General features: G+C 73.3%; 115 protein-coding genes and 1 riboswitch (1 of these 116 only partly in view). Of the genes, 65 read left to right on the top strand and 50 right to left on the bottom strand.

Features of this window, described 5'->3' with window-relative positions; translation table 11 throughout:
- Positions 1-415 carry the 3' portion of a glycosyltransferase family 9 protein gene (locus NFX44_RS10325; RefSeq protein WP_262283562.1) on the top strand. It extends 692 nt beyond the left edge of the window, so the window shows 415 of its 1,107 coding nt (coding positions 693-1,107); its start codon lies beyond the left edge, outside the window; it ends in the stop codon at positions 413-415.
- 7 nt (positions 416-422) lie between these two features.
- Here the strand turns inward: NFX44_RS10325 and NFX44_RS10320 are convergent, their stop codons facing one another.
- Together NFX44_RS10320 and rfaE2 are read right to left on the bottom strand one after the other, a co-directional pair.
- A complete protein-coding gene (locus tag NFX44_RS10320) occupies positions 423-1,301 on the bottom strand; it encodes a glycosyltransferase family 2 protein (RefSeq protein WP_262283283.1) in 879 nt (292 codons plus the stop codon).
- Entirely contained in the window at positions 1,298-3,142 is a 1,845-nt protein-coding gene (gene rfaE2 / locus NFX44_RS10315) for a D-glycero-beta-D-manno-heptose 1-phosphate adenylyltransferase (protein ID WP_262283282.1), read from the bottom strand. Before rfaE2 ends, NFX44_RS10320 begins: the two co-directional genes overlap by 4 nt.
- A 121-nt stretch (positions 3,143-3,263) precedes the next feature.
- Between rfaE2 and NFX44_RS10310 the strand changes: the two genes are divergently transcribed.
- Complete coding sequence (locus NFX44_RS10310) at positions 3,264-3,812, top strand: type 1 glutamine amidotransferase domain-containing protein (protein WP_262283281.1); 549 nt, start codon at positions 3,264-3,266, stop codon at positions 3,810-3,812.
- Positions 3,813-3,863: 51 nt separating this feature from the next.
- Positions 3,864-5,537 (top strand): MDR family MFS transporter, encoded by a 1,674-nt coding sequence (locus NFX44_RS10305; RefSeq protein WP_262283280.1) that lies wholly within the window; start codon positions 3,864-3,866, stop codon positions 5,535-5,537.
- A 27-nt stretch (positions 5,538-5,564) separates the two neighbouring features.
- Here the strand turns inward: NFX44_RS10305 and NFX44_RS10300 are convergent, their stop codons facing one another.
- On the bottom strand, positions 5,565-6,464 hold the full coding sequence (locus tag NFX44_RS10300) for a LysR family transcriptional regulator (protein ID WP_262283279.1): 900 nt from the start codon (positions 6,462-6,464) through the stop codon (positions 5,565-5,567).
- Positions 6,465-6,548: 84 nt separating this feature from the next.
- On the opposite strand from NFX44_RS10300, the gene NFX44_RS10295 reads away from it, so the two are divergent.
- The gene (locus NFX44_RS10295) at positions 6,549-7,445 is read left to right on the top strand and encodes a DMT family transporter (protein ID WP_262283278.1); all 897 of its coding nucleotides are present in this window, start codon (positions 6,549-6,551) and stop codon (positions 7,443-7,445) included.
- Here the strand turns inward: NFX44_RS10295 and NFX44_RS10290 are convergent.
- A complete protein-coding gene (locus NFX44_RS10290) occupies positions 7,438-7,929 on the bottom strand; it encodes an NUDIX domain-containing protein (RefSeq protein WP_262283277.1) in 492 nt (163 codons plus the stop codon). The two genes, NFX44_RS10295 and NFX44_RS10290, sit on opposite strands and share 8 nt — an antisense overlap.
- An 84-nt stretch (positions 7,930-8,013) precedes the next feature.
- Here NFX44_RS10290 and NFX44_RS10285 point away from each other — a divergent pair, with 84 nt between their 5' ends.
- Positions 8,014-9,663, top strand: coding sequence for a fatty acid--CoA ligase (locus NFX44_RS10285; RefSeq protein ID WP_262283276.1), 1,650 nt, complete (start codon positions 8,014-8,016; stop codon positions 9,661-9,663).
- Positions 9,664-9,833: 170 nt separating this feature from the next.
- Here the strand turns inward: NFX44_RS10285 and NFX44_RS10280 are convergent, their stop codons facing one another.
- The 6 genes from NFX44_RS10280 to NFX44_RS10255 all read right to left on the bottom strand — a co-directional run bounded on the left by NFX44_RS10280 (position 9,834) and on the right by NFX44_RS10255 (position 14,459).
- Entirely contained in the window at positions 9,834-10,847 is a 1,014-nt protein-coding gene (locus tag NFX44_RS10280) for an NADPH:quinone reductase (RefSeq protein WP_262283275.1), read from the bottom strand.
- Between the two features lie 165 nt (positions 10,848-11,012).
- A complete protein-coding gene (locus NFX44_RS10275) occupies positions 11,013-11,762 on the bottom strand; it encodes a MerR family transcriptional regulator (protein ID WP_262283274.1) in 750 nt (249 codons plus the stop codon).
- A gap of 66 nt (positions 11,763-11,828) precedes the next feature.
- Positions 11,829-12,488: an HAD family phosphatase gene (locus tag NFX44_RS10270; protein WP_262283273.1), complete on the bottom strand. Its 660-nt coding sequence runs from the start codon at positions 12,486-12,488 to the stop codon at positions 11,829-11,831.
- Between the two features lie 27 nt (positions 12,489-12,515).
- On the bottom strand, positions 12,516-12,776 hold the full coding sequence (locus NFX44_RS10265; protein WP_262283272.1) for a YciI family protein: 261 nt from the start codon (positions 12,774-12,776) through the stop codon (positions 12,516-12,518).
- Between the two features lie 25 nt (positions 12,777-12,801).
- Positions 12,802-13,659, bottom strand: a complete 858-nt coding sequence (locus NFX44_RS10260; RefSeq protein ID WP_262283561.1) for a hypothetical protein — start codon at positions 13,657-13,659, stop codon at positions 12,802-12,804.
- Positions 13,660-13,799: 140 nt separating this feature from the next.
- Positions 13,800-14,459, bottom strand: coding sequence for an FKBP-type peptidyl-prolyl cis-trans isomerase (locus NFX44_RS10255; RefSeq protein WP_262283271.1), 660 nt, complete (start codon positions 14,457-14,459; stop codon positions 13,800-13,802).
- A gap of 172 nt (positions 14,460-14,631) precedes the next feature.
- On the opposite strand from NFX44_RS10255, the gene NFX44_RS10250 reads away from it, so the two are divergent.
- On the top strand, positions 14,632-15,024 hold the full coding sequence (locus NFX44_RS10250; protein WP_262283270.1) for a PPOX class F420-dependent oxidoreductase: 393 nt from the start codon (positions 14,632-14,634) through the stop codon (positions 15,022-15,024).
- Positions 15,025-15,074: 50 nt separating this feature from the next.
- On the opposite strand, the gene NFX44_RS10245 is transcribed toward NFX44_RS10250, so the two are convergent.
- Positions 15,075-16,100 carry a Ku protein gene (locus tag NFX44_RS10245; protein ID WP_262283269.1) on the bottom strand — a complete coding sequence of 342 codons (1,026 nt, stop codon included), beginning with the start codon at positions 16,098-16,100 and terminating at the stop codon, positions 15,075-15,077.
- Between the two features lie 85 nt (positions 16,101-16,185).
- On the opposite strand from NFX44_RS10245, the gene ligD (NFX44_RS10240) reads away from it, so the two are divergent.
- Both ligD (NFX44_RS10240) and ligD (NFX44_RS10235) read left to right on the top strand, forming a co-directional pair.
- Positions 16,186-17,124, top strand: coding sequence for a non-homologous end-joining DNA ligase (ligD, locus tag NFX44_RS10240; protein ID WP_262283268.1), 939 nt, complete (start codon positions 16,186-16,188; stop codon positions 17,122-17,124).
- Entirely contained in the window at positions 17,114-18,028 is a 915-nt protein-coding gene (gene ligD / locus NFX44_RS10235; protein ID WP_262283267.1) for a non-homologous end-joining DNA ligase, read from the top strand. The genes ligD (NFX44_RS10240) and ligD (NFX44_RS10235) overlap by 11 nt, the downstream gene beginning before the upstream one ends.
- Positions 18,029-18,071: 43 nt before the next feature.
- Here the strand turns inward: ligD (NFX44_RS10235) and NFX44_RS10230 are convergent, their stop codons facing one another.
- The gene (locus NFX44_RS10230; RefSeq protein ID WP_262283266.1) at positions 18,072-20,363 is read right to left on the bottom strand and encodes an esterase-like activity of phytase family protein; all 2,292 of its coding nucleotides are present in this window, start codon (positions 20,361-20,363) and stop codon (positions 18,072-18,074) included.
- A gap of 135 nt (positions 20,364-20,498) precedes the next feature.
- On the opposite strand from NFX44_RS10230, the gene NFX44_RS10225 reads away from it, so the two are divergent.
- A complete protein-coding gene (locus NFX44_RS10225) occupies positions 20,499-21,017 on the top strand; it encodes a SigE family RNA polymerase sigma factor (protein ID WP_262283265.1) in 519 nt (172 codons plus the stop codon).
- Positions 21,018-21,023: 6 nt separating this feature from the next.
- On the top strand, positions 21,024-21,911 hold the full coding sequence (locus NFX44_RS10220) for a hypothetical protein (protein ID WP_262283264.1): 888 nt from the start codon (positions 21,024-21,026) through the stop codon (positions 21,909-21,911).
- A gap of 69 nt (positions 21,912-21,980) precedes the next feature.
- Here the strand turns inward: NFX44_RS10220 and NFX44_RS10215 are convergent, their stop codons facing one another.
- The 3 genes from NFX44_RS10215 to NFX44_RS10205 all read right to left on the bottom strand — a co-directional run bounded on the left by NFX44_RS10215 (position 21,981) and on the right by NFX44_RS10205 (position 23,882).
- Positions 21,981-23,090, bottom strand: coding sequence for a hypothetical protein (locus tag NFX44_RS10215; RefSeq protein ID WP_262283263.1), 1,110 nt, complete (start codon positions 23,088-23,090; stop codon positions 21,981-21,983).
- Positions 23,091-23,185: 95 nt separating this feature from the next.
- Positions 23,186-23,485 carry a hypothetical protein gene (locus NFX44_RS10210; protein WP_262283262.1) on the bottom strand — a complete coding sequence of 100 codons (300 nt, stop codon included), beginning with the start codon at positions 23,483-23,485 and terminating at the stop codon, positions 23,186-23,188.
- A 28-nt stretch (positions 23,486-23,513) separates the two neighbouring features.
- Positions 23,514-23,882: a DUF4267 domain-containing protein gene (locus NFX44_RS10205; RefSeq protein ID WP_262283261.1), complete on the bottom strand. Its 369-nt coding sequence runs from the start codon at positions 23,880-23,882 to the stop codon at positions 23,514-23,516.
- 88 nt (positions 23,883-23,970) lie between these two features.
- Here NFX44_RS10205 and NFX44_RS10200 point away from each other — a divergent pair, with 88 nt between their 5' ends.
- The 7 genes from NFX44_RS10200 (at position 23,971) to NFX44_RS10170 (ending at position 32,086) form a co-directional block, all read left to right on the top strand.
- Positions 23,971-24,549, top strand: a complete 579-nt coding sequence (locus NFX44_RS10200; protein WP_262283260.1) for a TetR/AcrR family transcriptional regulator — start codon at positions 23,971-23,973, stop codon at positions 24,547-24,549.
- A 27-nt stretch (positions 24,550-24,576) separates the two neighbouring features.
- The gene (locus NFX44_RS10195; RefSeq protein ID WP_262283259.1) at positions 24,577-25,314 is read left to right on the top strand and encodes a TIGR03089 family protein; all 738 of its coding nucleotides are present in this window, start codon (positions 24,577-24,579) and stop codon (positions 25,312-25,314) included.
- 198 nt (positions 25,315-25,512) lie between these two features.
- Complete coding sequence (locus NFX44_RS10190) at positions 25,513-26,430, top strand: alpha/beta fold hydrolase (protein WP_262283258.1); 918 nt, start codon at positions 25,513-25,515, stop codon at positions 26,428-26,430.
- 67 nt (positions 26,431-26,497) lie between these two features.
- Entirely contained in the window at positions 26,498-27,343 is an 846-nt protein-coding gene (locus NFX44_RS10185) for a patatin-like phospholipase family protein (RefSeq protein WP_262283257.1), read from the top strand.
- A 254-nt stretch (positions 27,344-27,597) separates the two neighbouring features.
- Positions 27,598-28,476: a GNAT family N-acetyltransferase gene (locus tag NFX44_RS10180; protein ID WP_262283256.1), complete on the top strand. Its 879-nt coding sequence runs from the start codon at positions 27,598-27,600 to the stop codon at positions 28,474-28,476.
- A 455-nt stretch (positions 28,477-28,931) separates the two neighbouring features.
- Positions 28,932-29,054, top strand: a complete 123-nt coding sequence (locus NFX44_RS10175; RefSeq protein WP_262283255.1) for a hypothetical protein — start codon at positions 28,932-28,934, stop codon at positions 29,052-29,054.
- A gap of 125 nt (positions 29,055-29,179) precedes the next feature.
- Positions 29,180-32,086, top strand: coding sequence for a hypothetical protein (locus NFX44_RS10170; RefSeq protein ID WP_262283254.1), 2,907 nt, complete (start codon positions 29,180-29,182; stop codon positions 32,084-32,086).
- A 123-nt stretch (positions 32,087-32,209) separates the two neighbouring features.
- On the opposite strand, the gene NFX44_RS10165 is transcribed toward NFX44_RS10170, so the two are convergent.
- From NFX44_RS10165 to NFX44_RS10155, 3 genes are all read right to left on the bottom strand, one after another.
- On the bottom strand, positions 32,210-33,031 hold the full coding sequence (locus NFX44_RS10165) for an alpha/beta fold hydrolase (RefSeq protein ID WP_262283253.1): 822 nt from the start codon (positions 33,029-33,031) through the stop codon (positions 32,210-32,212).
- Positions 33,032-33,093: 62 nt separating this feature from the next.
- Positions 33,094-33,906, bottom strand: a complete 813-nt coding sequence (locus NFX44_RS10160; RefSeq protein WP_262283252.1) for an alpha/beta hydrolase — start codon at positions 33,904-33,906, stop codon at positions 33,094-33,096.
- Positions 33,907-34,043: 137 nt separating this feature from the next.
- Positions 34,044-35,723, bottom strand: coding sequence for a DNA repair helicase XPB (locus NFX44_RS10155; protein ID WP_262283251.1), 1,680 nt, complete (start codon positions 35,721-35,723; stop codon positions 34,044-34,046).
- Positions 35,724-35,898: 175 nt separating this feature from the next.
- On the opposite strand from NFX44_RS10155, the gene NFX44_RS10150 reads away from it, so the two are divergent.
- Both NFX44_RS10150 and NFX44_RS10145 read left to right on the top strand, forming a co-directional pair.
- Entirely contained in the window at positions 35,899-36,762 is an 864-nt protein-coding gene (locus tag NFX44_RS10150; protein WP_262283250.1) for a L,D-transpeptidase family protein, read from the top strand.
- 113 nt (positions 36,763-36,875) lie between these two features.
- A complete protein-coding gene (locus NFX44_RS10145; protein ID WP_262283560.1) occupies positions 36,876-37,112 on the top strand; it encodes a hypothetical protein in 237 nt (78 codons plus the stop codon).
- Here NFX44_RS10145 and NFX44_RS10140 read toward each other — a convergent pair.
- On the bottom strand, positions 37,109-39,580 hold the full coding sequence (locus NFX44_RS10140; protein ID WP_262283249.1) for a helicase C-terminal domain-containing protein: 2,472 nt from the start codon (positions 39,578-39,580) through the stop codon (positions 37,109-37,111). The genes NFX44_RS10145 and NFX44_RS10140 overlap by 4 nt on opposite strands.
- 84 nt (positions 39,581-39,664) lie before the next feature.
- Between NFX44_RS10140 and NFX44_RS10135 the strand changes: the two genes are divergently transcribed.
- Both NFX44_RS10135 and NFX44_RS10130 read left to right on the top strand, forming a co-directional pair.
- Positions 39,665-40,288 (top strand): HAD family hydrolase, encoded by a 624-nt coding sequence (locus NFX44_RS10135; RefSeq protein ID WP_262283248.1) that lies wholly within the window; start codon positions 39,665-39,667, stop codon positions 40,286-40,288.
- Positions 40,289-40,316: 28 nt separating this feature from the next.
- Positions 40,317-40,703 (top strand): cold-shock protein, encoded by a 387-nt coding sequence (locus NFX44_RS10130; RefSeq protein ID WP_262283247.1) that lies wholly within the window; start codon positions 40,317-40,319, stop codon positions 40,701-40,703.
- On the opposite strand, the gene NFX44_RS10125 is transcribed toward NFX44_RS10130, so the two are convergent.
- Positions 40,664-41,494 carry a 1,4-dihydroxy-6-naphthoate synthase gene (locus NFX44_RS10125; RefSeq protein WP_091261034.1) on the bottom strand — a complete coding sequence of 277 codons (831 nt, stop codon included), beginning with the start codon at positions 41,492-41,494 and terminating at the stop codon, positions 40,664-40,666. The genes NFX44_RS10130 and NFX44_RS10125 overlap by 40 nt on opposite strands.
- Before the next feature lie 479 nt (positions 41,495-41,973).
- Between NFX44_RS10125 and NFX44_RS10120 the strand changes: the two genes are divergently transcribed.
- Complete coding sequence (locus tag NFX44_RS10120) at positions 41,974-42,864, top strand: GNAT family N-acetyltransferase (protein WP_262283246.1); 891 nt, start codon at positions 41,974-41,976, stop codon at positions 42,862-42,864.
- On the opposite strand, the gene NFX44_RS10115 is transcribed toward NFX44_RS10120, so the two are convergent.
- Together NFX44_RS10115 and NFX44_RS10110 are read right to left on the bottom strand one after the other, a co-directional pair.
- Positions 42,836-43,486, bottom strand: a complete 651-nt coding sequence (locus NFX44_RS10115) for a futalosine hydrolase (protein WP_262283245.1) — start codon at positions 43,484-43,486, stop codon at positions 42,836-42,838. The genes NFX44_RS10120 and NFX44_RS10115 overlap by 29 nt on opposite strands.
- A complete protein-coding gene (locus tag NFX44_RS10110) occupies positions 43,483-45,081 on the bottom strand; it encodes an MFS transporter (protein ID WP_262283244.1) in 1,599 nt (532 codons plus the stop codon). The genes NFX44_RS10115 and NFX44_RS10110 overlap by 4 nt, the downstream gene beginning before the upstream one ends.
- Before the next feature lie 87 nt (positions 45,082-45,168).
- Between NFX44_RS10110 and NFX44_RS10105 the strand changes: the two genes are divergently transcribed.
- Positions 45,169-46,008, top strand: coding sequence for a DUF3027 domain-containing protein (locus tag NFX44_RS10105; RefSeq protein WP_262283243.1), 840 nt, complete (start codon positions 45,169-45,171; stop codon positions 46,006-46,008).
- Between the two features lie 4 nt (positions 46,009-46,012).
- On the opposite strand, the gene NFX44_RS10100 is transcribed toward NFX44_RS10105, so the two are convergent.
- Positions 46,013-46,273, bottom strand: coding sequence for a DUF2530 domain-containing protein (locus NFX44_RS10100; protein ID WP_262283242.1), 261 nt, complete (start codon positions 46,271-46,273; stop codon positions 46,013-46,015).
- Positions 46,274-46,362: 89 nt separating this feature from the next.
- Here NFX44_RS10100 and NFX44_RS10095 point away from each other — a divergent pair, with 89 nt between their 5' ends.
- From NFX44_RS10095 to thpR, 5 genes are all read left to right on the top strand, one after another.
- A complete protein-coding gene (locus tag NFX44_RS10095) occupies positions 46,363-47,844 on the top strand; it encodes an NCS2 family permease (RefSeq protein ID WP_262283241.1) in 1,482 nt (493 codons plus the stop codon).
- Positions 47,845-47,906: 62 nt separating this feature from the next.
- Entirely contained in the window at positions 47,907-48,356 is a 450-nt protein-coding gene (locus tag NFX44_RS10090) for a MarR family transcriptional regulator (RefSeq protein ID WP_262283240.1), read from the top strand.
- A gap of 76 nt (positions 48,357-48,432) precedes the next feature.
- On the top strand, positions 48,433-49,719 hold the full coding sequence (locus tag NFX44_RS10085; RefSeq protein ID WP_262283239.1) for an MFS transporter: 1,287 nt from the start codon (positions 48,433-48,435) through the stop codon (positions 49,717-49,719).
- Between the two features lie 119 nt (positions 49,720-49,838).
- On the top strand, positions 49,839-50,348 hold the full coding sequence (locus tag NFX44_RS10080; RefSeq protein WP_262283238.1) for a hypothetical protein: 510 nt from the start codon (positions 49,839-49,841) through the stop codon (positions 50,346-50,348).
- Between the two features lie 3 nt (positions 50,349-50,351).
- Positions 50,352-50,930, top strand: coding sequence for an RNA 2',3'-cyclic phosphodiesterase (gene thpR, locus NFX44_RS10075; protein WP_262283237.1), 579 nt, complete (start codon positions 50,352-50,354; stop codon positions 50,928-50,930).
- 97 nt (positions 50,931-51,027) lie between these two features.
- Here thpR and NFX44_RS10070 read toward each other — a convergent pair whose 3' ends face one another.
- The 4 genes from NFX44_RS10070 to NFX44_RS10055 all read right to left on the bottom strand — a co-directional run bounded on the left by NFX44_RS10070 (position 51,028) and on the right by NFX44_RS10055 (position 55,836).
- The gene (locus NFX44_RS10070; protein WP_262283236.1) at positions 51,028-52,014 is read right to left on the bottom strand and encodes an aldo/keto reductase; all 987 of its coding nucleotides are present in this window, start codon (positions 52,012-52,014) and stop codon (positions 51,028-51,030) included.
- Between the two features lie 61 nt (positions 52,015-52,075).
- On the bottom strand, positions 52,076-53,164 hold the full coding sequence (sepH, locus tag NFX44_RS10065) for a septation protein SepH (RefSeq protein ID WP_262283235.1): 1,089 nt from the start codon (positions 53,162-53,164) through the stop codon (positions 52,076-52,078).
- Between the two features lie 189 nt (positions 53,165-53,353).
- On the bottom strand, positions 53,354-54,481 hold the full coding sequence (gene serC, locus NFX44_RS10060) for a phosphoserine transaminase (protein WP_262283234.1): 1,128 nt from the start codon (positions 54,479-54,481) through the stop codon (positions 53,354-53,356).
- A 248-nt stretch (positions 54,482-54,729) separates the two neighbouring features.
- Positions 54,730-55,836: a citrate synthase 2 gene (locus tag NFX44_RS10055; RefSeq protein WP_262283233.1), complete on the bottom strand. Its 1,107-nt coding sequence runs from the start codon at positions 55,834-55,836 to the stop codon at positions 54,730-54,732.
- Positions 55,837-56,108: 272 nt separating this feature from the next.
- Here NFX44_RS10055 and pdxH point away from each other — a divergent pair, with 272 nt between their 5' ends.
- From pdxH to NFX44_RS10020, 7 genes are all read left to right on the top strand, one after another.
- A complete protein-coding gene (pdxH, locus tag NFX44_RS10050) occupies positions 56,109-56,738 on the top strand; it encodes a pyridoxamine 5'-phosphate oxidase (protein ID WP_262283232.1) in 630 nt (209 codons plus the stop codon).
- Complete coding sequence (locus tag NFX44_RS10045; RefSeq protein WP_262283231.1) at positions 56,735-58,030, top strand: MFS transporter; 1,296 nt, start codon at positions 56,735-56,737, stop codon at positions 58,028-58,030. The genes pdxH and NFX44_RS10045 overlap by 4 nt, the downstream gene beginning before the upstream one ends.
- A 104-nt stretch (positions 58,031-58,134) precedes the next feature.
- A complete protein-coding gene (locus NFX44_RS10040; RefSeq protein WP_262283230.1) occupies positions 58,135-59,064 on the top strand; it encodes an aldose 1-epimerase family protein in 930 nt (309 codons plus the stop codon).
- Between the two features lie 2 nt (positions 59,065-59,066).
- Positions 59,067-59,669 carry a nitroreductase family protein gene (locus NFX44_RS10035; RefSeq protein ID WP_262283229.1) on the top strand — a complete coding sequence of 201 codons (603 nt, stop codon included), beginning with the start codon at positions 59,067-59,069 and terminating at the stop codon, positions 59,667-59,669.
- Between the two features lie 131 nt (positions 59,670-59,800).
- Positions 59,801-60,106, top strand: coding sequence for a type II toxin-antitoxin system VapB family antitoxin (locus tag NFX44_RS10030; protein ID WP_073839113.1), 306 nt, complete (start codon positions 59,801-59,803; stop codon positions 60,104-60,106).
- 31 nt (positions 60,107-60,137) lie between these two features.
- On the top strand, positions 60,138-61,298 hold the full coding sequence (locus tag NFX44_RS10025; RefSeq protein WP_262283228.1) for an acyl-CoA dehydrogenase family protein: 1,161 nt from the start codon (positions 60,138-60,140) through the stop codon (positions 61,296-61,298).
- A gap of 100 nt (positions 61,299-61,398) precedes the next feature.
- Positions 61,399-62,163 carry a DUF4230 domain-containing protein gene (locus NFX44_RS10020; protein WP_262283227.1) on the top strand — a complete coding sequence of 255 codons (765 nt, stop codon included), beginning with the start codon at positions 61,399-61,401 and terminating at the stop codon, positions 62,161-62,163.
- Between the two features lie 45 nt (positions 62,164-62,208).
- Here NFX44_RS10020 and NFX44_RS10015 read toward each other — a convergent pair whose 3' ends face one another.
- Complete coding sequence (locus tag NFX44_RS10015; protein WP_262283226.1) at positions 62,209-62,418, bottom strand: PspC domain-containing protein; 210 nt, start codon at positions 62,416-62,418, stop codon at positions 62,209-62,211.
- Between the two features lie 385 nt (positions 62,419-62,803).
- Here NFX44_RS10015 and NFX44_RS10010 point away from each other — a divergent pair, with 385 nt between their 5' ends.
- The 6 genes from NFX44_RS10010 (at position 62,804) to NFX44_RS09985 (ending at position 71,434) form a co-directional block, all read left to right on the top strand.
- On the top strand, positions 62,804-64,174 hold the full coding sequence (locus NFX44_RS10010; protein WP_262283225.1) for an L-serine ammonia-lyase: 1,371 nt from the start codon (positions 62,804-62,806) through the stop codon (positions 64,172-64,174).
- A gap of 65 nt (positions 64,175-64,239) precedes the next feature.
- Complete coding sequence (locus tag NFX44_RS10005; RefSeq protein WP_262283224.1) at positions 64,240-65,067, top strand: ABC transporter permease; 828 nt, start codon at positions 64,240-64,242, stop codon at positions 65,065-65,067.
- A complete protein-coding gene (locus NFX44_RS10000; protein WP_262283223.1) occupies positions 65,068-65,811 on the top strand; it encodes an ABC transporter ATP-binding protein in 744 nt (247 codons plus the stop codon). It abuts the gene before it with no gap.
- A gap of 38 nt (positions 65,812-65,849) precedes the next feature.
- Complete coding sequence (locus NFX44_RS09995) at positions 65,850-67,760, top strand: CDP-alcohol phosphatidyltransferase family protein (RefSeq protein WP_262283559.1); 1,911 nt, start codon at positions 65,850-65,852, stop codon at positions 67,758-67,760.
- A gap of 16 nt (positions 67,761-67,776) precedes the next feature.
- Complete coding sequence (locus tag NFX44_RS09990) at positions 67,777-69,999, top strand: bifunctional glycosyltransferase family 2 protein/CDP-glycerol:glycerophosphate glycerophosphotransferase (RefSeq protein ID WP_262283222.1); 2,223 nt, start codon at positions 67,777-67,779, stop codon at positions 69,997-69,999.
- A gap of 127 nt (positions 70,000-70,126) precedes the next feature.
- Complete coding sequence (locus NFX44_RS09985; RefSeq protein ID WP_262283221.1) at positions 70,127-71,434, top strand: ABC transporter ATP-binding protein; 1,308 nt, start codon at positions 70,127-70,129, stop codon at positions 71,432-71,434.
- Positions 71,435-71,507: 73 nt separating this feature from the next.
- Here NFX44_RS09985 and NFX44_RS09980 read toward each other — a convergent pair whose 3' ends face one another.
- The gene (locus NFX44_RS09980) at positions 71,508-71,816 is read right to left on the bottom strand and encodes a hypothetical protein (RefSeq protein ID WP_262283558.1); all 309 of its coding nucleotides are present in this window, start codon (positions 71,814-71,816) and stop codon (positions 71,508-71,510) included.
- A gap of 256 nt (positions 71,817-72,072) precedes the next feature.
- Between NFX44_RS09980 and NFX44_RS09975 the strand changes: the two genes are divergently transcribed.
- Genes NFX44_RS09975 through NFX44_RS09955 form a run of 5 tightly spaced genes read left to right on the top strand, consistent with a single transcriptional unit; the run spans position 72,073 to position 76,722 of the window.
- Positions 72,073-72,873, top strand: a complete 801-nt coding sequence (locus tag NFX44_RS09975; RefSeq protein ID WP_262283220.1) for a helix-turn-helix transcriptional regulator — start codon at positions 72,073-72,075, stop codon at positions 72,871-72,873.
- On the top strand, positions 72,864-73,079 hold the full coding sequence (locus NFX44_RS09970) for a DUF397 domain-containing protein (RefSeq protein ID WP_262283219.1): 216 nt from the start codon (positions 72,864-72,866) through the stop codon (positions 73,077-73,079). Before NFX44_RS09975 ends, NFX44_RS09970 begins: the two co-directional genes overlap by 10 nt.
- A gap of 9 nt (positions 73,080-73,088) precedes the next feature.
- A complete protein-coding gene (locus NFX44_RS09965) occupies positions 73,089-73,556 on the top strand; it encodes a DUF4442 domain-containing protein (protein ID WP_262283218.1) in 468 nt (155 codons plus the stop codon).
- Positions 73,557-73,603: 47 nt separating this feature from the next.
- Positions 73,604-74,353 carry a beta-phosphoglucomutase family hydrolase gene (locus tag NFX44_RS09960; protein ID WP_262283217.1) on the top strand — a complete coding sequence of 250 codons (750 nt, stop codon included), beginning with the start codon at positions 73,604-73,606 and terminating at the stop codon, positions 74,351-74,353.
- Positions 74,350-76,722: a glycoside hydrolase family 65 protein gene (locus tag NFX44_RS09955; RefSeq protein WP_262283216.1), complete on the top strand. Its 2,373-nt coding sequence runs from the start codon at positions 74,350-74,352 to the stop codon at positions 76,720-76,722. Before NFX44_RS09960 ends, NFX44_RS09955 begins: the two co-directional genes overlap by 4 nt.
- A 48-nt stretch (positions 76,723-76,770) precedes the next feature.
- Here the strand turns inward: NFX44_RS09955 and NFX44_RS09950 are convergent, their stop codons facing one another.
- From NFX44_RS09950 to NFX44_RS09940, 3 genes are all read right to left on the bottom strand, one after another.
- Complete coding sequence (locus tag NFX44_RS09950) at positions 76,771-76,950, bottom strand: hypothetical protein (RefSeq protein ID WP_262283215.1); 180 nt, start codon at positions 76,948-76,950, stop codon at positions 76,771-76,773.
- Between the two features lie 61 nt (positions 76,951-77,011).
- The gene (gene trxA, locus NFX44_RS09945; protein WP_262283214.1) at positions 77,012-77,359 is read right to left on the bottom strand and encodes a thioredoxin; all 348 of its coding nucleotides are present in this window, start codon (positions 77,357-77,359) and stop codon (positions 77,012-77,014) included.
- The gene (locus NFX44_RS09940) at positions 77,329-77,721 is read right to left on the bottom strand and encodes a MerR family transcriptional regulator (protein ID WP_262283213.1); all 393 of its coding nucleotides are present in this window, start codon (positions 77,719-77,721) and stop codon (positions 77,329-77,331) included. The genes trxA and NFX44_RS09940 overlap by 31 nt, the downstream gene beginning before the upstream one ends.
- A 214-nt stretch (positions 77,722-77,935) precedes the next feature.
- Between NFX44_RS09940 and NFX44_RS09935 the strand changes: the two genes are divergently transcribed.
- Positions 77,936-78,598: a dienelactone hydrolase family protein gene (locus NFX44_RS09935; RefSeq protein WP_262283212.1), complete on the top strand. Its 663-nt coding sequence runs from the start codon at positions 77,936-77,938 to the stop codon at positions 78,596-78,598.
- Positions 78,599-78,650: 52 nt separating this feature from the next.
- Here NFX44_RS09935 and NFX44_RS09930 read toward each other — a convergent pair whose 3' ends face one another.
- Positions 78,651-79,754, bottom strand: coding sequence for an AI-2E family transporter (locus NFX44_RS09930; protein ID WP_262283211.1), 1,104 nt, complete (start codon positions 79,752-79,754; stop codon positions 78,651-78,653).
- 129 nt (positions 79,755-79,883) lie between these two features.
- On the opposite strand from NFX44_RS09930, the gene NFX44_RS09925 reads away from it, so the two are divergent.
- From NFX44_RS09925 to NFX44_RS09915, 3 genes are all read left to right on the top strand, one after another.
- A complete protein-coding gene (locus NFX44_RS09925; protein WP_154229724.1) occupies positions 79,884-80,066 on the top strand; it encodes an antitoxin in 183 nt (60 codons plus the stop codon).
- A 184-nt stretch (positions 80,067-80,250) separates the two neighbouring features.
- Entirely contained in the window at positions 80,251-81,456 is a 1,206-nt protein-coding gene (locus NFX44_RS09920) for a cytochrome P450 (protein WP_262283210.1), read from the top strand.
- 28 nt (positions 81,457-81,484) lie between these two features.
- Positions 81,485-81,718, top strand: a complete 234-nt coding sequence (locus tag NFX44_RS09915) for a ferredoxin (RefSeq protein WP_262283209.1) — start codon at positions 81,485-81,487, stop codon at positions 81,716-81,718.
- Positions 81,719-81,722: 4 nt separating this feature from the next.
- Here the strand turns inward: NFX44_RS09915 and NFX44_RS09910 are convergent, their stop codons facing one another.
- Positions 81,723-82,625 carry an SMP-30/gluconolactonase/LRE family protein gene (locus tag NFX44_RS09910; RefSeq protein WP_262283208.1) on the bottom strand — a complete coding sequence of 301 codons (903 nt, stop codon included), beginning with the start codon at positions 82,623-82,625 and terminating at the stop codon, positions 81,723-81,725.
- Between the two features lie 130 nt (positions 82,626-82,755).
- Entirely contained in the window at positions 82,756-83,349 is a 594-nt protein-coding gene (locus NFX44_RS09905; RefSeq protein WP_262283207.1) for a hemerythrin domain-containing protein, read from the bottom strand.
- Positions 83,350-83,554: 205 nt separating this feature from the next.
- On the opposite strand from NFX44_RS09905, the gene NFX44_RS09900 reads away from it, so the two are divergent.
- Positions 83,555-84,817 carry an alkaline phosphatase gene (locus tag NFX44_RS09900; RefSeq protein ID WP_262283206.1) on the top strand — a complete coding sequence of 421 codons (1,263 nt, stop codon included), beginning with the start codon at positions 83,555-83,557 and terminating at the stop codon, positions 84,815-84,817.
- A 52-nt stretch (positions 84,818-84,869) separates the two neighbouring features.
- Here NFX44_RS09900 and NFX44_RS09895 read toward each other — a convergent pair whose 3' ends face one another.
- From NFX44_RS09895 to eccB, 9 genes are all read right to left on the bottom strand, one after another.
- Positions 84,870-85,541 carry an HAD family hydrolase gene (locus tag NFX44_RS09895; RefSeq protein WP_262283205.1) on the bottom strand — a complete coding sequence of 224 codons (672 nt, stop codon included), beginning with the start codon at positions 85,539-85,541 and terminating at the stop codon, positions 84,870-84,872.
- 86 nt (positions 85,542-85,627) lie between these two features.
- Positions 85,628-86,248, bottom strand: coding sequence for a C39 family peptidase (locus NFX44_RS09890; protein ID WP_262283204.1), 621 nt, complete (start codon positions 86,246-86,248; stop codon positions 85,628-85,630).
- Positions 86,249-86,518: 270 nt separating this feature from the next.
- Positions 86,519-86,941, bottom strand: coding sequence for a pyridoxamine 5'-phosphate oxidase family protein (locus NFX44_RS09885; RefSeq protein ID WP_262283203.1), 423 nt, complete (start codon positions 86,939-86,941; stop codon positions 86,519-86,521).
- Between the two features lie 50 nt (positions 86,942-86,991).
- Positions 86,992-87,333 carry a YkvA family protein gene (locus tag NFX44_RS09880; protein WP_262283202.1) on the bottom strand — a complete coding sequence of 114 codons (342 nt, stop codon included), beginning with the start codon at positions 87,331-87,333 and terminating at the stop codon, positions 86,992-86,994.
- Between the two features lie 41 nt (positions 87,334-87,374).
- Positions 87,375-88,211, bottom strand: coding sequence for a hypothetical protein (locus tag NFX44_RS09875; RefSeq protein WP_262283201.1), 837 nt, complete (start codon positions 88,209-88,211; stop codon positions 87,375-87,377).
- Between the two features lie 135 nt (positions 88,212-88,346).
- Positions 88,347-88,763, bottom strand: a complete 417-nt coding sequence (locus tag NFX44_RS09870; protein ID WP_262283200.1) for a hypothetical protein — start codon at positions 88,761-88,763, stop codon at positions 88,347-88,349.
- A gap of 175 nt (positions 88,764-88,938) precedes the next feature.
- The gene (locus NFX44_RS09865; RefSeq protein WP_262283199.1) at positions 88,939-90,210 is read right to left on the bottom strand and encodes a WXG100 family type VII secretion target; all 1,272 of its coding nucleotides are present in this window, start codon (positions 90,208-90,210) and stop codon (positions 88,939-88,941) included.
- The gene (locus NFX44_RS09860) at positions 90,203-90,574 is read right to left on the bottom strand and encodes a hypothetical protein (RefSeq protein WP_262283198.1); all 372 of its coding nucleotides are present in this window, start codon (positions 90,572-90,574) and stop codon (positions 90,203-90,205) included. Before NFX44_RS09860 ends, NFX44_RS09865 begins: the two co-directional genes overlap by 8 nt.
- A gap of 117 nt (positions 90,575-90,691) precedes the next feature.
- Positions 90,692-92,158, bottom strand: a complete 1,467-nt coding sequence (eccB, locus tag NFX44_RS09855; RefSeq protein ID WP_262283197.1) for a type VII secretion protein EccB — start codon at positions 92,156-92,158, stop codon at positions 90,692-90,694.
- A gap of 164 nt (positions 92,159-92,322) precedes the next feature.
- Here eccB and NFX44_RS09850 point away from each other — a divergent pair, with 164 nt between their 5' ends.
- Positions 92,323-93,495 carry a type VII secretion protein EccE gene (locus NFX44_RS09850; RefSeq protein ID WP_262283196.1) on the top strand — a complete coding sequence of 391 codons (1,173 nt, stop codon included), beginning with the start codon at positions 92,323-92,325 and terminating at the stop codon, positions 93,493-93,495.
- Here NFX44_RS09850 and eccD read toward each other — a convergent pair.
- The gene (gene eccD, locus NFX44_RS09845) at positions 93,479-94,876 is read right to left on the bottom strand and encodes a type VII secretion integral membrane protein EccD (RefSeq protein ID WP_262283195.1); all 1,398 of its coding nucleotides are present in this window, start codon (positions 94,874-94,876) and stop codon (positions 93,479-93,481) included. The two genes, NFX44_RS09850 and eccD, sit on opposite strands and share 17 nt — an antisense overlap.
- Before the next feature lie 223 nt (positions 94,877-95,099).
- On the opposite strand from eccD, the gene NFX44_RS09840 reads away from it, so the two are divergent.
- From NFX44_RS09840 to NFX44_RS09805, 8 genes are all read left to right on the top strand, one after another.
- Positions 95,100-96,536 carry a transposase gene (locus tag NFX44_RS09840; protein ID WP_262283194.1) on the top strand — a complete coding sequence of 479 codons (1,437 nt, stop codon included), beginning with the start codon at positions 95,100-95,102 and terminating at the stop codon, positions 96,534-96,536.
- A complete protein-coding gene (gene eccCa, locus NFX44_RS09835) occupies positions 96,533-100,498 on the top strand; it encodes a type VII secretion protein EccCa (RefSeq protein WP_262283193.1) in 3,966 nt (1,321 codons plus the stop codon). The genes NFX44_RS09840 and eccCa overlap by 4 nt, the downstream gene beginning before the upstream one ends.
- A 68-nt stretch (positions 100,499-100,566) precedes the next feature.
- Positions 100,567-100,986: a YbaB/EbfC family nucleoid-associated protein gene (locus NFX44_RS09830; RefSeq protein WP_262283192.1), complete on the top strand. Its 420-nt coding sequence runs from the start codon at positions 100,567-100,569 to the stop codon at positions 100,984-100,986.
- A gap of 16 nt (positions 100,987-101,002) precedes the next feature.
- Positions 101,003-101,296 (top strand): hypothetical protein, encoded by a 294-nt coding sequence (locus NFX44_RS09825; RefSeq protein ID WP_262283191.1) that lies wholly within the window; start codon positions 101,003-101,005, stop codon positions 101,294-101,296.
- A gap of 31 nt (positions 101,297-101,327) precedes the next feature.
- On the top strand, positions 101,328-102,053 hold the full coding sequence (locus tag NFX44_RS09820) for a hypothetical protein (RefSeq protein ID WP_262283190.1): 726 nt from the start codon (positions 101,328-101,330) through the stop codon (positions 102,051-102,053).
- 20 nt (positions 102,054-102,073) lie between these two features.
- Complete coding sequence (locus tag NFX44_RS09815; protein ID WP_262283189.1) at positions 102,074-102,334, top strand: hypothetical protein; 261 nt, start codon at positions 102,074-102,076, stop codon at positions 102,332-102,334.
- Positions 102,335-102,537: 203 nt separating this feature from the next.
- Positions 102,538-102,846: a WXG100 family type VII secretion target gene (locus tag NFX44_RS09810; RefSeq protein WP_262283188.1), complete on the top strand. Its 309-nt coding sequence runs from the start codon at positions 102,538-102,540 to the stop codon at positions 102,844-102,846.
- A gap of 28 nt (positions 102,847-102,874) precedes the next feature.
- A complete protein-coding gene (locus NFX44_RS09805) occupies positions 102,875-103,153 on the top strand; it encodes a WXG100 family type VII secretion target (protein WP_262283187.1) in 279 nt (92 codons plus the stop codon).
- Positions 103,154-103,249: 96 nt separating this feature from the next.
- Here the strand turns inward: NFX44_RS09805 and mycP are convergent, their stop codons facing one another.
- On the bottom strand, positions 103,250-104,488 hold the full coding sequence (gene mycP, locus NFX44_RS09800; protein WP_262283186.1) for a type VII secretion-associated serine protease mycosin: 1,239 nt from the start codon (positions 104,486-104,488) through the stop codon (positions 103,250-103,252).
- Between the two features lie 58 nt (positions 104,489-104,546).
- Complete coding sequence (locus tag NFX44_RS09795; RefSeq protein ID WP_262283185.1) at positions 104,547-104,888, bottom strand: helix-turn-helix domain-containing protein; 342 nt, start codon at positions 104,886-104,888, stop codon at positions 104,547-104,549.
- 193 nt (positions 104,889-105,081) lie between these two features.
- Here NFX44_RS09795 and NFX44_RS09790 point away from each other — a divergent pair, with 193 nt between their 5' ends.
- Positions 105,082-105,750 (top strand): carbonic anhydrase, encoded by a 669-nt coding sequence (locus NFX44_RS09790; protein WP_262283184.1) that lies wholly within the window; start codon positions 105,082-105,084, stop codon positions 105,748-105,750.
- 67 nt (positions 105,751-105,817) lie between these two features.
- Here the strand turns inward: NFX44_RS09790 and NFX44_RS09785 are convergent, their stop codons facing one another.
- The 3 genes from NFX44_RS09785 to NFX44_RS09775 all read right to left on the bottom strand — a co-directional run bounded on the left by NFX44_RS09785 (position 105,818) and on the right by NFX44_RS09775 (position 107,872).
- Positions 105,818-106,837 (bottom strand): hypothetical protein, encoded by a 1,020-nt coding sequence (locus NFX44_RS09785; protein ID WP_262283183.1) that lies wholly within the window; start codon positions 106,835-106,837, stop codon positions 105,818-105,820.
- Between the two features lie 3 nt (positions 106,838-106,840).
- Positions 106,841-106,972, bottom strand: a riboswitch (cyclic di-AMP (ydaO/yuaA leader).
- Between the two features lie 240 nt (positions 106,973-107,212).
- The gene (locus NFX44_RS09780) at positions 107,213-107,449 is read right to left on the bottom strand and encodes an SHOCT domain-containing protein (protein ID WP_262283182.1); all 237 of its coding nucleotides are present in this window, start codon (positions 107,447-107,449) and stop codon (positions 107,213-107,215) included.
- Positions 107,450-107,572: 123 nt separating this feature from the next.
- Positions 107,573-107,872, bottom strand: a complete 300-nt coding sequence (locus NFX44_RS09775) for a metal-sensitive transcriptional regulator (protein ID WP_046568942.1) — start codon at positions 107,870-107,872, stop codon at positions 107,573-107,575.
- A gap of 102 nt (positions 107,873-107,974) precedes the next feature.
- Here NFX44_RS09775 and NFX44_RS09770 point away from each other — a divergent pair, with 102 nt between their 5' ends.
- The 4 genes from NFX44_RS09770 to NFX44_RS09755 all read left to right on the top strand — a co-directional run bounded on the left by NFX44_RS09770 (position 107,975) and on the right by NFX44_RS09755 (position 111,713).
- The gene (locus NFX44_RS09770; RefSeq protein WP_030504324.1) at positions 107,975-108,184 is read left to right on the top strand and encodes a heavy-metal-associated domain-containing protein; all 210 of its coding nucleotides are present in this window, start codon (positions 107,975-107,977) and stop codon (positions 108,182-108,184) included.
- Between the two features lie 35 nt (positions 108,185-108,219).
- Complete coding sequence (locus NFX44_RS09765) at positions 108,220-109,200, top strand: hypothetical protein (RefSeq protein WP_262283181.1); 981 nt, start codon at positions 108,220-108,222, stop codon at positions 109,198-109,200.
- 14 nt (positions 109,201-109,214) lie between these two features.
- Positions 109,215-111,467 carry a cation-translocating P-type ATPase gene (locus NFX44_RS09760; protein WP_262283180.1) on the top strand — a complete coding sequence of 751 codons (2,253 nt, stop codon included), beginning with the start codon at positions 109,215-109,217 and terminating at the stop codon, positions 111,465-111,467.
- A 72-nt stretch (positions 111,468-111,539) separates the two neighbouring features.
- Positions 111,540-111,713, top strand: coding sequence for a CsbD family protein (locus NFX44_RS09755; RefSeq protein WP_091260889.1), 174 nt, complete (start codon positions 111,540-111,542; stop codon positions 111,711-111,713).
- The last annotated feature ends 52 nt before the right edge of the window (positions 111,714-111,765 follow it).

Below are 111,765 nucleotides of genomic sequence, written 5' to 3'. Positions count from 1 at the left end.
CACCGGCACCCCCGCCGAGCGGGAGACGGTGGACGAGGCGGTCGCCGCGGCGGGCGTGCCGGTCCGCCCGCAGGTCGGCACGCTGAGCCTGGGCGGGCTGGCCGCCGCGTACTCCGGCTGCGCGCTGGTGGTCTCCAACGACACCGGCCCGCTGCACCTGGCCGCCGCGGTGGGCGCGCCGACGGTCGGCATCTACTGGATCGGCAACCTGATCAACGGGGCGACGCCGCTGCGCGTCCGGCACCGGCCGATCGCCTCGTGGACCATCCACTGCCCGGTCTGCGGCATCGACTGCACGCGGGACATCTATCCGCACCGGCCGGGCGGCGGGGAGTGCCCGCACCGCGACTCGTTCGTGGCCGACGTGCCGGTGGCCGAGGTGGTCGAGGCGGCCCGCGAGCTGCTGGCGGAGTAACGAGGGCTCAGGCCGGCTGCGGGGTGTCGGACGCGGCGACCACGACCTCCCACGCCTCCACCTCGCGCTCGGTCACCGTGGTCGGCGACTCCAGGTGGTAGGCCCCGCTGGGCAGCACGCCGGCGCCGCCGTGCCGCTCCAGCACCGCGAGCTGCGCGGCCACGTCCTCGCCCTGGTGCCGCTCGGGCAGACGGCGCCAGAAGTCGAAGCCGCCGGAGTCGACCAGCTTGGCCCGGTCGTAGAGCACACACCCACCGATCCAGGAGACCTTGTACGCCCGCCACGCCCCGGCCGGCAGCCGCAGCTTCTCGGTGACGTGCAGCAGGTTCGCCGCCGGGTGGATGGACGCGCGCTGCCACTCCGGGCTGCCGGGGCGGATCCGCTCGGGCACCGGCCGGCCCTGCCACTCCTCGTAGTGCCCGTGCGTCTCCGGTCGCACGTCGTCCGTGTAGGAGAGGCCGTGCACGGCGTTGCCGACGAACCCGCAGCCCAGCTCGCGGATGGCGGTGACCAGCCGGGACAGTGTGCCGGGCTCCAGCCAGACGTCGTCGTCGAGGCAGAGCACGTACCGGGCCGCCGACTGGTCCAGCAGGTAGGCCCGGTGCTCGGCCAGCCCGCGCCGGGGCAGCCGGCGGGTCAGCAGCACCGGGTGGCCCCGGTGGCGCAGCGTCCGGACCATGGTGGCCGCCGCCGGGTGCGCGTACGCGGGGGCGCCGTCGGACTGGTCGCTCACCACCACCCCGAAGTCGGGTACGCCCTCCTGCGCGGCCAGACCGGAGAGGGTGACGGCCAGTTCGGCGGGGCGGTTGCGGGTGGGGATCAGCACGTCGAGCTGCCGGGGGCGGCGGAACCCGTCGGGCGCGCCGGGGTCGAGCGGTCGGTTCACGCCGGCCTGCCCTCGCCGACCGGCGGGACCACCGGATGGGACCGGATCCGGTCGATGATCGCCGAGGTGGAGCGGTCCGGCACGTACCCGAGCGTGCGCACCTGGCCGCCCAGCCGGCGGACCAGCGGCGCCTCCGGGACCATCTCGGGCGGGTAGTCGCCGCCCTTGACGTAGACGTCCGGGCGGACCGCCTCGATCAGCTTCGCCGGGGAGTCCTCCTCGAAGACCACCACGTGGTCGACGCACTCCAGCGCCGCGAGCAGCGCGGTGCGGTCCTCGACCGGGTTGACCGGCCGGTCCGGGCCCTTGAGCCGCCGTACGCTGCCGTCGGAGTTGACGGCCACGATGAGCAGGTCGCCGAGCGCGCGGGCCTGGGTCAGGTAGCGGACGTGCCCGGGGTGCAGCACGTCGAAGCAGCCGTTGGTGAAGACGATCGACCGGCCGGCCCGGCGGTGCTCCGCGACGATCGCGGTCAGCTCGTCGGCGCCCACCTGGGTGGGGCGCCCGACCTCCTCCGGCCCGGTGCCCAGCGCGTCGAGCAGGTCCTCCCGGCGGCACACACAGGTGCCGGTGTCGGAGACGGTGATGGTCGCGGCGAGCTGGGCGAGCTGCGCGGCGGTCGGCAGGCTCGCCCCCGCCGCCAGCGCCAGGGTCATCGCCGCCAGGTACGCGTCCCCGGCCCCCACGGCGTGACTGGCCGGGACCGGCGTGCTGTGGCTGCGCCGGGGTGCGCCGTCGGCCCCGCCGACCACGGCACCCTCGGTGTCCAGGGTCACCGCCACGACGTCGGCGCCGGTGTGCTCGCGCAGTTCGTCCAGGCGGGACTCGGCCAGCACGGCCCGGTCCACGCCGGCGCCGGCCGCCGCGTTCACGGTCACGCCGGTGCCGGTGACGGTGAGCCCGTCCCCGGTCAGCGCCACCCGTCCCTCGCCGGGCGTCGGCTCGCCGGTCGGGCCGGCGATCCCGCCGCCGTGCTCGGCCGCGGGGGCGCCGGAGGTCGGGTGCGGGCTGCCCGGCTCCCGTTCACCGGCCCCGCCCGGCGCCGCACCGACGACCAGCTCGGAGGGACCGTCGGCCGGGTCGGCCAGGTGGTCCAGGTGCAGGTCGGCGGCGGTCGCGCCGCGCGGGGCGCTCCGGTGCCCGTTGCCGAAGCCGGCGGCCGCGCGGGCCAGCAGCCGGGTCGCCTCGGCGAAGCTCGGGGTCACCACCGTCGGGTTGAGCCCGCGCCAGTCGGCCAGGTCGTGCGCGTCGAGCGCCACGGTGGCGTACCGGTCCCGGTTGGCGACCAGCCAGGCGCGCACCCCCGGGGGCAGCGCGCCCAGGCCGTAGTCGCAGACGACAAGGGTGAGCGGCTGCCCGGCGGCCGCGGCACGCAGCTCCTCCGTGGCGCAGTGCAGCGCGGTCAGCAGGCGGGCCACCCCGTCGTCGTCGAGCGCGTCGTCCGGGTCGCCGGAGTCCTCGCGGAGCAGGATCTGGTTGCCGGCGAGCATCCGCCGCTTCACCGGCGTGGGACGGCCGGGCTGGTTGACCGTGCGGTCCCAGACTCCGGCCCGGTCGAGGCAGTCGTGCAGCTCGTCACCGGCCACGTCGGCGCCGACCGGGGCGACCAGGGCGGCCCGGCCGCCGAGCGCGGCCACGTTGACCGCGGTGTTCGCCGCTCCGCCGGCGGCGGAGATCCGCCGGCGCAGGGTGAGGACCGGCGCGGGCGCCTCCCGGCAGAGCCGCTCCGACTCCGCGAACCGCCACTCGTCCAGCATGGCGTCGCCGACGACCAGCACGGGACGCCCCTGCCAACCGGCCACGACGGTGGCGAGCCGGCGCTCTTCCGCTGCTGCTGCCATGCCCCTTCGGGTCCCCCGAGCGGGACCGGCCAAACCTGCGGTGCGGGCCACCCACGGCGTCCGGTTTCGGGCGGTCAGTCCCGGGAACGGGTGCAGACACACCCCGGAGAGGAGAACCACCATGGCAGCGACACTGCAGGGCAAGCGGATCGCGTTCCTGGCCGCCGACGGCGTCGAGGAGGTCGAGTACGTCAAGCCCCGCGAGGCGGTGGAGAACGCCGGCGCCCGGGTGGAGCTGGTCTCGATCGAGTCCGGTTCGATCCAGGCCTTCAACCACCTCGACCACGGCAAGCAGTACCCGGTCGACGTGACGACCAAGGAAGCGGACGCGGGGGCGTACGACGCGCTGGTGCTGCCCGGCGGCGTGGCGAACCCGGACTTCCTGCGGACCGACCCGGACGCGGTGCGGTTCGTGAAGTCGTTCTTCGAGACCGGCAAGCCGGTCGGCGTGATCTGCCACGGCCCGTGGACGCTTGTCGAGGCGGACGTGGTGCGCGGCCGCACGATCACCTCCTGGCCGAGCCTGCGCACCGACCTCAGCAACGCCGGCGCGAACTGGGTCGACCAGGAGGTCGTCACCGACAACGGCCTGGTGAGCAGCCGCAAGCCGGACGACCTGCCGGCCTTCTGCGACAAGATCGTCGAGGAGTTCGCCGAGGGAAGGCACTGACTTCTTCTCCCACCGGGGGCATGATCCGCCCCCGGTGGGAAAGGAAGCGGGATGACAGCCCAGGCCGCTCGTCCCGTGCTGCACGCCCGCCAGATCCGCCTGCTGATGCTCGGCCTGATGACCGGCATGCTGCTGGCGGCGCTCGACCAGACCATCGTCGGCACCGCGTTGCCCACCATCGTCGGGGAGCTGGGCGGGATCAACCACTACTCGTGGGTGGTCACCGCGTACCTGCTCGCCTCCACGGCCTCGACGCCGCTGTACGGCAAGATGGCCGACCTGTACGGGCGCCGTCCGGTCTTCCTCTTCTCGATCGGCACGTTCCTGCTCGGTTCGCTGCTGGCCGGCCTCTCGCAGAACATGACCCAGCTGATCATCACCCGGGGTGTGCAGGGTATCGGCGCGGGCGGCCTGCTGACGCTGGCGTTCACCATCATCTCGGACGTGGTGTCACCCCGGGAGCGTGGCCGCTACCAGGGCCTGTTCGGCGCGGTCTTCGGCATCTCCTCGGTCGCCGGCCCGCTGGTCGGCGGCTACTTCGCGGAGACCAACTGGCGGTGGATCTTCTACATCAACGTGCCGCTGGCCATCCTCGCCATCGTGGTCTGCTACCACGTCATGCGGCTGGTCCCGTTCCAGCGGCGGGAGCACACCGTCGACTGGATCGGCGCCGGGCTGCTGGTGGCCGGGGTGAGCTGCCTGCTGCTCGCGTTGAGCTGGGGCGGCAACGAGTACGCCTGGGGCTCCGGCGTGATCATCGGCCTGTTCGTGGCCGGGGCGGTGCTCGGCGTGCTGTTCGTGCTCCAGGAGGCCCGGGTACGCGAGCCGATCCTGCCGCTGCGGCTGTTCCGCAGCCCCACCTTCGCGCTGGCAAACTCGGCGGGCTTCGTGCTCGGTCTGGTGATGTTCGGGTCGATCATCTTCATCCCCCTCTACCTCCAGATCGTCAAGGGCGCCTCGCCGACCAAGAGCGGTCTGCTCATGCTGCCGATGATGGCCGGCATCATCTTCACCTCTATCCTCACCGGGCGGGCGATGAGCCGGATCGGCCGGTACAAGTGGTTCCCGGTGGCCGGCGCGACCGTGCTGGTCGCCGGCATGCTGCTGTTCCGGCAGCTCCAGGTGGCCACCTCGCTCTGGGCGGCATTCGGCTACATGGTGGTGATCGGCGTCGGGCTGGGCCTGTGCATGCAGTCGCTGATCCTGGGCGTGCAGAACGCCGTCGACCCGCGCGACCTGGGCGCGGGCACCTCCTCGGCGACGTTCTTCCGCTCGCTGGGCGGCTCGTTCGGCGTGGCCATCCTGGGCGCGGTGCTGTCGTCCCGGCTCAGCAGCGAGCTGGCCGGCCGGCTCCCGGCGGCGATCGCCCAGCTCCCGCCGGACCAGCGGGCGGCCGTGGCGGCGAGCGGCGGCGCCAACGTCTCGATCAACGACCCGGCGACCGTCCTGGCGCTGCCCGGGCCGGTGCGGGCCGCCATCCAGGCCTCGTTCGTCGAGTCGCTGCACCTGGTCTTCCTGACCACCGGGCTGATCGCCATCCTGGCCGTGCTGGTCACCCTGCTGATGCCGAACGAGCAGCTGCGCGGCGCCGGCCCGCAGGGCTCGACGGGCGGCGCCGACCCGCTCGGCGGCACGGCCGCCGCCCCGGGCGGCAAGCCCCTCACCAGGGAGTCGAAGGAGGAGGCCGCCGCCGACATGGAGTCCAAGTCGCAGACGATGCTCTGACCGGCGCCCCGCGGGCGCGGCGGTGGGTCACCCGGCGTCGCGCGGCGGTGCGGTGAGCAGGTCGAGGATCAGCGCCAGCGGCGGCCACGCCGCCCGGCCGCGGCGGGTCACCGCGTGGGCGCGCAGCAGGGCCTGTGGTCCGGTCAGCGGCAGCAGGCGTACGCCGGCCGCGGTGGGCTGGTCGCCGGGGAGCAGACCGACGCCGAGCCCTGCGACGACGAGGTCCTGGACCAGGTCGAGGCTGTCCGCCCGGTGCGTGATCCGGGGCTCGAAGCCCGCCATCGAGGCGATGGTCCGGACCACGGCCTCGTCGGCCGTGTTGCGCGAGTTGACGATCCAGTCCGCGTCGCGGAACCGGTCGAAGACGGCCGGGGCGTCGGCCGCCGGGCCGGGGGGCGCGCCGGCCGGCACCCCGAGGTGCCACGCCGCCGACCACAGCGGCGTGACGTCCAGCGCCGGGTCCGGCGAGAGCGGAGCCAGGTTGTAGTCGTAGGTCAGCGCGAGGTCGACGTCGTCGGCCGCGAGCGCCGCGTACGCCTCGGCCGGCTCGTGCTCGTGGATGCGGAGGCGCACTCCGGGATGGTCCGCCGCCAGCCGGGCGGTGAGCGGCAGCAGCGAGCGCCGGACGGCGGTGGCGAAGCCGGCGACGCGGACGGTGCCGGCCGGGTCGGCCCGCGGGTCCAGGTCGAGCCGGGCCGCGTCGACCGCGGCGAGGATCGTCACGGCGTGTTCAGCCAGCCGGCGCCCGGCCGGGGTGAGCCGGACGCGGCGGCCGTGCGGCTCGACCAGCTCGGTGCCCACCTCCCGGGCCAGCACGGTGAGCTGCTGCGACACCGTCGACGTGGTGACGTGCAGCTCGTCGGCGACCTGGCGCATCGAGCCGAGCCGGGCCAGTTCCCGCAGCAGGCGCAGGCGACGGAGGTCCATGGCGCAGATTGTTCATGATTGCCGAATGGTTCGTCCAGGAATGGCACGTGGACGTGAGCGGTCCGGACCGGTTCTACTGTCGGCATGAGCACCGCGACTCCGGCCCGCGCCGGCACCGCCATGGCCGTCGCCTCCATGACCTGCGTCCAGCTCGGGCTGGCCGCCTCGGTGGGCCTCTTCGACCGGGTCGGTCCGGAGGGTGCCGCCTGGCTCCGGCTGGCCTGGGCGGGGGTGCTGCTGGCGGTCGTGGTCCGGCCCCGCCCGTCGGGGTTCACCCGCTCCGCCCTGTGGGCCTGCGTGGCGCTCGGTGTGGTGACGGCCGGCGTCACCATGCTGTTCATGGCGGCGGTGGCCCGGCTGCCGCTGGGCACGGCCAGCGCCCTGGAGTTCCTCGGGCCGCTGGGCGTGGCCGTGGCGCGTGGCCGGGGCGGCGCCAAGCTCTGGCCGGCGCTCGCGGCGGTCGGGGTGCTGCTGCTCACCGAGCCGTGGCACGGCGGCGCGGACCCGGTCGGGGTGGCGTACGCGCTCGGGGCGGGGGCCTGCTGGGCCGCCTACATCCTGCTCACCCAGCGGGTGGGCGACGAGGTCTCGGGCATCCGCGGCCTGGCGGTCTCCATGCCGGTGGCCGCCCTGGTCGCCACCGTGGTGGTCGGCCCGTCGGTGTTCGGCGACCTGACCTGGCCGGTGCTCCTGGCCGGTTTGGGGCTGGCCGTGCTGCTGCCCGTCGTCCCCTTCGTGCTGGAGCTGCTGGCGCTGCGCCGGCTCACCACCGCCGCGTTCGGCACGCTGATGAGCCTGGAGCCCGCCATCGCCCTGGTGGTCGGCCTGGTCGCGCTCGGTCAGGTGCCCGGCCCCGGCGCGGTGGCCGGCATCGCCTTCGTGGTGGTGGCCGGGATCGGCGCGGAACGGTCCGGCGCGCGGACCGGCCCGGCCGGGACGGCCTCCGACGGGCGGCCCGTGGCGGCCGGCGCCGTCACTTGAGGATGAGGCGGTTCGTCTGCTCGAAGACGTCCAGGTCGGCGAGGGTCTCGACGACGCTGCCGGAGAGCGGGGTGGGCAGCTCCTGCGGGGGGAAGAAGCCCGCGTCGGTCGTCTCGTCGGTCATCCGGGTCAGCTCGCCGTCCCACTCCTCGACCCGGAACGCCGTGGTGAAGACCTGGTAGGTGTGCCCGTACATGTTGGTGCTGGTGAAGTCGGGGCCGGTGTAGAGGGCGAACGCGCACACCCGCAGGGCACGCAGGCCGGTCTCCTCGCGGACCTCCCGGACGGCGCAGTCGGCGATCGACTCGCCCAGCTCCATGGCGCCGGCCGGCAACGCCCACTGGCCGTTGTCCGAGCGGCGGATCAGCAGCACCCGGGCGGCGTTGTCGCGCACCACGGCGCGGGCGCCGACGAACATCAGGGTGCGGTCACCGGCCAGGGCCCGGAGCTGCCCCACGTACGAGTCGGCCCACGAGATGCTCACCCGGACAATCTACGCAGCTTCCCCGGCCGGCTCGGCCGTTCCGGGGGTTCCGCTCGTGTGACCGGCGACACTACCTTGTTACCCATGCGTAGCACGATGATGGACGCCCCCCTCCAGGTCGCCCGGATCCTCGAACACGGCACCACCGTGCACGGCACGGCCGAGGTCGTCACCTGGACCGGCGCCGAGCCCCGCCGGATGACGTACGCCGAGGTCGGCAGGACGGCCGCCCGGCTGGCCCACGCGCTGCGCGACGAGTGCGGGGTGACCGGCGACGAGCGGGTCGCCACCTTCATGTGGAACAACAACGAGCACCTGGTGGCCTACTTCGCCGTGCCGAGCATGGGCGCGGTGCTGCACACCCTCAACATCCGGCTCTTCCCGGACCAGGTCGCCTACATCGCCAACCACGCCGAGGACCGGGTGGTGCTTGTCGACACCACGCTCATCCCGCTGCTGGCCCGGGTGATCGGCGAGATGACCACGGTGCGGCACGTCGTGGTGGTCGGCGGCGGCGACCCGGCCCCGCTGGTGGCCGCGGCCGGGGACCGGATCGCCGTCCACCACTGGGACGCCCTGCTGGCCGACCGGCCGGACACCTACGCGTGGCCCGAGGTGGACGAGCGCGACGCCGCCGCGCTCTGCTACACGTCCGGGACCACCGGCAACCCCAAGGGGGTCGCCTACTCGCACCGCTCGATCTACCTGCACTCGCTCCAGGTCTGCATGCCGGAGGGCTTCGGCCTCGGCCCGAAGGACCGCGAGCTGGCCATCGTGCCGATGTTCCACGCGATGTCCTGGGGCCTGCCCTTCGCGGCGTTCCTCTCCGGGGCGTCGCTGATCATGCCGGACCGGTTCCTCCAGGCCGAGCCGATCGCCGCCATGATCGCCGCCGAACGCCCCACCCTGGCCGGCGCGGTGCCGACCATCTGGACCGACCTGCTGGCCTACCTGGACAGCCACGACGTGGACACCTCCTCGCTGACGGAGGTGATCGTGGGCGGCTCGGCCTGCCCGCCGTCGCTCATGCACGCCTTCCAGGAGCGGCACGGGATCGAGGTCATCCATGCCTGGGGCATGACCGAGATGTCGCCGCTGGGCTCGGTCTCCCGGCCGCCGGCCGGCGCGACCGGCGAAACGGCGTGGCGCTACCGCTACACCCAGGGCCGAGTGCCGGCCGGCGTGGCCGCGCGCATCGTCGGCCCGCTCGGAGAGCCGCTGCCCGCCGACGGCACGTCCGTGGGCGAGCTGGAGGTCCGCGGGCCGTGGGTGACCGCCCGGTACGTGGGCGACGAGACCCCGGACGAGGAGAAGTTCCGCGACGGCTGGCTGCGGACCGGGGACGTCGGCACGCTCTCGCCGGACGGCTACATCATGCTCACCGACCGCGCCAAGGACGTGATCAAGTCGGGCGGGGAGTGGATTTCCTCGGTCGAGCTGGAGAACGCGCTGATGGCGCACCCGGCGGTGCTGGAGGCGTGCGTGGTGGGCGTGCCGGACGAACGCTGGGACGAGCGGCCCCTCGCGACAGTGGTGGTCCGGGAGGGCGCCTCGGTCACCGCCGAGGAGCTGCGGGAGTTCCTGGCGAAGTCGGTGGCGCGCTGGCAGCTGCCGGAGCGGTGGGCGTTCATCGATTCGGTGCCGAAGACGAGCGTGGGCAAGTTCGACAAGAAGGTGGTGCGTTCCCGGTACGCGGACGGTGGTCTGGACGTGCGTGAACTGACCTCGCCGTAACACTTTCCGGCGTACCGTCGCCAGCACGGGTAGGAGCATTCCTCCCCAGAGGGCGGCCCCGGCGTTCGCACCGCGCCGGGGCCGCCCGTCCATGCGGGGCGACCCGCAATGTCATTCTCGCGAAACTTGTTCGTCTCTGTCCCGATGATGGCGAAATACGTTTCGCGTTCTCACGTGTCGCTGGTCGTGATGAGAACCTTGCCGACCACCGAGTTCTCCACCGCCTCGTGGGCTGCCCGGGCCGCGTCCAGCGTGTGGTGGTGCAGCGGCAGGCCGGCCTCCTCGCCCACCCGCACCGCGCCCTGGGCCACCGCCGCCGCGATGTCCGTCACCGCCTGCGCCTTGGCAGCCTTCGGCGCCGTGTAGATCAGCACGAACTGCCACCGGGCGTTCGGCATCATGAGCTGCCGGATCGGCAGGGTCACCTGCTCGCCGCCGTCGTCCGCGTAGACGCAGACCGCGCCCCCGGTGCGCAGCACCTGCACGTCGGCGGCGGCGTTGCGGGCGGCCGAGACCTCCACGATCGTGTGCACCCCGTCGGGCGCGATCTTGCGGACCTCCTCGGCCACGTCCTGCTCGCGGTAGTTGATGACGAAGCCCGCCCCGGCCGCCGCCGCGAGTTGCGCCTTCTCCGGGCTGCTCACCGTGGCGATCACGCACGCGTCGGCCCAGCGGGCCAACTGGATCGCCGCGTTCCCGACCGCGCCCGCCCCGCCCTGCACCAGCACCACGTGGTCGCTCAACGCGCCGGCGTGCAGCTTGTCCGGCATGAACTCGCCGGCCGTCAGGCAGCGGTGCGCGGTCATGAACGGGATGCCCAGCGCCGCGCCCAGGTCGAACGAGGCCGAGCCGAGGCTCACGGCGTGCCGGACCGGCACCACCGTGTACTCGCTCGCGGTGCCCCAGGGCCGCTGCCAGGCCGCCTCCCAGAGCCACACCCGCTCGCCCACGAGGATCTGGTCGACGCCCTCACCGACCGCCTCGATCACCCCGGCGCCGTCCTGCCCCGGGATCTGCCACCCCTGCGGCAGCGGCCAGGCGCGGCGGGCCTTCCAGTCGGTCGGGTTCACCCCGGCCACCGCCATCCGCACCAGCACCTCGCCGGGGCCCGGCTCCGGCACCGGCCGGTCCACCACCTGGAGCACCGAGGCGTCCCCGTTGCTCTCGTACACGATCGCCCTCATCGCCGTCCCTCCGCCGTCCTGCCGGCTGCGCTACCCGGACACCTCGCGATCATTCCGATCGGCAGCGCCCCGGAAACCGTACAACCGGGCGGTCGGCGGACAACGACCCTGTTGGTGGAACGCCATGGGTGCCAACCCTCGCCGCTGACACCCGTGGCGTTCCCCTCAGCCGGCGGCCGCCGCGCGCTTCACGTACTCGATCAGCTCGGGGGAGGGGCCGCCGTACTGCTCGGCGATCTCCGCGCTGTTCTCCGCCTGCATCCGGTAGAGCGAGTCACGCAGCCCCGGGTCCCCGCCGTGGAACGCTTCCAGCAGCTCCATCCAGCGCGCCGCCAGCGCCCGCACCCGCGGGTCCGCCGGGTCCGTCCCGGCGTCCAGCTCGGCCCGGACCCGGGCGATCAGCTCGGGCCACTCCGCCTCCACGCCGCGGATCGCGTCCTCGCCGAGCCGCTCCCGGCGCTGCGCCAACGCGGCCAGCTGCTCCTCGCTGAAGTAGTTCCGCACGGTGTCGTCCACCCTGGTCACCTCCTCGATCAGCGCGAGCAGGTCGACGGACGGGGCGTCCCCGGCGGCGCGGACGGCCGGCACCAGCGCGCTCAACCGGTCCCGCAGCCCGCCCAGCGCGGCGAGCTGCCGTTCCACGTGGGCCAGGTGCTCGCCGAGCAGCTCGGCCAGCTCCGGCCCGCCGCTCCCGCCACCGTCCAGCACCGTGCCGATGGTCTCCAGCGGCAGGCCCAGCTCGCGCAGCGCGACGATCCGGTACAGCCGGCCCACGTCCCGCTCGTCGTAGAGCCGGTGCCCCGTCGAGGTCCGGCCGGACGGCCGCAGCAGCCCCACGTGGTCCCAGTGGTGCAGGGTCCGGACCGTCAGCCCGGTACGCCGGCACAGCTCACCGATCCGCCAGGTGGACGCCACGTCCCACTCCCTCTCGCGTCACCGCGCCCTGCGGCGACCTGGGCGACGCTATGACCTGACGTCGCGTCAGGTGCAAGCCGCGCGTTCCACCACCTCGGGGGTCAGCGCGTCGATCGAGGGCAGCAGCACCGCCGCCAGGGCCTCGGCATCCGGATCGAGGGGGTAGGTACCGTGCGGCACCGCCACCACCCGGCACCCGGCGGCGGCCGCCGAGCGGACCCCGTTCGAGGAGTCCTCCACCGCCACACACCGGGACGGGTCGACACCGAGCCGCGCCGCCACCGCCAGCCACACGTCCGGCGCGGGCTTGCCCCGGGCGGTTTCCTCGGTCGACAGGGTCGCGCCGAATGCGCCGGCCAGGCCCGTCGCGTCCAGCGCCGCCGCGATCAGCCGGGTGGGGGAGGAACTGGCCAGCCCGAGCGGCCACCGCGCGGCCGTGCGCCGCACCACCGCGTCGGCGTCGTCGATAAGCGGTACGCGCTGCGCGTACCGCCGGGTCATCTCCGCCACCACCTCGGTGGCGACCTGCTCGGCGGTGCGGTCGACGCCCAGCTCACCGCTGAGGTACGCGGCCCACTCGCCGGTGCTCATCCCCATGAGCCGGCGCTGGGTGTCCGGCTGCCAGGTGCCCCCGTGCTCGGCCACGTACGCCCGCCGGACCTCCTCCCAGACGGGCTCGGAGTCCACGATCACGCCGTCCAGGTCGAAGAGCACCGCGTCCACCACGTACCCATCCTGCCGGACGGCCCGGAGTCAGGTCAGGAACGGCGCCCACTCCCGGACCCGGGTGACCTCCACGCCGGGGGTGGTGAAGTAGGCGTCGGCCGCGAGCAGGCGGTCCAGCTCCGGCCGGTCGGGCACGTCGAAGACCAGCACGGCGCCGGAGTCGCCGGCCAGCGGGCCGGCCATCCGGACGATGCCCTTCTCGTGCAGCTCGGTGAGGAGCGCGCGGTGGGCGGGGCGGGCGGCGAGCCGCTCCGGCGCCTCGGTGAACGCAAGTTCCACGATCCACATGCCCGGAAGGCTACGCCGCCGTCGCTCAGCGGGTGGGGCTCGTCGCGTCCGTGCGGACGCTGCGCTGCGCCGGCAGGCCGATCGGGGCCTGCGGCGGGATGATCGTGCGGCAGCGGGTCGCGATCGGTTCGAGCAGCTCGCGCAGCCGGGCGGTCCGCTCCGCGCCCAGCGCCCGCCACGGCCCCAGGGCCGCCCGGTCGGTGGCCTCCTCGACGGCCCGGAAGATCGCGGTGCCGTGCTCGGTCGGCCCCCGGTCAGCCGTCAGCCAGCCCGCCTCGACCAGCCGCTCCTCGGCGGCGGCCCACTCCTCGTCGGTCCAGCCCCGGGCCGGCTGGTGGAACTCGCGGGACTGGTCGACCCGGCACCGCCAGGCCACCACCTCCACCGGCGCCAGGCCGGTGCCGACCAGCGCCGCCACGTGCCCGTCGCCCCGGTGCTCGCGCAGCGTGGTGGCGGCCTGCCAGAGCCGGGCCAGCGGGTACTCGCCCCGGGGCAGCGCCGCGTTGACCGCGCCGAGCACCCGGCCGGCCGTCTCGACCCGGGCGGCCGCCTCCTCCAGCAGGTCGGCCGCCTCGACCAGGTGCGACTCGGGCAGCTCGTAGGTGAACTCGGCGAGCGCCTGCACGGCGCCGGTGAGCCGGGCGCGCAGCGCCTCCTCCGGGGTGGCCAGCCGCCACACCGAGGGCAGCGCCCGGGCCACCATCGACGGCGCGAAGCTGAAGAACGCGGCCACCACGGTCGGCGCGCCGACCGAACCGAGCGGGGCAGCCCGCCCCGCGAAGTAGCCCCGCCAGTAGCCGCGCAACCCGACCGCCTCGTACGCGGAGCGGGCCCGGGGGTGGAAGTAGGTCACCGCGTGGACCGGCTCGAAGTGCGTCCACATCAGCCGGGCCAGCCCGGTGTCGTCCAGCGCCGCCACGTGCACCTCCGCGTCGTCGGGCGGGTCGCCGCGGGCGGGGTGGACCGCCCGCGGTGACCATGAACCTACTGCCGCTGGGTGACCGGGCGAAAGCCTTCTGTGAGCTACTGCGCGGCGAGCACGTCCACGACGAAGCGCAGCGGGCCGGCCGGACGGCCGCCCGACGCGTCCTTGCCGTACGCCAGCTCGGCAGGGATGTCCAGCTGCACCCGGCTGCCGACCGGGACGCCCACCAGGCCCTGGTCCCAGCCCGGGATGACCTGCCCCACGCCGATCGGGAAGGTGGCCGGCTGGCCGTTGTTCCAGGAGGCGTCGAACTCCTTGCCGTCCTTGTAGAAGACGCCCACGTAGTTCGTGGTGATCTGCTGGCCCGCCTTGACCGCCGGGCCCTTGCCCTTGATCAGGGTGGTGACGCCGAGCTTGGTCAGCTCGCCCTTGCCCGCCTCGACGGTCGGCTTGGTCTTCAGCGCCGGGTCGAGGTCGGCGGGAAGCTGCTGCTCCGGAGCGGCGGTGGGCTCGGCCGGGACCGTCGCGCTGGGCGTGGCGGAGGTGCTCGCCGTCTTGTCGTCGTCGCCGTTGTTGAGCCAGACGATGCCGGCGATCAGGGCCGCGACGGCGATCACACCGGCGGCGGCGCCCAGCATCGACTGCCGGCGGCGCCTCGCCTCGGCGGCCTTCTTGGCCGCCAGCTGGGCGGCCAGTCGCCGCTCCGCCTTGGTGCCCGGGCTCTGGCCCGCCGACCGGTTCTCCACGCGCTCGCTCACGTCGACTCCCTGCTGGGTGGGTGGGTGCGCCTCCGACGGGCCGCCGCCGAGGCCAGCGCACACGGTACCCGCCCGGACGCCCGCGGTGCTCCCTCGGCCGGATGGATCCCGGCAAGCCGACCCCGGCGGGAACAAGGGTGACGACCGGGCCCGCGGGGGTAGGTTCTCGACCATGGCGATCCTCACCGAAGAAGACCTGGCCCTGCTCGCCGAACCGCAGCTCGCCCACGTGGCGACCATCGAGGTCGACGGCACCCCGCACGTCACCCCGGTGTGGGTGGACACCGACGGTGAGCACATCGTCTTCAACACGGCCAAGGGCCGCCAGAAGTACGTCAACATCGCCCGCAACCCGGTGGTCGCTGTGTCGGTGGTGGACAAGGCGGACGACTTCCGCACCCTCTGGGTCAAGGGCACCGCGGACTTCGTCACCGAGGGGGCGGACGCGCACATCGACCGGATGGCGCAGAAGTACCTGGGGCAGGAGACCTACCCGTTCCGCCGCCCCGGCGAGGAGCGGGTGATCGTCCGCATCACCCCGACGGAGAAGCTCGGCCGCGGCTGACGGGAAAGGACGGCCCCCTCCGGCACCGGATGGGCCCTTCCTGGCCGGGGTCAGGCGGTCTTGCGGGGGGCGGCCTTCTTTTCGGCCGCCTTCTTGGCGGGGGCCTTCTTCGCCGTGGCCTTCTTCTCGGCCGGCTCGGCCTTCTTCTCCGCCGCCTTCTTGGCGGGGGCCTTCTTTGCCGTGGCCTTCTTCTCGGCCGCCTTCTTGGCCGGCGCCTTCGTGGCCTTGGCCGCCTTCTGCGCCGAGCGCGCCGCCGAGATCGGGGTCGGCTCGCCCGCCCCGCCCTCCGGCGCCTCGCCCCGGGCCGCCCGGGCCCGCTCGACCGACGCCTTCAGGGCGGCCATCAGGTCCACGGCGGCGGCCGGCGCGGCCTCTTCCTCCTCTGGCTGGACCACCTCGCGGCCCTCGACCTTCGCGTCGATGACCTCCTGCAACGCCGCCCGGTAGTCGTCGGTGAAGGCGTCCGGTTCGAACTCGCCGGCCATCGAGTCGATCAGCGAACTGGCCATCGCCAGCTCCGGCGGGCGTACCTTGAGGTCCTCGTCGAGAAAGCCGAAGTCGGGCTGGCGCACCTCGTCCGGCCACAGCATGGTGTTGAGCAGCAGCACGCCCTCGCGGACCCGCAGGGTGGCGAGCTGCTCGCGCTGGCGCAGCGCCACCTTGACGATCGCCACCCGCTCCGAGTCGGCGAGCGCGTCGCGCAGCAGCACGTACGGCTTGGTGGCCGAGCCCTCGGGCTCCAGGAAGTACGCCTTGTTGTAGAGGATCGGGTCGACCTGCTCGGCCGGCACGAACTCCAGCACGTCGATGGCGTGCGAGGTGGTCAGTGGCAGCTCGGCGAAGTCCTCGTCGGTGAGGATGACCATCTCGCCGCCGCCGATGTCGTAGCCCTTGGCGATGTCGTCGTAGGTGACCTCCTCGCCGCAGACCGAGCAGGTGCGCTTGTACCGGATGCGGCCGCCGTCCTCGCGGTGCACCTGATGGAAGCGGATGTCCTTCTCCTCGGTGGCCGAGTAGACCTTCACCCCGATCGACACCAGGCCGAACGACACCGCTCCTTTCCAGATCGCCCGCATGACGCGCTCCTCTCCCCGGTTCTGACCAGAATCGCAAATGATCGAACGGGACGCACGCGCTTCCGCACGCAACTACAGTCATGAGGTGCCCGGCGCGCCGTTGAAGCCGATGCTCGCGATGACCGGGCAGCTCCCGGCCGGTGACGCCTGGGCGTACGAGTTCAAGTGGGACGGAGTCCGCGCGCTCGCCGACATCAGCCGCGGCCACCAGCACCTGTACGCCCGCTCCGGCGTCGAGATCACCACCGCGTACCCGGAGCTGATCCCCTTGGCCGAGCAGGTCGACGACGCCCTGCTGGACGGCGAGGTGGTGCTGTTCACCGACGGCCAGCCCTCGTTCACCGCGCTCGCCGAGCGGATGCACGTCCGCAACGCGGCCAAGGCGGCCCGGCTCGCGGCGACCGTCCCCGTCACGTACATGATCTTCGACGTGCTCCGGCTGCGCGGCGCGGACCTGACCGGCCGGCCCTACCGGGAGCGGCGCGCCGCGCTGGAGTCCCTGGGGCTCGGGGCCGCCCGGTGGGCGGTGCCGCCGGTCTTCGCCGACGGGCCGGCCACCTACGCGGCGGCCGGCGAGCACGGCCTGGAGGGGGTGATGGCCAAGCGGGTCGACGCGGTCTACCGGCCGGGGGTGCGCTCGCCGGACTGGGTGAAGGTCAAGCTGGAGGTGACCGGCGACTTCGTGGTCGGCGGCTGGCGGCCCGGCGCGCGGAAGGTCGGCGGCCTGCTGGTCGGGGTGCCCCGGCCGGACGGTCGGCTCACCTACCGGGGGCGGGTCGGCGGCGGGATCGGCGCGGCCCTCGAACGCGAACTGCTGCGCGAGCTGGAGCCGCTGCGCACCGCCGGGTCGCCGTTCGCCGGGGACGTGCCGCGCGAGGATGCCCGCGGCGCGAACTGGGTAACTCCTCAGGTCGTGGTGGAGGTCAAGTACGGCCAGCGCACCCCCGACGGCCGGCTGCGCTTCCCCCGGATCCTGCGCCTGCGCCCCGACAAGCCGGCCGAGGAGGTCGAGGATGCCAGCTGATCGTCTCAAGGTGGAGGTGGAGGGCCGCTCGCTGGAGCTGTCCAACCTGGACAAGGTGCTCTACCCGAAGGCCGGCTTCACCAAGGGCGAGGTGATCGACTACTACACCCGCATCGCCCCGGTGCTGCTGCCGCACCTGCGGGACCGGGCGCTGACCCGGATCCGCTACCCCAACGGCGTCGACGGCGGCTCGTTCTTCGAGAAGAACGCGCCCGCCGCCACCCCCGACTGGGTACGCACCGAGAACCTGCCCGCCCCCGGGTCGAGCAAGGGGCGGGAGACCATCGACTACGTGGTGGCCGACGACCTGCCCACGCTGGTCTGGCTGGCCAACCTCGCCGCCCTGGAGCTGCATACGCCGCAGTGGAAGGTCGGCGAGCACCCGGACATGATGGTGGTCGACCTGGACCCGGGCGCCCCGGCCGGGCTGCGGCAGTGCTGCCAGGTAGCGCTGCTCATGCGGGACCGGCTGGCCGCCGACGGCATCGAGTCGTACCCGAAGACGTCGGGGAAGAAGGGCATGCAGCTCTGCTGCCCGATCGCGGGCACGCAGGACGCCGACGACGTGTCGGCGTACGCCAGGCGGATCGCGCAGGAGCTGGAGAAGGAGCAGCCGAAGCAGATCGTCTCGAAGATGGCGAAGAACCTGCGCCCCGGGAAGGTCTTCATCGACTGGAGCCAGAACAACGCGGCCAAGACGACGGTGGCGCCGTACTCGCTGCGCGCCCAGGACGTGCCCTCGGCGTCCACCCCGCTGACCTGGGACGAGGTCGAGGCGGGCGCGGCCGGCAAGCGGCCGTCGACGAAGCCGTACACGGCCACCGAGGTGCTGAAGCGGGTGGAGAAGCAGGGCGACCTGCTGGCCCCCCTCCTGGAGGGCGGGCCCGAGCTGCCGCTGCGCTGACCCGGCGCCCACCCCGGGCGGAGTGGACGCCGGGCCGCGCGGGTCAGCGGCGGCCGAAGACCTGCCGGCTGGTGCCGAGCCGCAGGAACACCGTCTCGCCGGTGGCGTCCTGGACCGCGTCGTTGTCGGTGATCGCGTACACCTGGCCGTCGCCGGCCACGGTCAGGCCCTCCAGCTTCTCCTGGGTCCAGCCGTGCGTGGCGCGCAGCGCCGGCAGCACGTCGACCGCGAGGGTCTTCGGCAGCACGGGGAGCGTGCCGGGCGCGGCGGCCGCGTCGGGCAGCGGCACCGTGTAGACCCGCTTCAGGGCGGCGGCCGGGCCGTTCAGCTTGTCCCGCTCGATGACGGCGAGCCGGTCACCGACCACCGTGATCTCGGACAGCCCGATCCAGTCACCCGGAACGGTGGTGCCGTTCAGCCGGTAGCCGAACCAGCTCCAGGTGCCCGCCGCGACGTCGTACCGGCCCAGCCGGACGGTCCCGGCCGGGTCGGTGGACAGCTCGCGCTGCACCGCCACCCAGACGACCTCCCGGCCGTGCCGGTCGGTGCTGGCCGTGACGCCTTCCAGGCCCTGCTTGCCCAGGCCGGCGGCCACCTCGGCCGGCAGCGGCACGACCTGCCGGGTCACCCCGGCGGCGTCCAGCCGGACCAGCTTGTTCTCCGGTCCCTTGGCACCCTCGACGGCCAGCCAGAAGCCGCCCTGCGGGCGGGCGAAGATGCCCTCGGCGTCGTAGCCGACCGGCTGGCCGCCGGCGTCCCGGACGGGCAGCGCGGCGGTGACCACGGCCGGGTTGCGCTGCGCGTCGACGGTCAGGATCCGGGTCTGCGCGTACGCCGCGTCGGTGACGCTGTAGAGCTGGTGCGGCTTGCCGGGCACCGCGCTCAACGCGCCGAGCGCGCCCCAGCCGATCGGCGCGCCACCCGCCCCGGTGGCGGAGACGACGCTCGGGAAGCCGGGTGTACCGCGGCCCAGCTGGAAGAGCGAGACCGAGGCGCGCACGCCCACCGAGGCGTCGTCCTCCTCGCTGGAGACCGCGAGCAGCCCGCGCGACGGGATGGGCAGCAGCCCCTCCGGCCCGTTGGTGGTGGGCAGCACCTGCCGGAACACCGGCGTCGTGGGGTTGCTCAGGTCGTAGACGGCGACGAAGTTGCTCCGCTCCGACCCGACGAACGCGTAGCGGACACCCTCGTACTCGGCGACGGCCACGCCCTCCGGCTCGGTGCCCTTCTTGCCGGCCCGGTCCTCGTTGTGCAGCCCGTAGGTGACGGCGAGCCGCTCGAAGGTGTTGCCGGCGTCCCAGGCGACCGCGCCGGTGCGGCTGTCGAAGACCGACCAACCGCGGGTGCCGCCCCGCCAGTCGCCCTCGTTGGCCGTCGCCAGGTACCGGTCGTCGGTCCAGGCCACCGCGTCCGGCTCGCGCGGCACGTCGGTGATGCCGCCGGTCAGGTCGATGGTGCCGTCCTTGACTGTGTCGATCCCGCTGATCGTCGCGGTGCCCGCCGAGAAGACCTTGGTGATCCGTCCGGTCGGCAGGTCGACGAGGGCGACGCCGTTGTTCTCCTGGAGGGTCACGGCCAGCTGGTTGCGGCCGTTGATCGAGACGTACTCCGGTTCGGGGTCGGTCGGCGCGGCGAGCCCGGCCTGGACCAGGGCGGGCAGCGCGGTGCCACCCGGTCCGGTCAGCGGCACGGGCCGCAGCCGCCAGCCGGCCGGCGCGGCGCCGGTCAGGTCGACGATCTGCACGAAGCCGCCGGGGAGCTGGGGCAGGTCGCCCTCCTCGCCGCCGGGCGGGGTGGCCTCCTCGTCGCGCTCGTTCTCGATGGCGATGGCGGCGTAGCGGCTGTCCTTGCTGATGGCGATCGAGTCGGGCTGGCCACCGAGGTCGAGGCTGCGGACCCGGGTGCGGGTGGCCAGCTCGATCACGTCCAGCCGGCCGGACGGCTCGGTGTAGCTGCGGCTGGTGTTGACCACCACCAGCACGTACCCGCCGACCACGGCCACCGAGGTGGGCTCGTCCTCGGCGTCGCCGAGCTGGGCCAGGGAGAGGGTGCCGAGGCCGCGCGGCTGGTCGGCGCGGGAGATGTCGAGGAAGCCGATCCGGCGCGCCAGCGCGTCGGTGTAGATCAGGGTGCGGCCGTCCGGGCTGACCGCCGAGATCTCGGCGACGGTCGGGGACGCGGGGTCCTCGCCGGCCGGCCGGTTCTGGAAGACCGGGTACGTGGCGACCCGGTCGAAGGCGACCGGCCCGCCCGGGTGGTGCCCGCCGGCCGACGCCGGGGTGACGACGGCCAGGCCGGCGACCGCCACGCCGGCGGCGATGAGTGCTCTTCTCACTGTCAAGGACTTCCTCCGTAGGTCGTGCCCCGACGGAGGCTGGCACCCGTGGAGGAGCATCAGCTTGCGCAGACGTGAACAACTGACGAAGGGCGCCCGTGACAACCTTCTGTGCCACCGCCACGTGTTAGGGGCGTGACCGACCAAACCCAACCACTGTCCGCGGCGGACCGGTCGTACGTCGCCTTCGTCGAGGTGGCCTGGCAGCGACATATCCGGCTGGCCATGCTGCTGGCCGGGGACCGGTGGCGGGCCGAGGAACTGCTCCAGGACAGCCTGGTCAAGGTGTACGAGCGGTGGCGGCGGCTGTCCCAGCTCGACGACCCGCACGCCTACCTGCGCCGCGCCCTGGTCAACAACCACACGTCCGGTTGGCGACGGCGCCGCCGCGAGAGCCTCGTCGCGGACATCCCCGAGCGGGCCGCCCCGGTCGGCGATGCCGGCCCCGACGCCGTCGTCCTGCGCCGGGCGCTGATGTCGCTACCCGCGAAGCAGCGTGCCGTGGTGGTGCTCCGCCACTACGAGGACCTGACCGAGCGCGAGGTCGCCCGGCTGCTGGGTTGCTCGGTGGGCACCGTCAAGAGCCAGAACGCCCGGGCGCTGGACAAGCTTCGCCACTTTCTCAACGAACCCTCCCACACGGTAAGCAGGTGATCAGTCATGAACACGCTCGATGAGCGGCTCGCCAACCGGCTGCACGACATCGTCGACGGCGAGTCGGGCTCCGTACCCCCGGTGGGTGCGCTGCTGGAACGCGGCCGGCGGGCACGCCGCCGCCGGACGACCACGATGGTCGGTGCGACGTGCGCGCTGCTGGCGCTGGGCGTCGCCACCGCCGCGACCGTGGCGACGGCGACGGCGCCGGCGCGTCCCGGCGTCACCGCTGAGGCGCCGCCGCCGGCGCCGGCCTCGCCGGCGATCAAGCTGGTCTCGGCCGTGACGGCCAGCGAGAACATCAGCTACCGGCTGCGGCTGACCAACTCGGGGCCGCAGGGGCTCACGTACGAGGGCGCGTTCGACCCGAGGACGGCCACCGGGTACGTGCGCGTGGCGCAGGACGACTCCGTCATGACCGAGCTGCTGATCAACGGCACCCGGTACGAGGGCGCGGAACCCCCGCGGGGCAAGCTGCCGGCCGACAAGGAGGGGCCGGGCGAGACGTACGGCCGCTACGGCCAGTACCCGGGCAGGTATGACCGGCTGTCCCTCTACGGCGACGGGAACAGTGTCCTGGGCGCTGCGGCACCCGACCCGGCGGCCCTGTTCGAGGCGCTCAAGAGCGCGAACGCGACCATCGCGGAGAAGCCGGACGGGACGCTGCACTTCGAGTACGCGACGTCGGAGCAGGTCGGGTCGACCACCACGGCCGGTGACGTCACGCTCGACCGTGACGGCCGGATCGCGAAGGTGGACCTCACCGGCACCTGGCAGACGACGGCGAAGGGCCGGCTCGACAAGGGCACGTTCAGCTCGACGCTCGAACTCTTCGACTACGGCGTCACGGTGACGGTGAAGCGCCCGACCGACGTCGTCAAGGTCAAGCAGTAGCCGGTCTTCCCACCGGCGACGAGCTGCCCGCGACCCGAACGGTTGCGGGCAGCTCGGCTGTCGTCCGGGTCAGCGTGCGGGCGCGTGTACCGGTGACGAGGGCGCCCGTAGCCGCCACGCGGCGCCGCCGATCAGGGCAAGGACGATCACGCTGATCGCCACGTCACCCACGAGGGCCGCCGCTGGCGTCGCCGGGGCATAGGTGGGCACGCCGTACGCGTACGCGGCCGCGACGAGCAGGCTGGCCGAGGCGGCCGCGAGCACGTGCCGCTGTCCCCAGCCGGGTCGGCGGGACCAGCGCACGAGCAGCACGGCGGCGACGGCCGCCAGCCCCAGCGCGAGCCCGATGCCCGGCCAGGCCGGCAGCAGCCCCGCGCCGGCGTACGCGACGGCCACGACGAGCCCGACCCGGACCGGGCGCGGCGCGGGCGAGCTGACGGGTTGCGGCTGGTCCGGCGCGGTCGGGGTGTGCGAGGTGAGGGGGCCCGGCCGGTGCGGGGCGGCGGTGGCGGCGGGTGCCGGCCGGGGTGGCGCCGGCGCGGTGGCGACGGCGGCCGGTCGCGGGCGGTGCCGCAGGGCGGCGGCGATCAGTGCCAGGGCCACCGTGGCGGCGAACGCCAGCTGTCCCGGAGCGGCCAGGAAGTTCTTCCGGCCGCCGTCGTCGGCGAAGACCAGGAGGCTGCCGCCCAGCCAGAGCAGGGCGACCACGACCAGGCCGGGCCGGCCCAGCCACGGCCGGAGCCGCCGGTCCGCGCCCAGGCAGGACTCGACGAGCGCGATCGGCCCGCAGATGCTCAACGCCACGTGGTTGCCCAGGTAGTCGACCGCCTGCCGGGCGCTGAACCCGAGGCCGGGCACCATCGTCGCCTCGGCGACGCGCTGGGTGTCGGCGAACTCGGTGTCGGCGAGGAAACCCGGGTTGAACAGCGACTGGTCCACCAGGCCGGCCTGGACCACGCCGAACGCGGCGGCGAGCGCCACGATCCCCGGCCAGCGGAGGCCGAACCGCCGGGCCGTCTCGCGGATCAGCAGGGCGGCGCCCCCGTACATCGGGGCGAGCACGAGCACCACGAACGGCATGCCGGCGAGGGTGAAGCCGCCCCAGGAACACTCGGCGGCCCACGGGGCGAGCAGCAGGAGCGCGATGGCGGGCGGAAGGCTGCGGCGCTTGGCTGTCATGGCCGTACCGTGCCTGGCCTGCCCGGACCACCGAAACGGCCATCGGCCGACGGACCCGCGACCAAAGTCGACGGTCGCGGGTCCGGTCGTCGGTGTCAGCGACGGGCGGCGTCCCAGGCGTCACTGCTCCGGAAGTACGTGTCGTACAGCTCCTGCACCTCCAGCAGTTGCGCGGTGCCGTCGAGCAGGTAGAACAGCTCGGCGGAGTTGCCGTGGTGGTGCGGCCGGGCGCCGTCCGCGCCGTCGGTGAGGGTGACCCGCTGGGTGGAGAGGGCCCCGCCGGTGGCGCTGCTGTCGGCGAGCAGCCGGATCGTGGTGGGGGCGCGGCCCACCACCTCGACGTCCGCGTCACGGACGATGACGGACCGGTCGAAGTCGGGCGTGATCAGGGACATCGCGCTACTCCTGTCGTGGCGGTGTGGGTCAGAGGGCGAACAGCAGGACGGCGTTGAGCAGGACGACCACGGCGGTGGCGAAGTGGACGCCGAAGGCGACGGCCTTCCGGCCGTGGCGCAGCACGATGAGGGTGTCGCCCAGCGGGTTGATCGCGACGATCAGCATGTACCAGGCGACCGCCTCGGCGTTGGTGAAGGCGATCAGCGCGAGGCCGAGCAGGCCGTAGCTGAGGTCGCGCAGGCCCTTGATCGTGAGGTAGGCGGGGTCCTCGTCCGGCTTGACCGGGACGCCGTAGCCGGCGGCCGAGGCCTGCGGCGCCAGGAGGAACCGGGCGCCGATGAAGACGCAGAAGAGGCTGAGGACGACGGCGAGCCCGTAGGCGATGGCGCTGAGCATGTCTGACTCCGAATGCTAGCAGTGCTAGATGTGAGAGCGACGCTAACAGAGCATCGGCAGATTGGCTAGCGGTGCTAGAGTTCCGGTCATGTCGATTCAGGCGCGGCGGGAACGGGAGCGGGCCGAACGGGAGCGGGCGATCATCGCCGCGGCCCGGGAACTGGCCGAGTCGGAGGGCTGGGACGCGGTCACCACCCGCCGGCTCGCCGCCGAGATCGAATACAGCCAGCCCGTCCTCTACAGCCACTTCAAGGGCAAGGACGCCATCATGGCGGCGGTCGCCGTCGAGGGCAGCGGCGAACTGGCCGTCGAACTCGCCGCCGCCCGGGCCGCCGCCACCGACCCGCGGCAGGCGGTGGCCGGCATCGCCACGGCGTACGCCGAGTTCGCCGAGCGCCGGCCCGCGCTCTACGACGCGATATTCATCCTCCCCACCAGCCTGCCCTTCGCCAGCCAGGACGTGCCGGTCGAGCTCGCCCGGGCCTTCGCCGAGCTGGCCGAGACGCTGCGCCCCTTCGCCGGTGACGACGACCTGGAGACGTTCACCGAGACCTTCTGGAGCGGGATGCACGGGCTGGTCACGCTGATGCGCACCGGCCGGCTGCGGCGGGAGCAGCACGAGCGGCGGCTGGCCCTCCTGGTCGACCGGTTCACCCGGCTAGGGTGAGCTGACCGCCAGGGAGGAGTGCACCCGATGGCCGACCACGCACCCGTCGTCGTCGCGACCGACGAGCCGCTGCTCAGCTACCTCGACGGTGCCACCGGCGAGCGCACCGACCTCACCGCGCAGCAGTTGGGCGCGTGGGCGGCCCGCAGCGCCGGGCTGCTCCGGGACGGCTGCGGGCTGCGCCCCGGTGACCGGGTCGCCGTGCTGCTGCCGCCGCACTGGCGCACCGCGGCCGTGCTCATCGGGGCCTGGTCGGTCGGGTTGGCGGTCTCGTTCCGGCCCCGGGCCCTGGCCGGCCTGGCGGTCCTCGAACCCGGCGCCGACCTGCCGTACGACGCCGTGTTCGTCACCCCGGAGCGGCTCGACGACTGGCTGGAGGACGTACCCGAGGGGACGCACCGCTACCTCGTGGGCACCGGCCCCGGCCCGCTGGACGAGGTGCCGCCGGGCTGGTTGGACTGGTCGACGGAGGTGCTCCGGCACCCCGAGATCGCTCCCGACCTGGGCGCTCTCCGCCCTACCGATCCGGCCAGCCCGGACGGCACCAGCTACGGCGAGTGGGGCGCGGTGGCCCGGGAGTACGCCCAGCAGCTCGACCTGCGCGCCGGCGACCGGCTCCTGGTCGACGTGGCCGAACACGAGCAGCCGCTGAAGTGGCTGCTCGCGCCCCTCGTCGCCGGAGCGTCGGTGGTGCTGTGCGCCAACCTCGACCCGGCCGACCGCGACGCCCGCCTCACCGGGGAGCGGGTCACCCGGGTGCTGTGACCCTGGGTGGTGGTGTGACCGGGTGGATCATGCGGGCGATCGCCGCGCGGAGCGCGCCGGCGCGCCGCTGCCCAGCGGAGCGGGCGATCCTAGCCATCCCGGGTCGCCGGGGCTCGCCTTCTCCGGGAACGCCTCCGGCGGCCCTCGCCGGGCCCTACCGTGCAGACGTCGGCGGGGCGAGCACGAGGAGCGGCCGGTATGAACGCCAGCGGATCGTCAACGTTGTTCACCGACCTGCGGCAGGTCGACGCCGGTGTGCTGAACGTCGGGTACGTCGACGCCGGGCCGCCGGACGGTCCGGTGGTGCTCCTGCTGCACGGATGGCCGTACGACATCCACAGCTTCGCCGAGGTCGTCCCCCGGTTGACGGCGGCCGGCCACCGGGTCCTCGTGCCGCACCTGCGGGGGTACGGCACGACACGGCTCCGGTCCGCCGACACCATGCGCAACGGCCAGCCGGCGGCCCTGGCCCTCGACGCCGTGGCGTTCCTGGACGCTCTCGGGGTGCCGAAGGCGACCCTCGCCGGGTTCGACTGGGGCGCCCGCACGGCCGACATCCTCGCCGCGCTGTGGCCGGAGCGCTGCCAGGGCCTCGTCTCGGTGAGCGGCTACCTGATCGCCGGCCAGGAATCGGGGCGCGCACCGCTCCCGCCCCAGGCCGAGCTCTCCTGGTGGTACCAGTTCTACTTCGCCACCGACCGCGGCCGCGACGGGTACGCGAAGAACCTCGACAGCTTCGTCAAGCTGATCTGGCGGACGGCGTCCCCGAAGTGGGCCTTCGACGACGAGACGTTCAACCGGAGCGCGTCCTCCCTGCACAACCCCGACCACGTCGACGTCGTCATCCACAACTACCGCTGGCGCCTCGGCCTCGCCGCCGGCGAGCCGCAGTACGACGAGGTGGAGGCGAAGCTGGCCGCCAACCCGAGCATCGAGGTGCCCACCATCACCCTCGAAGGCGACGCGAACGGCGCACCGCACCTCGACCCCTCCGTGTACGCGGGACGCTTCTCCGGCCGGTACGAGCACCGGACCGTGAGTGGCGGCGTCGGGCACAACCTTCCGCAGGAGGCGCCGCAGGCGTTCGCCGACGCGGTGTTGCAGGTCGCGACCTGACCCGCTGAGGCGTCCGTCACGGATCACGGGGATCCGCCGTGCCCGCCCGCTGTGCAAGGCTGCGATCATGACGAACGCACTCGTACTCGCCGGTGGTGGCGTGGCCGGGATTGCCTGGGAGCTGGGCGTCCTGCGCGGGATCGCCGACGCCGATCCCACCCTCGCCGACCGGATCCTCGCCGCCGACCTGGTCGTGGGCACCTCCGCCGGCTCCGCGGTCGCCGCGCAGATCACCAGCGGCGTCGCGCTCGACGACCTGTACGCGGCCCAGCTCCGACCCGAGACCGCCGAGATCGAGGTCGACGTCAACACGGAGAAGCTCTTCGCCGACTACGCCGCCGCGCTGACCGGCGTGTCCGGGCCGCAGGAAGCCCGCCGCCGCTTCGGCGAGATCGCCCTCGCCGCGCGGACCGTCGACCCGGCCCGCAGGCTCGCCGCGATCGACGCCCGGCTCCCCGTGAAGCAGTGGCCCGACCGGCGACTGCTGCTGCCCGCGGTCGATGCCGAAACCGGTGACGAGGCGATCTTCACCCGCGAGTCCGGCGTGACCCTGCGCGACGCCGTCGCCGCCAGCTGCGCGGTGCCCGGCATCTGGCCGCCCGTCGCGATCGGCGACCGCCGCTACGTCGACGGCGGCGTACGGTCCATGACCAACGCCGACCTGGCCGCCGGGGCCGACCACGTGCTGATCATCCAGCCGACCCTCGAAGACACCCCGCAGCCGTGGGGCGACCTGGACGCCGAAATCGCCGCGCTCGGCCCGGCCAGTGTCTACGTGATCAGCGCCGACCAGGCGTCCGTGGACGCGTTCGGCACCAACGCGCTGTCGCCGGCGACTCGCGCGGCGTCCGCCCGCGCCGGTCGGGCCGTCGGTGCGGCCCACGCGGCCGCCGTCGCGGCCGGCTGGAACTGACGCGTCCTGACGCCGCCGCAGGCGGGGCCGTAACGTGCCGCAGGCGTTCGCCGGACGCTGTTGCAGGTCGCGAACTGGCCCCCGAAATCGTCGACGCTGGCGTCGGTCGGCACGGTCACCGGCTGCTTCGAGGTCGCCATGCGCCGATGCTCGCGGGCCGGTACGACACCGAATCTGGTTGACACCCGCCCGGGGCGCGGTGCCTACTGCCTGCCGAGCCTTGTCGCCGGCTGGTAACCGGTCGGTGGTAGGAGATGACGGGGGTAGGGATGGCCGGGACGGACGCGCTGACCTGGAAGGAGTTCGGCGAGGAACACCTACCGGAGCTGACCCGGCTGGCCGAAGACTGCCTCGCCGCCGATGGTGGGCTGCCGCTGTTCGCCGGTGCCCCGCTGGTGCGGGCGCGGCTGCTCCAGACGCGTACCCTCGGCGCCTGGCACGGCGGCGGCCTGGTCGCGGCCGTGGGGGCCGGCCTCGGCGGGCAGCCGGCCACCAGCACCGGCCTGGTGCATCCGGACTGGCGGGCGCGAGGCCTCGGCGGGCGGCTGCTGAGCTGGGCGGAGGCGCAGGCGGGCGACGCGGACCTGCTGGTGACCACCGAGTCGTGGAGCGTGGGCGCGGACGCGCTGTTCACGGCGCGCGGCTACGAGCGGACCTTCACCGAGTGGGTGCAGCGGCACGACCTCGGCGTGCTTCCGGAGGTCGCCCGGCCCGTCGACGTGACCACCGAGCCGGTGATGCTCGGGCCCGAGCTGTTCGAGACCTACCGGGCGTCGTTCGCCGACCGGCCCGGCTTCGCCTCGCCCACCGCCGAGGAGTGGCTGGGTGAGCTGGGGGAGGACGACGAGTACCGGCCGGACCTGTCGCTCATCGCGCGCGATCCCGACGGTGGCGCAGTCGGCTTCGTCAACGTCATCGACAACTGGGTCGACCAGGTCGGTGTGATCCCCGGGTGGCGGGGCCGGCGGGTCGGGGCGTATCTGGTGGCCTGCGCGCTGCGGGGCCTGGCGGCGGATGGGGCGCGAGAGGTGTGGCTCTGCGTCAACGACAACAACCCGGCGGCGGGGCTGTACCGACAGCTCGGGTTCCAGGACTTTGGCCGGCGGGCCCGCTACCTGCGCCGCCGTTCGTAGCCCCGGGCGCGCTCGGCCTTTATGGAGGCCGAGCGCGCTGGCGGTTCTTGTCTTCACCGGACGGGTGGTCCGGGGTGTCGGGCTTACTGGAAGATGCGGCCGGGCCGGGTGGCCTTTGCCTTGGTGATCAGAGAGTCTCCCCGTCTACGGCGCACCTGGATGGTCTTTGTCGCCCGTTTGATCGGGGTGAGAATTCTGTCCTTCATCGCGTGCCTCTCTTCTCCCGTGGGTCAGATCGGAGATGGCGCTTCCGCAACAGAGCGTCTCCCCGCCCTGCCTCCAGTCCGCGTACCCGCTGGGACAGCCGCCATTCCGCCACCACCGGCCGGCTGCGTCGGTCGTGATCAGCGGCGGGTGAGCCAGGGCGCGCGGCGCGCAGGGCGAGGCGTGGTCGACCGGTAGGGCGCAGCGGGCAGTGGGCGGTCACAGAAGCGGCAACGTTCCACGAGCTCGGCATGACCTTCTACGAATGGCGCACCAACCCCAGCAGCTTCATCGCGGCGTTCACCAGCATCATCGGCAGCACCCCGGGTCGGTACCAGGCCAACCGCCGGAGCGCGACGTGTCCGGGCAGGTGATGGTGGGCCGGTTGGCGGGTCGCGGATGACCCGAATCGCCTACGCGCCGCGTTGCCGTCTCTCGATACGCTCCGGGCGACTCGATGGCGACGCACGCCATCAACAACGGGGGGAGGGGCATCGTCGTGCGCGCACGAAGATTGCTTGCCGCGCCACTGAGCATTGTGCTCGGTGTCGGCCTGATCAGTGTCAACGCCAGTCCGGCGCAGGCTTACGAGTGGCGGGACGTCAGCAAGTCCGGCTGGGCCTACACGGACTCCCAGCAGCCGAACAAGTCGTTCGTCAACCCCTCCGGGGATGCGCCGATCGGCGCCTGGACGGATGCGGCCGGCACCAAACACAAGTCCCGGTCCTACTTCACGTTCGACGTCTCGCGCTTCCGTAAGACCATCATCCACAAGGCAGACCTGGTCATCGCGGAGCGGTCGGCGGCGGACTGCGCGACGGCCCAGCCGGTCGAGCTGTGGCGCACCGATCCGATCAAGTCGACGACGAGCTGGGATTCGGCGCCGCGCCGTCGCGAGTTGCTCGGCACCGTCCAGGCCGGCGGGGAGGCCACCTGCCCCGGCTATCTGGCCTGGGACATCATGCCCGCCCTCCAGAAGCTGGCGAATCAGAACGACCAGACGCTGACCGTCGAGATCCGGGTGCCGCAGGGCTACGAGAGCAAGCTCTCCCACGGCCGGAAGCTCCGCCCGTTCCCGGTCATCCACACCGAGACGAACCACGCGCCGACGGTGGGTCAGATCGGCCTCGAGTTCCCCTCCTGGGCCTGCGGGACCACGGAGAAGCCGCAGCCCGTGGGGCCGCGCTACTACAGCCTGATGGTCAAGGGCGCGGACGCGGACGCTAACGACTTCGACTACAACGGGCAGTTCGCCGCCTGGCCGGTCGGCCACGAGGACCAGCGTGCCGAGCAGTTCGGGTCGAGTTACGGGGGCGCGTTCTCGAAGGTCGACTGGGACATGTCGCAGTACCCGGACGGCACCGTGGTGGCCTGGACCGCCCGCGCGTACGACGGTCACGACTTCTCGGCGTGGGCCAAGCCGTGCTACGTGAAGGTGGACGCGCAGCGACCGGCCACGCCCGTGATCACCTCGACGAAGTACCCGAACGACGGTGAGCCGCACGGCGGTTCCGGAGTACCGGGGACGTTCACGTTCAAGGCGAACGGGTCGCCCGACGTGGTCGGCTACTACTGGGGGCGCTACGGCGAGACGTACAACTACATCCCCGCGCCCGCGCCCGGTGCGGACGTCACGCTCGAATACACCCCGACGTCGTTCTACGAGTCGCTGAGCGTGCGCAGCGTGGACAGCGCGTCGAACTCCTCCGAGACGACGCAGTACGAGTTCTTCGTGAAGTCCACGGCACCCGAGGTGCGGGTGACGGTGGGTGGTGTCGGGCTGCCGAGCAAGCTGGCCATCTCCACCAACGTCGAGGGGGTCACCGAGTTCGGCTACCGGATCGGTGACGACAACGAGGTCCGGGTGCCGGCGGACGCCGACGGCACTACCGACGTCCCGGTGGTGTTCACCCAGGCGGGCATCGTCAAGGTCCAGGTACGCAGCTACGTCGGCAGCGAGTTCGTCGGCGGGCACACCGAGGACGTCTCGGTCCGCGACACGCCGACCGTGGAGTCGGCCGACTTCGCCTTCCCGGACCACGACGGGGTGGTGGACCGTGCAGGAAGCTTCACCTTCCGGCCCGGCCGGACCGGCGTGGTGGCGTACGAGTACACGTTCGGCAACGACGAGCTTCGGCGCATCGACGCGGCGGCGGACGGCACCGCGGTGCTGCAGTGGACGCCGACCGAGCCGGGCTGGTACACGCTGAACGTGCGCAGCATCAGCGCCGACGGCACCGTCTCCGAGGTCGAGCAGTACCAGTTCAACGTCATCGACACCAAGCCGACGGTCTACTCCAGCACCTACTACGAGTACGGCGCCTGGGGCGGCGTGGGCATCCCCGGCGAGTTCAACTTCGACACCGCGATGCCGGACGTGGACGCCTACCTCTACCGCCTCAACGACGGGCCCGAGCAGACCGTGGACCCGGAGTACAGCTGGGCTCGGGTGACGCTCGCCCCGGACCACTCCGGCAGCAACACGCTGACGGTGCGTACCCGGTTCCTGGACGGGTCGTTCTCGCCGACGCGGACCTACACGTTCGAGGTCAGCGACGCGCCGGTGGTGACGTCCAGCGACTACCCGGAGAACGACGCCGCCGGCCAGCCCGGCCAGGCGGGCCGGTTCACCTTCAACCCGGGCCGCTCCGACGTGACGGAGTACCGCTACGTGCTGGAGTACAGCGGCGAGGAGCAGGTCGTGGCCGCCGGCGCGGACGGTAAGGCCACGGTCGAGATCACGCCGACGCACTCCGGGTACACCCTGTTGACGGTCACCAGCCGGGCGGCCGACGGGACGGTCAGCCCCGAGCGCCGGTACTACTTCCGGGTCCGCGACCCGCGGGTGAACGTGAGCAGCGCGTACGACGAGTACAGCCCGCGGGGCGGGATCGGCGCGGTCGGCAGGTTCGGGGTCTACACCGAGATCAGCGAGGTGACGGCCTTCGAGTACCAGCTCAACGGCGGCGCCTGGCAGAGCGTGCCGAAGACGCCCGACGCGCTGGTCACCGACATCTCGGTGACCATGGACCGCAACGGCGCGAATGTCTTCTCGGTACGCGGCCGCACGGCGGCGGGCGAGTACACGCCGCAGACCGACTACCCGTTCCTGGTCGGCACGGCACCGCAGGTCACGTCGGACACCTACCCGGCCGGCCAGTGGTCCGGTGGGGTGGGCGTGGCGGGGAACTTCACCTTCACCCAGGGCAGCCCGGGCGTGGTCGAGTTCGAGTACACCGTCGACGACGGGCAGCCGGTGACGGTGGCGGCGAACGCCGCCGGGGTCGCCACGGTGACCTACACGCCGACGTCGGTCAGCTCGCACACCATGGCGGTGCGCGGACGGACCGCCGACGGGGTGTGGACAGACACCACGAGCTACTACTTCCTGGTCGACTTCTCCTGACCGGGGTCGACACGGTGGGCCGTCCCGAGCGGGGCGGCCCACCGTGCTACGCGGGCGGCTCAGTCAATGGTGGGACACCAGGCCAGCGACGTGTTCGGGAGCCCAAAGGTTGTGTCGCCCCGGTCAGCTCTTCAGGAACGCGAGCAGATCATTGTTGACCTGGTCCTGGAGTGTGGACGTGATGCCGTGTGGCGCGCCCGGGTAGTAGATGTCCTTGGCGTTCGCGATGAGCTGGGCGGTCTTCTTCGCCGAGTCCTTGACCGGGACGATCTGGTCGTCCTCGCCGTGCAGCACCAGGGTGGGGATGTCGAACTTGGCGAGGTCGTCGCGGAAGTCCGTCTCGGAGAACGCCTTGATGCTCTCGTACGCGTTCCACAGGCCGGCCTGCATGCTCCACAGCCAGAACTGGTCGAGGATCCCCTTCGAGACCTTCGCCCCCTGCCGGTTGGCGCCGTAGAACATCTGCGCCAGGTCCTGGTAGAACTGCGACCGGTCCTTCAGCAGGTTGGCGCGCATCTCGTCGAAGACGGCGATAGGCAGGCCCTCGGGGTTGTCCGGCGTCTGCACCATGATCGGCGGCACGGCGGAGATGAGGACGGCTTTCGCGACCCGCCCCGTCCCGTGGCGGCCGATGTAGCGCGCGACCTCACCACCGCCGGTCGAGTGCCCGATCAGCGTGGCGTCGGTCAGGTCGAGCGCCTCGATGACCGCCGCGAGGTCGTCGGCGTAGCCGTTCATGTCGTTGCCGGCGGAGGCCTGGCTGGACCGGCCGTGACCACGGCGGTCGTGCGCGACGACCCGGAAACCTTTCTGCACGAGGAAGAGCATCTGCCCGTCCCACGCGTCCGCGTTCAGCGGCCAGCCGTGGGAGAAGGTGACAACCGGGCCCGCACCCCAGTCCTTGTAGTAGATCTCGGTGCCGTCCTTGGCGGTGATGTAGCTCATGCCGCTGTCCTTCCGCTTCGTCATGGTGGGCTTGCCGGCCGATGTGTCTGATGCGGATGTCCTCAGGCGCCGGTCGCGGCCGGCCAGCCGGCGTGCTCCACGGCCCAGGCCAGGACGTCGTCGGCGACCTTCTCCCACCCCTTCTGCGCGGGCAGCAGGTGTCCCATGCCTTCGTATTCCTTGATCTCGGTGATGGTCTTCGAGGACTTGTAGTGCTTGGCGTTGGACCGCTGCACGCTCGGGGGCATGAGGTGGTCCTCGCTGCCGGAGACGAACAGCAGCGGTGCCCGGCTGTCGTTGTGGTAGTCGACGTGGATGTCCTGCGGGCCGGGCTGAAAGTTGGCCAGCACGCTGTCCCACAGGATCCGCCCGGATGCCGGGACGTGATACCGCTGGTAGAGCCCGAGGGACTCTTCCTCGGTGAAGGTGTTGCCAAATGTGTACTTCCACTGCTCGGGCGTCAGGCCGACTGCCTTGTGCCGGTTCGCAGGGTTCTTCAGCACGGGGAACGTCGACTTGAGCTGGGACGGCGGGGTGACGAGCACGCCCTCCGTCGCCGCGGAGTTGATCGCCACGCCAGCGGCGCCGATTCCATGGTCCAGCAGGACCTGCGTGAACGCACCGCCCGCAGAGTGGCCGATGATGATCGGCGGCTCGTCGAGGGCGCCGACCACCGACTCCAGGTGCGAGATGATCGCCGGGGTCGTCACCTCCGCGATGGGCGTCGGGTCGGCGTTGAGCGCCTCGACCTCCACCTCGAACCCTGGATAGGCGGGCGCGATGACGTGGTAGCCGGCCCGTTGGTAGCGGTCGATCCAGTGTTCCCAGCTGCGCGGGGTCACCCAGAAGCCGTGGACGAGAACGATCGTCTTCATGCGCGGGCGGCCTTTCGGCGAGGTCTTCGATCTGCTGAGTTACACCAATTAGACCGAATTGCTCGCCGAGATGTGACCGAAACGGATCAGGCGGCGCTGGTGAACGGCAGCACGCCGAGCGGACTTGCGCGAGTCAGTCAGTCGATCGTCGGCAGCTTCGGGCCGAGCACGTCGTCCGCGTCCACGATGGTGTACGCGTACCCCTGCTCGGCCAGGAACCGCTGCCGGTGCGCCGCGTACTCGGTGTCGATCGTGTCCCGGGACACCACCGTGTAGAAGTGCGCCTGCCGCCCGTCCGCCTTGGGCCGCAGCACCCGCCCCAACCGCTGCGCCTCCTCCTGCCGCGACCCGAAGGTCCCGGACACCTGGATGGCGACGGCAGCCTCGGGCAGGTCGATGGAGAAGTTCCCGACCTTCGAGATGACCAGCGTCTTCACCTCACCCGACCGGAACGCGTCGAACAGCCGCTCGCGCTCCTTGTTGGTGGTCGACCCCTGCACGATGGGCGCGTCGAGATACTCACCGAGCTGGTGCAACTGGTCGATGTACCCGCCGATCACCAGCACCTGCTCGTCCGGGTGCCGCTGCACCAGCGCCCGCACCACCGGCAACTTCGTCCGCGCCGTGGCCGCCATCCGGTAGCGCTCCTCGGCCTCGGCCGTCGCGTACGCCATCCGCTCCGCGTCGGTCAGCGTGACTCGGACCTCGACGCATTCAGCCGGCGCGATCCAGCCCTGCGACTCAATGTCCTTCCACGGCGCGTCGTACCGCTTCGGGCCGATCAGGCTGAACACGTCGCCCTCACGGCCGTCCTCGCGTACCAGAGTCGCCGTGAGGCCGAGCCGGCGGCGGGCCTGGAGGTCCGCGGTGAACCGGAAGATCGGCGCGGGCAGCAGGTGCACCTCGTCGTAGACGACCAGGCCCCAGTCGCGGGCGCCGAACAGGTCGAGGTGGGTGAACGCGCCCTTCTTGCGGGAGGTGAGCACCTGGTACGTGGCGATGGTGACCGGGCGGATCTCCTTGCGCTCGCCCGAGTACTCGCCGATCTCGTCCTCGGTGAGCGACGTGCGGGCGATCAGCTCGCGCTTCCACTGCCGGCCGGCCACCGTGTTGGTGACCAGGATCAGCGTGGTGGCCTTGGCCTCGGCCATGGCCGCCGCCCCGACGAGGGTCTTGCCGGCGCCGCACGGGAGCACGACCACGCCGGAGCCGCCGGCCCAGAACGCCTCGACGGCCTCCCGCTGGTACGACCGCAGGGTCCACGGCTTGCCGCCGTCCTTGCCGGCCTCGGCCAGCTCGATCGGGTGCGCCTCGCCGTCCACGTAGCCGGCCAGGTCCTCGGCCGGCCAGCCGAGCTTGAGCAGCGCCTGCTTGAGCCGGCCGCGCTCGGAGGGGTGCACCTGGATGGTGTCGTCGTCCAGCTTCGGGCCGAGCATGCCGGCGAGCTTCTTGCTCTTGGCGACCTCGATGAGCACCAGGCGGTCCAGCGCGCGGAGCACCAGGCCGTGGGCCGGGTCGTTGGCGAGCTGGAGCCGGCCGTACCGGTCCATCGTCTCGGCCACGTCGACCAGCAGCGCGTGCGGCACCGGGTAGCGCGAGTACTTGATCAGCGTGTCCACCACGCCCTCGGCGTCGTGGCCGGCGGCCCGGGCGTTCCACAGCCCCAGTGGGGTGAGCCGGTAGGTGTGCACGTGCTCGGGGGAGCGCTCCAACTCGGCGAAGGGCGCGATGGCCATCCGGCACGCCTGGGCGTCGGGGTGGTCGATCTCCAGCAGCAGGGTCTTGTCCGACTGCACGATCAGTGGTCCACCGCTCACGCCAGCGTCCTCTCCTTGTGCCGGAAATTCTCGCCCGCACGGCAGCTGACCTGCCGAAGGCGGACCATCCAGTGTTGCACGCCGACGGGTGTCCGGAAAAAGTCTCGCCGGACAGGCAACGGCACACACCTCCCGCACGTCTAGCAAGCGGGACAACTGTCCAGGGGGAGGGCCCATGAAGCGTGTCCGTTTCGCCGCCCGGGCCGTCGGCCTGGCAGTGGTCGTGCTGGTCGGCGTCGGTGCGTGCGCGCTCGATCCGCAGGGCGACGGGTCCGGGGCCGCCGCCCCGCGGCCCGTCGGCGTGACGGAACGGGCATCGGGGGCGAGCGCGCCGCCCGCGCCGGAACAGCCGGCCGTGTCCCCGTCGACGCAGCCGAGCCGGACGGCCACGCCGAAGCCCAGCCGCACCACGCCGAAGCCGGCCACGCCGAGCCCGTCCAAGTCCGCCGGCTGCCCGCAGGGGGAGCAGCAGCGGGCCGTGGAGACGTACCTGAGCCGGCTGGGCGGTTTCGGGACGCTGAGCGTGGACGGTGAGCAGTCGGCCGCCGACTGCACCGCGATCAAGAAGTTCCAGAGCCGGTACGGGATCAGCCCGGCCTCCGGTCGCGCCGGACCCACCACGTACGACGTGGCGAAGCGGCTGGCCAGCACCGACACGCGGCGCTGCCGGGCCGGCTCCGGCACCACCTTCTGCGTCGACCTCACCCGGCAGACCGTCTGGGCGATGCGTGGCGGCAAGGTGGTCATGGGCCCGACGGTGACCCGCACCGGCATGGCCGGCTACGCCACCCCGTCCGGCACCTACTCGGTCGGTGGGAAGAACATGCGCGAGTGGTCCAACCCGTACGAGGTGTGGCTGCCCTACTGGCAGCGGTTCAACGGCGGGATCGGATTCCACGAGACCACGACCTACCTGCACAACTCCTCGATCGGCTCGCACGGCTGCGTGAACCTGCTGCACCGCGACGCCGTGCGGCTCTGGGAGCTGGGCTCGGTCGGCACCCGGGTGGTCGTCTTCGGCCGCCGGCCCGGCACCTGATACCCGACCGGACGTGACCTCCCGCCCGGTTCAGGGTTTTATCCCCTGTCCGGGTGACCCCCTCCGGTGCCACGCTGGAGGTCAGGTCCACCACGGGGCGGGAGGGACTGGAGATGACCGTCGACCACGACGTGCTTCCCGAGGACGACCGGGCACACCAGCAGGAGGTCTCACCGGCGGCCCTGGTCGGCTACGCGGCCGCCGCCACCGGCATCTTCGGCTGGTTCCTGTTCGGGCTGCTGGTGCAGCGGCAGGGCTTCGTCGACTCCGTCGGCGAGTCGGCCGGCGCCGCGTTCGCCCTGCTGCTCGCCGTGTCGGTGGTCGGCACCCTGCGCCGCAACGGGGACTAGTCCTCCAGCACCGCCGCGGTGATCCGGTGCAGCGCGAAGGTGTGCAGCATCTCGGTGCGATCGTCCTCGGCGCGCAGGTAGCCGGCCCCGATCGAGACCGGCCGGACCAGCCGGGACGCGGTCGCCCCGTGCGCGTCGACGTAGCCGACCCAGACCAGCGCCTTGTCCCGCACCGCCTGCTGAAGCACGGCGAGCGCGTCGCTGTGGGTGTGTGCCGGCCCCGGGCCGGTGCGCGCCGTCCCGCCGCGGACCACCGCCGGGGCCCGCCGCGCCGCCCGGGCCGCCGCGTCGCCCCGGCGGATCTGCTCGACCACCCCGAGCAGCCGCGGCATCGGCAGCCGCGGCGCCGCCAGCGGGTCGAGGCTGCGGCTGGTCGCCGGCACCCGGGCCGGCGCCCGCCGGGTCTTCGGCCGGGCCAGCACGGCCGCGCCGCCGGCGTCCTCGGCCACCGGCGCGTAGCCGGCGTCGCGCAGCGCGGTCAGCATCCGGTTCACCTGGTACGGGGTGACGAGCACCGTCGGGGCCAGCCGGCGCAACGCCAGCGACTCCAGCCGCTTGTCGGACAGCACCTCGGTGAGCAGCGCCTCGTCGTCGCTGCGCACGTAGCCGCCCGCCGACCCGACCCGCAGCCCGCCGTGCTTGCGCGCCACGTCGTCCACCAGGTAGCTCATGCCCTGCGGCACCGGGGTACGCGACCGGCGGCGGAACAGCGCGTGCAGGTCGTCGGCCGAGTAGCCGGCGTCCAGGGCTCGTCGCACGCTGGCCGTGGTGACCCGGTAGACGCTCGCCCCACCGGCCGACTCGTGCTCCGCCACCACGTCCAGCTCGGCGGCGAGCGCCGGGTCGGGCGGGCCGGGTACCACGACGGTCAGGTCGGCCTGCACGAGGAAGTGGTCGACCGGGGCGGGGAGCAGCGCGTCCAGCGCCCGGACGGCGGTGGACGGCTCGCCCGACTCGCTCTCGGAGTACAGCCCGAGCGGGTCGTCGGCCCGCTCGTCGGCGTCGTTCAGCTCGGCGAGCAGCAGCCGCCCGTACGAGGTCAGCGCGCCCAGCCCGGTCACCCCGAGCTGGGCCGCCTCGGCCAGCACCTCGCGGTGTGCCCCCTCCCGGCCCCGGGCGCGGCGCGGCGCCCGCCAGTCCAGCAGCTCCAGCACCTGGTCGGGGGTCGGGGCGGTCGCCGGCGGCAGGTCGGCCAGCACGGCGAGCACCGAGCGCCGGGTCGCCGGCGCGCCGGCCCGTTCCGCCTCGGCGGAGAGCACCGCGATCGGCCGGTCCCGGTCGTCGCGCTGGCCGATCAGGCCCACCTGGCGGGTCATGGTCAGCCAGGCCCGGGCGAGCTGCTCCCAGCGCTGGGCCAGCGAGGCGGCCCGCCACACCTCGTACCCGCCGGTGGGCAGGATCTGCTGGTCGCCTCCGTACCGGCTGGTGGCCGACCCGGTCAGGTCCAGCTCGCCGACCAGCCCGGCCGCGTACGCCACCTCGAAGATCAGCGCGGTGGTCGGGTCGTCCAGCCCCAGGCCGCGGGCCAGCCGGCGCAGGTCCCGGACACCCACGCCGCCGGAGCGCAGCACCGGGGCGGGCTCGGCGGCCAGGGCCTCCAGGAGCGCCTCGGTGTGCCGGACCACCTCCATGGTCTGCCCGGCGCCGGCCGAGTCGACGGACTTGGCCTCCCGCGGCGGGCTCGACACCTCGGGCGGGCTGGTGCGCAGCGGGCCGAGCGGGCCGGTGTCCCGGCGCAGCAGCAGCCCCACCTCGCGGGGCAGCTCGACGGTGCCGCCGCCCTTGACGGCCGACATCCGGACGAGCAGCCGGTGCTCCACCAGCCAGCGGATCGGGGAGCCGGTGGCTGCCCCGCCGTTCACCAGGTCCGGCGGAAGGATGTCCTCCTCGCCGGTGGCGGGGGCCTCCAGTGCGCCCGCGGGCACGGTGCCGACCGGCGGGCCGGCGGCGAGCCGGTCCAGGATCGCCCGGGCCGAGGGCGGCGCGGCCAGCAGCGTCCGCCGCAGCTTCGCCGGGTCCGTGCACACGGCCGCCGTCCGGGGATCCAGCTCCGCGGCCGGTCGGCCCAGGCCCGCCAGGTACGGGGACACCTCGTCGACGCCGCCCACCACGTGCAGGTCGTGTTCCGGCCCGTACAGCAGGAAGAGCGCGCGGAGCCGGTCCACCGCGCCGCGGACCGCGGTCGGGGCGGGCGGGTGTGGGCCGGAGGTGGCCAGGGCCAGGATGGCCTCGGTGGCGGTGCCGCCGCCCTCCGGGTCCCGGGTGAGCCGGGCGGCGTCCAGGATCTGGAGGGTGAACTGGTCCAGCCCGTCGAGCGCCCGCGCCACGGAGACCCGCGACTGGGCGCGGATGGCGAGGGCGGAGACGTCTGCCGGCACGGGCACGACGAGGTCCGGCCGCAGCTGGAGGAGGGCGGCCAGGGACTCGTCGGGAAGGGTCCGCAGGTGGTCGGCGAATGAGGTGGTCATCGTCGTTCCACGCTAGCCCGGCCGGGGGCTTTCCCGCCCCTCGGACGTCCGCCTCGGTCCGGGTTGGGCGGGTACGTTCTCGGCATGCCCCCACTGATGGTCGGATTCGACCTCGACATGACCCTAGTCGACTCGCGCCCCGGCATCGCGGCCGCCTACCGGGCACTGACCGCGCGGACCGGCGTGCCCGTCGACGCCGACCTGGCGGTCTCCCGCCTCGGGCCGCCGCTGCGCACCGAGATCGCGCACTGGTTCCCGCCGGAGCAGGTCGAAGAGGCGGTGACCGCGTACCGCGAGCTCTATCCGGCGTACGCGATCACCCCGACCCTGCCGATGCCCGGCGCGGAGGCCGCGATCCGGGCGGTGCACGAGCGCGGCGGCCGGGTCATGGTGGTGACCTCCAAGATCGGCCGGCTGGCGAAGCTGCACCTGGACCACCTCGGCCTGGCCGTCGACGAGCTGGCCGGGGACCTGTTCGCGGAGGAGAAGGCGACCGCGCTGCGGGAGCACGGCGCCACCCTCTACGTGGGCGACCACGTGGCCGACATGGCCGCCGCGCAAGCTGCGGGAATCCCGGGCGTGGGAGTGGCGACCGGCCCCTGCTCCAGGGACGAGCTGAGCGCTGCCGGAGCGCACGTCGTGCTGGATGATCTCACTGGATTCCCGGCGGCGCTGGACCGGATCATCGGGCTAGCCTTGGAGGGGTAGAGGTTCCGAGCGAAGCAGGGGTTTTCAGGTGCCGACGGGTCGAGTGAAGTGGTATGACGCGGCCAAGGGATACGGGTTCGTCACCAGTGACGAGGGTGGCGACGTGTTCCTGCCGAAGGGCGTGCTACCGGCGGGTGTCACCGACCTGAAGGGCGGCCAGCGGGTCGATTTCAGCGTGGTGGACAGCCGGCGGGGCGCTCAGGCGATGGGGGTCAAGCTGCTGGAGGCGCCGCCGTCGGTGGCGGAGCTGCGCCGCCGACCGGCCGAGGAGCTGCACGGCCTGGTCGAAGACATGATCAAGGTGCTGGAGGCGAAGGTCCAGCCGGACCTGCGCCGGGGCCGCTTCCCTGACCGGAAGACCGCGCAGAAGATCGCTCAGCTGGTCCACGCGGTGGCGCGCGAGCTGGAGGTCTGAGGGACGAGCCCGGCGTCGGCGGCCCGGCCCAGCAGCGCCTCCACGGCGGCGAAACCGGCCTCTCCGAGGTCGGCGGTGAACTCGTTGACGTAGAGGCCGATGTGCCGGTCCACCACGTCGGGCTCCATCTCCTGCGCGTGCGCCAGCACGTACTCCCGGCTGGCCTCCGGGTCGGCCCACGCCTGCCGGACCGACTCGCGGATCCAGGCCGCCGCCTCGACGGGGTCGACCGCGCCCTTGCGGGCCAGGATCGCGCCGAGCGGGATCGGCAGGCCGGTGTCGCCCTCCCACCACTCGCCCAGGTCGACCAGGGCGGTCAGCCCGTGCCGCGGGTAGGTGAAGCGCGCCTCGTGGATCACCAGCCCGGCGTCGTACCGCCCGGCCGCCACCCCCGGCATGATCTCGTGGAACGGCACGACCTCGATCCGGGCCGGCGCCTGATCCGCCGCCCAGAGCCGGAACAGCAGGTACGCCGTGGTCCGCTCACCCGGCACCGCCACCGTCGCGCCGGATAGGTCGGTCCGGTCGCCCCGGGTGAGCACCAGCGGGCCGCAGCCCCGGCCCAGCGCGCCCCCGCAGGGCAGCAGGTGGTAGTCGTCGAGCAGCCACGGCAGCGCCGCGTAGCTCACCTTCACCAGGTCGAACGCTCCGCGCTCGGCCGCGGTGTTGGTGACGTCGACGTCGGCGTAGGTCACCTCGACCGCCGGTGCGCCGGGGACCCGGCCGTGCACGAGGGCGTCGAAGACGAACGTGTCGTTGGGGCAGGGCGAGATCGCGAGGGAGAGCGCCACACCCCCACCGTAACCCCGCCCGGTTGTGGCCCCGTCAGCGTGGTCGGGTGGATGCGCGCCCGGCCACTTCCGACGCGACGGGGTCGCCTGCAGATCGTCGCTGCCTGTCGAGGTGATGTCGGGAACGACTCGGCGGTGGGTGACGGGAACGAGTCGTCATCAGTGACTGGTGTACCAGTGACATCGTCACCGACTCAGCTCGGCAAGCTGAGTGGGGTCCTCCTGCCTCGCGAGGACGCCAGCGACCTGGCTCGCGCTCCCGCCGGCGACCTGGCTCGCGCTCCGCCAGCGACTTGGCTCGCGCTCCGCCAGCGACTTGGCTCGCGCTCCCGCCGGTGCCTGCGACATCACCAACGACTCAGCTCGAAAGCGGCGCGCCATCCACATGCCGACTCCGCGGAGAGCGGATGTCCACAGGGTTATCCACAGGTAGGTGCTTGTTGTTGAGGTCGGGCTGCGCAGGCGGGAGCATCCCGGATGTGGCTGAGCCGGAGTCTGCGACGGACGAGGGAACCGAGCACCAGACCGACCACCAGACCGACCTGGGTGATCTGCTGCGCCGGCTGCGGCGGCGGGCCGATCTGAGTCAGCGGGAGCTGGCCGACCGGGCGGGGGTCCCGCAGGCCGCGGTCGCGAGGATCGAGTCCGGGCGGGTCGCCGACCCGCGCTACCGGACCGTGGAGCGGCTGATCCGCGCGGCGGGTGGCCGGGTGCGACTGGATGCCGGGGCGGCCGCCGAGGATGACTGCCCGCCGCCGGTGCCGCATAGGGAGCTGCGGGACCAGGCTGGCCGGCGGTATCCCGCGCACCTGGACGTGTGGGAGGTCCACGAACCCAGGGACTGGCCGGGCGCCTGGTGGGCGGAGTGGTACACGCTGCCGCCGAAGCGGTGGCCGCTGCCGCTGCCGCCGGCCACCTACCGGTTGAACCGGGACTACCGGGACCGGGGGCGCGAGGGGGATCAGGTTCGGCGGTCCGTGGCGGTGCGGCGGGTGACCGGGCCCGCCGTGCCGACCACGGCCTGGCGGTTCGTGGCGGAACTGCCGGGCGGCGACCTGGTCGGTGAGCTGCGGGCGCACGAGCAGAGCCCGCACCTGCGGTGGGGTGGCGAGGAGCGGCCGGGGGAGCGGGAGGTGGTCCTGGACGGTGTGCTGGTCGCGGCCGAGTGTCGCCGGCTGGGCATCGGGCGCCGGCTGGTGCAGGCGCTGCTCGCCGAGTTGGCTCCGGGCGGCCTCGCCTGCGTTCGGGCGCTGGCCCAGCAGCCGGGGATCACCTTCCTGGAGGCGTGCGGGTTTCGAGTGGAGGCGAGCCGGCCGGCGGCGTTGCGGTTCGACCGGCCGGTCAGCGGAGGGCGGCCGCCGCCGCGGTGAGCGCGGCGAAGGCCTCGCGCATGCGCCACGAGTCGCGGTCGCGGGGGCCGATCGGGTTGGACACCGTGCGCAGCTCGGCGAAGGGGAGGCCGGCGTGGGTGGCGGCGACGGCGACGCCGTACCCCTCCATGGCCTCGGCCACGGCGTCCGGGTGCCGGTCGGCGAGGGCCGCCGTGCTCGCGGCGGTGCCGGTCACCGTGCTGACCGTGAGCACGGCGCCGACGGTGGCCGCCGGGAGGGCGGCGCGCAGGGCGGCCAGCAGGCCCGGGTCGGCGGTTACGGTGCTGCCGCCGCCGAGCAGCTCCGGGGGCATGCCCAGCTCCTCCAGCGGGATGAAGCCGGTGGGGGACTCGGCGCCCAGGTCGGCTGCCACGCTGCGGTTCGCCAGGACGGTGCCGCCGACCGGGGCCCGGCCGACGAAGCCACCGGCGATGCCCGCGCTGACCACGGCACGGTACGGGTTCCCGGCCGCCTCGGCGAGCGCCAGCAGCCGTGCGGTGGCGGCGCCGGCCACGGCGGGGCCGACCCCGACCGGCGCGACGGTGACCGTGGGGTCGGTGAGGCCCGCCCGGACCGCGTCGGCCTCGGCGGGGACCGCCGTCACCACCAGCAACCCGGTCACGCCACCGGTCCCCGGGGCTCCCGCCGGTTCTCCTCCTCGGTGCCGCCCGGCCCGCCGACGGAGGACGAGGGGCGGTAGATGTGGAACCCGGGCGGTGACAGCTCGTCGTCGTCGGTGGGAGGCGGTGGGTCGGCCCGGGTTGGCGCCGGCGAGGTGGGGGCGGGGTCGTCGAACTCCGTACCCGCCCCGGTGGCCAGTTCGTCGTCGCCGAGCGGGCGGCCGACCAGGTGCTCGCCGCGCAGCCGGGTGGCCACCAGTATCCCGCGGGCGGCCACCAGGGCGGCAACGCAGGCGGCGATCGCCACGCCGACCGGGCCGGTGAACGGGACCAGCCCGAGGCCGCCCCCGGCCACGAAGGCCAGCATCAGCGCGGTCTCCGAGTGGGCGAACGAGCTGGCCCGGAGCCGCTCCGGGATCCGCTCTTGGATCGAGGCGTCCACCGCGAGCTTGGCGATCCCGCTCATCAGCGAGGTGACCACGCAGAGCAGCGCCACCATGGGCAGCGAGAACTTCAGGGCGGCGAGCACCGCCACCCCGGCCACGACGACCGTGCCGCTGGACTGGATGGCCGCCGGGCGGTGGATGCGCAGCCGGGTGCCGATGGCGGTGGCCAGGAAGGTGCCCACCGCGAGCGCCCCGCCGGCCAGGCCCAGCGCGCCCTGGGCGCCCAGGTCCCGCCCGAAGAAGTCGGTGGTCAGGTCGCCGGCCTTGATCGCGAAGGCCAGGAAGAGCAGCAGGAAGCCGTAGAGCCCGCGCAGCGCCGCCGCGCCGATCAGGGTGGCGATCACCAGCCGGCCGGCGGGCCGGCCCCGGCCCAGCGGGCGTTCCCCGTCCCGGCGGCGCAGCGCCCGCAACGGCCTGGGCACCCGCTCCGGCGGCTCCGAGTCGGCCCGCGGCGGCAGCCGCAGCGAGATGATCATGCCGATCAGGAAGATGAGCGAGGCGACCCGGAGCGGCCACTGGGGCCCGAACCAGAACGCGGCCAGCCCGATGGGGGCGACCAGCGCACCGGCCACCGTGCCGTAGACGCTCGCCCGGGCCCCCACCTGCGACAGCCCGAGCCCCTCGGGCAGCAGCCGGGGCACCGCCGCCGAGCGGGCCACCCCGTACGCCCGGGAGAGGGCCAGGACACCGAACGCGGCGGGATAGAGCCCGAAGCCGCCGATGTAGTCGGAGATCAGCCACGCCAGGAAGGCCCGCCCGAGCATGGTGGCGGCGAGCGCGTAGCGGCGGCCGTGCCGGAAGTGGTCCAGCAGCGGGCCGACCACGGGGGCGAGCATGGCGAACGGGACCATGGTCACCAGCAGGTAGAGCGCCACCTTGTTGCGCGCCTCGCCGAGCGGGACGTCGAAGAAGATCGTGCCGGCCAGGCCGATGGCGATCAGCGTGTCCCCGGCGCAGGAAAGGGCGTGCAGGTCGAAGAGGCGGACCATGCCGACCTCGTTGCCGGCGCTGCGGGCCCGGGCCGTGCCGGCCCGGCGGGTCATCCACCGCCCGCCGTGCAGCGAGCCCCGGAGCAGCAGGCGGGTGGCGCGGATGCCGGTGCCGACGGTCCGCCCGAGGACGGACCGGCCGGAGCGGGAGGACAGCGGCATGCGTCCCATCCTCGCCCATCTGATCCACGCGCGCCGCATCACCCGGAGAGAACGACTCTGGGGAGTGCCTGTCACCCGACGGCAGGCATGGGGAACAATGGTCCGGTGACCAGGCCCGCCTCCGCCCGCGCTCCCCGGCTCGACCAGGTGTGCGCCGCCGCCGTCGATGTGGCCCGCGCCGCCATCACGGAGGTGGACCCCGCCGACGTCGGCGATCACCTCCAGGCCGTCGCCGAGGGCGACCGGCTCGTCACCCACTACTTCGAGTGCCGCCTGGCCGGCTACCGGGGCTGGCGCTGGGCCGTCACGGTGACCCGGGTGCCGCGCAGCCGCACGGTCACCATCTGCGAGACGGTGCTGCTGCCGGGCGCCGACGCGCTGCTCGCCCCCGGCTGGCTGCCCTGGCAGGAGCGGCTCAAGCCGGGCGACCTGGGCCCCGGCGACCTGCTGCCCACCCCGGCGGACGACGAGCGGCTCGCCCCCGGCTACCTGCTCTCCGACGACCCGGCCGTGGAGGAGACCGCCTGGGAGCTGGGCCTCGGCCGGGCCCGCGTGCTGTCCCGCGAGGGCCGCACCGACGCGGCCCAGCGCTGGTACGACGGCGACCACGGCCCCGACGCCGCGATCTCGGTGGCCGCCCCGGCCGCCGCCCGCTGTGGCACCTGCGGCTTCTACCTGCCGCTCGCCGGGGCGCTGCGGCAGTCCTTCGGCGCCTGCGGCAACTTCTACGCCCCGGACGACGGCCGGGTGGTCAGCGCCGACCACGGCTGCGGCGCCCACTCGGAGACGCTGATCGAGGCGGCGGAGAGCCCGGTGGACGAGCTGCCCACGGTCTACGACGACAGCGCGGTCGAGGCGATGTCGGTGAGCCGGGCCCCGGGTTCGGTGGAGGCGGCCGAGCCGGCGGAGCCGTACGGCCACCCCTGACCGGTCAGCCCTGACGGGCGGTGGCTCCCCGGCGGCGGCGCCGGTTGGCGTCGTGCCGCATCATCACTGCCAGCCCGGGAAAGCCCCACAGGAAACCGGCCAGGCAGGTCCAGAGCCAGTTCTGGTGCCCGTGCGCGGTGAGCCAGTCGCGGAAGAAGATCAGCAGCACGAGCCCGACCACCGCCCAGGCGGCCAGCCCGGCGAGGGCGAACGGCACCATCGGCGGGTCGAGCGGCTCGGGCCGCGGCGGTTGCTCCTGGGGCACCCGCCCAGGGTACGCGATCGTCCTTCCCTGCCCGCGAGTGATCTGTGACGATGCGCGCGTCAACCGGTCGATCGATATGTGAGGACCCGATGGCCATCGCGCCGCCGCCGGACCACGGCACCCCACCCGATCCCGCGCATCCGCGCAACGCCTTCGACCGCTTCTTCGAGATCTCCGCCCGCCGGTCGACCCCGGGCCGGGAGGTCCGGGGCGGGCTGGCCACGTTCTTCACGATGGCGTACATCGTGGTGTTGAACCCGCTGATCCTGGGCGGCGCGGTCGACGGGGACGGGCGCAAGCTCGCCATCCCGGCGCTGGCGGCGGCCACGGCGCTGGTCGCCGGCGTGATGACGATCCTGATGGGCGTCGTGGCCCGGTTCCCGATCGCGCTGGCCGCCGGGCTGGGCGTGAACGCGCTTGTCGCGTACGAGATCGCACCGCAGATGACCTGGGCGGACGCGATGGGCCTCGTGGTGATCGAGGGTGTGCTGATCGCCATCCTCGTGCTCACCGGGCTGCGTACGGCGGTGTTCCGCTCCGTGCCGACCCAGCTCAAGACGGCGATCGGCGTCGGCATCGGCCTCTTCCTCACGATCATCGGCCTGGTCGACGCCGGGTTCGTCCGCCGGGTGCCGGACGCGGCGAACACCACGGTGCCGGTCGGGCTGGGCATCAGCGGCCGGATCGTCAGCTGGCCCCTGCTGGTCTTCGTGGTGGGTCTGCTGCTCACCCTGGTGCTGGTGGTACGCCGGGTGCGCGGCGCGATCCTGATCGGCATCCTGGTCTCCACCGTGCTGGCGATCGTGGTGGAGGCGATCGGCAACATCGGGCCGTCGTTCGTCGACGGGAAGCCGAACCCGAAGGGCTGGGCGTTGAACGTGCCCGAGCTGCCGGCGAAGGTGGTGGACGTCCCGGACCTCTCGCTGCTCGGCAACTTCAACGTGCTGGACTCGTGGACCCGGGTCGGCTGGCTGGTGCCGCTGATGTTCGTCTTCACCCTGCTGATCACGGACTTCTTCGACACTATGGGCACGATGGTCGCCATCGGCCAGGAGGGCGACATGCTGGACGACCGGGGCGCCCCGCCACGGGCCCGGGAGATCCTGCTGGTCGACTCGATCGCCGCCGCGGCGGGTGGCGCGGCCTCGGTGTCGAGCAACACGTCGTACATCGAGAGTGCCGCCGGTGTCGCGGAGGGCGCCCGGACCGGGGTGGCCAACCTGGTCACCGGCAGCCTGTTCCTGCTGGCCATGTTCCTTGCGCCGCTGGCGGTGGTGGTGCCCTTCGAGGCCGCGTCGACGGCCCTCGTGGTGGTCGGCTTCCTGATGATGACGGCGGTCCGCACGATCGACTGGACCGACTACGAGATCGCCATCCCGGCATTCCTCACGATCGTGCTGATGCCCTTCACCTACTCGATCTCGAACGGCATCGGCGCCGGGGTGATCACCTTCGTGCTGCTGAAGCTGGCGAAGGGCCGGTTCCGGGACGTCCACCCCCTGCTGTACGGGGTGGCGGCGCTGTTCGTCCTCTACTTCCTGCGCGGGCCGATCGAGTCCGTGATCCTCTGACCCCTGGTGAGCCTGGTCATATCGCATGTCGTTAGCCAGGCTCATTAGTTAAGCTAACTAACGTGACGGAGCGGACGGTGACGGCGAAACGCGTGCCACCGGCGCAGCTGGCCCCTCAGCTGCGTGATGCGATCACCCGACTCAACCGGCGGGTCCGACAGGCCCGACCGGTCGGCGACCTCACGGTCACCCAGCTCTCGGCGCTCACCAGCCTCAATCTGGCGGGCGCCCTGACACCCCGGGAGCTGGCCGATGTCGAGCGGGTGCAGCCGCCCACGATGACCAAGATCGTCGCAAAGCTGGAGGACCGCGGCCTCGTGCAGCGGACCCCCCACCCGACCGACGGACGGCAGGTCATCCTGGCGGCAACCGAAGGAGGACGGGCCGTGCTCGAGCAGTTCGAGCGGGCCCGCAACGAGTGGCTGGCCAGCCGGCTGGCCGCCCTGACCGAGGAGGAACGCGACACGCTGCGGCGCGCCGCCGACATCCTCCAGGGCATCGCTCGCGCCTGAGCGGGTACCCGCGTCCCGCGGTCCGCTTCGTCCGTTGTGGATGAGGCGTACATGATCGCGAGGAGGCGCACCAAGAGTGCAGGCCAAGTTGAGCACGATGTTCCAGTCCCTACGGGTCCGTAACTACCGACTCTTCGCCACCGGGCAGCTGATCAAGTTGATCGGCGTCTGGATGATGTACATCGCCCAGGACTGGCTCGTCCTCGACCTCAGCGGCAACTCGGCGACCGCGCTCGGCGTGGTCACCGCGCTCCAGTTCACCCCCGTCCTGCTGCTGACGCTGATCTCCGGTCGCCTCGCCGACCGCTACGACAAGCGGATGCTGCTCTTCATCGCCAACATCTTCTGGACCGTGCTGGCGCTGGCGATGAGCCTCCTGGTGGTCACCGGGCTGGTGCAGCTCTGGCACGTCTTCGCGTTCGCCGCCCTGCTCGGGGTGTTCAACGCGGTGGAGACCCCGGTCCGGCAGGCGTTCGTCTCCGAGCTGGTCGGCATGCCGCTGCTCCCGAACGCGCTCTCGCTCAACGCGGCCACCTTCAACTCGGCCCGGATCCTCGGCCCGGCCGTCGCCGGCCTGGCCATCGCCGCCTTCGACGTCGGCCCGGTCTTCCTGATCACCGCGTTCAGCTCGATCGCCCCGCTGGTCAACGTGGTCCGGATGCGCACCAGCGAGCTGTACCGCAAGGACCTGCCGCCGGCCGGCCAGCGCGATCAGGCCAAGGTGGTCGACGGCCTGCGGTACGTCGCGCGCCGCCCCGACATCCTGCTGCCGATGGCGCTCATGTCGGTGATCGGGATGACGCTGTTCAACTTCCAGCTCACCCTCGCCGCGCTTGCCAAGACCGCGTTCCACACCGGCGCCGCCTCGTTCGGCCTGTTCACCACGGCGCTGGCGGTCGGCGCGCTGGCCGGCGCCCTGTCCGGCACCGGACGGCGCAGCCGGCCCACCGTGTGGCTGGTGCTCGGCGCGGCGGTCGGCTGCGCCAGCTTCGGCACGCTGGTCGGGCTCGCCGGGTCCTACTGGCTGGTGGTGGCGCTGCTGCTGCCCACCGGGTTCTTCATGGTCTTCTTCGCCCAGGCCGCCAACCAGCGGGTCCAGCTCGGCGTCGACGCCGCCTTCCGGGGCCGGGTGATGGCGCTGTGGGTGCTCGTCTTCCTGGGCACCAACCCGGTCGGCGCGCCGATCATCGGCTGGGTGGCCGAGACCTTCGGGGCCGGTGCGAGCATCTGGACCGGTGGCCTCATCTCCCTGGCCGCCGCGCTGCTGGCGCTCACCTGGCAGCTGCGCCGCTCCGGCGCCCGGCTGCGGATGCGGGTGCTGCCCATGCCGCGCTTCTACGTGGTGTCGCCCGGGGCGGAGTGACCCGTCGACCGCCCGAAGGACCGGTTCCCGACCGAGGGGACCGGTCCTTCCTCGTTCATTCGCGTCCGGATGTCGCCAAACGGGTGGCGGGCGGGGACGGCGCGGCTTAGCGTCGATATGTGGGAGTGGGACGGGGTCTGCTGCTGGTGCTGGCGATCCTCGCCGTCTGCTGCCTGCCGGCCCTCTTCGCGCTGGTCTTCTGCGCCGACGAGATCATCGACCGGGTGGTCTGCGGGTGGGCCGAGTGGCGCGAGCGGCGGCGGGCGCGCCGCACCATCGCGCGGCTGGACCGGGCCATCGAGGCCGAGTCGCTCACCCGGGACATCGACCTCACCGAGTTCGACCGGGAAGGTCGCCGCCCGCTGGAACAGCTCGCCATCGACCTGCGCCGCCTCGGCGGCCACCGGCTCGCCGCCGCCGACCGCTCGGTGGTCTGGCACGGCGCGGTCATCGACGCGTACGACGAGCGGCTGCGAGCCGCCTGCGGGGCGCTGGGCATCGCCGAGCACCTGGCCGAGCTGGAGGGCGTCGACCGGGAGATCGAGCGGGTCCGCGTCGAGGGCCTCCTGCACGCCGCCGGGCTCACCCTGCCCGCCGCCCGACCCGGCCACCATCAGCGACACCGCTGACCGGTGCGGCTCTTCGTCGCGGTCTACCCGCCGAAGCCGGCGGTCGACGACCTGGGCGCCCAGGTGGCCCGGCTGCGCACCGGCGCGGCGGCGGCCGCCGGCACCAACGTCCGGCTGGCCGACCCGGCCAACGCCCACCTCACCCTGGCCTTCCTCGGCGACACTCCCGACGACCGGCTGGTCGACGTGGAGAGCGCGCTCGGCCTCGCCGCGCAGACGTTCCGGGATGCCCGGGGCAGCTCCCCGAGGCTGCGGCTCGGCGGCGGGGGCAGCTTCGGGCGCGGCCGGTTCACGGTGCTCTGGGTGGACGTACGCGGCGAGATCGACGGCCTGACCGTGCTCGCCCGGCTCATCCGGTCGGGGCTGCGCCGGGCCCGGGTGCCGCACGACGAGAAGCCGTTCCGGGCCCACCTCACCATCGCCCGCCCCGGCGACCGGATCGACCGGGCGGACGTGCTCGCCGACCGGGAGACCCTGCACGACTACCTCGGCCCGGAGTGGAGCGCCGACGAACTGGTCCTGGTCCGCAGCCATCCGGGCCCGCGCCCCACCTACGACCGCCTCGCGGCCTGGCCCGTCTGACCCGTGAGTGCACTGCACCCGGTTCGCCGGGGCAGGCGCGGGGCCCGCCCCGGCGAAGCACCGTCGGGCAGGCGCGGGGCCCACCCCGGCGCGGGAACTACCAGGCCCAGGCTTCGGGGCCCGGGCCGCCGTTGCCGACCGGCGGGAAGAGCTCGTCGAGCTTCTCCAGCGTGGCCTCGTCGAGTCGCACGGCCAGCGCGCCCAGGTTGCGGTCGAGCTGGTCCATGGTGCGCGGGCCCACGATCGGGGCGGTCACGCCCGGGCGGGAGAGCAGCCAGGCCAGCGCCACGTCCGCCGGGTCGTGGCCGAGGTCCGCGCAGAGCTTCTCGTACGCCTCGATGGTGGAACGGTGCTCGGCGAGCGCGTCGGCCGACCGGCCGCTGGCGCCGCGGGCCGCGCCGCCCTCGGCCATCTTGCGGATGACCCCGGCGAGCAGCCCGCCGTGCAGGGGCGACCAGGGGATGATGCCCAGCCCGTAGTGCTGCGCGGCCGGGACCACCTCCAGCTCGACGTGCCGGGTCATCAGGTTGTAGATGCACTGCTCGGAGACGAGGCCGAGGAAGTTGCGGCGGCCGGCTGCGGCCTGCGCCTGCGCGATGTGCCAGCCGGCGAAGTTGGACGAGCCGACGTAGAGGACCTTGCCCTGGGCGACCAGGGTCTCCATGGCCTGCCAGATCTCATCCCACGGCGTGGTCCGGGAGATGTGGTGCATCTGGTAGAGGTCGATGGTGTCGGTCTGCAGCCGGCGCAGCGAGTCCTCGCAGGCCCGGATGATGTGCCGGGCGCTCAGGCCCTGCTCGTTGGGCCACTCGCCCATCTTGCCGTAGACCTTGGTGGCCAGGACGACCTTGTCACGCCGCCCGCCGCCCTGGGCGAACCACCGGCCGATGATCTGCTCGGTGACGCCCTCGCCGGTCTTCCAGCCGTAGACGTTGGCGGTGTCGAAGAAGTTGATCCCGTGCTCGAGCGCCCGGTCCATGATGGCGAAGCTGTCCGGCTCGTCGGTCTGCGGCCCGAAGTTCATGGTGCCGAGGCAGAGCCGGCTCACCGAAAGACCGGTGCGTCCCAGGTTCGTGTACTCCATGGGTCCACCCTGGCACGCGGGCACTTAGAGTGCCTCACGCAATCCCAGGGTGGACCGTCGGTCAGGAGGATTCGCGGGCCGCCGGGCCGGTGCCGAAGAGGACGTCGTCCCAGCTCGGCAGGCGCTTGCGCGGCTTGCCACCGGCCTCGGTGGACTCGCTGCCGGTGCCGCCGGTCGCCGCCGCGGGACCGGTGCGGCGGGGCCGCAGCACCGCCAGCGACGGAACGGCGGGGATCTCCTTCGGCGCGTCCGAGTCGTCGTCGAACGCGGAGCCCTGGCCACCGCCGAGCAGCGCGGCCGCGCCCCCGGTGACCGCCCGCTGGCGGGGGGCGTCGGATCCGGCCAGCGCGGCCGGGGAACGGGTGTCCAGACCGCGACCGGACGTGCCGCCGAGCGGCCGGTCCAGCGAGGCGAGCAGCGCGTCCCGGCCGGCGCGGATCGGGTCCCGCCCCGGACGGGCGTGCTCGGAGGGCGACGGCAGGCCGTGCCCGCCCCGGCTCGGCTCGCCGCGCGACGGGCCGGGCAGCGCGTGGCCGCCGCGCTCGGGCGCCGGCTCCTGGCCGAGGATCGGCGTGGGCCGCTCGGCGCACAGGTACTGCGCCATGTCGTCGTGCGGCATGACGTTCTGCCGGGTCTTGTCGAGATCCCAGACCGCCTGCGCGGTGGCCTTGCCGGACGGCCAGGTGGCGATGATCCGCCAGGTGCCGTCGTCGCGGCGGTAGGCGTCCCAGGAGATCTTCTCGGTGTCGATCCCGTGCTGGGCCAGCCGGCCGTTGACCACCTCGGCCAGCGGGGTCGGCTTCTCGGCGCCCTTGAGTCGGGTGCGCCGGGCGTGCTGGGCGAGCATGGCCCGCTCCTGGAGCACCGGGCCCGCGTAGCGCAGGACGCGGTCGACCGGGACGCCGGCGATCCGGGCGACGTCCTCGGCGGACTCGCCGGAGCGGATCCGGGCCTGGATGTCCCGCGGGGAGAGCGACGGGATCGGGTCGGCGGCGCTCGGCACGACCGCCAGCGGGGCCGCGCCCGGCTCGGCGTGCAGCGCCGAGGCGATGCGCTCGTCGATGGGCAGGGCGAGCAGGCGCCCGACCTCGTCGGCGAGCACCAGAGCCTGGCCGTCCTCCGAGAGGGCGACGAAGCGTACTGGGCGCATGGGCTTGCCTCCGTCCCGCTTCGCTGGCCGTCACGCCACGAGCCGGCCACCCGGGCGTCTCGAACCACCGTACGCTCATCTACCCGAAGGTGGGGGATGCGACACCCCGGCATGTTGCGACTGAGCTGCGGCGATGATCACGGTGGGTGGTCGCCGGAGCGCCGACGACCACCCACCGTCACCAGGCGATCAGAGTCGCTCGACCACGTAGTCGATGGACGCGGTGAGCGCCTCCACGTCCGCCGGCTCGACGGCCGGGAAGAGCGCGACGCGGAGCTGGTTGCGGCCGAGCTTCCGGTAGGGCTCGGTGTCCACGATGCCGTTGGCGCGCAGCACCTTGGCGATCGCCGAGGCGTCCACCCCGTCGGCGAAGTCGACGGTGGCGACCACGTTGGAGCGCAGCGCCGGGTCGGTCACGAACGGGGTGGCGAACGACGAGCGCTCGGCCCAGCCGTAGACGATGCCGGCGCTTTCGGCGGTGCGCTTGGCCGCCCAGGCCAGCCCACCCTGCGAGTTCATCCAGTCGGTCTGCTCGGCGGCCAGGAAGATGGTGGCCAGCGCGGGCGTGTTGTAGGTCTGCTCCAGCCGCGAGTTGTCGATCGCGGTGACCAGGTCGAGGAAGGCCGGGATGTAGCGGCCCGATTCCTTGATCTCGGTGGCCCGGGCGAGCGCGGCGGGCGACATGAGGGCCAGCCACAGCCCGCCGTCCGAGCCGAAGCACTTCTGCGGGGCGAAGTAGTAGACGTCGGTCTCGCCGACGTTGACCTCCAGGCCCCCGGCGCCGGAGGTGGCGTCGACCAGCAGCAGCGAGCCCTCGTCGGCGCCCGGCACCCGGCTGATCGGCACCGCCACGCCGGTGGAGGTCTCGTTGTGCGGCGTCGCGTAGACGTCCACCCCCGCCTCGGCGACCAGGGTCGGCGCGCTGCCCGCCTCGGACTTGCGCACGGTCGGCTCGCCCAGGAACGGCGCGTCCTTGACCGACTTGGCGAACTTGGCGCCGAACTCGCCGAAGCTGGCGAACTGGGCCCGGTCGCGGACCAGGCCGAAGGCGGCGACCTCCCAGAAGGCCGTGGTGCCGCCGTTGCCGAGCACCACCTCGTAGCCCTCCGGGACGGAGAAGAACTCGGCGATGCCACGACGCAGCCGGGCCACCTGGTCACGGACCGTCTTCTGCCGGTGGGAGGTGCCCAGGTAGCTGGTGGCGACGTCGGCGAGTGCGGAGACCGCCGCGGGACGGACCTTGGACGGGCCGCAGCCGAAGCGGCCGTCGGCGGGCCTGATGTCGTCGGGAATCCGGATGGTCGGTGCGTCAGCCACGGTCTTCTCGATCCTTCCGCGTGGGCGAGGGCGGGCCCTTCAGCGGGCGCGGAGCGACGGCGGCCACGCGCGGGCGCGCGGCGGAGTCGGGTCCGAGCCCGGTCCGGCGGCGCTGCCGGCCTTCATCCTCGCACCCGCGCCGCCCGTCCCGACGGCTGGTCCCACTCCCGGGGCTGAGGGATGCGCCACACGCGGCAGGGCCCGGTCCGTCGCGGACCGGGCCCTGCCGCGGGGTACGCGGGGCGGGATCAGACGCCGTGCGGGATGGCGTCCCAGCCCTCGACCTGCTGCGGCTTGCGGCTGCCCGGCCCGACGTAGCGGGCCGACGGGCGGACCAGCCGCTGGAGCGTCTTCTGCTCCAGGATGTGCGCGGACCAACCGCCCATCCGGGCACAGGTGAACATCGAGGTGAACATGTGCGCCGGCACCTCGGCGAAGTCCAGCACCACGGCCGACCAGAACTCGACGTTGGTGGCGAGCACCCGGTCCGGGCGGCGGGCCTGGAGCTCGGCCAGGGCGGCCTTCTCCAGCGCCTCGGCGATCTCGAAGCGCGGCGCGCCCAGCTCCTTGGCGGTGCGGCGGAGCACGCGGGCGCGCGGGTCCTCGGCCCGGTAGACCCGGTGGCCGAAGCCCATGAGCCGCTCGCCCCGGTCGAGGACGCCCTTGACGTAGCCCTCGGCGTCGCCGCTGCGCTCGACGGCCTCCAGCATGCTGAGCACCCGCGACGGCGCGCCGCCGTGCAGCGGGCCGGAGAGCGCGCCGATGCCCGACGAGATGCAGGCGGCGGCGTCGGCGCCGGTGGAGGCGACGATCCGGGCCGTGAAGGTGGAGGCGTTCAGGCCGTGCTCGGCGGCCGAGATGAAGTAGGCGTCGACGGCCTTGACGTGCCGCGGGTCGGGCTCACCCCGCCAGCGCTTCATGAACCGCTCGACGATGGTCTCCGCCTTGTCGATCTCCTTCTGCGGCACGGCCGGCAGGCCGAGGCCGCGGGCGGACTGGGCGACGAAGGACAGGGCGGTCACCGACACCCGGGCCAGGTCCTCGCGGGCCTGCTCGTCGGAGATGTCGAGGAGCTGGTTGAGCCCCCAGTACGGGGCGAGCATGGCGACCGCGGACTGCACGTCGACGCGGATGTCGCCGGAGTGCACCGGCACCGGGAACGGCTCGGCCGGCGGCAGGCCCGGGCCGAAGCGCCCGTCGACCAGCAGCGCCCAGACGTTGCCGAAGGAGACCTGACCGATCAGATCCTCGATGTCCACGCCCCGGTAGCGCAGCGCGCCACCCTCGCGGTCCGGTTCGGCGATCTGGGTCTCGAAGGCTACGACGCCCTCCAGGCCCGGTTTGAAGTCGGCCATGTCGTCTCCTGGCTTCCGGCGGTGATGGTGGCCGCGCGGGCTGACGGGCCCGCGGCGTGGGCGACCCTCAGGGGTGTGTTCGGAACATCTTGCCTGCTCGGCAACCGGCTCCGCGACCCACGGCGAGTGTGCGCCACATGACATCCCCGCCGGTGGACAAGCTCACGGGCTGGAGAAGACTGGACGCTGGGGCCTGGCCAGCGTCGGGGGACGCCGGCATCCCCGGGAGAGGGACGACGAGAGTGACGGGCGACACACCTGCCCCGGCCGGCATGCGTAACGAGTACGCCGCCGACCTGGGCCTTTCCGAATCGGATCTCGCGCCGGACTGGCACACCCAGTTCGCCCGCTGGTTCGCCGACGCGGTGGCGCATCCGCTGCCCGAACCGAACGCCATGGTCGTCGGGACCGCCGACGCCGACGGGCGGCCGAGCGGCCGCACCGTGCTGCTCAAGGGGTACGACCCGGACGGGTTCGTCTTCTACACCAACTACGGCTCCCGCAAGGGCGGCGAGGCGACCGCGAACCCGTGGGCCAGCCTGGTCTTCCCCTGGTTCCCGATGCACCGGCAGGTGACGGTCACCGGTCGGGTGAGCCGGGTCGACCGGGCCGAGACCGAGGCGTACTTCGCCGCCCGGCCGCGCGGCTCCCAGCTCGGCGCCTGGGCCAGCACCCAGTCGCGGGTGGTGCCGGACCGGGCGGCGCTGGACGCGGCGTACCGGGCGGCCGCCGAGCGCTTCGCCGGCGTGGACGAGATCCCCGCGCCGCCGCACTGGGGCGGGTTCCGGGTGCGGCCGGAGACGGTGGAGTTCTGGCAGGGCCGGGCGAGCCGGCTGCACGACCGGCTGCGGTTCCGGCGCACCGGGGACGGCGCCTGGGTCACCGAGCGGCTGGCCCCGTGACGGGGGTGCAGGAGGCCCGGCCGCGCGGAGCGCGCCGCTGGGCGATCGACCTGCGTCCGTTGGGCGTGCCCGCGTACCGCCGGGTGTGGCTCGGCAACGCCGTGGCGATGTTCGGCTTCCAGTTCACCGCCGTGGCGGTGCCGGTGGAGATGTTCGACCTGACCGGCGGCTCGTTCTGGGTCGGCCTGCTCGGGATCGCCGGCTTCCTGCCGCTGCTGGTCTTCGGGCTGTGGGGCGGGGCGGTCGCCGACGCCCGGGACCGGCGGCGGGTGCTGCTGGGTGGGGGCGCCCTGCTCTGGGCGTCGACGCTGGCGCTGCTGGTCCAGTCGCTGCTGCGGGTGGGCAGCCCGGTGCTGCTGCTGGCCCTGGTCGCGGTGCAGGCGATCGCGTTCGCGGTCACGTCGCCGACCCGGAGCGCGATCCTGCCCCGCCTGGTGCCGGCCGAGCTGGTGCCGGCGGCCAGCACGCTCAACTTCACCACGTTCACGGCGACCTCGGTCTTCGGCCCGCTCGCCGCCGGTCTGATCTTCGCCACCTGGCGCACCGACGTGGGGCTGCCGATCGCGTACGGGGTCGACGGGCTGCTGTTCACCGTGTCGCTCTGGGCCACCCTGCGGCTGCCCGCCATGCCCCCCGAGCCGGACCCGGACGGCGACGGGACGCCGCGCAGGGCGGGGCTGGCCAGCATCGTCGACGGGCTCCGCTACCTGGCCACCACGCCGGTGCTGCTGCTCTCCTTCGCCATCGACCTGATCGCCATGATCCTGGCCATGCCCCGGGCGCTCTTTCCCGAGCTGGCGCACGAGCGTTTCGGCGGTGGGGCGGCGGTCGGCTGGCTCTACAGCGCGATCGCCATCGGCGCGATGCTGGGCGGCCTCACCTCGGGCTGGATCGGCCGGGTCCGCCGGCAGGGCGTGGTGCTGGTGGTGGCCGTGGTCGGCTGGGGCGTGGCGATCGCCGCCGCCGGGCTGGCCCGCCAGCTCTGGCTGGTGGTGGCGCTGCTCGGCCTGGCCGGCGCCGCCGACCTGGTGAGCGCCACCCTGCGCCAGTCGATGCTGCTGATCTACGCGCCGGACCGGATGCGCGGCCGGCTCCAGGGCGTCAACACGGTGGTGGTCGCCGGTGGCCCGCGCCTGGGTGACCTGCGGGCGGGCGCGATGGCCGCCGCGTCCGGCACGACCATCGCCATGGTGGGCGGCGGTCTCGCGTCGGCCGTGCTCGCGGTGCTGCTCGTGGCGGTCTTCCCGGCCCTGCTCCGCTACCGCGCCGCCGGGGCCGGCGAGTGGACCTGACCGGGGCCCGGGGCGGACCGCCGCCCCGGGCCGACCGGCCGCACGCTGGGACGAAGCCGCCCGTGCCCGGCGGCGGGCGGGGGAGACGGACTAAGGTCGCCGGCATGGAGACCGACGCGCGCCCCTCCCCGTCCGGAGCACAGTGGACCATCGCGGCCGGCGGCCACGAGGCCGTCGTGGTCGAGGTCGGCGGCGGCCTGCGGACCTACCGCCACGACGGGATCGACTACCTCGACGGGTACGAGGCGGACGAGCTGGCCCCCGGGTCGGCCGGCCACGTGCTGGCGCCCTGGCCGAACCGGATCCGCGACGGCGTCTACACCTTCGGCGACCGGTCGTTCCAGCTCGACCTGACCGAGCCGGCCCGGCACAACGCCATCCACGGCCTGGTCAACTGGGTGCGGTGGCAGCTCGTCGAGCAGTCGCCGGAGAGCGTGACGATCGGCTACGAGCTGCCGCCCAGCCCCGGCTACCCGTGGGCGCTGCGGCTGCGGAGCCGGTGGAGCGTCGGTGCGGACGGGTTGCGGGCCGACCACGAGGTGACGAACCTTTCCGGCGAGCCGGCCCCGTTCGGCTTCTCCGTGCACCCCTACCTGCAACTGCCGAAGGTCGGCGTGGACGAGTTGACCCTGCGGGTGCCGGGACGGACCCGGGTGCTGCTGGACAACCGGCTGCTGCCGGTGGCCGCGACCGAGGTGGCCGGCTCCGAGTACGACTACACCGAGCCCCGGGCCATCGGCGACGCGGTGCTCGACCTGGCCTTCGGCGACGTGGCGCGGGACGCCGACGGCGGCTCGTCGGTGACCCTGGCCGCCCCGGACGGCTCGGCCGCGGTGCACATCTGGGCCGGCGGCGAGTTCGGCTGGTGGCAGGTCTTCACCGGGGACACCCTCACCGGGGAGCGGCACCGGCGCTCGGTGGCGGTCGAGCCGATGACCTGCCCGGCCGACGCGTTCCGCTCCGGCAAGGACCTGATCACCCTGGCCCCCGGGCAGACCTGGCGGGGCACCTGGGGCATCCGGCCCGGGGCCTGAGCGTGGAGTTCGCCGAGGTCGTCCGGCGCCGCCGGATGGTGCGCAACTACGACCCGGACCGCCCGGTCCCGCCCGACGTGGTGGACCGGCTGCTCGACCACGCCGTCCGGGCCCCGTCGGCCGGGTTCGCGCAGGGCTGGGGCTTCCTGGTGCTGGAGGAGCCGCCGGACCGGGAGCGGTTCTGGGCAGCGGCCACCCCGGGTGGCGGCGGCCGGGAGCGCTGGCTGGCCGGGATGCGCAAGGCCCCGCTGATCGTGGTGCCGCACGCCAACCGCTCCGCGTACCTCGACCGGTACGCCGAGCCGGACAAGGGCTGGGCGGACCGTTCCGAGGACCGCTGGCCGGTGCCCTACTGGTATGTGGACACCGGTTTCGCCGCCCTGCTGATGCTGCTCACCGCCGTGGACGAGGGGTTGGGCGCCTGCTTCTTCGGCATCCCGCCGCAGCGGATCGGGGCGTACCGGGAGGCGTTCGGCGTGCCGGCGGAGTACCACCCGATCGGCGCGGTCACGGTGGGTTACCGGGCACCCGACCACCGGTCACCGTCGCTGCGGCGCGGCCGCCGGCCGGTGGACGAGGTGGTCCGGCGGGGCCGCTGGAATTGAGGGTGGTTCGGCGCGTCCGGCCCGGGCATCGGCGGTAGCGAAACCGACATGAGGGAGTAAAACGCGGTGTGGCGGGTGCGGCTAGGCTGGCATCGACATCATCAGCCCGGCCGGGGGGAGGGGAGCGTGCCGTGATCTTCAGGGCGGTCCGGGACGGGCGTCCCTACCCGGAGCACAACCTCACGCTCAAGCAGTGGGCCGAGATCCCGCCGCGCCCGCTGCGGCTGGACCAGCTCATCACGACCAAGCGGGAGCTGGCGCTCGACAAGCTCCTCGCCGAGGACTCCACCTTCTACGGCGACCTCTTCCCGCACGTGGTGCAGTGGAACGGCGGTCTCTACCTGGAGGACGGCCTGCACCGGGCGCTGCGCGCGGCGCTCCAGCAGCGCAACCAGATCCACGCCCGGGTGCTGGTGCTCAGCGGTCAGCCCGAGTGACGCGCCCCTGAGTCTTCGTTAAGGTGACGCCATGACCCCTCTCGACCTGCTGGACATCGACGCCTCGCTGGGCGAGGAGGAGCGGCAGATCCGCGCCGTCGTACGCCAGCTCGTCGACGACCGGGTCCGCCCGCATGTCGCCGGCTGGTACGAGGACGGCCACGTCCCGGCCCGGGAGCTGGCCCGCGAGTTCGGCAAGCTCGGCCTGCTCGGCATGCACCTCACCGGCTACGGCTGCGCCGGCGCGTCGGCCGTCGCCTACGGGTTGGCCTGCCTGGAGCTGGAGGCGGGCGACTCCGGCCTCCGCTCGCTGGTGTCGGTCCAGGGTTCGCTGGCCATGTACGCCATCTGGCGCTACGGCAGCGAGGAGCAGAAGCAGCGCTGGCTGCCCGCCATGGCGGCCGGCGAGGCGATCGGCTGCTTCGGGCTGACCGAGCCGGACCACGGCTCCGACCCGGCCTCGATGGCCACCCGCGCCCGCCGCGACGGCGACGACTGGGTCCTCAACGGCAGCAAGCTGTGGATCACCAACGCGCCGATCGCCGACGTCGGGGTGATCTGGGCGCGCACCGACGAGGGTGTGCGCGGCTTCGCCGTACCCATGGACACGCCTGGCGTGACGGCGCGGGAGATCCGGCACAAGATGTCGCTGCGCGCGTCGCTGACCGGCGAGATCGCCCTCGACGACGTGCGGCTGCCGGCGGACGCCCGGCTGCCCGAGGCCATCGGCCTCAAGGCGCCGCTGAGCTGCCTCACCGAGGCCCGGCACGGCATCGTCTGGGGCGCGCTCGGCGCGGCCCGGGACTGCCTGGAGACGGCGCTGTCCTACGCGACCACCCGGACCCAGTTCGGCCGGCCGCTGGCCGGCTTCCAGCTCACCCAGGCCAAGCTCGCCGACATGGCCGTCGAGTGGAACAAGGGGCTGCTGCTGGCCCTGCACCTGGGCCGGCTGGCCGACGCCGGGAAGCTGCGTCCCGACCAGGTCAGCGTGGGCAAGCTGAACAACGTGCGGGAGGCCCTGGCGATCGCCCGGGAGTGCCGGACCATCCTGGGCGCGAACGGCGTCTCCGGCGAGTACCCGGTGATGCGGCACGCCAACAACCTGGAGAGCGTGCTGACCTACGAGGGCACCTCGGAGATCCACCAGCTGGTCATCGGGCAGCGGCTGACCGGGCTGTCCGCGTTCGCCTGAGCTGCGGATTCACCCGATCGGGTCGCTCGGCGAGCGACTGTCGCACGGTGGCCGTACCGTCATTCTCAGTCGATGTGTCTGACGAGGACGGTGAGGGGCGATGGCCCGCGACGGTGACAGCAACGAGCCCACCAGGGAGTTCCCGGAATACCCGACCGGCGAGTCCCTCCGGGCCCGGTCCGACGGTTCGTCCGAGCCCCGGCCCGGTGCCCCGGCGTCGTCCGGCGGCCCGGTGCGCGGCCTGCTCTGGGTGCTCGGCGCGGCCGCCCTGGCCGTGGTGGTGCTGCTCGGCGTGCAGGCGACCGGCCTGCTGCCGGAGTTCCGCAACCCGTTCGCCAAGGAGCAGACCGACCGCAGCCAGCCGCCGCTGCTCAAGTCGATCCGTGACCTGAGCCGCTACGTGGCGGCCGAGGGCAACTTCCAGGTGGTCGTCGACGTGCAGAAGGACCGGCGCAACGTGCCGGACTTCCTGCTCAACGAGCGCACGCTGTTCGTCGGGGCGGGGCGCATCGAGGCCTACGTCGACTTCGGAAAGATCGCCGACGGGGCGGTCGTGGTCTCCGACGACGGCAAGTCCGTGGAGATCAAGCTGCCCGCGCCGCAGCTCGGCGAGACCGACCTGGACATGGACAAGAGCTACGTGTTCGCCGAGCAGCGTGGTCTGATCAATCGGCTGAACGACCTGGTCGGCGGCGATCCCAACCGGCAGCAGCAGGTCTACCAGCTCGCCGAGGACCGGATCACCGCCGCGGCCCGCGACAGCGGGCTCACCGCCCGGGCCCAGGAGAACACCCGCAAGATGCTGGAGGGGCTGCTCCGCTCCCTCGGCTACCAGAAGGTGACCGTCACCTACACGGCGCCCTGACGCCGGCGCGCCCGCCCCGGGTGCTCCCGGGGCGGGCGGCACGGGTCAGTGTCGGCCGGCGGCCAGGTATCGGTCCTCGTTCGGCATGAGGACCCAGAGGATCAGGTAGACGATCACCTGCGTGCCGGGTAGCAGCAGCGACAGCAGGAACAGCAGCCGGACCATGCCGGCCGACATGCCGAACCGCTGGGCCAGGCCGGCGCAGACGCCGGCGAACACGCGCCCCTGGCGGGGCCGGACCAGTTTGCGACTCATCGTCGAACTCCCACTTCTGCGGCGATCCGCCGCGCTGATTCCACGGTAGGAACGGACGCGCCTCCCGCCCTCGGTCCCGAGGAGGATCGGCGACCCGGGAACCCGTAGGTGCTTTACCCCGGCGGCCCCCGCCCGACCCTCGTCCGGGTCGGCCGGGCCCGGCCGGCTTCGCCGGTCCCCGGCGGCAGGCGGCGGTGACGGCGGGGAGACGGACGGAGGCGCAGGCTGGGGGCATGCCGGGGCGCGGGCGGGAGGTGGCGGGGGCGGGTAGGCTCGCCGGTCGGGCGCCCACACCCCGGGTGCCGCCCGCCGCCTCCCGTACCGGGAGGCGGCACACACCGGGCCGAACCCGCACGACGGGGACGACGGCGAGGAAAGTGCAGCCATGATCAGTGTTTTCGACCTCTTCAGCGTCGGCATCGGGCCGTCCAGCTCGCACACCGTGGGGCCGATGCGGGCCGCCCGGACGTTCGTGGCCGGGCTCAAGGCCGACGGCCAGCTCGCCGGCGTCGTGCGCGTGCAGGCCGAGCTGTTCGGCTCGCTGGGCGCCACCGGCCACGGGCACGGCAGCGACCGCGCCGTGCTGCTCGGGCTGGAGGGGGAGGTCCCGGAGACCGTCGACACCGACTCGGTCGGGCCGCGGGTGGAGCGGATCCGCGCGCAGCGGCGGCTCAGCCTCATGGGCAGCCAGGAGATCGACTTCGACCCGGACCGGGACCTGGTGCTGCACCGCCGCCGATCCCTGCCGTACCACCCGAACGGCATGACCTTCGCGGCCTTCGACGCGGCCGGGGAGCAGGTCCGGTCCCGCACCTACTACTCCGTCGGCGGCGGGTTCGTGGTCGACGAGGCCGCGGCCGGCGCGGACCGGATCAAGCCGGACAGCACCCGGGTCCGCCACCCCTTCCTCACCGGCGCGGAGCTGCTGTCGGTGACCACCGCCACCGGCCTGTCGATCAGCGAGGTGATGCTCGCCAACGAGCTGTCCTGGCGCAGCGAGGCGGACGTCCGGGCCGGGCTCCTGGAGATCTGGCGGGTGATGCGGGAGTGCGTCGAGAGCGGCTGCGCCCGCGACGGCGTGCTGCCGGGCGGGCTGAAGGTGCGCCGCCGGGCGGCCGAGCTGCGCCGCAGCCTGGAGGCGGAGGGCGACGCCGCCGACCCGCTGCACGCCATGGACTGGGTCACCCTCTTCGCGCTCGCGGTCAACGAGGAGAACGCGGCCGGCGGCAGGGTGGTGACCGCGCCGACCAACGGCGCCGCCGGGATCATCCCGGCCGTGCTGCACTACTACACCCGGTTCGTGCCGGGCGCCTCCGAGGAGGGTGTGGTCCGCTTCCTGCTGGCGGCCGGCGCCATCGGGGTGCTGTTCAAGGAGAACGCCTCGATCTCCGGGGCCGAGGTCGGCTGCCAGGGCGAGGTCGGCTCGGCCTGCTCGATGGCGGCCGCCGGGCTGGCCGAGGCGCTGGGCGGCACGCCCGAGCAGGTGGAGAACGCGGCCGAGATCGGCATGGAGCACAACCTCGGGCTCACCTGCGACCCGGTCGGCGGGCTGGTGCAGATCCCGTGCATCGAGCGGAACGCGGTGGCCAGCATCAAGGCGATCACCGCGGCCCGGCTGGCGCTGCGCGGCGACGGGGTGCACGCCGTGTCGCTCGACAAGGTCATCAAGACCATGCGGGAGACCGGCGCCGACATGAAGATCAAGTACAAGGAGACGGCGCGGGGCGGCCTCGCGGTCAACGTCATCGAGTGTTGAACCCGAAGGGGTGACCCGGCGCGTCCGTACGACGGGCCGGGACGCTCCCGGGCCAGGATGGGACGGTGACGTCCGGCGTCGCCGCGCTCTGGTCCGCCCGCACCTCGCTGCGCATCCTGGTCCGGCGTGATCTCGCGGTGAAATACCAGCAGTCCGTGCTGGGCTACCTCTGGTCGCTCATCGAGCCCCTCGGCATGGGCCTCATCTACTGGTTCGTCTTCGGCGTCCTCTACTCCGGCGCCACCCGGCGGCACCTGGGCGACGCGGCCGGGTCGTACCCGCTGTTCCTGATCACCGGGATCTTCGCCTGGATGTGGGCCAGCTCCGCGTTGACCGAGGCGGCCAACGCCCTGACCGGGCAGGCGCGGCTGATCACCACGATGAACCTGCCCCGGCAGGTCTTCCCGATCGGCCGGGTCACCGGCCGGTTCGCCGAGTACCTGGCCGGCCTGCCCATCCTGGCCGCCATCGCGGTCCTCTACGTCGTACACGGCCGGATCCACCTCGGCTGGACGCTGCTCGCCCTGCCGCTCGCCGTGGCGGTGCAGTTCGTCCTGCTGATGGGGCTCGCGCTGCTGCTGTCGGCGGGCAACGTGCTGATGCGCGACATCGAACGCACCATGCGGCTGATCATCCGGCTGCTCTTCTACGCCACCCCGATCATCTACCCGCTGAACCTGGTCCGGGACTCGGGCATGCCGGGCTGGCTGAAGATCGCGTACGAGCTGAACCCGCTGGTCGGGATCTTCCAGCTGCACCACGCCATCTGGTATCCGGACGAGTTCCCCGACGCCCGGCTGCTCACCGTCACCGTGGCGGGCAGCCTCCTGGTGTTCGCGGTCGGCTGGTGGGCGTTCCGCCGCCTCGAACCTGCCGTGCTCAAGGAACTGTGAATGGCGGCGATCATCGAGGCGGACGGGCTCGGCATCCGGTTCGTCCGCAACCGCCGCCGGCAGCTCCGGCTGCGGGAACTGCTCATCCACCGGGGCTCCCGGGACCCGGACGCCGGCCGGTTCTGGCCGCTGCGGGACGTGTCGTTCCGGATCGAGCCGGGCGAGACGGTCGGCGTGGTCGGGCGCAACGGCACCGGCAAGAGCACGCTGCTGCGGCTGATCGCCGGCGTGCTGATCCCCGACGAGGGCGCGATCCGGGTGCACGGCCGGGTGGCGCCGCTGCTCGAACTCTCCGCGGGCTTCTCCGGCGACCTGACCGGCCGGGAGAACCTCTACCTGGTGGGCGGGCTGCACGGGCTGTCGTCGGCGTACCTGCGGCGGCACTTCGACGAGATCGTCTCGTTCGCCGGTGAGCAGGTGGAACGCGCCATCGACACCTCGGTCCGGCACTACTCGTCGGGCATGAAGGTGCGGCTGGGTTTCGCGGTGATCGCCCACCTGCCGCACCCCGTGCTGCTGGTGGACGAGGTCACCGCGGTCGGGGACGCCGAGTTCCGCGCGAAGTGCTATGCGACCATCGAGCGACTTCTCGCGGAAGGGCGCACGCTGGTGCTGGTGTCACACAACGAAAAGGACCTCACCCGGTTCTGTCGTCGGGGGCTCTACCTCGACGCCGGGCGGCTGACCGTCGACGGGACGATCGACGAGGCGCTGCAGGCGTACGCCGGCGCGACGCAGCGGTGACGCTCGCGATCGTGCTCGCCGCCGGGCCGGCGGCGGGCCTGACCACCGACGCCGGGGAGCGCCTGGCCGACCGGCTCGCCGGGCAGTGGCGCCGGGCCGGTGCCGACGAGGTGCGGGTGGCCGGCGACCTGTCGGAGCTGGCCGACCTGGTGGCCGCCGCCACGGGGCCGGTGCTGGTCAGCGGGGCGGACCTGGTGGCGCACACCGCCGTGCTGAAGCACCTGGCGACCAGCCCGGTGGGGCCGACGGTGGCCCTGGTGCTCACCGATCCGCCGGCCGCCGGGCAGGTGACGGTCCGCGAGGAGCGCGGCCAGCTGGTCGCCGTGGACGACCCGGCGGGCGCCACCGGCGTGTTCGGCGGCGCGCTGCGGGTCGGCCCCGCGGACCTGCCGGCCCTCGCCGCCGCCGCCCGCGCCCTGGGCGGGCCCGCGACCGGCCCGGCGCCGGCCCCGGACGGCCCGGGGTCCGCCCTGGACCGGGTCGTCGCCGGCCTCGTCGGCTGCGGCACGCTGGTCTTCGCCCACCGGGTACGCCTGCTCGTGGCGCACCGGGTCGGCGACCCGGCGGAGCTGGCCGCGGCGCAGGCGGCCGTGGACGCGGTCGACGAGGACAAGGCCGAGCTGAGGCTGTCGGTGAAGGAACGGGACGACTTCTTCACCACGTTCTTCGTCAGCACCTGGTCCCCGTACGTGGCGAAGGCCGCCGCCCGGATCGGCCTGGGCCCGAGCGGGGTCACCATGATCTCGGTGGCCTTCGCGGTGGCCGCGGCCGTGCTCTTCGGTGTCGGCGGGCGGCCCGCGCTGGTGGCCGGCGGGATCCTGCTCTACCTGGGCTTCGTGCTCGACTGCGTGGACGGCCAGCTGGCCCGCTACACCCGGCACTTCAGCGCCTGGGGCGGCTGGCTCGACACGATGGCCGACCGGGCCAAGGAATACCTGGTCTACGCCGGTCTCGGCTACGGCGCCACGCACGCCGGCTTCCGCTACGGCTGGGCCCTGGCGATCGCCGCCATGACCCTGCAGACCGTGCGCCACATGACCGACACCTGGTACGGGGTGCTGCACGACGAGGCGGCCCGCCGCCCGCGCGCGGCGACCGGGGACGCGGGCGGCATCGGCGGGAAGCTGAACGCCGCCTCGACCAAGGTGCAGGCGGACACCGGCTCGGTCTCCTACTGGCTGAAGCGGACGGTGGTCTTCCCGATCGGCGAGCGGTGGGCGCTCATCGCGGTGGCCGCCGCGCTGTTCGGGCCGCTGGTGGCGCTCTGTGCGGTGCTGGTGTGGGGCGTGCTGGCGTTCGCGTACACGGGGGCGCTGCGCACCCTGCGGGCGCGGTGGATGCGGGTGCCGGTGCTGACCACGGTCGACACCGGCCTGCACCGCGACGACGGGCCGCTGACCCGGATCCTGCCGGTGGTGCGGCGCCCACTGGCGCCGGCGGCGCTCGGCGCGCTCGGTGCGGCGGGCCTGCTGCTGTGGGCGTTGCTGGCGGTCCACGCCGGGCGCGACCTGCCCGGCTGGGCGGTGACGTTCGCGCTGGTGCTCCTGCTGGGCGGGGCGCAGGGCGCGCGGACCCCGCACGACGGACCGCTGGACTGGCTGGTCCCGGCCGTGCTGCGCGCCGGGGAGTACCTGTTCGCCATCGCCGTCGGGGTGGCCGGGCGGGTGCCGCCGTGGCTCGTCTTCGGGTACGTCTTCGTGCTGACCCTGCACCACTACGACCTGACCGCCCGGCTGGAGAAGCGGCAGGCCGCACCGCCGCTGCACCCCGCCTCGCTGGGGTGGGAGGGGCGTTCGGCGCTGCTGACCATCGGGTCAATCGCCGGAATTGCGAGCATCGCTCTAGCTACACTCGGTGCGTACCTTCTCGTGGTTTTTGTCGCGAGCGTGGTCCTCGCCTGGGTGGTCCTGCCGGCCCGCGCCCGTGGGGGTGACCGCTCGCCGGGCTGACGGAGGGCCGGCCGGGATGACCCTGATCAGCTTCGTCGTACCGGCCTTCAAGGTGCAGGGCTACCTCCGGGAGTGTCTCGACTCGATCCTCGACCAGCCGTTCGAGGACGTCGAGGTGATCGGGATCGACGACGCCTCCCCGGACGACAGCGGCGAGATCCTGGACGAGTACGGGGCCCGTGACCCCCGCGTCCACCCGGTCCGGCTCACCGAGAACGTCGGGCTCGGTCCGGCCCGCAACATCGGGCTGGACCGGGCCGTCGGTGACTACGTCTGGTTCGTCGACGGGGACGACTGGCTGGTCCCCGGCTGCCTGCCGCACGTGGCCGACCGGCTCCGCACCACCCGGCCGGACGTGCTGATCGTCGACCACGTGCGGGCGCACTGGAACAACGTCGGCACGCGCAGCGCCATGCGGGACGTGTTCCCCGAGTCGCCCGGCGAGGCGACCTTCCGGCTGCGGGAGCGGCCGGAGACCCTGCGGCTGCTGCACACCGCGTGGAACCGGCTGGTCCGCCGGGACTTCCTGGTCGAGCAGGGGCTGCGCTTCGCGCCCGGCTGGTACGAGGACGTGTCGTTCAGCTATCCGGTGCTGATGGCCGCCGAGCGGATCGGCGTGCTGGACCGGGTCTGCCTCAACTACCGGCAGCGCCGCACCGGGGCGATCACCCGGACCCGGGGCGACCGGCACTTCGAGGTCTTCGCCCAGTGGCACCGGGTGTTCCGGCTCCTGGACCAGTGGGGGCCGGCGGTCGTCAACGGGCTGCGGCCGGCCGTCTTCGAGCGGATGATCTGGCACTACCTGACCGTGCTCGGCAACGGCGAGCGGATCGCCGCCGAGCTGCGGCCGCCGTTCTTCGCGCAGATCCACGCCGACTACGCCCGCTTCCTGCCGCCCGAGGGCTACCCGGTCCCGTCCGGGCTGGAGGGGGTGAAGCACCGGCTCGTGGCGGCCGGGCGGTGGCGGACGTTCAGCGCGCTCCGGGCTGCCCGCCAGGCCGAGGAGCGGGCTCGCCGCTCGGCCCGGCGGGTCAAGCGGCGGGTGCTGCCGGTCGCCCGGCGCAGCGCCCGCCGGGCCCGGGACGCGGCGCTGCACGAGTACTACCGGGCCGAGCTGCTCCGCCCGCTCGACCCGACGCTCGCCGTCTACGCCTCGTACTGGTACCGGGGCTACTCCTGCAACCCGGCCGCCATCTACGCGGCCGCCCGCCGGCTCGCCCCGCAGGTGCGCGGCGTCTGGATCGTCCGGCGGGACCGGGTGGCCGGGCTGCCGCCGGGCGTCGAGTACGTGGTGGCCGGCACCCCGGACTACTACCGGGTGCTGGCCCGGGCCCGGTGGCTGGTCAACAACGTCAACTTCCCGGACTTCGTCCGCAAGCGGCCCGGCTCGGTGCACGTCCAGACCCACCACGGCACCCCGGTCAAGGTGATGGGGCTGGACCAGCAGCGCTATCCGGTCGGCGCGGCGGGCATGAACTTCGCGAACCTGCTGCGCCGGGTGGACCGCTGGGACTACAGCGTCAGCTCGAACAGCTTCTCCACGCAGATGTGGGAACGGGCCTACCCGGCCGACTACACCACGCTGGAGGTCGGCTATCCGCGCAACGACCGGCTGGCGCTGGCCACCGCCGAGGAGTGCCGCCAGGCCCGCGCGGGGCTGGGCATCGGCCCCGACGAGTACGTGGTGCTCTACGCGCCGACCCACCGGGAGCACCTGCCGGGCTGGCGCCCGCCGTTCGACCCGGACCGGCTGCGCGAGGTGCTCGGCCCGTCCGGGCGGCTGCTCATGCGCAGCCACTACTTCCACGACCGGGTGCGCCGGCCGCGGGGGCCGTCGGCCGACGGGGTGCTGGACGTGAGCGCGTACGACCGGGTCGAGGACCTTTATCTCGCCGCGGACGTGCTGGTCACCGACTATTCCTCGGCGATGTTCGACTACGGGGTGCTCGACCAGCCGATCGTGGTCTACGCCCCCGACTGGGACGCGTACCGGGTGGCCCGGGGCGTCTATTTCGACCTGCTGGCCGAACCGCCGGGCGCGGTCGCCGTCGATTTTCCCGGGCTGCTCGACGTCTTCCGCAGCGGCGCGGTGCGCGGGCCGGCGGCCGAGGAGGCCCGGCAGCGGTTCCGCGCCCGGTTCTGCGCGCTGGACGACGGGCATGCCGCCGAGCGGGTGGTCCGCCGGGTCTTTCTGGGCGAACCGGCCGAAAAACGAGTTACTGAGCGGTCGCTTTACTGATGGAAGACCGCCAATCTCGTTAATGGTTCTTTCACGAGTCGAACATGGCACGTTTACCCGATGCGCGGAGGGCATGATCCTGGTCACAGTCATTGCCGGGTTCGGCCGAGAGCTGGGGAGGCAGACGGTGACGACCGTCGCGCTCAAGGATGTCACCAAGGTGTTCCAGGATGGGACAGTCGCGGTCGACACCATCAATCTGGACGTCAATGACGGCGAGTTCATGGTGCTGCTCGGCCCCTCGGGCTGCGGCAAGTCCACCGTGTTGCGGATGGTCGCCGGGCTGGAGGATCCCAGCTCGGGCGCGGTGATGCTCGGGGGCGAGGTGGCCAACGACCTGCCACCCCGGGACCGGAAGATCGCCATGGTCTTCCAGGACTTCGCGCTCTACCCGCACATGACCGTCGGCGACAACATCGGCTTCCCGCTCCGGCTCTCCGGCATCGAGCCCGGGCCGCGCGGCGAGCGGATCCAGGACGTGGCGAGCGCGCTGGGCATCGGCGACGTGCTCGCCCGCAAGCCCAGCCAGCTCTCCGGCGGCCAGCGGCAGCGGGTGGCGATGGGCCGGGCCATAGTGCGCCGGCCCGGCCTGTTCCTCATGGACGAGCCCCTCTCCAACCTGGACAGCGGCCTCCGCGCCGAGCTGCGCGCCGAGATCTCCGGGCTGACCCGCGAGCTGGGCGTCACCACCATCTACGTCACGCACGACCAGGCCGAGGCCCTGACCATGGCCGACCGGGTCGCCATCATGCGCAAGGGCGTGCTCCAGGACGTCGGCACACCCACCCAGGTGTACGGGCGCCCCGCCACCCTCTACGTCGCCGCGTTCCTCGGCAGCCCGCGGATGAATCTGCTGGAGGCGTCGGTCTACGTCCACCTCGACCGGTACGTCACGCTGAACCTCGGCGAGCAGTCGCTCTACCTGCCGTGGGACGACATCCGCAGCCGGGCCGTTGCCCACTACCACGGGGAGCGGATCGTGGTGGGCATGCGGGCCGAGGCGCTCACCCCGGTCGCCCCCGACACCGCCGGCGACGTACTGCACGGCCGGATCCGCTACCTCGAGCACCACGGCCACGAGTCGCTGGCCTTCCTCGACATCGGCGCCACGGCCATCGTGGTGGACGAGATGGGCAGCCGGGCCGAGAACAGCGCCCCCGGCCAGCGCGGCCTGCGCCGGTTCGGCCAGGTCATGCAGCGGCTCGCCGGGCGGCCGGCGGACGCGCCCGTCTCCGCCGCGCCGAGCGGCGGCGGGAGCCGGACCAGCGTGCTCCCCGACCCGGGCCGGCACCACCGCCGCCCGGCGGAGCTGGCCGTGCGGCTGGCCCCGTACCCGCAGGTGTCGGCGGGGCACCAGCTCGCCGTCCAGGTGCGGATGGACGCGCTGCACTTCTTCGACGAGCGCGGCGACCGGATCGACGTCGGCTGGCGCTGAGGAGCTTCCCCCGGGCGGCATTCCCCTGCCGGCGGCCGCCTTCGCTCCGGCGGGTCCTGGTGCTGAGGGCCGGTCAGTGCTGCGACGGGTCCACGACCGGCCGGCGGTAGGGGCCCCACGCCACGAAGCGCCGGAACAGGTCGGCGGGGGACGGGCCCGCGTCCGGATTCAGGCGGTAGAGGTCCCGCGCCGCCTCGTGCAGCAGCCCGCACAGGTAGAGCGAGAGCCCGATCTGGTCGTCCGCGTACTCGGCCTTGAGCACCAGGCGGGCCGGCGCGCAGGGCCACGGCTGCCCGCACGCCCGGCAGCACCACATGGGCCGGAGCGCCGTGTGCGCCGAACAGTCCCTCGACCGCTCCCCTGTGGTCGCTCCCGGTGAGATCTTGGTACGGAGTGGCCCCTCCAGGGGCACTTTCCTGCCAAGATCTGCTCGATCGTCCATGCGGCCTCCTTCAGCTGGGTGGGCCGGCCCCGGGTTCGGGGGTTGGGTGGGGCGGGCCCCGGAGTCGCCCTTGACGGGTGTGGGGCGGCTCCGCTGGGTGACAGTCTGGTCACCCTGGGGCTAGGGTCGGAAGCCGTTCCCTCCCCACCAGCCCGGCCGTGCGATCGGCCGTCCCCCGTTGTGCAGAGGTGTGCAGATGAGCCGGATGCCGATGCTGGAACTGTTCGCCGGGGAGCTGCGCCGGCTGCGCGGCGACGCCGGGCTGTCCCAGGAGGCGCTGGGCGAACGGGTCAACTACTCGGCCTCGCTCGTGGCGGCCGTGGAGCAGTGCCGCCGCCCGCCCCGGGAGGAGTTCGCCCAGCGCTGCGACGAGGCGCTGCGGGCCGGTGGCCTGCTGGTCCGGATCCGGGACGCCCTCATCCGGGAGAGCCTCATGCCGTGGTTCCGGGAATGGGTGACCATCGAGCAGGAAGCGACGGCGCTCCGCAGCTTCGAGCCGCTGGTCGTGCCCGGCCTGCTGCAAACCGAGGAGTACGCCCGGGCGCTCTACGACGGGGCGGGCCAGCTCCTGGGCGACGAGGTGGAGCAGCAGGTGGTCGCCCGGCTGGCTCGGCAGGCGGTGCTGAACCGGCCCGGCCCGCCGCAGCTCGTGGCGGTGTTCGACTACACCGTGCTGGAGCGACCCGTCGGCGGCCCCAAGGTCATGCGCGAGCAGTTGCGGCAACTGGTCGAGGTGGGCCGGCGCCCCCGCGTCCACCTGCACCTGGTGCCGCGTGGCACGGGCGCTTACCCGGGGTTGAACGGTGCCTTCGTGCTCGCCACCCCACCGGACGGCGACGACGTGGGTTATCTGGATAACCAGTTGCACGGCACCATCGTCGAGCGGACCGTGGACGTAAACTCCCTGCGGCAGATCTGGGAGTCCGTGCGCGCGGAGGCCATGCCGCACGGAGCCACCCTGGCGGCGATCTCGAAGGCGGCAGAGCAATGGACCTGACCGGCGCGATCTGGCGTAAGAGCATCCGCAGTAGCGGCAACGGCGGTAACTGCGTGGAGGTGGCCGACAACCTGCCCGGCGTGATCGCCGTGCGGGACAGCAAGGACCGGCGGGGCCCGGTGCTGACCTTCACCCCGCTGAGCTGGGCCGCTTTCGTCGAGCAAGCCCGCCGATCGGCCCTTGCCGGGCAAGTTACTGCCGAGTAGCGTCTGGGCATGTCCATCGACTCTCGCCAGGTGGCGGCCGGTCTGCTGGAGGCCGTGCCGTTCGCCCGCACGCTCGGTATCGAATTCGTCGAGGTCGCCCCCGAGGCCGAGGGCGGCGTCCGGGCCGTGGTCCGGCTCCCCGACATCCCGGAGCACCACAACCACGTCGGCGGCCCGCACGCCGGGGCCATGTTCACCCTCGGCGAGACCGCCTCCGGGGCGGTGGTGCTGGCCGCGTTCGGGCAGGTGCTCGACCGGGCCGTACCGCTGGCCGTGACCGCCACCATCCGCTACCAGAAGGTCGCCCTCGGGCCGGTGCTGGCCACCGCGCGGCTGGGGCGCCCCCCGGCCGAGGTGCTCGCCGAGCTGGACGCCGGGCAGCGGCCGGAGTTCCCGGTCGAGGTGGAGATCGGCACCGAGGACGGCACCGTGACGTCGGCGCTCACCGTGATCTGGACACTCCGCCCGAACCGCTGAGGTCCGAATGGGGTTTGCCCGGCCGGTGGCGTGGATAGATTCAGGCAATGCTGGGCCTACCCGCGCAGGTGACCGCCTGTCTCTTCGATCTGGACGGTGTGCTGACGCAGACCGCCAAGGTGCACAACGCCGCCTGGACCGAGACGTTCAACGCGTTCCTCACGGCGCGGGCGGCGGCCACCGGCGAGCCGTTCCGTCCGTTCGACCCCGGCCCGGACTACAACCGGTACGTGGACGGAAAGCCGCGGGCCGACGGGGTGCGCTCCTTCCTGGCCTCGCGCGGCATCACCCTGCCCGAGGGCTCGCCGGACGACCCGCCCGAGGCGGACACCGTCAACGGGGTGGGCAACCGGAAGAACGTCATCCTGCTCAAGCGGATCCACACCGACGGCGTCGAGGTCTACGAGGGCTCGGTGCACTACCTGGAGGCGGCGGCGAAGGCCGGGCTGCGCCGCGCCGTGGTCTCGGCCAGCGCCAACTGCCGGGACGTGGTCGCCGCCGCGGGGCTGGACCCGCTGCTGGAGGCCCGGGTGGACGGGCTGGTCGCCCGCGAGCGCGGGCTGCGCGGCAAGCCGCACCCCGACACCTTCCTCGCCGGCGCGCAGCTGCTCGGCGTGGACCCGGCGAACGCGGCCGTCTTCGAGGACGCGCTGGCCGGCGTCGCCGCCGGAAAGGCCGGCGGGTTCGGGTACGTGGTCGGCGTCGACCGGGTCGGCCAGGCCGACGACCTTCGTGCGCACGGCGCCGACGTGGTCGTCACCGACCTGTCGGAGCTGCTGACCGGGGCGCACGCGTGATCCGGGAACGGGCGTACCCGGTCGAGCCGTGGCACGTCCGGGAGACCCGGCTCGACATGGACGTACTGGCCCAGTCCGAGTCGGTCTTCGCCCTCTCCAACGGCCACGTCGGGCTGCGCGGCAACCTCGACGAGGGCGAGCCCCACGGCCTGCCCGGCACCTACCTGAACTCCTTCTACGAGCTGCGCCCCCTGCCCTACGCGGAGGCCGGCTTCGGCTTCCCCGAGTCCGGGCAGACCGTCGTCAACGTCACCAACGGCAAGCTGCTCCGGCTGCTGGTCGACGACGAGCCGCTCGACGTCCGGTACGGCGAACTGATCTCCCACGAGCGGATCCTCGACCTGCGCGCCGGCACCCTGCACCGCGAGCTGCACTGGCGCTCGCCCGCCGGCCGGGACGTGAAGGTCCGCAGCACCCGGCTGGTGTCGTTCACCCAGCGGGCGGTGGCCGCCATCCTCTACGAGGTCGAGGCGCTGGAAGGGCCGCTGCGGCTCATCGTCCAGTCCGAGCTGGTGGCCAACGAGACCCTGCCGCCGCAGAGCAAGGATCCCCGCGTCGCCGCCGTACTCGAATCGCCGTTGCAGGCGGAGGAGCAGCTGACCACCGACGACGGCGGCCTGCTCATCCACCGCACCAAGGTCAGCGGGCTGCGGGTCGCCGCCGCCATGGCGCACGACGTGGACGCCCCGGAGCGCGTCACCATCGAGTCCGAGGGCTACGAGGACTGGGTCCGCACCACCATCGGCTGCGTGCTCAAGCCCGGCCAGAAGCTGCGGGTGGTCAAGTACCTGACGTACGGCTGGTCCAGCCGGCGGTCGCTGCCCGCGCTGCGCGACCAGGTCGGTGCGGCGCTGGCCGCGGCCCGGCTGGACGGCTGGGACGGGCTGCGCCGGGAGCAGCGGGAATACCTCGACGAGTTCTGGGACGCCGCCGACGTGCGGGTGGAGGGCGACCCGGAGGTGCAGCAGGCGGTCCGGTTCGGCCTGTTCCACGTGCTCCAGGCCGGCGCCCGCGCGGAACGCCGGCCCATCCCCGCCAAGGGCCTCACCGGCCCAGGGTACGACGGGCACGCGTTCTGGGACACCGAGATGTTCGTGCTGCCGGTGCTCACCTACACCCAGCCGGGTGCGGTGCGCGACGCGCTGTACTGGCGCTACTCGACCCTCGGCCAGGCGCAGGAACGGGCCCGGACGTTGAACCTGGCCGGGGCCGCCTTCCCCTGGCGGACGATCGAGGGGCCCGAGTCGTCGGCGTACTGGCCGGCCGGGACGGCCGCGTTCCACATCGCCGCCGACATTGCCGACGCGCTGCGCCGCTACGTGCTGGTCACCGGCGACCGGGCGCTGGAAAAGGAGATCGGGCTGGAACTGCTGGTCGAGACGGCCCGGCTGTGGCGCTCGCTCGGCCACCACGACCGCACCGGGCGGTTCCACATCGACGGGGTGACCGGCCCGGACGAGTACACCGCCGTGAAGAACGACAACGTCTACACCAACCTGATGGCGCAGCGGAACCTGCTCACCGCCGCCGACTGCGCGATGCGCCACCGGGACCAGGCCCAGGACCTCGGCGTCACCGAGGAGGAGGCGGCCACCTGGCGGGACGCGGCGAACGCGATGCACGTCCCGTACGACGCGGAGTTCGAGGTGCACGGGCAGGTGGAGGGCTTCACCCGGTTGCAGGAGTGGGACTTCGAGCACACGCCGCCGGAGAAGTACCCGCTGTTGCTGCACTACCCGTACTTCGACCTGTACCGGAAGCAGGTCGTCAAGCAGGCGGACCTGGTGCTCGCCATGCACTGGCGGGGCGACGCGTTCAGCGACGCGGAGAAGGTGCGGAACTTCAGTTACTACGAGCGGCGCACCGTGCGGGACTCCTCGCTGAGCGCCTGCACCCAGGCGGTGATGGCGGCCGAGGTGGGCCACCCCGAGCTGGCCCACCGCTATCTGCGCGAGGCCGCGCTGATGGACCTGCACGACCTGAACGAGAACACCCGGGACGGCGTGCACATGGCCTCGCTCGCCGGGGCCTGGATCGCCCTCGTCGCCGGCTTCGGCGGCCTGCGCGACCACGACGGGACGCTCTCGTTCTCGCCGCGGCTCTCCAGCCGGCTCAGCCGACTGGAGTTCTCCCTCCAGTGGCGTTCCATGCGGCTGCGGGTCGACGTCCGGCCGCACCAGACGACGTACTCGCTGCGCAACGGGGGGCCGGACACCGTGCTGGAGCTGCGGCACCACGGCGAGCCGCTCCGGGTCACCGCCGCCCAGCCGGTCACCGTGCCGGTGCCGCCGGCGCACCCCTCCGGGCCGCAGCTTGAACAGCCGCCGGGGCGGGCACCCCTGCTGCACCTGCCCGAGAACGTGAGCTGAGCGAAGCCCCGGCCCGCGTGCTGCGGGCCGGGGCTTCGTCGGCGTACCTCAGAACTGGCGGCCGTTGGACGGCCGGCCGCCGGCGTCGCGCGGAGCCGTCGCCCGCGCGTCGTCGGCGGTGCGTGCCACGGAGGCGCGGTCCGCCCAGTCCGGCGAGCCCTTCAGCTCCTGTTTGCGGTTTTCCTGATCGGTGAGCTCCTGCTCTCGGGACCTGTCCTGCTTCGCCATGACGAGCCTCGCGATCCGTCGGGGTCCGTGGTCACCCCGCGCCTTCCCGATCCCGGCGGGCTCAACCGTCCAGGTGCCGGGCGAAGCTCAGCCGCAGGTGGTTCTTCGGCCGGGCGCCGACGATCGAGCCGACCACCTCGCCGTCCCGGAACACCAGCATCGTCGGCATCGACATGATCTGGTACGCCCGCGTGCTCTGCGGGTTCTCGTCCGAATTGACCGTGACGAAGCGCAGCGCGTCGCCGAACTCCTCGGCCAGCTCCGCGAGGTGGCGGGAGACCGGGCGGCAGGGCGGGCACCATTCCGCCCAGAAGTCCACCACCACGGGCCGGTCGGCCGCCAGCACGGTGGCCGCGAAGGTCTCGTCGGTGACCGGGGTCAGTCGGCCCTGTTGCGTGTCCTGAGGCATGTTTCCTCCCGATGGGCGATCGCGCGGGCGAGCTGGTCGTGCAGCTGGTGGCGGACCGCGCCGAGCCGGTCGAGGTAGTCGTCCACCTCGGCGAGCTTGCGCCGCAGCACCGCCACGGAGTCGGGGCAGACGTCACCGGAGCTGTTGCCGGCCCGCAGGCAGGCCACGAACGGCCGGATGTCGTCCAGCCCGAAGCCGACCGCCAGCAGCGCCCGGATCTCGTGCACGACGCGCAGCTCCGCCTCGTCGTAGACCCGGTAGCCGTTCGCCGACCGGCCCGGGCACACCAGCCCCTGGGACTCGTAGTAGCGCAGGGTCCGGGTGCTGGTCCCGGCCCGCTCCGCCAACTCACCGATCCGCATCCCACCCACCCCCACCTGGCACTCGCCCCCTGACCGCCCAAACGCTAAACCTTGCCGCCGACGTCAAGGCAACCCGCAACCCATGCCCGCGCCCTGCCCCCGGTGGCTGTTCTCGCTGATCATGAAGTTAGCGGTGGTGGAAACCGCTCTCCTCGCCGCTAACTTCATGATCACGCCCGTGTTGGGTATGCCCCTGGGGAGGAGGTGTGGGGGTATGGGGGATGCGCGTGAGGTTTCTGTGCCTGTTGTGGATGGTGGGTTGGTTGCGGATGTCACCGTGCCGTCGGGGGCGGTGGGGGTGGTGTTGTTCGCGCACGGGAGTGGTAGTTCGCGGCACAGCCCGCGCAATGTCGCGGTGGCGCACGAGTTCAACGGGCGGGCGCTGGGCACCGTGCTGGTCGACCTGCTGACCCCGGAGGAGGACGAGCGGGACGCGGTCACCGCCGAGCTGCGCTTCGACATCGGGATGCTCGCCGAGCGGCTGGCCGGGATCGTGGACTGGATGGCCGGCGAGCCGACCCTGGGCCGGCTGCCGATCGGGCTGTTCGGCGCGAGCACCGGCGCGGCCGCGGCTCTGGTCGCCGCCGCCGCCCGGCCCGATCAGGTGGGCGCCGTGGTCTCCCGTGGCGGCCGCCCGGACCTGGCCGGCAGCTCGCTCTCGGCGGTACGCGCCCCGACGCTGCTGATCGTCGGCGGGTTGGACGAGGAGGTGATCGTGCTCAACGAGCAGGCCGGGGCGGAGCTGGGCGACATCGCCGAACTGCGGATCGTGCCCGGCGCCACGCACCTCTTCGAGGAGCCGGGCACCCTCGAACAGGTGGCCGACCAGGCCGGGACCTGGTTCACCACCCACCTGCGCCAGCCGCACCCGGCCTGACCGGGCCGGACCGGGCTGGACAGCGCGCCTGGCCTCTGCCGCCCGCGGCGGGTCAGTCGGGTAGGGCGGCGCGGTGGCGTTGCACGGTGTCCAGCACCCGCCAGGTGACCGCGGCGATCGGCACCGAGACGAACGCGCCCGCGATGCCGGCGATCAGCGTGCCGGCCGTGACCACCACCAGGATGACCGCCGGGTGGAGCTGGACCTGCCGCTTCATGACCAGCGGCTCCAGCAGGTTGCCCTCGATCTGCTGCACGGCGATGACCGCGGCGAGGGTGAGCAGGGCGGTGGTGGGGCCGTTGGCGGCCAGGGCGACCAGCACCGCGATCGCGCCGGCCACGGTGGCGCCGATGATCGGCACGAACCCGCCGAGGAAGGTGATCAGCGCGAGGGGCAGCGCCAGCGGTACGCGCAGCACCACCAGCGCCAGCCCGATGCCGATGGCGTCGATCGCCGCGATGATCATCGTGCCGCGGCTGTACGCCCCCAGCGTCCGCCAGCCGGCCCGGCCCGCCTCGGCGGTCACGTCGCGGCGGGGCCCGGTCATCCGGCGCAGCACCCAGTGCCACATGGACCGGCCGTCCTTGAGCAGGAAGAAGAGCAGCACCAGACCGAGCAGGATCGAGCCGGCCACCTCGGCGGCCGTCCGTGCCCCGGCGACCGGGTCGGGGGCGCTGCCGCTGAGCCCCTCCCGGATCTGCTCGACCTGGCGGTCGAGCTGTTCGTCGGTCACCGGCAGGCTGGAGGTGACGAAGTCCCGGCTGCGTTGCAGGCCCTGGTCGAGTTGCTGGCTCAGCTCGCCGAACTGGCTCGCCGTCAGGTTCCACACCAGCGCGCCGACGCCCACCAGGACGCCGAGCAGGAGCAGGACGCTGAGCAGGGCGGCCAGCGCCGGCGGCACCCGGAGCCGGCGCAGGCCGAGCAGCACCGGGTCGAGCAGCGCGGTGAGGAAGAGCGTGCCGGCCAGCGCCACGGCCAGCGGGGCCAGCAGCACCGCGATCTTCCCGAGCAGCCAGAGCGCGGCGATCACCACCACGAGGCACGCGCCCCAGGTGACCGCCGTCCGTACCGGCCAGGGCAGCCCGGCCCAGGCCTGTCGCGGGCCCGCGGCCCGGTTCCGTGCCGCCGGTTCCGGCGTTCCCGCGTCCTCGTCCACGTCGCCTCCTCGATCGTGGCCGTTGGTACCCGACGCACGTGAATCCGACACCCGGGCTACCTCCGGACAGGGAGCGTTTGTGCCGCCGGCCCCAGGGAAGGCATTCACGGTATCGAAGGGAGAACCGACATGAGCGACTTCATGGACAAGGCCAAGGACTTCGCCGACAAGCACGACAAGCAGGTCGACCAGGGGATCGAAAAGGGCGGCGACATGGCCGACAAACGGACCCAGGGCAAGTACGACCAGCAGATCGACAAGGGCGTCGACATGGCGCAGCAGCGAACCGGCGAGGGCGACACCGGCCGCTGACCGGGATCCGATCCCGGGTCGTCCCGCGCGGGCGGCCCGGGATCGTCGTGTCGGAACCCGAACCACCCTCTGGTCTCCATCGACCGTTCTCGCTACCATCCGCAGTCGGGGCATGACTCAGCGTCGAGTCGTGCGGAGTCGACCCGCACCGCCCGCGGTGCCGTGGACGAGAGCGAGCCAGCCGGTGACCGACACATCCCAGGCGACCATCCCGCAGCGCTACCCGTTCAACGCCCCTGTCCGGCTCGACCTGGACGCCCGCTACGCCGAGCTGCGCGAGCAGCCGCTGATCCGGGTCCAACTGCCCTACGGCGAACCCGCCTGGCTGGCCACCCGGCACGCCGACGTGAAGACGGTGCTCGGCGACCCCCGGTTCAGCCGGGCCGCGTCGATCGGACGCGACGAACCCCGGAACACCCCGCTCCAGCAGGAGACCGGGATCCTCTCCATGGACCCGCCGGAGCACACCCGGTTGCGCCGGCTTGTGGCGAAGGCGTTCACCGCGCGCCGGGTCGAGGAGCTGCGGCCACGTACCCGGGCGGTGGCCGACGAGCTGGTCGACGGGCTGCTGGCCGCCGGGCCGCCCGCCGACCTGGTGGCGCACCTGGCCACGCCGCTGCCCATCCGGGTGATCTGCGACCTGCTCGGCGTGCCGGTGTCCGATCAGGACCGGTTCCACACCTGGTCCGAGGCGATCGTCTCGACCACCTCGCTGGAGCCGGAGCGGGCCCGGCACTACTTCGACAGCCTGCTCGCCTACATGGGGGAGCTGGTCGCCCGGCGCCGGGTCGAACCCGCCGACGACCTGCTCAGCGCCATGGTCCGGGCCCGCGACGAGAACGCCGACCGGCTCACCGAGCAGGAGATGGTCACCCTCGCCGCCGGGCTGCTCGCCGCCGGCCACGAGACCACCGTGACCCAGATCCCCAACATGGTGTACGTCCTGCTCACCACCCCCGGCGCCTGGGACACCCTGCGGGACCGGCCGGACCTGGTGCCGGTCGCCGTCGAGGAGCTGATGCGGTTCATCCCGCTCGGCGCCACGGCGGCCTTCCCCCGCTACGCCACCGAGGACGTCGAGTTGGGCGGGGTGCTGGTCCGGGCCGGCGAGCCGGTGGTGGTCAACATCGCGGCGGCCAACCGGGACGACAGCGTCTTCGCCGACGCCGACCGGCTCGACCTGACCCGTGCGGTCAACCCGCACCTCGGCTTCGGGCACGGCGTGCACCACTGCGTCGGCGCGCAGCTGGCCCGGATGGAGCTGCGGGTGGTGCTGGAGACCCTGCTCGACCGGGCCCCGGGGCTCCGGCTGGCCGTGCCCGTGGAGGAGCTGACCTGGAAGAGCGGCCTGCTGGTGCGGGGCCTGGCGGCCATGCCGGTGGCCTGGTGAGCCGGGCCGGGGGGAAGGAGGAGGGCGCGTGAGCGGAGCGAGCGAGTGGCAGCTGCACGTCGACCCGACCCGGTGCATCGGGTCGGGGATCTGCGCCGGGGTGGCGCCGGGGCACTTCGTGCTGGTCGACGGGCTGTCCCGGCCGGTGGCCGAGCGGATCGCCGCCGACGAGTCGGTGCTGGACGCGGCCGAGTCCTGCCCGCTGGAGGCGATCATCGTGTCCGAGGTGGACAGCCTCCGGCGGATCGCTCCGGAGGGCTGACCGGTCACCAGCCCGGGTAGCGCGCGCCGTTGACGTTGACCCGGAGGCTGAACAGCGAGCTGGAGGCGCAGATGTAGAGCTGGTTGCGCTTCGGGCCGCCGAAGGTGAAGTTGGCGACGACCTCCGGCAGGTGCAGCTTGCCGAGCAGCGTGCCGTCCGGGTCGAAGCAGTGCAGCCCGTCGTGCGCCGCCGCCCAGAGCCGGCCGGCGTCGTCGAGGCGTACGCCGTCGAAGGAGCCGGCGTCGCAGGTGGCGAAGACCTCGCCGCCGCGCAGCATGCCGCCCTCGGTCACCGCGAATCGGCGTAGGTGCTTCGCCCGGGTGTCGACCACGTAGAGCTGGGACTCGTCGAGGTTGAACGCCAACCCGTTCGGCTGCCCGAAGTCGTCGGCGACCAGGCGCACCTCACCGTCGTGCGGGTCGACCCGGTAGACGTGGTTGCCGCCGATCTCACTCTCGGCCCGGTGGCCCTCGTAGTCGCTGTCGATGCCGTAGCTCGGGTCGGTGAACCAGATCGACCCGTCGGAGTGCTCGACCACGTCGTTGGGGCTGTTCAGCCGCTTGCCGCGCCAGCGCTCGGCGAGCACTGTGTCGGTGCCGTCGGCCTCGGTCCGGGTGACCCGACGGTTGCCCTGCTCGCAACTCACCAGCCGTCCCCGCCGGTCGACGGTGTGCCCGTTGGCGTAGCCGGCCGGCTGGCGGAACACCCCGACCGCGCCGGTGGTCTCGTCCCAACGCAGCAGCCGGTCGTTCGGGATGTCGCTGAAGACCAGGTGACGCCCGGCGGGGAACCAGGCCGGACCCTCAAGCCAGCGGCCCCCGGTCCACAGGCACTCCGTCCACTCGTCGCCGTTGATCCGGCGGAACCGCTCGTCCCGCACCTCGAAACGCGTCCTGAACCGATCCACGCCGACCCGCCTCCGCCCGTGACTGACATCCGGCCTGACGCTAACAAGCGGCGCGGGCCGGGGTGGTGCTGCCGGCACACGGCGGCGGCCACGCCCCCCGTGCCGGGAGCGTGGCCGCCTCGGCCGGTGGTCAGGACTTCTCGCGCAGCTCGGCCATCGAGGTGGGCCGGCCGCTGAGCGCGTCGCGCATCCGGTCGACCAGGCCGGTGCCCGGGGCGAGCAGCCGGTTCGCCGGCGGGTGGTCCGGCGCGGCCGGGTGCGGTCGGGTCGGCGCCGACTTCTTCGCCGCCGCCACCTTGCCGGCCAGCTCGACCAGCTCCTCGTGGGCGCAGGCCGCGCGCAGCCGGGGGAAGAGGTCGTTCTCCTCGTCCCGCACGTGATGCCGGATGGTCGCCGTGAGGTGGGTCAGCAGCTCGTCGAAGCGGGGGTCGGAGGGGTCCACCGACTCCAGCTCCTTCATGGTCCGCTCGGCGTCGGCGTGCTCGGAGATCTCGTGTTCGGCGAGCTGGTCGCCGTCGGGCAGCGCCTTGCGGGCGGACGGGTAGACATAGGCCTCCTCGGCCACCGCGTGCCGGACCAGCTCGGCGATCATCACGTCGGCGAGCTGCCGGCGGTGCTCCGGGCTGCCCTGCCGGCTCTCCAGCTCGACGAAGATCGCCTCGACCTCGTGGTGGTCCGTCGTCAGGACGTCGACGACGTCCCGCTCCGTCCGTACGTCGTTCATCTCAAAGCCCCTTACCGGTGGGTTGCGGAACGGCTTGGTCTCGCCACTACCCCCGGGCGAACGGTCCAACCAGGCAACTGCCGTTGCCCCGGGCGACAAGAGTCCCGGCAACGGCTGCCCTCCGTTAATCTGACGGCCAACTGTCCGGCCGGTGGCTGCGGTTGCGTGGTGGCTGCCCAGCGATCCATCCGCCAGGAGGACACCCGTGAATTTCCGTTCCAGCCGCTGGCTGCTCGCCCCCGTGGTCGCGGGGGTGGTTGCCGCCGCCGGACTGAGCCTGGCCAACCCGATCACCGACGCCGACGCCGGCGCGGCGAAGGGCAAGGCCCGCAACGTCATCTTCATCAACGGCGACGGCATGTCCGCCGCCCAGCGCGAGGCGGCCCGCCTCTACCTGGCCGGCCTCGACGGCCAGCTCACCATGGACAAGCTGCCGTACTCCGGCCAGCTCACCACCAGCCCGCACGACCCGAAGACGCCGATCACCGACTCGGCCGCGGCGGCCACCGCCTGGGCCACCGGCGAGAAGACCTACAACGGGGCGATCAGCGTCGACGTGGACGGCAACCCGCTGCCCACCCTCGGCGCCCAGGCCAAGGCGGCCGGCAAGTCCACCGGCCTGGTCACCACGGCCCAGGTCACCGACGCCAGCCCGGCCGCGTTCTTCGCCAACACCGCCGACCGCGGTGCGCAGGACGAGATCGCCCGGCAGTACCTGGACGTCACCCGCCCCGACGTGATCCTGGGCGGCGGCGAGGACTGGTGGCTGCCCGCCGGCAACGCCGGCGCGTACCCGGACAAGCCGGCCGAGGACACGTCCGAGGCCAGCCGGGGCACCAAGGGCGACCTGATCGCCAAGGCGAAGGCCAAGGGCTACCGCTACGTCTCCACCGCTGCGCAGCTCCAGGCCGCCAAGGGCGACAAGCTTCTCGGCCTCTTCGGCAACGAGGAGCTGTTCCAGCAGCGCCCCGAGGGTCAGGGCGACGTCTACGCCCCGCCGGCCAGCCTGGCCACGATGACCGAGAAGGCGCTCTCGACGTTGTCGACGAACAAGAAGGGCTTCTTCCTCCTCGTCGAGGAGGAGGGCATCGACGAGTTCGCCCACAACAACAACGGCACCCGCATGCTCCAGGCGCTCGGCGAGCTGGAGAAGGCCGTGGCGGTCGCCCGCAACTTCGCGGCCAACCACCCGGACACCCTGGTCGTGGTGACCGGTGACCACGAGTGCGGCGGCCTGACCGTCGAGGACACCGCCACCTCCGACGAGTCCGGTGACGACATCTCGGCCGAGGACGGCCCGTTCCCGATCAAGGGCAGCAGCCAGAGCTTCAACCTGGACTGGACGACCAGCGGCCACACCGGCGCCGACGTGCCGGTGACCGCGTACGGGCCGCTGGCCGAGCAGTTCACCGGCAAGCACCCGAACACCCACGTGCACGACGTGCTGTCGCAGGCCCTCACCCACTGACCCGCCGGCTCCCGGCGCCCTCCCGTCCCCGTGGCGGGAGGGCGTCTGCGGGTCAGCGCCCGGCCGGCTCGCGCAGCAGGTCGGGCAGCTCGCCGAGCGCGGTGAGGGCCGGGCCGGCCCAGCTCGGGTCGCTGTCGTTGTGCTCGGTGGTCCGCACCACCGTCATGCCGACCGCCGCCGCTCCGGCCAGCTCGCCGTCGGCGCCGTCACCGACGAAGACGCAGTCGGCCGGCCCGACGCCGAGGCGTTCGGCCGCCAGCCGGTAGATCGCCGGGTCGGGCTTCGCCAGGCCCACGTCGCAGGAGAAGACCGCCACGTCGAACCGGCGGGCCACCTCGGTCGACGGCCACGCCTCGGCGGTCTCCGCGGTGGCGTTGCTGACCAGCCCGATCGGGTGGCCGTCGGCACGCAGCGCGTCCAGCACCGCGACGGTCGACGGCGGGACGCCGGCCAGCAGCCACCGGGCCAGTGCGCGCCGGTGTGCCGCCGCCCGGGCCACCTGCTCCTCGGTGGGCGCGCCGCCGAGCCGCCGGGCCAGGACGCGTACGGTCTCCGCGGCGTCCCAACCGGTCATCCGGTCCCGCCACGTGGCGTGGTACGCCTCGACCAGCGCGGCCGGCTCCACCCCCACCATCAGCGCCATCTCACCGACCACCCGGTCCCGCTCGGGGTCACCACCGGGCACCAGGGTGTGGAACAGGTCGAAGATCACCGGTCGCGGCACGGTCAGACTCTAGCGGGGCCGTCCGGGGTTCGGGGACGCAAAGGGCCGGCCTCCCGCTCGGGGAGACCGGCCCTCGCTCGGTTCGGTCAGGAGCTGTAACCGCGGCCGGCGATCCAGTTGGCCAGCTCGGTCACGTCCATCCAGTACGTCGGCTCGTTCGGGCTGGCCGGGTCGGCGATCAGCACCGTGTTGCCGTCGTCCTTGTACTCCACCACGGTCAGGTAGTGGCCGGGGTAGTTGTGCTCCACGCCGTCGATGTCCAGGGCGCCGCCCAGGATGTTCGCGACGACCGGCCGGTCCTGGTCGACGGCGGCCTTCACGTCGGCCCGCAGGCGCTCGACCTGCTCCCTGGTGGCCACGTCGTCCCGGATCTCGGTGGTCCGGTACTTGCCACCGGTGTACTCGTTGAGCACCCGGGTGATGTCGATGGCCGAGTCGGTGCCGTTCTCGGTGGTGCCCAGCTTGGCGGCCAGCTCGTCCTGGCTGACCTCCTTGCCCTCGGCCGACAGCGCGATCCGGGTCGAGGCCGGGCCGCAGTAGAAGAAGTTCGGCTGCGCCTCGTACTCGTAGCCGGCGCTGCGCTCGCCCTTGCCCTTGAGGGCGGACGACGGGGCGGCCTGCGCCGCGACGGCCGGACCCACGACGGTTCCGCCGCACATCACCAGACCGGCGACGGACAGCATGCTCTTACGGAAGATCGAGTTCATGTCGAAGCTCCATTCGGGGGTTGACGTCTCCGGGGTGCGGAGACGCGGCACCGGGAGTGGCGCTCGGCGTGCTCTCGGGGATCTCGGTGCGCTTTTAGGGCGCGGCCCCGCTCGCTCACCGGGGGCGGGCGGGCCCGTCGCCCGCTCGCTCGTATCGCTCGTACGGGAGGTGCAACGGGCCGGTGCGTGCCCCGATTTCCGCAGGTGGTCCCCGTCACGGGGGAACCGGACACCGGGCGCGAACGGGCTGCCGGTGCCGTGACGCCCGGGTTAGGCGGTGCCGGTGGGAAGGCTGCCGAGGAGGCGGGTCACGGCGATCTCGATGACCACCCGCTGCGGATTCGGACGCGGGGTGCGGTAGCGGGCGGCGTACCGCCGCTCGGCCTCGGCCACCGACTCCGGGTCCCGGCGCAGCACCGCCCGGCCCTCCACGGTGAGCCACCAGCGGCCGTCGAGATGGCAGACCGCCACGGGGGTGCCCGCCGCGCCGGCCGCGGCGACGTGCCGGGCCTTGGCCGAGGCGCCCGAGGTGATCACGCGCGCCAGGCCGGCGTCCGCGTCGAAGGTGACCCCCACGGGTACGACGTGCGGTGTGCCGTCCGCGCGCAGGGTGGTCAGGGTGGCGAGATGCCGGTCCCGGAAGAACCGGGCGACCCGCTCGTCGTGTGGGTCCAGCCGGTGGTCGCCCGCCATGTGCCGTCCTCGCTGCCCTGATGCGGGGCCGACCGCCGGCCCCGCGCCGATCATGGCACGGGGCGGTGCTGCCGGCCCGTGCCCGGCGGGGATTCCGACCGGTCGGGCAGCGCGCGCTGCGCGGCCCGGTGCTTCGCGGCCAGCCGGCCCAGGTAGATGAGCGCCCCGGCCAGCACGCCCATGTCGTCCAGGTAGATCGGGTCGGGGAGCACGTCCACCGGCAGGATCGTGTAGATCAGTGCGCCGTAGAAGGCGACCTTGCCGCCGACCCCGAGCGCGCCCAGCATGCGGCGGGTGCGGACCACCCGGACGGCGAGCAGCACCGCTCCGACCAGCGTCGCCAGCGCGGCGACGGCGGCGAGCACGACAAGTACCCAGGCTTCACGGGACACGAGGTCACGCTAACCGAGCCGGGCCAGCTCCGCCCGGCGCGTCAGTATGCCGGCACGGCCGCCCGGCCCCGGGCCACCGGGGTCAGCTCGCGGGTGGTCTCGGCCGCCCGGGTGGCGGTCGGCAGCTCGCGGGTGGGCTCCGGACCGGTCAGGTCCACGATGGACAGCGCCGGCCGTGGCTCGGTCACCGGTCGGGTGGCCGCGAACGCCTCGTCACGCAGGCTCCGCGCGGCCGCGGCGGCCAGCTCGGCGGCCCGCCAGGCGGCCTGCTCCCGCTCCCGCGCGGCCTCCTGCCGGGCCCGGAGGTTGTCCCGGACCAGCCGACGCAGCAGCAGCTCCTGCTCGACCGGGTGCCGGCTGGGATCCCAACCCCGGTGGCCGAGGATGTCGCTGAGCTGCTGCACGGTGATCTCCTTGCGCCACTGGGCGTCCAGGGCGGCCCGGTGCAGCCAGCGCTCCCGGTCCACGTACTCGGCGGGCGTCCGGGCGGTCCGGGGCAGCGGCAGCGCCGCGGCGGCGGCCAGCCGGCGGACGTCCTCCTCCGCCGCCTCGTACGCCTGCCACGCCTCCTCGACCTCCTCCTGCGCGGCCAGCCACTCGGTCCGGCGCCGCTCGGCGGTCGCCGCCGCCCGCGACGCGGCAACCGCCACCTCCTGCGCGTACCGGGACTGCTCCCGGGCGTGCTCGCGGGCCTGCTCGGCCAGCTCGATGCTGCTCGGCCGGGCGGCCTCGCTGATCCGGTCGCCCAGCACCGACCGGAACCGGTTCGGCCGGACGATCAGGGCGGCGACCACGAGCGCCGCCACGGCGAGCAGGGCCAGCCAGATCACGGCGGCTCGGGGAACGTCGGGCAGGACGGTGGAGAAGACGGTCTGCATCACCAGCACCTCGTGGTGGAACGGTCGGAGTCAACGGTCGGGGCCCGGTCGGCGGGCGGGGGGTCGCGGCGGCACGCGACGGGGAGCGGCGGGGGCGCGGTCGAGGGGCGCCCGGGCGTTCCCGGCGCGGCGCGGTCAGGCGCGCGGCGGGCCGCGGCGGGCGATGGCGGCCCGGCCGGGTTCGGGGACGATCACGACGCCGGGGCCCACCACCGGTGCGGGGGCGTCGGCGCCGGCCCGGTGCGGCGACCCCGCCGGGGCCGGTGCGGCGAGCGGGTGCCGGACGGGCGAGTCGGCGACGGAACGGATGCCGGACGCCGCCGCCCTGGCCGGACGGACGGCCGGGCCCACGTCGACGGGAACGGCGACCGGAGCGTCGACCCGGAGCTCGGTGGCCGGGCGGGCCGCCGCGGCCGGGTGGAGGTGGTCGCCGGCCGGCATGGCGGCCGGGCCGGTGAGGCCGGCGATGAGCGCGAGCGCGGTCACCGCCGTGCGGGCGATCCTGCGCAGCGTGGCCGTCCAGAGGGACGAGGCGAACGCTACGGGCAGCACCGTCTCAACCTATCGGTCAGCTCCGCCTCGTGCAGCTCGACGATCTTCCTGGTCGACGTGACCCGTCCCACCATTCGCTGTGGACGAACCCGGTCCCGCCGGCGGCTCGGCGCTGCGCCGGACGCGAAACGGCGCGGCGCCCCGGTGGGGACGCCGCGCCGTCGTGAGCCTGCGGTCAGTTGCCGCCGAGCACCGGTGGCGGGGCCGCCTCGCCGTCGGACCAGACCATCTCGTCCTCGGTCAGCCAGGTCAGCCGGCCCTCGGACTCGTCGTCCTCGCCGCCGCGCCCGCCCAGTACACCGTTGCGGCCGGCCATGGCGGGTCGCCCACTCGTGCCGCTCTTGCCGGTGGACCGGCTCTCCGTCTCGACCGTCACGCCGCGCCCGGAGGCCAGGCGGCCGGTGCCGGCGGCCGAGCGGCTCTCGGCGCCGATCCCGCCGACCCGGCCGGAGGTCGCCGAGCCGCCGCCCGAGCCGGCCAGCGACCCGGTGCCGCCCAGTACGCCCGGCATGCCGTAGAGCGAGCCGCCGCCCCCGGCGGTCGGCAGGGTCGCGTTGGTGCCGCCGAGCCCGGGGCCCGCCGCCAGGCCGGTGGTCGGGCCGGTCGCGGTCAGCGGGGCCGCACCGGCGAGCGAGGTGCCGGTCGGCTCGACCGTGCTGCCCGCGCCGATGGTGCCGGGCGTGCCCGCGCCGGGCTGGCCGCCCGTCGGATCACCGCCGCCCGTCGTGCCGCCGACCGTGCCGCTGCCCGGGGCGGTGTGGTGCACGCCCGAGGTGGTCGCGGTGCCGTTCGCGGCGGGACCGAAGCTGCCCACGCCCGGCCCGGCCGACGGCGTGCCGACCGAGGGGCCGCTCTTCAGCGTCGGGTCCGTCGGGTCGCCGTGACCCGGGAGCCCCGAGTCCGGCGGCTCCGGCACGACGATCCGGCCGTAGGCCGAGAAGTCGTAGCCCTCGGCCAGCTTGGCGACGACCTGCACCATCCGCTGGTGCGCCTTCTCCTGCTCGGCCTTGTCCTGCTCGTGGCCGACGATGCCGCCGACCAGCGCGCCCGGCACACCGCCGACCAGGAAGCCCTTGCCGGCGCCGGAGAGCAGCTTGTCGTTGTCGTCGGTCTCCTCGGGGCTCTCCGCCTTCGCCTGGGCGGCGCGCAGCTCGCTGGCCATCATGTCGAGCCCCTGTCGGATGCCCGTCATGCCCTCGGCCAGGTTGCCGGAGTAGTCGGCGACCAGGTTGAGCCGGCGGTGGAACTCGCGGGCGGCGTCGCCCGTCCAGGTCTTCAGCAGCGCGTCCAGGTCGGCGGTCAGATCCCGGCTGAGGTCGTCGAGGGTGCCCTTCATCGACGTCCACTGGGCGCTGAGCCCGTCGACCTGCTTCGGGTCACCGGCGTTGACGCCCTGGTAGAGCTCCTTGTGGCTGACGTGCTCGTAGCGCTGGGTGTATTCAGACACGCGGATCCTCTCCCTTCGGCTTCATCGCCTCGGTCAACCCGGAGAGAGCGGCGACGATGTCGGCCGCGGCGGCGGCGTTGCGTGCCTCGGCCGTCCGGTAGTTGGTCATGATGGTCTTGGTGGCCTTCTGGGCGGCCACGATCGCCCGTCGCAACCGCTCGACGTGGTTGACGTAGCTCTGGTGCGTCTCGGAGTAGCGACGGGAGTTGTCGGTGGCGTCGGTGAACGTGCCGAGTGCCGGCGGCCGGCACTGCATCTCGGTGTTGAGCTTCTTCAACACCGACTCCGCCTCGCTCAGCCGGCGCTCGAGCCGCTGGTGGAAGTCCTCCAAGGACAGTACGTCCACTGTCGTGCGCCCGGTCATGGCTGCATCCCCGTAGTCATCGTCGAGAACCGTTGGCCACGTTCAGGTTAGTCGACCCGGGCCAGCCGGGGCGACCCGTCATTCAGCCCTATCCACTTCGGACCGTGTCCGTCGCGGTCATCCGCCCTGCGCAGGGGCCGCGTCGTCGTCCGGCCCGGAGGTCGCGCCGCCGCTCGGCGCCGCACCCGGATCGAACTGGTTCATCGCGTCCTCGCGCTCCAGGGTCGGCCCGGTCGGCACCAGGGCCAGCAGGGACGCGGGCACCGCGAGCGGCGTCACGTCGCCGTACCCCAGGGCGCTCTTCGCGTCGCCGGAGGCGGTGCCGAGCGGGTAACGGACGCCCTGCGCGGTGATCAGGTAGACCGTCGCGCCGGCCGCGGCCTTCCCGGTCTCCCCGGCGGTGGCCTGCACCAGCACGCCCTTGCCGCCGGGCAGCAACACGCTCTCGGCGGTCCGCACCGCGTCCCGGTCGCTCTGCCGCGCCGCCACCCCGGTCGACGCCGTCAGCTCGACCGGCGGCTGGTCGAAGACCTCCAGGGTGGTGGTCGGCTGGCCGGCCGGCCCGGAGCGGTACGTGGCGCAGAGCACCGTCCGCCCGGCGCGGACCTCGTGCAGGGTGGGCAGCCGGTCCGGCAGGCCCTCGGCCTCCAGCCGCTGGTCGGTGAGAAGCTGGCCGGCCTGGTCCGGCGTGATGTCGGTGACCTGGCCGCCGCCGCCGAGCAGCAGCAGGGCCGTCACCTCGCGGATCGCCACCAGGCCCTGCTTGGCCAGCACGTAGTACTGGCCGGCGGCCCGGTAGACCTGGCCCACCCGGGCCGGACGGTCGCCGACGGTCAGCCCGCTGGGGTTGCCCTCCCCGTCGATGGTCGGCTTGCGCAGCGCCGGGCCGACCGGCACGGCATTGAGCAACTGCTGCCCGACCGTGAGGGTGGCCGCCCCCGCCATCTTCAACGCCACCAGCGCCTGCTCGTCGCCGACCACCCGCAGCCGCGCGCCGCCGGTCAGCAGGTAGCGCGCGTCGTTCAGCTTGACCAGGACCGCCTGGTCGGTGAGCGGGGTGCCGCCGGGCAGCGGCCGGTCGATCACCAGCCGGGTGGTGGAGCGCTGCGGGTCGTTCGCGTCGGGCACGTCGCACACCGACCAGGGGAGGCCGACCAGCGACTTCCGGTCCGGCACGGCGTCCGGTGCGCCCACGATGCCGACCGCCCGGCCCCGCGGCCGATCCTTGATCGAGGCCTGGGACATGGTGCGGACCGGCGCGCCGGCGTCGTTGAGGATGAGCCGGGCCGAGGCGTAGTTGAGCGTCGGGTGCAACACCTTGTCGTCGGTGAAGACGTAGGTCGCCCCGGTCTCCCGCTCGATCACCAGCGTGTTCGGCTCCAGCGGCGCGGAGTTGCTGGTGAACTGCCCGTACGCGCCCGCGCCGCCCAGCACGACGGCGGCCGCGATGACGCTGCCGAACACCGCCATGCCGAGCCGCCGCATCGGCAGGTCGTTGGTCTCCGGGTCGCCGGAGAGCAGCGCCGAGACGATCCGGCGGGTGACGAAGCGGTACGCCTGCACCTGATCGCGGCGGGTCCGCATGACTAACCTCCGGCAGGGGTGGGTCCGCGCGGCGATCAGGTCCGAACTCCGCCGCGGGCTTCCCTACGATAAGGGGCCGTCGACGGTTCACCGGGACCCCGCCCGCCACCCGGCGACGCACCGCACCGGCGGATGCCCAGGATGTCCAGAAGGGACCCTCACCGATGACCCAGGTCCAGGCGCCACCCGGTCGTACGGCCACCGCCCCCGCCGTGCCGGCGGACCGACCGGTCACCCCGGCCGACCGGCGTCGGCGCGGCCGGCTCGGCCCGGTCGTCGTCGGCCAGCTCGTGGTGCTGGAGTGCGCCGCGCTCGCCGTCTGGTTCGCCACCGGCGGCCCGACCTGGCTGCTCGCCACCGTCGGCGCGCTGGCGCTGCTGGCCGTGGTGGCCGCCTTCGCCCGGCGCGGCGGCCGCTGGTGGTACGAGGACCTCATGCTCCGCCGCCGGCTGCGCCGCCGCCGTGACCGGGCCCGGGGCGCCGCGCCGGCCGGCGACGCGCGGCTGGCCGCGCTCGCACCGGACCTGTCCGTCGTCGAGCTGACCGAGCGCGGCACCCGGCTCGGCATCGGGCAGGACGACCGGGGCTGGTTCGCCGCCGTCGCGCTGACCGGCCGGCCCGGCTCGCCGGCCGGGTCGATCGAGGCGGCGATGGTGGACCGGGCGCTCGCCGTGCTCGCCGACTTTTCCGGGCCGGTCACCCAGACCCAGGTCGTCTCGCACACCCTGGTCTGGTACCCGGCGCCGGGCGCGCCCCCGGCGGCGCACCGCACGGTCTGGGTGGCGCTGCGCCTGTCCGTCACCGACGCGCGCGCCGAGACGGTGAGCCGGGGCGGCGGCATGCACGGCGTGCACCGCACGGTCGCGGCCGGCATCGGCCGGCTCGGCAAGGCGCTCAACGCCGCCGGCCTCGGTCACCGGGTGCTCGGCCGCGACGAGCTGCACGCGGCGGTGGTCTCCGGCGCCGGCCTCGATCTGGCCCCCGAGTCCCCGGTGGAGAGCTGGGAGAGCCTGCGCGGTGGCGGCTGGACCCAGCGCTGCCTGGCGCTGCGGGTCCGCCCCAACGGCTCGCTGGGCGCGCTGGTGGACGCGGTGACCGCCACCTCCGCCCCCTCGCACACCGTCGCGGCCGTGGTGCTCCCCGGCGGCCGGCAGCTCCCGCCGCTGCTGCGGGTGGCGGCCATGGACGGTCACGCCGAGGCGCTGGTGAAGGCGGTCCGGGAGGTGGCCCGCCGCTCCGGTGTGCCGGCCCGCCCGCTGGACGGCCAGCACGGCCCGGCCGTCTACGCGACCGCGCCGGTGGGCACCGCGATGGGCACGGTCACGGCCGAAGGTTGACGATCCAGCCGTAGAGGCCGCACACCCACACGGCCAGCGGCACCAGGGCGACGATCAGCAGGATCTCGACGATGTCGAGGGTGCGACCCCAGACCGGCGAGATCCGCTTGCCCGCCACGGTGAGCCCGTAGATCAGGCTGATCACGGCGACCACCAGCAGGCCGCCCAGGATCAGCCCGAGCCGGACCGGCAGCGGGTTCGCGCCGAAGGTGGCCGCGGCGGCCAACCCCAGACCGAGGGTGCCGGCGAGGAGCACCGGGGTGCGCTGGCCGCGGCCCAGGAACGGGCGGGCCCGCAGCAGCGCCAGCAGGGCCAGCACCAGGCAGAGCAGCACGGCCGGGAGCCGACCGTTGTCGGCGAGCACCACCTCGCCGCCGAGCACCAGCACCGAGACCGTCCACAGCAGGCCGGTGAGGAACGCGTCGGCGCGCTCGCTGTTGCGCAGCACCTGCGGGCCGTCCACCGACTCGGTGTCGCTCTTCAGGTCGTCCGGACCCGTCGGGATCGACGGCACCGGCAACCGGGCCAGCCGGTAGGAGATCATGGGCAGCGCCGGCAGGGCGCCGAACGCCACCGTCGCCACCACCGCGGCGGCGGCCGCCGCCCCGATGTCGAAGGCCAGGCAGAGCGCCGCGCCGAAGCCGACCGCCACGCCCACCCCGACCGCGCCGAGGAAGAGCGGCAGCCGGTCCCCGACGGCCAGCGCGGCGACCGCGCCGAACAGCACGACCGCGGTCGCGGCGAGCAGCACGTGCGGGCTGGCCAGCTCGGAGAGCCGCCGGTCGCCCGCGAGGACAAGCAGGCCGCCGATCGCGGCGTAGCCGAGGCCGCCCATGGCCAGCACGGCGCCGGTCCGGCTGTCGCCGGCCGCCCGGGACAGCACCGCGGCGCTGATCAGCAGCGCGACCGCGACCACCAGCGCGGCGAGCGCGCCGGGCAGCTGGGGCGGCCCCGCGAACAGCGTGAACGCCGCGCCGGCCGCCAGCGCCGCGCCGGCGAGGAGCACCGAGAACGCCCGGGTGGTGCCGACCTGCCAGGCGCCGGCCCGCTGGTTGGTCGCCGAGGCGACCGCGTCCACCACGTCGTCGAAGACGATCTCGGGCGCGGCGGCGGCGCGCGGGTTGAAGTAGAGCACCTCGCCGTCGCGGACTCCGAGCTGCGCGGCCGTGCGGCCGCCGTCGAGCGGCTGACCGCCGAGCCGGGACAGGCTCCAGCCGCCGTGCCGCACGCCCTCGTCGGCGAGATCCTCGCCGGCGTAACGCAGCAGCGTCGGCAGCAGGTCGGCCAGCGGCACGTCGGACGGCAACGCCAGATCCATCCTGGTCCGCGGCGCCACGATGGTGATCCGGCTCAGTCCGCCGGTCGCCGTTTTCGTCGCCACAGTGGCCTCCTCGTGCTCGCCTACGTGCCTTGGCTGGCGGCGTCGGTCCCAACGGGTCCACGGCGCCTTCGGGAGATTACCTACGATGGCGGTCGCATAGGATGCCCACCCGATAGCTCCGGTCGGTCGCGAATGCGGCAGGGCCGATCGAGGGGAGTGACCAGTTGTCTCCGGAAGGGCGTCTGACCTCGCAGGTCGCGCCGACGAGCGTGGAGGGCGACCGGTGAGGGTCACCCGCATCGCTTATTCGGATGCCTTGAATGCGGGTAAGTACGCAGAGCTGGTGCAGCAGGCGCGCCGGCTGGGTCGGGTTCGTAGCGAGGTGTGGCAGCGTTACGGCTCGATCGCAGGCGTGGGCGCTGGGCTCACGGACCGGCAGGTGCGGGATCAGTGGTTGGCTGACGGCACGTACGCATCGTTTGGTGTGCTGGCGAATGCGTGGAAGGAGACTGTCCGCGACGCCGTGTCCGACATCTCAGCCAACCTTGCGTCGGCGAAGGCCGAGGTCCGGCGGGCCATCATCCGGCGCACCAATGACCCGGCCGAGCGCAAGCGGATGTTCACCGCACTGGCGACCAACCGTTGGACTCCCGACCCCTTCCTGTCCCGTCAGATGCGCACGCACTGGAGGCGTGGTCGCAATCGCACCCACGATCAGATCGTGGTGCGAGCCGACAAGTACAACACCTTCGTTGACGAGCAAGGCCGGTTATGGCTGGCGGTCCCGGGCCTGCAACGCCGCCACATGGTCAAGATTCCGCTGTCCACGACTGTCCCCCCGACTGGGACGCTTCGGCTGATCCTGCGCGGCGGTCGGGTGGAGGTGCACTACCAACTCGACGCATCGCTGATGCGCTCGTCACAGCGACCGGGCGGCGACCGGGTCACCGGCGTGGACAAGGGCTATACCGAAGTGCTGACCGACTCCGACGGTTATCGCCATGGCACCGGGCTCGGAAATCTGCTGACCTGCGAATCGGACCGGTTGAAGGAACGCAACCGACGGCGGGCGAAGCTGCGCTCGATAGCGAACACCGCCGCGCTGCGTGGTGACCGCGCCAAAGCGCGCCGGATCAGAGATAACAACCTCGGCACCGCGAAGCGGGACCGGCAGGCGGCGCAGCACCGGGCCCGGGTGCGCACGGAGATCTTCACCGCTGTCCACCGGGTGGTCGACAAGGCCGCCACCGTGATCGCCGAAGACCTCACCAAACCGTTCGCCGGGCGCAAGAGGCTCGGCAAGAACGTCAACCGGCGTCTCGCGGCGTGGACAAGAGGGGGCACCGCGGAGGCACTGCGAAACGTGTCGGAGCGCAGAGGTTCTGCGCTCGTTCTCGTCAACGCCGCCTACACCTCACAGGTCTGTCACCGCTGCGGCCGGCTCGGCCGCCGCAGCGGGGAAAGGCTTTACTGCACCTCGTGCGGGGTGGTGTGGCAGGCCGACGTGAACGCCGCGATCAACATCCTGCAGCGAGCCGGCGATCCCGACATCGCCCTGCACACCCCACATCACAGGGTGAGGCACATCCTGCAGGAGCGGACCGATCGCCATCGGGCCAGACTGCCGGTCCAGGACTCCAGCTCGGTCATGGCCGAGCGGAGAGCGAATTATCCGAACCGCTCAGCGATGAGCACGGTAGGAAGCAGGAGACAGCTGTGAGCACCGTGGTGTTCCGCCGGCTTCCGCGTCAACCGGGGCCCGCGCTGCCGCGCGGGGAGGTGCTGCTGGAGTCCCCGCCCGAGCTGCCGGAGCCGCAGGCCAAGGGCATGGGTCAGGTGCTGATGATCCTGCCGATGCTCTGCGGCGTCGGCGCGATGGCCTTCCTCTACGCCGGTCGCGGCGGCGGCATGATGACGTATGTGGCCGGCGGCCTGTTCGGCGTGTCGATGCTGGGCATGGCGGTCGGCAGCCTCGGCAACGGTGGCAACGACAAGGCCGAGCTGAACGCCCAGCGGCGCGACTACATGCGCTACCTGGCCCAGATGCGCAAGCGCACCCGGCGCGCCGCCGAGCAGCAGCGCGCCGCGATGACCTGGCGGCACCCGGAGCCGGACGCGCTCTGGTCGGTCGCCGCCTCGCGCCGGCTGTGGGAACGGCGGATCACCGAGGACGACTTCGGCGAGGTGCGGATCGCGCTCGGCCCGCAGCGGCTGGCCGTGGAGATCGTGCCACCGGAGACCAAGCCGGTGGAGGACCTGGAGCCGATGAGCGCGATCGCGCTGCGCCGGTTCGTCCGGGCCCACTCCAGCGTGCCGGACCTGCCCACCGCGCTGTCGCTGCGCGCGTTCAGCCGGATCGCGCTGCGCGGCGACCGGGAGGCGGTGCTGGACCTAACCCGGGCCGCGCTGGGCCAGCTGGTCACCTTCCACGCGCCGGACGACCTCCTGGTGGCCGTGGTGGCCGCGCCGGACCGGCAGCCGGCGTGGGACTGGGTGAAGTGGCTGCCGCACGCCCAGCACCCGGGGCGTACGGACGCGGCCGGCGCGCGGCGGATGGTCTTCGCCAGCCTGGCCGAGGCGGAGGCGGCGCTCGCCAACGAGCTGGGCGGCCGGCCCCGGTTCGCCCCGGAGGCGAAGCCGCTCACCACGGCGCCGCACCTCGTGGTGGTGCTCGACGGCGGCGAGGTCTCGTCGACCTGCGCGCTGATGGGGCCTGGCTTGCTCGGCGCCACCGTGATCGACCTCTCCGGCACGGTGCCGCGCGACGCCGGCCGCTGGCTGCTCTGCCTGGACACCGGCAACGGCAGCGGGCTGGACCTGGTCCGCGGCACGGCCACCTCCCGGCTGGGCCGGCCGGACCGGCTCACCATGGCGGCCGCCGAGGGGCTGGCCCGGCAGATCGCCCCCTACCGGCTCAGCCAGCAGCAGGGCGCCAGCACCGAGGAGCCGCTGGCCCGCAGCATGGAGCTGCCGGACCTGCTCGGCGTGGGCGACGCGGCCACCGTGGACACCCAGCAGACCTGGCGGCCGCGCAGCCACCGGGACCGGCTGCGCATCCCGCTCGGCGTGGGGCCGGACGGCAACGTGGTCGAGCTGGACTTCAAGGAGTCCGCGCACGAGGGCATGGGCCCGCACGGCCTGGTGATCGGCGCGACCGGTTCCGGCAAGAGCGAACTCCTGCGTACGGTCGTCGCGGCGCTGGCCGTGACCCACTCGTCCGAGGAGCTCAACTTCGTCCTTGTCGACTTCAAGGGCGGCGCCACCTTCGCCTCGCTGGACGCGCTGCCGCACACCAGCGCGGTCATCACCAACCTGTCCGACGAGCTGCCGCTGGTCGACCGGATGCGGGACGCGCTGGCCGGCGAGATGAACCGCCGCCAGGAGGTGCTGCGCGCCGCCGGCAACTACGTCTCGCGCTACGACTACGAGAAGGCGCGGGCCGCGGGCGAGCCGCTGGACCCGATGCCCAGCCTGCTCATCATCTGTGACGAGTTCTCCGAGCTGCTCGCCGCGAAGCCGGACTTCATCGACCTCTTCGTGATGATCGGCCGGCTCGGCCGGTCGCTCGGCGTCCACCTGCTGCTGGCCTCCCAGCGGCTGGAGGAGGGCAAGCTGCGCGGCCTGGACACCCACCTGTCGTACCGGATCGGTCTGCGGACCTTCTCGGCGGTGGAGAGCCGGATCGTGCTGGGCGTGCCGGACGCGTACGAGCTGCCCAACGCGCCGGGCCACGGCTACCTGAAGACCGACACCACCACGATGCTCCGGTTCCGGGCCGCCTACGTGTCCGGCCCGTACCGGGCGCCGGGGCAGGTGCAGCGGTCCACCCGCGCGCAGGTGCAGCGCCGGATCGTCCCGTACGGCATCGACTACGTGCCGGCGCCGGCCCTGCCGAGCCCGGCCGAGACCGCGCCCGAGCCGGAGCAGACCGGCGACGGCAAGGCCGTGGCCATGCTCGACGTGCTGATCGACCAGCTCCAGGGGCGGGGCCGCCCGGCGCACCAGGTCTGGCTGCCGCCGCTGGCCGAGCCGCCGGCCCTGGCGGAGCTGCTACCCCCGCTGGCCGTGCACCCGACGTTCGGGCTGACCACCGCGAACTGGCCGGGGCGGGGCCGGCTCACCGTGCCGGTCGGCATCGTCGACCGCCCGTACGAGCAGCGCCGCGACCCGATGATGGTGGACCTGGCCGGCGCCGGGGGCAACGTGGTGATCGTCGGCGCCTCGCTGAGCGGCAAGAGCACCATGCTGCGCACGATGCTGGCCTCGCTGGCGCTCACCCACACCCCGCGCGAGGTGCAGTTCTTCTGCCTCGACTTCGGCGGTGGCGCGCTGCGCAGCCTGGACGGGCTGCCGCACACCTCGGGGGTGGCCGGGCGGCGCGACGTCGAGGCGGTCCGCCGGACCGTGGCCGAGGTGGTCGCCGTCATCGACGAGCGGGAGAACCGGTTCACCCAGCACGGCATCGACTCGGTGGCCAGTTACCGCCGGCGCCGGGCTGCCGGGGAGTTCGCCGACGACCCGTTCGGCGACGTCTTCCTCGTGGTGGACGGCTGGAACACGCTGCGCCAGGAGTACGAGGAGCTGGAGCAGACCATCACCAACCTGGCCAACCGCGGGCTCGGTTTCGGCGTACACGTGGTGATCACCGCCGTGCGGTGGGCGGAGATCCGGATCAACATGCGGGACCTGCTCGGCACCAAGCTGGAGCTGCGGCTCGGCGACCCGGCGGAGTCGGAGATCGACCGGCGGGCCGCGCAGAACGTGCCGGGCGGCACGCCCGGTCGCGGCCTGACCCGCGACAAGCTGCACTTCCTCACCGGCGTCTCGCGAATCGACGGTAAGCGCGACATCGAGGACCTGACCGAGGCGTCGGTGGCCCTGGCCGGGCACGTCGCGGCCAACTGGCCGGGCCGCCCGGCGCCGAAGGTGCGGCTGCTGCCGCGCAAGCTGGCCGTCGCCGAACTGGCGAAGGTGGTCGACCGGTCGGCGCCGGGCATCCCGATCGGCGTCAACGAGTCGGCGCTCGCCCCGGTCTACCTGGACCTGACGACCGAGCCGCACCTGACCGTGTTCGGCGACGCCGAGTGCGGCAAGACCAACCTGCTGCGGCTGATCGCCCGGGGCGTCGCCGAGCGGTACACCCCGGCGCAGGCCCGCCTGGTCATCGCCGACTACCGGCGTGGCCTGCTGGGTGCGGTGGAGGGCGACCACCTGCTCGACTACGCACCGTCCAACCAGGTGTTCAGCCAGGGCCTCGGTTCGATCCGCAGCGCCCTGCAGAACCGCCTGCCGGGGCCGGACGTGACCACCGCGCAGCTGCGCGACCGGAGCTGGTGGAAGGGGCCGGAGCTCTACATCCTGGTGGACGACTACGACCTGGTCGCCTCCGGCGGCAACAACCCGCTCAGCGCCCTGCACGAGCTGCTGCCGCAGGCGCGGGACATCGGCCTGCACCTGATCATCACCCGCCGGGTGGGTGGTGTGGCCCGCGCCCTCTACGAGCCGGTGCTGCAGCGCCTGCGCGAGCTGGACTCGCCGGGCCTGCTGATGTCCGGCAGCCGCGAGGAGGGTGCCGTGTTCGGCAACCTGCGGCCGAGTCCGCAACCGCCGGGCCGGGGCACCCTGGTCCGCCGCCGGGACGGCCAGCAGCTCATCCAGACCGCCTGGACGGAGCCCGCCTGACGGGGCGGACGTCGGAGGAGCGGGTCCGGTAGCGTCGGCCGGACCGTCGAGCTGAGGAGAGAACAGTCGTGAGCAGCCCGTGGGGTTACGGCGGCGCCGGTGGCGCGGTGGAGAACCTGCTGCGCCAGGCGCAGGAGCAGCAGCGCCGGCTGGCGGAGTTCCAGCAGCAGCGCGCCGAGCTGCGGGTGACCGGGGAGAGCCCGGACGGCCTGGTCCGCGTGACGGTCGACGGTGACATGAAGGTCGGTGGCATCGACGTCAACGCCCGGGCGATGCGGCTGGACAGCTTCACCCTGGCCGAGTCGCTCCAGGCCGCGATCGACGCGGCGTACGCGGCCGTCGCCGAGCGGCAGCAGGAGCTGATGACCGAGGTGCTCGGCGGCTCGGAGCTGGTCCGCCGGGCGCAGGCGGGCAACCTCACCCCGGAGGACTGGTTCCGGGAGTTCGGCGTGGACCTGACCGACCCGACCCGCGGCCTGCGCCGCTGACCAGGGAGGAGACGCGGTGGCGAACAAGGTCGACGTCGACGCGATCCGCAAGGCGAGCAAGAAGCTCGACGCTCCGGACGGCCCGATCCAGTACCTGCGCAACGTGCAGACGCTGCTGGAGAGCGTGAAGCTGCCGGACGGCGCGCTGACCCTCTTCGGGGGCGGCACCGTGCAGGCGCACAACGCCTCGGTGGACGGTCACCTCAAGAACGTCAGGACCGGCATCGAGCACCTGCACAAGGCGGCCGAGCAGTTGGAGCAGACCGCCAAGAACTGGGAGAAGTCCGACCAGCCCTGGGTGGTCAAGTGACCGGCCGGGCGCGCGACGGGGGGAGCTGCTGATGTCGGAGATCCTGATCGCCAACGCGGCCGGCACGGTGACCGGCACGCACACGGTCGCGGCCGCGACGGCGCCGGTGCGCGGCCTGCTGCCGGCCGCCCGGGCCAACTGGATGTGGCTGGTCTTCGCCGGGGCGCTGGGTGCCGCGATCGCCTACCTGGAGACGTTCGACAACGACGAGGTCAACAAGTCCATCAAGGAGTGGGGCGACGCGGCGCGGCTGCTCGGCGGTGACCAGTTCGGGGCGGCGCTGGAGCAGGTCCCGCCGTCGGACGCCGAGTGGGACTTCGACGACCGGGACGCGTTCGATCTCTTCCTCCGCAAGCTCGGGGCCGAGATCAACTCGCTGGCGGAGGCGTTCAACGCCAACCGGGACACCCTCACCGCTGCCCGGGACGCCTTCAACGACGCGGTGAACGCGCTGGTCGACGCGCTCATCCCGATCCTGATCGCGGTGATCGCCTCGGTCGCCCTCCAGGCGTTCCCACCGACGGCGCCCATCGCCGAGGCGATCGGCGTGGCCGGGATGGCCGCGAGCGCGGCGATCCTGGCGCTGGTCTTCGGCGACATCAGCGCGCTGTTCTCCGCGGTCGTCGGCGGTTTCCAGGGCAACGACCGGTTCGCCTTCGTGTCGGATTCCCGTCCCGGCTGGGCGGCCACGGGCCAGGACCCGGACATCAAGGACATCAAGATCGACTGGGTGCAGGACTCCAAGTTCTACCAGTGACGGCGGAAGGGGGTGCCGAGGTGACCTTGGTGCTCTTCGTGTACTTCCTGGTGACCGTGCCGGTCTTCCTCGGGCTGGCGCTGGTCGCCCAGCTGTCCCGCGCCGCGTGGGCGAAGCGGGCCGGCGAAGTGGTGTTGCTCACCGGGGTGGCGGCGCTGATCCCGGTGGTACTCGACCGGGCGGTCGACAGGCCGGTGCTGTGGCTTTTCGTGGCGCTGCTGGCGGTGGTGCTGGTCTTCGGCGTGGTGATGCACGTGCGGTCGTATCGACGGCCGTCCTGACCGCCCGCTGGCGGCCGCAACCGTCCACGTCGTACGGTCTGTTCTCCGGACGGCGTTGTGCGCCATGGGGAAGCAGGGCTGCGCGGATTGGACGTCGTCCGCTACGGTTCGATTGAAGTGTCCGTCGGTGGGGTGTGTACGCCTTGCCGCGGGGGAGGGCGCGGCGGATCCGCCGCCACAGAGATGACGGAAGGGTGTGAAGCATGGCGTTCGAGGTCAGTGCAGCGAGCCTGCACACCGCCGCGAGTGACGTGCGGTCCACGCGCAGCGACGTCGACGGTGAGCTGAAGAAACTGTGGAACGTCGTCGACGACCTGGCCATGGCCTGGAAGGGCGGGGCGTCCACGGGTTTCCAGAACCTGATGCAGCGCTGGAACGAGGACACGAGCAAGCTGCTGACGGCGATGGACAACATCGCCGACCTGCTTGACAAGTCCGGCACGACGCACCAGGTCAACGACGAAGAGCAGCAGCAGATGCTGGACAAGTTCCACTCTGCTCTCAACCCGTGATCCGCGAAGACAGGCAGAGGAGGAATCGATGAGCATCAAGGTTGACTACGCTGTCCTCGAGAGCAGCAACCAGCAGATGCAGGCCATCTCGCGGACCATCGACGAGAAGCTGGACACGCTGCGCTCGATGCTGACGAAGCTCGAGTGGGAGGGCCAGGACCGCGCGGCCTACGAGCAGCACCAGGCTCAGTGGGACGCCGCCGTGCGGGACATCAACAAGGTCCTGAACGACATCGGTGGCGCGGTGGGCATCGCGCGCGAGAACTACATGACCACCGAGATGAGCAACTCGAAGGTCTGGGGCTGACCCGACCGACCCGCTGCGGCTCCGCTCCGGCTCACGCCGGGGTCGGGGCCGTGGTGCTTTTCCGGCCCGGGTCCGGGGTGCCCCGGACCCGGGCGCTCAGGCGTCCTGCGGGGCGCCCCGCCGGCCGGGGCGCCAGCCGCGCCGGCGGCCCCGCACCAGGATCGGCCGCAGCGCCAGCAGGATCCCGGCCAGCACCGCCCCGATCACGGCCGCCCAGATCGCCACGGTGCGCTGCCAGGCCAGCGGGTCGTCGTGCGGCGCGGGCGCCGGCATCGCGCCCAGCGGGGGGTCGCTGCGGGTGCCCAGCAGGCTCGTCACGGCCCGGTACGGGTTGACCACCCCGTAGCCGACCAGGGCGTTGTGCCCGTCGGGCGGGTTGTCGGCGGTGCGGGTGAGCCGGAACGCCACGTCCTTCGGGCTGAGGTCCGGGTGGGCGGCCCGCACCAGCGCCGCGACGCCGGAGACGTACCCGGTGGCGAAGCTGGTGCCGCCCTGCGGTTCGGCGCGGTAGCCGGTGCCCTCCGGGGCCGGGCCGACGATGTTCAGTCCGGGCGCGGCGATGTCCACATAGTTGCCGGTGACCGAACTGCCGACGTGCCCGCCGCTCTCGTCCACGCCGGCGACCGCGACGACCCCCGGGTACGAGGCCGGGTACGCCGGTTGGTCCTGCTGGTTCTCCTGCCGGTTGCCGGCGGCGGCCACCAGGATCACGTTCTTGCCGAGCGCGTAGTCGACGGCCTGCCGCAGCGCCGGGTCGTCGAGCGTCACCAGGGACAGGTTGATCACGTCGGCACCGTGGTCGACCGCCCATCGGATGGCCTTGCCGATCTCGGCCGGGATGGACTCGTCGAAGGCCTTCTGGTTGTCGGCCAGCACCCGGACCGGCAGGATCTTCGCCTCCGGCGCGATCCCGGTGTACGGCGCGCCGGTGCCCTCCCGGCCGGCGATGATGCCCGCGATCAGGGTGCCGTGGCCGACCTGGTCGCACTGGCCGTCGAACCTGTCGAGATGGTTGAAGTCCTCACCGGGGAGCACCCGGCCGCGCAGCAGCGGGTGGGTGGGGGAGACGCCGGAGTCGATGACCGCGACCGTGACTCCCTGCCCCTTGGTGACCCGCCAGGCCGCGGCCGGGTCGAGCCGGTTGAGCGCCCAGGGCGGTTCGGTCGGTGCGGGGCCGCCGGGCGGCCCGCACTTCGGCGCCGCCACAGCGGGCGCGGGCACCGCCAGCACGCCGCCGAGCAGCGCGGCGACCGCCGCTCCGGAGAGGACGGATCGGATCCGGTGTCCGGTCCGGACGCGCTCCGTCGTCCCGTCCGGCCGCAAGCTGTCGCGCACGCGGTGAGATTACCGTCGCCGCGCCGTCCGTGCGGTGACGGGCGTACGCGGGACGCGGTCAGCTTCCGGTCGCCGGCTCCGCGAACGGCTCGGCGGTGAAGAGCGCGAGGAGGGCGCCCACCTGCTGGTCGGCCTCGGCCGGGTGCCGGAAGTGCCCGTTCGGGTTGACCGTGTACTCGTTGCGGCGGCCCACCCGGGTGCGGCGGAGGTAGCCGCCGGCCTCCAGGTCGGCGACGATCGCCTGGGCGGCCCGCTCGGTGACCCCCACCTCGTCGGCCACGTCCCGCAGCCGGGCGGTGGGGTTACGGGCGATGGCCAGGAGCACGTGCCCGTGGTTGGTGAGGAAGGTCCAGTTCCGGCCGCTGCCTCTCTCACCTGGTGTCGTCGCCATGATGGTCATGGTATGGCTCCCGCGTGTCCCGGTCCTGTCGAGGCGGCTGCCGGGGCCGCCGTCAAGATCGGACCAACGTATGAAATCCGTATCACGTAAAGCTTGACGTACCTTGGACTGCGTGTGACCGTGGGTGCCGAGGCCGCCTCCGTCGCCGGCCGGCTGACCAGGGCTTTTCCGTGCGAGGACGAGGTGAGGATCAGTGTCGCCGACCACTCCCGAGCAGGCGCTCGCCGAGCTTTACGCCGGTAACCGCCGGTTCGTCACCGGTGCCCCGCGCCATCCCAACCAGGACGCCGGACACCGGGCGGCGGTCGCCGACGGCCAGCACCCGTTCGCCGTGATCGTCGGCTGCTCCGACTCGCGGCTGGCCGCCGAGATCATCTTCGACCGGGGCCTCGGCGACCTCTTCGTGGTCCGCACCGCCGGCCACACCGCCGGCCCCGAGGTGCTCGGCAGCGTCGAGTACGCGGTGACCGTGCTGGGCACCCCCCTCGTGGTGGTGCTCGGTCACGACTCGTGCGGCGCGGTCCAGGCCGCCCGCGAGGCGGTCCGCACCGGCACGTCGCCGTCCGGGCACCTCGGCGCGGTGGTGGACGCCGTCGCGCCCAGCCTGCTCCGGGCCGGCCGGGAGGGCGTCGAGGACCTCGACGGGATCGTCGACATCCACATCGCGCAGACCGTGGAGACGCTGCTCGCCCGGTCGGTCGTCCTCGCCGATGCGGTTGCCGCCGGGCGGTGCACGGTGGTCGGCCTGTCGTACCGGCTCAGCGCGGGCGAGGTGCGCACGGTGGCCCAGGCCCAGGCCCCGGCCCCGGTTGGTGCGGTGCCCGCCCCGGCCGCGCCCGCGGACCCGGCGCTCGCCAACTGACGGCCGTCAGGAAACGTCGAAGGGGCCGGCCCGCGCGTCGCGGGCCGGCCCCTTTCGGCGTACGTCGTCAGAGCAGCGACATGTGCACGTGGTCGGTGTGGTCGGAGGGCCCGCTGTAGGACTTCCAGCCGGTGGCCGGGAACCAGATCTGCCGGTTCCAGATCACGTAGTAGATGCCCAGCCGGTCCGCGTTGCGGATGAGGAAGGCGGCGACGTTGTTGCCGTACATCCGCTGGTCCTTCGTGCGCCACGAGGAGAAGCCGCTCTTCTGCAACGACCAGTCGCAGGCCCGGCCCTTCGGGTGCTCGAACGGCCCGCCGTTCCGGTGGCAGCCCACGAAGCGGTTGAAGCCGGCCCGCTTGACCTCCTTGTACGCGTGCAGCGTGCGCGGGGTGACGCAGCCCGAGGTGGTCGGGTCGTCTTCGCTGCACGACTCCGGCTTCCAGTCGCCGTCCGAGGTCCGGCCCGGGCCGATGCGGGCGACCGGCGAGGTGGCCGAGACCAGGCCGCCGGTGAAGCCGATCCCCCCGACCAGCTTCAGCGCCTTCTCCGTCTCGGCCTTCTCGCGGGCCATCGCGTTCTTCTGCTTCTCCTGCTCGCGGACCTCGATGTCGAGCGCGACCTTGGCCTGCTCGGCGCGGTTCTTCGCGGCGTTGATGGCGGCGAGCTTCTGCGAGTTCAACAGGTTCAGCTCGTCGAGGGCCGCCGCCCGCCGGAGGAACGAGTCGGGCGTGTTGCTCTCCATCAGCATGGCCATGGCGCCGATCCGGCCGGTCCGGTAGGACTGCGCGGCGATCTGGGCCACCTGCGGGCTCAGCGCGTCGAGCTCGCTCTGCGCCGCCTTCACCTCGAGGGCGAGCTGGAGCTGGCGCTTACGCGACGTGTCGAGCTTCGCCTTGGCCTGGAGGTAGGCCCGGTTGGCGGCGTCGATGGCCTCGGTGATGAGGGGGTCGTCCTCCTCCTCGGAGTGCCCCGAGGGGGTGGGGGTGCTCGGAGCGGCCGTCGCCGGGGTCGGCCCCACCAGCACGGTGAGCGCGCCCAGCACGGCAACCACGGGGGTCAGCCAGCGGCGCAGGGGTGCCGTCACAGTGTTCCCTTCCGTCGGCCGCCGACCGGGTTAGCTGACGGGTTCGGGACGGAAGTGGCCCCTACCGCTCGCGCGGATTCACCCCATGTACCTGGTTCCCCGGCTCGCCCGCGGGCGATTGGGCGGCGGCACCGCTGGCGCCGGTGCGCGCCTTCGGCGGTGACCGGCAGCGAGGTTACCCGAGAGTCCTCCCGGTGTTCTACGTCCGGAAGCCGACCAATAGCGAGAATTCGTCCTCGCCCTGCGTGACCAGGATCGCGTTTGAGGTCCGTCGTCACGCTACGGAGTGTCGCCATGCGGCCTGCGTGCTCCCGGCGCCGCCCGGCCAACCACCGGTGCGGGCCCTCGCGCGTCCGGCCGCCGGCACCGAACCGGTCAGTCCAGGCCGGCGCGACGGCGGCGGTACTCCTCCTCGTCGATCTCACCCCGGGCGTACCGCTCGTCGAGGATGCGACGGGCCGAGGACGGCAGGGCGCCGGCGGGATGAGCGGTGAGCCGGATCACCAGCCAGACCAGTCCCAGCAGCACCAGCAGCCCCAGTAACGACCAGGTCCACATCCAGCCCATCATCGGGCCGTTCCACATCATCTCGGCCGCCCTCCGATCGTTCATCCCGAGGGTCGGCCGGTCCGGTGCCGTCACCGGCGCCGGTCCCGGTCGCCACCTCGAACGTACGTCGGCGGCGGGCCGGCCACGCCGGGCCATGGACCCCGACCCGAGGGCCGAAGGTCCCGGTCAGCCGCGCTTCATGAGGCGGCCGACGGCGGCCATCATCTCGGTGGCCATCTCGTCGGCGCGGCCCTCGGCGGCGCCCTCGTGCATGCAGTGCCGGGCGTGCCCGTCGAGCAGGCCGAGGCCGACCTTGTCCAGCGCGGCCTGGATGGCGGAGATCTGGGTCAGCACGTCGATGCAGTAACGGTCGTCCTCGACCATCTTCTCGATGCCGCGAACCTGGCCCTCGATACGGCGGAGCCGCGCGAGGAGCTGGTCCTTGCTGGCGGTGTAGCCCCGGGTCGGGGTCGTCGGTGCGGTCATGACGCCAAGGATAGCGTACCCCTCGGGGGTATGGTACGGTCCTCTCGTGGCTGATACCCCCACCGGGTAACGGTAACGACAGCGGCGGAAGGGAAGATCGCGATGGTCACCACCACGTACCAGGTGCAGGGCATGACCTGCGGGCACTGCGTCAACTCGGTCAGCACCGAGGTGAGCGCGCTGCCGGGCGTCACCGACGTCCAGGTCGACCTGGCCTCCGGCCGGGTCACCGTCACCAGTCAGAGCCCGCTGGACACGGACACCGTCCGCGCCGCCGTCGACGAGGCCGGTTACGACCTCGTCGGGGCGTGACGGGTCCGCGGACCCGAAGGAACCGAGGTACCCCAATGAACACGGCGACGAAGCTGAGCGGCTTCGCCCTCGGGCTCGTGGCGGTGTTCGGCACGGCGTACGGGGTCGGCCACCTGGCCGGCCCCGTCACCCCGGCCGCCGAGACCCGCCACGACGCCACCGACGCCGGCCACGACTCCGGCGGAACCGACCACGGCGACGGGGGCCACGCGGCCACCACCACCGCCCACCTGCCCGGCGGTCTGCTCGTCTCCGACCGCAGCTACACGCTCCAGCCGGTGACCGCCCCCGCGGGCGAGTTCGCCTTCCGGATCACCGGCCCGGACGGCCGGCCCGTCACCCGCTACGACGTGGCCCACGACAAGCGCATGCACCTGATCGTGGCCCGCCGCGACCTCTCCGGCTTCCGGCACGTCCACCCGGAGCTGGCCGCCGACGGCACCTGGCGGGTCGCCTCGCCGGTCGCCGGACCCGGCGTCTGGCGGGCGTTCGCCGACTTCACCCCGACCGGCGGTGAGCCGCTCACCCTCGGGGTCGACGTCACCGTCCCGGGCGCGCTGGAGCACCGGCCGCTGCCCGCGCCGGTGACCCGCACCACGGTCGACGGCTACACGGTCACCCTCACCGGGGCCCCGCAGGCCGGCCGGACCAGCCGGCTCACCCTGACCGTCAGCCGGGACGGCCGGCCCGTCACCGACCTCCAGCCCTACCTCGGCGCGTACGGGCACCTGGTGGCGCTGCGCCAGGGCGACCTGGCGTACCTGCACGTGCACCCGGAGGGCGCGCCCGGCGACGGACGGACCCCGGCCGGGCCGGCGGTCACCTTCGCCGCCGAGGTGCCCTCGTCCGGCGCGTACCGTCTCTACCTGGACTTCCGGCACGGCGACGCGGTGCACACCGCCGAGTTCACCGTGCTGGCCGGGGACCAGGCCACGCCGGCGCCCGCCGCGCCGGCGCCCACGACCGCACCGACCCCGGACGCCGACCACGGCGCTCCCGGGCACGGGCACAGCTGACCGGAGGTGACGAGATGACATCCGCCAGGTCCCTGCCGGTCGCGCCGCACCTGATCGAACTCGCGATCGGCGGCATGACCTGCGCCTCCTGCGCCGCCCGGATCGAGAAGAAGCTCAACCGGATGGACGGCGTGGAGGCCACGGTCAACTACGCCACCGAGAAGGCCACCGTCCGGTACGCCGAAGAGGTCACCCCGGCCGAGCTGATCGCTACCGTGGAGAAGACCGGCTACACGGCCGTCGTCCCGCCGCCGCCCGCGCAGGTCGCCGCCGGGACGCCCGCCGAGCCGGTGGACGAGCTGCGCGGGCTGCGTACCCGGTTGTGGGTGTCGGCCGTGCTGACCGTGCCGGTGATCGTGCTGGCCATGGTGCCGGCCTGGCAGTTCGACTACTGGCAGTGGCTGTCGCTGACCCTGGCCGCCCCGGTCGTGGTCTACGGCGGGCTGCCGTTCCACCGCGCCGCCTGGATCAACCTGCGGCACGGCGCGGCGACCATGGACACCCTGGTCTCGCTCGGCACCCTCGCCGCGTTCGGCTGGTCGCTCTGGGCCCTCTTCCTCGGCGACGCCGGGATGCCCGGCATGACCCACGCGTTCCGCTTCGACATCACCCGCACCGACGGGGCGGGCAACATCTACCTGGAGGCGGCCGCCGGGGTGACGGTGTTCATCCTGGCCGGCCGGTACTTCGAGGCGCGCTCGAAGCGGACCGCCGGTGCCGCCCTGCGCGCCCTGCTGGAGCTGGGTGCCAAGGACGTCGCGGTGCTGCGCGGCGGGCAGGAGACCCGGATCCCGGCGGACCAACTCGTGGTCGGCGACCGGTTCGTGGTCCGCCCCGGCGAGAAGGTCGCCACGGACGGCGTGGTCGAGGAGGGCACCTCGGCCGTCGACGCCAGCATGCTCACCGGCGAGTCCGTGCCGGTCGAGGTCGCGCCGGGCGACACCGTGGTCGGTGCCACCGTCAACGCCGGCGGCCGGCTGGTCGTCCGCGCCACCCGGGTCGGCGGCGACACCCAGCTCGCGCAGATGGCGAGGCTGGTGGAGCAGGCGCAGACCGGCAAGGCGGCCGTGCAGCGGCTCGCCGACCGGATCTCCGGCGTGTTCGTGCCGATCGTGATCGCCCTGGCCGCCGGCACGCTGGGCTGGTGGCTGGGCACCGGGGGCGGCACCACCGCCGCGTTCACCGCCGCGGTGGCGGTGCTGATCATCGCCTGCCCGTGCGCGCTGGGGCTCGCCACGCCGACCGCGCTGCTGGTCGGCACCGGCCGGGGCGCCCAGCTCGGCATCCTGATCAAGGGCCCGGAGGTGCTGGAGTCCACCCGCCAGGTCGACACCGTGGTGCTGGACAAGACCGGCACCGTCACCACTGGGAAGATGACGCTGGTCGACGTGCTGCCCGCCGGGGGCGAGGACCCCGCCGAACTGCTCCGGCTCGCGGGCGCGCTGGAGGGTGCCTCCGAGCACCCGATCGCCCGCGCCGTCGCCGACGGCGCCGTCGAGGCGGGGCCGCTGCCCGCGGTGACCGGCTTCGCCAACGCCGAGGGCCTCGGCGTGACCGGCACGGTCGACGGCCGGGAGGTGGTGGTCGGCCGGCTCCGGCTGCTGCGCGAGCGCGGTCTCGACGTACCCGAGGAGGTCGTGCGGGCGGTGACCGGCGCGGAGGCCGCCGGCCGGACGGCGGTCCTGGCCGGCTGGGACGGGCGGGCCCGCGGCGTCCTCGCCGTGGCCGACGTGGTGAAGCCGACCAGCCGGGCGGCGGTCGCCCTGCTGCGCGAGCTGGGGCTCACCCCGGTGCTGCTCACCGGCGACAACGCCACCGTGGCGACGGCGGTGGCCGCCGAGGTCGGCATCGACGAGGTGATCGCCGAGGTGCTGCCGGCCGACAAGGTCGCGGTGGTCGAGCGGCTCCAGGGCGAGGGGCGGACCGTGGCCATGGTCGGCGACGGGATCAACGACGCCGCCGCGCTCGCCCAGGCCGACCTGGGGCTGGCCATGGGCACCGGCACCGACGTGGCCATCGAGGCGTCCGACCTGACCCTGGTGCGGGGCGACCTGACGGCCGCGGTCGACGCCATCCGGCTCTCGCGGCGGACCCTCGCGATCATCAAGGGCAACCTGTTCTGGGCCTTCGCCTACAACGTGGCCGCCCTGCCGCTGGCCGCCGCGGGCCTGCTGAACCCGATGATCGCGGGCGCGGCGATGGCCTTCTCGTCGGTCTTCGTGGTGGCGAACAGCCTCCGGCTGCGGCGCTTCCGCCCGGTCGGCTGAGGACCGGGGATTCGGACGGCGGGCGCCGGGGTACTGCACTGACGTTACGGAAACCGCTGAGTGGAGGTTCTTATGGGTATCGACGACAAGATCGACAACGCGACCGAGAACACCGCCGGCAAGGTGAAGGAGGGCGTCGGCCGGGCCACGGACGACGAGCGCCTCGAGGCCGAGGGCCGCAACGACCAGGCGGCCGCCAACCTCAAGCAGGCCGGCGAGAAGATCAAGGACGCCTTCAAGAGCTGACCACCCGCCTTCGTGGGGCCCGGCCGCCCCGCCGCCCGCCCGCGCCCCCGCC

The organism is Micromonospora sp. MA102, assembly GCF_025460765.1.
Taxonomy (GTDB): Bacteria; Actinomycetota; Actinomycetes; order Mycobacteriales; family Micromonosporaceae; genus Micromonospora; species Micromonospora halotolerans.
Note: the sequence above shows the minus strand (reverse complement) of the source record. Positions and strands in the feature narration are given on the sequence as shown.

Excerpts from the sequence above, each read along its gene's own strand:
- rfaE2 (WP_262283282.1), bottom strand. The coding sequence starts at position 3,142 with ATGGCAGCAGCAGCGGAAGAGCGCCGGCTCGCCACCGTCGTGGCCGGT.
- NFX44_RS10310 (WP_262283281.1), top strand. The coding sequence starts at position 3,264 with ATGGCAGCGACACTGCAGGGCAAGCGGATCGCGTTCCTGGCCGCCGAC.
- NFX44_RS10305 (WP_262283280.1), top strand. The coding sequence starts at position 3,864 with ATGACAGCCCAGGCCGCTCGTCCCGTGCTGCACGCCCGCCAGATCCGC.
- NFX44_RS10300 (WP_262283279.1), bottom strand. The coding sequence starts at position 6,464 with ATGGACCTCCGTCGCCTGCGCCTGCTGCGGGAACTGGCCCGGCTCGGC.
- NFX44_RS10295 (WP_262283278.1), top strand. The coding sequence starts at position 6,549 with ATGAGCACCGCGACTCCGGCCCGCGCCGGCACCGCCATGGCCGTCGCC.
- NFX44_RS10285 (WP_262283276.1), top strand. The coding sequence starts at position 8,014 with ATGCGTAGCACGATGATGGACGCCCCCCTCCAGGTCGCCCGGATCCTC.
- NFX44_RS10280 (WP_262283275.1), bottom strand. The coding sequence starts at position 10,847 with ATGAGGGCGATCGTGTACGAGAGCAACGGGGACGCCTCGGTGCTCCAG.
- NFX44_RS10265 (WP_262283272.1), bottom strand. The coding sequence starts at position 12,776 with ATGTGGATCGTGGAACTTGCGTTCACCGAGGCGCCGGAGCGGCTCGCC.
- NFX44_RS10260 (WP_262283561.1), bottom strand. The coding sequence starts at position 13,659 with ATGTGGACGCACTTCGAGCCGGTCCACGCGGTGACCTACTTCCACCCC.
- NFX44_RS10250 (WP_262283270.1), top strand. The coding sequence starts at position 14,632 with ATGGCGATCCTCACCGAAGAAGACCTGGCCCTGCTCGCCGAACCGCAG.
- NFX44_RS10245 (WP_262283269.1), bottom strand. The coding sequence starts at position 16,100 with ATGCGGGCGATCTGGAAAGGAGCGGTGTCGTTCGGCCTGGTGTCGATC.
- ligD (WP_262283267.1), top strand. The coding sequence starts at position 17,114 with ATGCCAGCTGATCGTCTCAAGGTGGAGGTGGAGGGCCGCTCGCTGGAG.
- NFX44_RS10220 (WP_262283264.1), top strand. The coding sequence starts at position 21,024 with ATGAACACGCTCGATGAGCGGCTCGCCAACCGGCTGCACGACATCGTC.
- NFX44_RS10215 (WP_262283263.1), bottom strand. The coding sequence starts at position 23,090 with ATGACAGCCAAGCGCCGCAGCCTTCCGCCCGCCATCGCGCTCCTGCTG.
- NFX44_RS10210 (WP_262283262.1), bottom strand. The coding sequence starts at position 23,485 with ATGTCCCTGATCACGCCCGACTTCGACCGGTCCGTCATCGTCCGTGAC.
- NFX44_RS10205 (WP_262283261.1), bottom strand. The coding sequence starts at position 23,882 with ATGCTCAGCGCCATCGCCTACGGGCTCGCCGTCGTCCTCAGCCTCTTC.
- NFX44_RS10200 (WP_262283260.1), top strand. The coding sequence starts at position 23,971 with ATGTCGATTCAGGCGCGGCGGGAACGGGAGCGGGCCGAACGGGAGCGG.
- NFX44_RS10195 (WP_262283259.1), top strand. The coding sequence starts at position 24,577 with ATGGCCGACCACGCACCCGTCGTCGTCGCGACCGACGAGCCGCTGCTC.
- NFX44_RS10190 (WP_262283258.1), top strand. The coding sequence starts at position 25,513 with ATGAACGCCAGCGGATCGTCAACGTTGTTCACCGACCTGCGGCAGGTC.
- NFX44_RS10185 (WP_262283257.1), top strand. The coding sequence starts at position 26,498 with ATGACGAACGCACTCGTACTCGCCGGTGGTGGCGTGGCCGGGATTGCC.
- NFX44_RS10180 (WP_262283256.1), top strand. The coding sequence starts at position 27,598 with ATGACGGGGGTAGGGATGGCCGGGACGGACGCGCTGACCTGGAAGGAG.
- NFX44_RS10175 (WP_262283255.1), top strand. The coding sequence starts at position 28,932 with ATGACCTTCTACGAATGGCGCACCAACCCCAGCAGCTTCATCGCGGCG.
- NFX44_RS10165 (WP_262283253.1), bottom strand. The coding sequence starts at position 33,031 with ATGAGCTACATCACCGCCAAGGACGGCACCGAGATCTACTACAAGGAC.
- NFX44_RS10160 (WP_262283252.1), bottom strand. The coding sequence starts at position 33,906 with ATGAAGACGATCGTTCTCGTCCACGGCTTCTGGGTGACCCCGCGCAGC.
- NFX44_RS10150 (WP_262283250.1), top strand. The coding sequence starts at position 35,899 with ATGAAGCGTGTCCGTTTCGCCGCCCGGGCCGTCGGCCTGGCAGTGGTC.
- NFX44_RS10145 (WP_262283560.1), top strand. The coding sequence starts at position 36,876 with ATGACCGTCGACCACGACGTGCTTCCCGAGGACGACCGGGCACACCAG.
- NFX44_RS10140 (WP_262283249.1), bottom strand. The coding sequence starts at position 39,580 with ATGACCACCTCATTCGCCGACCACCTGCGGACCCTTCCCGACGAGTCC.
- NFX44_RS10135 (WP_262283248.1), top strand. The coding sequence starts at position 39,665 with ATGCCCCCACTGATGGTCGGATTCGACCTCGACATGACCCTAGTCGAC.
- NFX44_RS10110 (WP_262283244.1), bottom strand. The coding sequence starts at position 45,081 with ATGCCGCTGTCCTCCCGCTCCGGCCGGTCCGTCCTCGGGCGGACCGTC.
- NFX44_RS10105 (WP_262283243.1), top strand. The coding sequence starts at position 45,169 with ATGGGGAACAATGGTCCGGTGACCAGGCCCGCCTCCGCCCGCGCTCCC.
- NFX44_RS10095 (WP_262283241.1), top strand. The coding sequence starts at position 46,363 with ATGGCCATCGCGCCGCCGCCGGACCACGGCACCCCACCCGATCCCGCG.
- NFX44_RS10070 (WP_262283236.1), bottom strand. The coding sequence starts at position 52,014 with ATGGAGTACACGAACCTGGGACGCACCGGTCTTTCGGTGAGCCGGCTC.
- sepH (WP_262283235.1), bottom strand. The coding sequence starts at position 53,164 with ATGCGCCCAGTACGCTTCGTCGCCCTCTCGGAGGACGGCCAGGCTCTG.
- NFX44_RS10055 (WP_262283233.1), bottom strand. The coding sequence starts at position 55,836 with ATGGCCGACTTCAAACCGGGCCTGGAGGGCGTCGTAGCCTTCGAGACC.
- pdxH (WP_262283232.1), top strand. The coding sequence starts at position 56,109 with ATGCGTAACGAGTACGCCGCCGACCTGGGCCTTTCCGAATCGGATCTC.
- NFX44_RS10040 (WP_262283230.1), top strand. The coding sequence starts at position 58,135 with ATGGAGACCGACGCGCGCCCCTCCCCGTCCGGAGCACAGTGGACCATC.
- NFX44_RS10025 (WP_262283228.1), top strand. The coding sequence starts at position 60,138 with ATGACCCCTCTCGACCTGCTGGACATCGACGCCTCGCTGGGCGAGGAG.
- NFX44_RS10020 (WP_262283227.1), top strand. The coding sequence starts at position 61,399 with ATGGCCCGCGACGGTGACAGCAACGAGCCCACCAGGGAGTTCCCGGAA.
- NFX44_RS10015 (WP_262283226.1), bottom strand. The coding sequence starts at position 62,418 with ATGAGTCGCAAACTGGTCCGGCCCCGCCAGGGGCGCGTGTTCGCCGGC.
- NFX44_RS10010 (WP_262283225.1), top strand. The coding sequence starts at position 62,804 with ATGATCAGTGTTTTCGACCTCTTCAGCGTCGGCATCGGGCCGTCCAGC.
- NFX44_RS10000 (WP_262283223.1), top strand. The coding sequence starts at position 65,068 with ATGGCGGCGATCATCGAGGCGGACGGGCTCGGCATCCGGTTCGTCCGC.
- NFX44_RS09990 (WP_262283222.1), top strand. The coding sequence starts at position 67,777 with ATGACCCTGATCAGCTTCGTCGTACCGGCCTTCAAGGTGCAGGGCTAC.
- NFX44_RS09975 (WP_262283220.1), top strand. The coding sequence starts at position 72,073 with ATGAGCCGGATGCCGATGCTGGAACTGTTCGCCGGGGAGCTGCGCCGG.
- NFX44_RS09970 (WP_262283219.1), top strand. The coding sequence starts at position 72,864 with ATGGACCTGACCGGCGCGATCTGGCGTAAGAGCATCCGCAGTAGCGGC.
- NFX44_RS09965 (WP_262283218.1), top strand. The coding sequence starts at position 73,089 with ATGTCCATCGACTCTCGCCAGGTGGCGGCCGGTCTGCTGGAGGCCGTG.
- NFX44_RS09960 (WP_262283217.1), top strand. The coding sequence starts at position 73,604 with ATGCTGGGCCTACCCGCGCAGGTGACCGCCTGTCTCTTCGATCTGGAC.
- NFX44_RS09950 (WP_262283215.1), bottom strand. The coding sequence starts at position 76,950 with ATGGCGAAGCAGGACAGGTCCCGAGAGCAGGAGCTCACCGATCAGGAA.
- trxA (WP_262283214.1), bottom strand. The coding sequence starts at position 77,359 with ATGCCTCAGGACACGCAACAGGGCCGACTGACCCCGGTCACCGACGAG.
- NFX44_RS09940 (WP_262283213.1), bottom strand. The coding sequence starts at position 77,721 with ATGCGGATCGGTGAGTTGGCGGAGCGGGCCGGGACCAGCACCCGGACC.
- NFX44_RS09935 (WP_262283212.1), top strand. The coding sequence starts at position 77,936 with ATGGGGGATGCGCGTGAGGTTTCTGTGCCTGTTGTGGATGGTGGGTTG.
- NFX44_RS09925 (WP_154229724.1), top strand. The coding sequence starts at position 79,884 with ATGAGCGACTTCATGGACAAGGCCAAGGACTTCGCCGACAAGCACGAC.
- NFX44_RS09905 (WP_262283207.1), bottom strand. The coding sequence starts at position 83,349 with ATGAACGACGTACGGACGGAGCGGGACGTCGTCGACGTCCTGACGACG.
- NFX44_RS09890 (WP_262283204.1), bottom strand. The coding sequence starts at position 86,248 with ATGAACTCGATCTTCCGTAAGAGCATGCTGTCCGTCGCCGGTCTGGTG.
- NFX44_RS09885 (WP_262283203.1), bottom strand. The coding sequence starts at position 86,941 with ATGGCGGGCGACCACCGGCTGGACCCACACGACGAGCGGGTCGCCCGG.
- NFX44_RS09875 (WP_262283201.1), bottom strand. The coding sequence starts at position 88,211 with ATGCAGACCGTCTTCTCCACCGTCCTGCCCGACGTTCCCCGAGCCGCC.
- NFX44_RS09860 (WP_262283198.1), bottom strand. The coding sequence starts at position 90,574 with ATGACCGGGCGCACGACAGTGGACGTACTGTCCTTGGAGGACTTCCAC.
- eccB (WP_262283197.1), bottom strand. The coding sequence starts at position 92,158 with ATGCGGACCCGCCGCGATCAGGTGCAGGCGTACCGCTTCGTCACCCGC.
- NFX44_RS09850 (WP_262283196.1), top strand. The coding sequence starts at position 92,323 with ATGACCCAGGTCCAGGCGCCACCCGGTCGTACGGCCACCGCCCCCGCC.
- NFX44_RS09820 (WP_262283190.1), top strand. The coding sequence starts at position 101,328 with ATGTCGGAGATCCTGATCGCCAACGCGGCCGGCACGGTGACCGGCACG.
- NFX44_RS09810 (WP_262283188.1), top strand. The coding sequence starts at position 102,538 with ATGGCGTTCGAGGTCAGTGCAGCGAGCCTGCACACCGCCGCGAGTGAC.
- NFX44_RS09805 (WP_262283187.1), top strand. The coding sequence starts at position 102,875 with ATGAGCATCAAGGTTGACTACGCTGTCCTCGAGAGCAGCAACCAGCAG.
- NFX44_RS09795 (WP_262283185.1), bottom strand. The coding sequence starts at position 104,888 with ATGACCATCATGGCGACGACACCAGGTGAGAGAGGCAGCGGCCGGAAC.
- NFX44_RS09780 (WP_262283182.1), bottom strand. The coding sequence starts at position 107,449 with ATGAACGATCGGAGGGCGGCCGAGATGATGTGGAACGGCCCGATGATG.
- NFX44_RS09775 (WP_046568942.1), bottom strand. The coding sequence starts at position 107,872 with ATGACCGCACCGACGACCCCGACCCGGGGCTACACCGCCAGCAAGGAC.
- NFX44_RS09770 (WP_030504324.1), top strand. The coding sequence starts at position 107,975 with ATGGTCACCACCACGTACCAGGTGCAGGGCATGACCTGCGGGCACTGC.
- NFX44_RS09765 (WP_262283181.1), top strand. The coding sequence starts at position 108,220 with ATGAACACGGCGACGAAGCTGAGCGGCTTCGCCCTCGGGCTCGTGGCG.
- NFX44_RS09760 (WP_262283180.1), top strand. The coding sequence starts at position 109,215 with ATGACATCCGCCAGGTCCCTGCCGGTCGCGCCGCACCTGATCGAACTC.
- NFX44_RS09755 (WP_091260889.1), top strand. The coding sequence starts at position 111,540 with ATGGGTATCGACGACAAGATCGACAACGCGACCGAGAACACCGCCGGC.